The 110,186-nt window shown below is 71.6% G+C and carries 115 protein-coding genes, 1 pseudogene and 1 riboswitch (1 of these 117 cut by a window edge); of the genes and pseudogenes, 60 read left to right on the forward strand and 56 right to left on the reverse strand.

Going from position 1 to position 110,186, the window contains the following annotated elements; genetic code table 11:
• On the forward strand, positions 1-232 hold the 3' end of the coding sequence (locus ACWDRW_RS10295; protein WP_451721882.1) for an SMI1/KNR4 family protein. Its footprint begins 350 nt before the window's first position; 232 of the gene's 582 nt are visible here — the last part of the coding sequence; its start codon lies beyond the left edge, outside the window; the stop codon is at positions 230-232.
• A 50-nt stretch (positions 233-282) separates the two neighbouring features.
• On the opposite strand, the gene ACWDRW_RS10300 is transcribed toward ACWDRW_RS10295, so the two are convergent.
• Positions 283-840 (reverse strand): hypothetical protein, encoded by a 558-nt coding sequence (locus tag ACWDRW_RS10300; protein WP_451721884.1) that lies wholly within the window; start codon positions 838-840, stop codon positions 283-285.
• Positions 841-1,011: 171 nt separating this feature from the next.
• Between ACWDRW_RS10300 and ACWDRW_RS10305 the strand changes: the two genes are divergently transcribed.
• Positions 1,012-1,941, forward strand: a complete 930-nt coding sequence (locus tag ACWDRW_RS10305; RefSeq protein ID WP_451721886.1) for a phytoene/squalene synthase family protein — start codon at positions 1,012-1,014, stop codon at positions 1,939-1,941.
• On the opposite strand, the gene ACWDRW_RS10310 is transcribed toward ACWDRW_RS10305, so the two are convergent.
• Both ACWDRW_RS10310 and ACWDRW_RS10315 read right to left on the reverse strand, forming a co-directional pair.
• Positions 1,942-2,685, reverse strand: a complete 744-nt coding sequence (locus ACWDRW_RS10310) for a calcium-binding protein (protein WP_451721888.1) — start codon at positions 2,683-2,685, stop codon at positions 1,942-1,944.
• Positions 2,686-2,976: 291 nt separating this feature from the next.
• The gene (locus tag ACWDRW_RS10315) at positions 2,977-3,372 is read right to left on the reverse strand and encodes an amphi-Trp domain-containing protein (RefSeq protein ID WP_451721890.1); all 396 of its coding nucleotides are present in this window, start codon (positions 3,370-3,372) and stop codon (positions 2,977-2,979) included.
• A gap of 255 nt (positions 3,373-3,627) precedes the next feature.
• Between ACWDRW_RS10315 and ACWDRW_RS10320 the strand changes: the two genes are divergently transcribed.
• On the forward strand, positions 3,628-4,152 hold the full coding sequence (locus tag ACWDRW_RS10320; RefSeq protein WP_451721892.1) for a MarR family winged helix-turn-helix transcriptional regulator: 525 nt from the start codon (positions 3,628-3,630) through the stop codon (positions 4,150-4,152).
• Between the two features lie 86 nt (positions 4,153-4,238).
• On the opposite strand, the gene ACWDRW_RS10325 is transcribed toward ACWDRW_RS10320, so the two are convergent.
• The 6 genes from ACWDRW_RS10325 to ACWDRW_RS10350 form a co-directional block, all read right to left on the reverse strand.
• A complete protein-coding gene (locus tag ACWDRW_RS10325) occupies positions 4,239-6,047 on the reverse strand; it encodes a PP2C family protein-serine/threonine phosphatase (protein WP_451721894.1) in 1,809 nt (602 codons plus the stop codon).
• Positions 6,031-7,104: an ATP-binding protein gene (locus ACWDRW_RS10330; RefSeq protein ID WP_451722135.1), complete on the reverse strand. Its 1,074-nt coding sequence runs from the start codon at positions 7,102-7,104 to the stop codon at positions 6,031-6,033. The genes ACWDRW_RS10325 and ACWDRW_RS10330 overlap by 17 nt, the downstream gene beginning before the upstream one ends.
• A complete protein-coding gene (locus ACWDRW_RS10335) occupies positions 7,101-7,544 on the reverse strand; it encodes an ATP-binding protein (RefSeq protein WP_451721896.1) in 444 nt (147 codons plus the stop codon). Before ACWDRW_RS10335 ends, ACWDRW_RS10330 begins: the two co-directional genes overlap by 4 nt.
• A complete protein-coding gene (locus ACWDRW_RS10340) occupies positions 7,544-7,963 on the reverse strand; it encodes an STAS domain-containing protein (protein WP_451721898.1) in 420 nt (139 codons plus the stop codon). Before ACWDRW_RS10340 ends, ACWDRW_RS10335 begins: the two co-directional genes overlap by 1 nt.
• On the reverse strand, positions 7,960-8,850 hold the full coding sequence (locus ACWDRW_RS10345; protein ID WP_451721899.1) for an STAS domain-containing protein: 891 nt from the start codon (positions 8,848-8,850) through the stop codon (positions 7,960-7,962). The genes ACWDRW_RS10340 and ACWDRW_RS10345 overlap by 4 nt, the downstream gene beginning before the upstream one ends.
• Before the next feature lie 134 nt (positions 8,851-8,984).
• Positions 8,985-10,157: a PP2C family protein-serine/threonine phosphatase gene (locus ACWDRW_RS10350; protein WP_451721901.1), complete on the reverse strand. Its 1,173-nt coding sequence runs from the start codon at positions 10,155-10,157 to the stop codon at positions 8,985-8,987.
• 199 nt (positions 10,158-10,356) lie between these two features.
• Here ACWDRW_RS10350 and ACWDRW_RS10355 point away from each other — a divergent pair, with 199 nt between their 5' ends.
• The gene (locus ACWDRW_RS10355) at positions 10,357-10,791 is read left to right on the forward strand and encodes a MarR family transcriptional regulator (RefSeq protein WP_451721903.1); all 435 of its coding nucleotides are present in this window, start codon (positions 10,357-10,359) and stop codon (positions 10,789-10,791) included.
• A 499-nt stretch (positions 10,792-11,290) separates the two neighbouring features.
• On the opposite strand, the gene ACWDRW_RS10360 is transcribed toward ACWDRW_RS10355, so the two are convergent.
• The 3 genes from ACWDRW_RS10360 to ACWDRW_RS10370 all read right to left on the reverse strand — a co-directional run bounded on the left by ACWDRW_RS10360 (position 11,291) and on the right by ACWDRW_RS10370 (position 13,332).
• Positions 11,291-12,091: a hypothetical protein gene (locus ACWDRW_RS10360; RefSeq protein ID WP_451721904.1), complete on the reverse strand. Its 801-nt coding sequence runs from the start codon at positions 12,089-12,091 to the stop codon at positions 11,291-11,293.
• Between the two features lie 175 nt (positions 12,092-12,266).
• Positions 12,267-12,842 carry an NADPH-dependent FMN reductase gene (locus ACWDRW_RS10365; protein WP_451721905.1) on the reverse strand — a complete coding sequence of 192 codons (576 nt, stop codon included), beginning with the start codon at positions 12,840-12,842 and terminating at the stop codon, positions 12,267-12,269.
• Positions 12,843-12,876: 34 nt separating this feature from the next.
• Entirely contained in the window at positions 12,877-13,332 is a 456-nt protein-coding gene (locus ACWDRW_RS10370) for a nuclear transport factor 2 family protein (protein WP_451721906.1), read from the reverse strand.
• A gap of 229 nt (positions 13,333-13,561) precedes the next feature.
• On the opposite strand from ACWDRW_RS10370, the gene sigJ reads away from it, so the two are divergent.
• A complete protein-coding gene (sigJ, locus tag ACWDRW_RS10375) occupies positions 13,562-14,446 on the forward strand; it encodes an RNA polymerase sigma factor SigJ (protein WP_451722136.1) in 885 nt (294 codons plus the stop codon).
• Between the two features lie 89 nt (positions 14,447-14,535).
• Here the strand turns inward: sigJ and ACWDRW_RS10380 are convergent, their stop codons facing one another.
• A complete protein-coding gene (locus ACWDRW_RS10380) occupies positions 14,536-15,495 on the reverse strand; it encodes a hypothetical protein (RefSeq protein ID WP_451721907.1) in 960 nt (319 codons plus the stop codon).
• 122 nt (positions 15,496-15,617) lie between these two features.
• The gene (locus ACWDRW_RS10385) at positions 15,618-16,118 is read right to left on the reverse strand and encodes a GNAT family N-acetyltransferase (RefSeq protein WP_451721908.1); all 501 of its coding nucleotides are present in this window, start codon (positions 16,116-16,118) and stop codon (positions 15,618-15,620) included.
• 108 nt (positions 16,119-16,226) lie between these two features.
• Here ACWDRW_RS10385 and ACWDRW_RS10390 point away from each other — a divergent pair, with 108 nt between their 5' ends.
• Entirely contained in the window at positions 16,227-17,378 is a 1,152-nt protein-coding gene (locus tag ACWDRW_RS10390) for an SMI1/KNR4 family protein (protein WP_451721910.1), read from the forward strand.
• A 108-nt stretch (positions 17,379-17,486) separates the two neighbouring features.
• Here ACWDRW_RS10390 and ACWDRW_RS10395 read toward each other — a convergent pair whose 3' ends face one another.
• From ACWDRW_RS10395 to ACWDRW_RS10405, 3 genes are all read right to left on the reverse strand, one after another.
• A complete protein-coding gene (locus tag ACWDRW_RS10395) occupies positions 17,487-19,652 on the reverse strand; it encodes a bifunctional serine/threonine-protein kinase/ABC transporter substrate-binding protein (protein WP_451721911.1) in 2,166 nt (721 codons plus the stop codon).
• Between the two features lie 125 nt (positions 19,653-19,777).
• Complete coding sequence (locus ACWDRW_RS10400) at positions 19,778-21,985, reverse strand: bifunctional serine/threonine-protein kinase/ABC transporter substrate-binding protein (RefSeq protein WP_451721912.1); 2,208 nt, start codon at positions 21,983-21,985, stop codon at positions 19,778-19,780.
• A complete protein-coding gene (locus ACWDRW_RS10405; protein WP_451721914.1) occupies positions 21,982-22,863 on the reverse strand; it encodes a hypothetical protein in 882 nt (293 codons plus the stop codon). Before ACWDRW_RS10405 ends, ACWDRW_RS10400 begins: the two co-directional genes overlap by 4 nt.
• Before the next feature lie 263 nt (positions 22,864-23,126).
• Between ACWDRW_RS10405 and ACWDRW_RS10410 the strand changes: the two genes are divergently transcribed.
• Together ACWDRW_RS10410 and ACWDRW_RS10415 are read left to right on the forward strand one after the other, a co-directional pair.
• Positions 23,127-23,270, forward strand: coding sequence for a hypothetical protein (locus ACWDRW_RS10410; RefSeq protein WP_451721915.1), 144 nt, complete (start codon positions 23,127-23,129; stop codon positions 23,268-23,270).
• Positions 23,271-23,450: 180 nt separating this feature from the next.
• A complete protein-coding gene (locus ACWDRW_RS10415) occupies positions 23,451-24,227 on the forward strand; it encodes a maleylpyruvate isomerase family mycothiol-dependent enzyme (RefSeq protein ID WP_451721916.1) in 777 nt (258 codons plus the stop codon).
• 10 nt (positions 24,228-24,237) lie between these two features.
• On the opposite strand, the gene ACWDRW_RS10420 is transcribed toward ACWDRW_RS10415, so the two are convergent.
• Entirely contained in the window at positions 24,238-25,155 is a 918-nt protein-coding gene (locus ACWDRW_RS10420) for an aminoglycoside phosphotransferase family protein (protein WP_451721918.1), read from the reverse strand.
• Between the two features lie 161 nt (positions 25,156-25,316).
• On the opposite strand from ACWDRW_RS10420, the gene ACWDRW_RS10425 reads away from it, so the two are divergent.
• The 3 genes from ACWDRW_RS10425 to ACWDRW_RS10435 all read left to right on the forward strand — a co-directional run bounded on the left by ACWDRW_RS10425 (position 25,317) and on the right by ACWDRW_RS10435 (position 30,103).
• Positions 25,317-25,628: a trypco2 family protein gene (locus tag ACWDRW_RS10425; protein ID WP_451721919.1), complete on the forward strand. Its 312-nt coding sequence runs from the start codon at positions 25,317-25,319 to the stop codon at positions 25,626-25,628.
• Positions 25,629-25,633: 5 nt separating this feature from the next.
• The gene (locus ACWDRW_RS10430) at positions 25,634-29,671 is read left to right on the forward strand and encodes a hypothetical protein (protein ID WP_451721920.1); all 4,038 of its coding nucleotides are present in this window, start codon (positions 25,634-25,636) and stop codon (positions 29,669-29,671) included.
• A gap of 150 nt (positions 29,672-29,821) precedes the next feature.
• Positions 29,822-30,103 (forward strand): hypothetical protein, encoded by a 282-nt coding sequence (locus ACWDRW_RS10435; protein WP_451721922.1) that lies wholly within the window; start codon positions 29,822-29,824, stop codon positions 30,101-30,103.
• Positions 30,104-30,107: 4 nt separating this feature from the next.
• On the opposite strand, the gene ACWDRW_RS10440 is transcribed toward ACWDRW_RS10435, so the two are convergent.
• Positions 30,108-31,283: a cytochrome P450 gene (locus ACWDRW_RS10440; protein WP_451722137.1), complete on the reverse strand. Its 1,176-nt coding sequence runs from the start codon at positions 31,281-31,283 to the stop codon at positions 30,108-30,110.
• Between the two features lie 244 nt (positions 31,284-31,527).
• Here ACWDRW_RS10440 and ACWDRW_RS10445 point away from each other — a divergent pair, with 244 nt between their 5' ends.
• Complete coding sequence (locus tag ACWDRW_RS10445) at positions 31,528-32,457, forward strand: LLM class F420-dependent oxidoreductase (protein WP_451721923.1); 930 nt, start codon at positions 31,528-31,530, stop codon at positions 32,455-32,457.
• A 144-nt stretch (positions 32,458-32,601) separates the two neighbouring features.
• Here ACWDRW_RS10445 and ACWDRW_RS10450 read toward each other — a convergent pair whose 3' ends face one another.
• On the reverse strand, positions 32,602-33,675 hold the full coding sequence (locus ACWDRW_RS10450; protein ID WP_451721924.1) for an alkene reductase: 1,074 nt from the start codon (positions 33,673-33,675) through the stop codon (positions 32,602-32,604).
• 116 nt (positions 33,676-33,791) lie between these two features.
• Between ACWDRW_RS10450 and ACWDRW_RS10455 the strand changes: the two genes are divergently transcribed.
• Together ACWDRW_RS10455 and ACWDRW_RS10460 are read left to right on the forward strand one after the other, a co-directional pair.
• The gene (locus ACWDRW_RS10455; RefSeq protein ID WP_451721926.1) at positions 33,792-34,169 is read left to right on the forward strand and encodes a MerR family transcriptional regulator; all 378 of its coding nucleotides are present in this window, start codon (positions 33,792-33,794) and stop codon (positions 34,167-34,169) included.
• A gap of 153 nt (positions 34,170-34,322) precedes the next feature.
• Positions 34,323-35,126: an SDR family oxidoreductase gene (locus ACWDRW_RS10460; RefSeq protein WP_451721927.1), complete on the forward strand. Its 804-nt coding sequence runs from the start codon at positions 34,323-34,325 to the stop codon at positions 35,124-35,126.
• Between the two features lie 23 nt (positions 35,127-35,149).
• Here ACWDRW_RS10460 and ACWDRW_RS10465 read toward each other — a convergent pair whose 3' ends face one another.
• Positions 35,150-36,085: a LysR family transcriptional regulator gene (locus ACWDRW_RS10465; RefSeq protein ID WP_451721929.1), complete on the reverse strand. Its 936-nt coding sequence runs from the start codon at positions 36,083-36,085 to the stop codon at positions 35,150-35,152.
• Positions 36,086-36,224: 139 nt separating this feature from the next.
• On the opposite strand from ACWDRW_RS10465, the gene ACWDRW_RS10470 reads away from it, so the two are divergent.
• The 3 genes from ACWDRW_RS10470 to ACWDRW_RS10480 all read left to right on the forward strand — a co-directional run bounded on the left by ACWDRW_RS10470 (position 36,225) and on the right by ACWDRW_RS10480 (position 38,635).
• Positions 36,225-37,478 (forward strand): MFS transporter, encoded by a 1,254-nt coding sequence (locus tag ACWDRW_RS10470; RefSeq protein WP_451721930.1) that lies wholly within the window; start codon positions 36,225-36,227, stop codon positions 37,476-37,478.
• 125 nt (positions 37,479-37,603) lie between these two features.
• Positions 37,604-38,218 carry a hypothetical protein gene (locus tag ACWDRW_RS10475; protein WP_451721931.1) on the forward strand — a complete coding sequence of 205 codons (615 nt, stop codon included), beginning with the start codon at positions 37,604-37,606 and terminating at the stop codon, positions 38,216-38,218.
• 84 nt (positions 38,219-38,302) lie between these two features.
• Positions 38,303-38,635: an antibiotic biosynthesis monooxygenase family protein gene (locus ACWDRW_RS10480; RefSeq protein WP_451721933.1), complete on the forward strand. Its 333-nt coding sequence runs from the start codon at positions 38,303-38,305 to the stop codon at positions 38,633-38,635.
• A gap of 9 nt (positions 38,636-38,644) precedes the next feature.
• Here ACWDRW_RS10480 and ACWDRW_RS10485 read toward each other — a convergent pair whose 3' ends face one another.
• On the reverse strand, positions 38,645-39,058 hold the full coding sequence (locus ACWDRW_RS10485) for a hypothetical protein (protein ID WP_451721934.1): 414 nt from the start codon (positions 39,056-39,058) through the stop codon (positions 38,645-38,647).
• Positions 39,059-39,297: 239 nt separating this feature from the next.
• On the opposite strand from ACWDRW_RS10485, the gene ACWDRW_RS10490 reads away from it, so the two are divergent.
• Complete coding sequence (locus tag ACWDRW_RS10490) at positions 39,298-40,176, forward strand: S1 family peptidase (RefSeq protein ID WP_451721935.1); 879 nt, start codon at positions 39,298-39,300, stop codon at positions 40,174-40,176.
• Positions 40,177-40,215: 39 nt separating this feature from the next.
• Here the strand turns inward: ACWDRW_RS10490 and ACWDRW_RS10495 are convergent, their stop codons facing one another.
• A complete protein-coding gene (locus ACWDRW_RS10495; RefSeq protein ID WP_451721937.1) occupies positions 40,216-41,811 on the reverse strand; it encodes an NBR1-Ig-like domain-containing protein in 1,596 nt (531 codons plus the stop codon).
• 723 nt (positions 41,812-42,534) lie between these two features.
• Here ACWDRW_RS10495 and ACWDRW_RS10500 point away from each other — a divergent pair.
• Positions 42,535-43,731 (forward strand): M20 metallopeptidase family protein, encoded by a 1,197-nt coding sequence (locus ACWDRW_RS10500; protein WP_451721938.1) that lies wholly within the window; start codon positions 42,535-42,537, stop codon positions 43,729-43,731.
• Positions 43,732-43,738: 7 nt separating this feature from the next.
• On the opposite strand, the gene ACWDRW_RS10505 is transcribed toward ACWDRW_RS10500, so the two are convergent.
• Complete coding sequence (locus ACWDRW_RS10505) at positions 43,739-44,662, reverse strand: universal stress protein (RefSeq protein WP_451721940.1); 924 nt, start codon at positions 44,660-44,662, stop codon at positions 43,739-43,741.
• 159 nt (positions 44,663-44,821) lie between these two features.
• Here ACWDRW_RS10505 and ACWDRW_RS10510 point away from each other — a divergent pair, with 159 nt between their 5' ends.
• The 18 genes from ACWDRW_RS10510 to ACWDRW_RS10595 all read left to right on the forward strand — a co-directional run bounded on the left by ACWDRW_RS10510 (position 44,822) and on the right by ACWDRW_RS10595 (position 64,903).
• Positions 44,822-46,372: an ABC transporter substrate-binding protein gene (locus ACWDRW_RS10510; protein WP_451721941.1), complete on the forward strand. Its 1,551-nt coding sequence runs from the start codon at positions 44,822-44,824 to the stop codon at positions 46,370-46,372.
• A gap of 2 nt (positions 46,373-46,374) precedes the next feature.
• Positions 46,375-47,322 carry an ABC transporter permease gene (locus ACWDRW_RS10515; RefSeq protein ID WP_451721943.1) on the forward strand — a complete coding sequence of 316 codons (948 nt, stop codon included), beginning with the start codon at positions 46,375-46,377 and terminating at the stop codon, positions 47,320-47,322.
• A complete protein-coding gene (locus ACWDRW_RS10520; RefSeq protein ID WP_451721945.1) occupies positions 47,319-47,963 on the forward strand; it encodes an ABC transporter permease subunit in 645 nt (214 codons plus the stop codon). Before ACWDRW_RS10515 ends, ACWDRW_RS10520 begins: the two co-directional genes overlap by 4 nt.
• 23 nt (positions 47,964-47,986) lie before the next feature.
• Positions 47,987-48,142 carry a hypothetical protein gene (locus ACWDRW_RS10525; protein WP_451721946.1) on the forward strand — a complete coding sequence of 52 codons (156 nt, stop codon included), beginning with the start codon at positions 47,987-47,989 and terminating at the stop codon, positions 48,140-48,142.
• Positions 48,143-48,335: 193 nt separating this feature from the next.
• Positions 48,336-49,901, forward strand: a complete 1,566-nt coding sequence (locus ACWDRW_RS10530; RefSeq protein ID WP_451721948.1) for an ABC transporter ATP-binding protein — start codon at positions 48,336-48,338, stop codon at positions 49,899-49,901.
• 30 nt (positions 49,902-49,931) lie between these two features.
• Positions 49,932-50,702: a methyltransferase gene (locus ACWDRW_RS10535; RefSeq protein ID WP_451721950.1), complete on the forward strand. Its 771-nt coding sequence runs from the start codon at positions 49,932-49,934 to the stop codon at positions 50,700-50,702.
• 36 nt (positions 50,703-50,738) lie between these two features.
• Complete coding sequence (locus ACWDRW_RS10540) at positions 50,739-51,779, forward strand: pyridoxal-phosphate dependent enzyme (RefSeq protein WP_451721951.1); 1,041 nt, start codon at positions 50,739-50,741, stop codon at positions 51,777-51,779.
• Positions 51,780-51,872: 93 nt separating this feature from the next.
• Positions 51,873-52,694, forward strand: a complete 822-nt coding sequence (locus tag ACWDRW_RS10545) for a Rossmann-like domain-containing protein (RefSeq protein WP_451721952.1) — start codon at positions 51,873-51,875, stop codon at positions 52,692-52,694.
• A 26-nt stretch (positions 52,695-52,720) separates the two neighbouring features.
• On the forward strand, positions 52,721-53,944 hold the full coding sequence (locus tag ACWDRW_RS10550; RefSeq protein WP_451721954.1) for an MFS transporter: 1,224 nt from the start codon (positions 52,721-52,723) through the stop codon (positions 53,942-53,944).
• Positions 53,945-54,169: 225 nt separating this feature from the next.
• Positions 54,170-55,678, forward strand: coding sequence for an ABC transporter substrate-binding protein (locus tag ACWDRW_RS10555; protein ID WP_451721956.1), 1,509 nt, complete (start codon positions 54,170-54,172; stop codon positions 55,676-55,678).
• A gap of 92 nt (positions 55,679-55,770) precedes the next feature.
• Positions 55,771-57,537, forward strand: coding sequence for an ABC transporter permease subunit (locus ACWDRW_RS10560; RefSeq protein WP_451721957.1), 1,767 nt, complete (start codon positions 55,771-55,773; stop codon positions 57,535-57,537).
• On the forward strand, positions 57,534-58,811 hold the full coding sequence (locus tag ACWDRW_RS10565) for an MDR family MFS transporter (RefSeq protein WP_451721958.1): 1,278 nt from the start codon (positions 57,534-57,536) through the stop codon (positions 58,809-58,811). Before ACWDRW_RS10560 ends, ACWDRW_RS10565 begins: the two co-directional genes overlap by 4 nt.
• A gap of 193 nt (positions 58,812-59,004) precedes the next feature.
• Complete coding sequence (locus ACWDRW_RS10570) at positions 59,005-60,591, forward strand: ABC transporter substrate-binding protein (protein WP_451721959.1); 1,587 nt, start codon at positions 59,005-59,007, stop codon at positions 60,589-60,591.
• A gap of 26 nt (positions 60,592-60,617) precedes the next feature.
• A complete protein-coding gene (locus tag ACWDRW_RS10575; protein ID WP_451722138.1) occupies positions 60,618-61,586 on the forward strand; it encodes an ABC transporter permease in 969 nt (322 codons plus the stop codon).
• On the forward strand, positions 61,576-62,463 hold the full coding sequence (locus ACWDRW_RS10580; RefSeq protein ID WP_451721960.1) for an ABC transporter permease: 888 nt from the start codon (positions 61,576-61,578) through the stop codon (positions 62,461-62,463). The genes ACWDRW_RS10575 and ACWDRW_RS10580 overlap by 11 nt, the downstream gene beginning before the upstream one ends.
• 56 nt (positions 62,464-62,519) lie before the next feature.
• Positions 62,520-63,560, forward strand: coding sequence for an oligopeptide/dipeptide ABC transporter ATP-binding protein (locus ACWDRW_RS10585; protein WP_451722140.1), 1,041 nt, complete (start codon positions 62,520-62,522; stop codon positions 63,558-63,560).
• Complete coding sequence (locus ACWDRW_RS10590) at positions 63,553-64,215, forward strand: ABC transporter ATP-binding protein (RefSeq protein ID WP_451721962.1); 663 nt, start codon at positions 63,553-63,555, stop codon at positions 64,213-64,215. Before ACWDRW_RS10585 ends, ACWDRW_RS10590 begins: the two co-directional genes overlap by 8 nt.
• Before the next feature lie 433 nt (positions 64,216-64,648).
• Positions 64,649-64,903 carry a hypothetical protein gene (locus ACWDRW_RS10595; protein ID WP_451721964.1) on the forward strand — a complete coding sequence of 85 codons (255 nt, stop codon included), beginning with the start codon at positions 64,649-64,651 and terminating at the stop codon, positions 64,901-64,903.
• Here ACWDRW_RS10595 and ACWDRW_RS10600 read toward each other — a convergent pair.
• From ACWDRW_RS10600 to ACWDRW_RS10620, 5 genes are all read right to left on the reverse strand, one after another.
• A complete protein-coding gene (locus ACWDRW_RS10600) occupies positions 64,887-65,327 on the reverse strand; it encodes an SRPBCC family protein (RefSeq protein WP_451721965.1) in 441 nt (146 codons plus the stop codon). The two genes, ACWDRW_RS10595 and ACWDRW_RS10600, sit on opposite strands and share 17 nt — an antisense overlap.
• 51 nt (positions 65,328-65,378) lie before the next feature.
• The gene (locus ACWDRW_RS10605) at positions 65,379-65,717 is read right to left on the reverse strand and encodes an ArsR/SmtB family transcription factor (RefSeq protein ID WP_451721966.1); all 339 of its coding nucleotides are present in this window, start codon (positions 65,715-65,717) and stop codon (positions 65,379-65,381) included.
• A complete protein-coding gene (locus ACWDRW_RS10610; protein ID WP_451721967.1) occupies positions 65,714-66,178 on the reverse strand; it encodes an SRPBCC family protein in 465 nt (154 codons plus the stop codon). The genes ACWDRW_RS10605 and ACWDRW_RS10610 overlap by 4 nt, the downstream gene beginning before the upstream one ends.
• A 118-nt stretch (positions 66,179-66,296) precedes the next feature.
• The gene (locus ACWDRW_RS10615; RefSeq protein ID WP_451721968.1) at positions 66,297-67,370 is read right to left on the reverse strand and encodes a YihY/virulence factor BrkB family protein; all 1,074 of its coding nucleotides are present in this window, start codon (positions 67,368-67,370) and stop codon (positions 66,297-66,299) included.
• Positions 67,371-67,432: 62 nt separating this feature from the next.
• Complete coding sequence (locus ACWDRW_RS10620) at positions 67,433-67,738, reverse strand: hypothetical protein (RefSeq protein ID WP_451721970.1); 306 nt, start codon at positions 67,736-67,738, stop codon at positions 67,433-67,435.
• A gap of 341 nt (positions 67,739-68,079) precedes the next feature.
• Between ACWDRW_RS10620 and ACWDRW_RS10625 the strand changes: the two genes are divergently transcribed.
• Positions 68,080-68,322: a DUF5133 domain-containing protein gene (locus tag ACWDRW_RS10625; protein ID WP_451721972.1), complete on the forward strand. Its 243-nt coding sequence runs from the start codon at positions 68,080-68,082 to the stop codon at positions 68,320-68,322.
• 72 nt (positions 68,323-68,394) lie between these two features.
• Here the strand turns inward: ACWDRW_RS10625 and ACWDRW_RS10630 are convergent, their stop codons facing one another.
• Entirely contained in the window at positions 68,395-70,020 is a 1,626-nt protein-coding gene (locus tag ACWDRW_RS10630) for a phospholipase D family protein (RefSeq protein ID WP_451721973.1), read from the reverse strand.
• 316 nt (positions 70,021-70,336) lie between these two features.
• On the opposite strand from ACWDRW_RS10630, the gene ACWDRW_RS10635 reads away from it, so the two are divergent.
• On the forward strand, positions 70,337-71,536 hold the full coding sequence (locus ACWDRW_RS10635) for a glycoside hydrolase family 64 protein (RefSeq protein WP_451721975.1): 1,200 nt from the start codon (positions 70,337-70,339) through the stop codon (positions 71,534-71,536).
• A gap of 2 nt (positions 71,537-71,538) precedes the next feature.
• Here the strand turns inward: ACWDRW_RS10635 and ACWDRW_RS10640 are convergent, their stop codons facing one another.
• From ACWDRW_RS10640 to ACWDRW_RS10650, 3 genes are all read right to left on the reverse strand, one after another.
• Complete coding sequence (locus ACWDRW_RS10640; protein WP_451721977.1) at positions 71,539-72,651, reverse strand: ABC transporter substrate-binding protein; 1,113 nt, start codon at positions 72,649-72,651, stop codon at positions 71,539-71,541.
• Between the two features lie 177 nt (positions 72,652-72,828).
• The gene (locus tag ACWDRW_RS10645) at positions 72,829-74,163 is read right to left on the reverse strand and encodes a phosphatase PAP2 family protein (protein ID WP_451721978.1); all 1,335 of its coding nucleotides are present in this window, start codon (positions 74,161-74,163) and stop codon (positions 72,829-72,831) included.
• A gap of 144 nt (positions 74,164-74,307) precedes the next feature.
• The gene (locus ACWDRW_RS10650) at positions 74,308-75,372 is read right to left on the reverse strand and encodes a peptidoglycan recognition protein family protein (protein WP_451721979.1); all 1,065 of its coding nucleotides are present in this window, start codon (positions 75,370-75,372) and stop codon (positions 74,308-74,310) included.
• 133 nt (positions 75,373-75,505) lie between these two features.
• Here ACWDRW_RS10650 and ACWDRW_RS10655 point away from each other — a divergent pair, with 133 nt between their 5' ends.
• Positions 75,506-75,742, forward strand: coding sequence for a hypothetical protein (locus ACWDRW_RS10655; RefSeq protein WP_451721981.1), 237 nt, complete (start codon positions 75,506-75,508; stop codon positions 75,740-75,742).
• Between the two features lie 178 nt (positions 75,743-75,920).
• On the opposite strand, the gene ACWDRW_RS10660 is transcribed toward ACWDRW_RS10655, so the two are convergent.
• Positions 75,921-76,469 (reverse strand): DUF6817 domain-containing protein, encoded by a 549-nt coding sequence (locus ACWDRW_RS10660; protein ID WP_451721982.1) that lies wholly within the window; start codon positions 76,467-76,469, stop codon positions 75,921-75,923.
• A 42-nt stretch (positions 76,470-76,511) separates the two neighbouring features.
• On the reverse strand, positions 76,512-77,435 hold the full coding sequence (locus tag ACWDRW_RS10665) for an EamA family transporter (protein WP_451721983.1): 924 nt from the start codon (positions 77,433-77,435) through the stop codon (positions 76,512-76,514).
• Positions 77,436-77,475: 40 nt separating this feature from the next.
• On the opposite strand from ACWDRW_RS10665, the gene ACWDRW_RS10670 reads away from it, so the two are divergent.
• The gene (locus ACWDRW_RS10670) at positions 77,476-77,988 is read left to right on the forward strand and encodes a MarR family winged helix-turn-helix transcriptional regulator (protein ID WP_451721985.1); all 513 of its coding nucleotides are present in this window, start codon (positions 77,476-77,478) and stop codon (positions 77,986-77,988) included.
• A gap of 3 nt (positions 77,989-77,991) precedes the next feature.
• Here ACWDRW_RS10670 and ACWDRW_RS10675 read toward each other — a convergent pair whose 3' ends face one another.
• Together ACWDRW_RS10675 and ACWDRW_RS10680 are read right to left on the reverse strand one after the other, a co-directional pair.
• On the reverse strand, positions 77,992-78,435 hold the full coding sequence (locus tag ACWDRW_RS10675) for a GNAT family N-acetyltransferase (RefSeq protein ID WP_451722142.1): 444 nt from the start codon (positions 78,433-78,435) through the stop codon (positions 77,992-77,994).
• 154 nt (positions 78,436-78,589) lie between these two features.
• Positions 78,590-79,798 carry an erythromycin esterase family protein gene (locus tag ACWDRW_RS10680; protein ID WP_451721987.1) on the reverse strand — a complete coding sequence of 403 codons (1,209 nt, stop codon included), beginning with the start codon at positions 79,796-79,798 and terminating at the stop codon, positions 78,590-78,592.
• 58 nt (positions 79,799-79,856) lie between these two features.
• On the opposite strand from ACWDRW_RS10680, the gene ACWDRW_RS10685 reads away from it, so the two are divergent.
• Positions 79,857-80,576 carry a TioE family transcriptional regulator gene (locus ACWDRW_RS10685; RefSeq protein WP_451721988.1) on the forward strand — a complete coding sequence of 240 codons (720 nt, stop codon included), beginning with the start codon at positions 79,857-79,859 and terminating at the stop codon, positions 80,574-80,576.
• A gap of 104 nt (positions 80,577-80,680) precedes the next feature.
• Here ACWDRW_RS10685 and ACWDRW_RS10690 read toward each other — a convergent pair whose 3' ends face one another.
• From ACWDRW_RS10690 to ACWDRW_RS10720, 7 genes are all read right to left on the reverse strand, one after another.
• Positions 80,681-81,103 (reverse strand): MerR family transcriptional regulator, encoded by a 423-nt coding sequence (locus ACWDRW_RS10690; RefSeq protein WP_451721990.1) that lies wholly within the window; start codon positions 81,101-81,103, stop codon positions 80,681-80,683.
• Complete coding sequence (locus tag ACWDRW_RS10695; protein ID WP_451721991.1) at positions 81,100-81,435, reverse strand: hypothetical protein; 336 nt, start codon at positions 81,433-81,435, stop codon at positions 81,100-81,102. Before ACWDRW_RS10695 ends, ACWDRW_RS10690 begins: the two co-directional genes overlap by 4 nt.
• Positions 81,436-81,961: 526 nt before the next feature.
• Entirely contained in the window at positions 81,962-82,084 is a 123-nt protein-coding gene (ykgO, locus tag ACWDRW_RS10700) for a type B 50S ribosomal protein L36 (protein WP_055619862.1), read from the reverse strand.
• Positions 82,085-82,132: 48 nt separating this feature from the next.
• Entirely contained in the window at positions 82,133-82,390 is a 258-nt protein-coding gene (locus ACWDRW_RS10705; protein ID WP_451721992.1) for a type B 50S ribosomal protein L31, read from the reverse strand.
• Positions 82,391-82,440: 50 nt separating this feature from the next.
• Positions 82,441-82,605, reverse strand: coding sequence for a 50S ribosomal protein L33 (rpmG, locus tag ACWDRW_RS10710; RefSeq protein ID WP_451721994.1), 165 nt, complete (start codon positions 82,603-82,605; stop codon positions 82,441-82,443).
• A gap of 280 nt (positions 82,606-82,885) precedes the next feature.
• The gene (locus tag ACWDRW_RS10715) at positions 82,886-84,235 is read right to left on the reverse strand and encodes an MATE family efflux transporter (protein ID WP_451721995.1); all 1,350 of its coding nucleotides are present in this window, start codon (positions 84,233-84,235) and stop codon (positions 82,886-82,888) included.
• A 33-nt stretch (positions 84,236-84,268) separates the two neighbouring features.
• Entirely contained in the window at positions 84,269-84,661 is a 393-nt protein-coding gene (locus ACWDRW_RS10720; protein ID WP_451721997.1) for a RidA family protein, read from the reverse strand.
• 72 nt (positions 84,662-84,733) lie between these two features.
• On the opposite strand from ACWDRW_RS10720, the gene ACWDRW_RS10725 reads away from it, so the two are divergent.
• The 7 genes from ACWDRW_RS10725 to ACWDRW_RS10755 all read left to right on the forward strand — a co-directional run bounded on the left by ACWDRW_RS10725 (position 84,734) and on the right by ACWDRW_RS10755 (position 89,933).
• Positions 84,734-85,639: a LysR family transcriptional regulator gene (locus ACWDRW_RS10725; RefSeq protein WP_451721999.1), complete on the forward strand. Its 906-nt coding sequence runs from the start codon at positions 84,734-84,736 to the stop codon at positions 85,637-85,639.
• 174 nt (positions 85,640-85,813) lie between these two features.
• Positions 85,814-86,020, forward strand: a complete 207-nt coding sequence (locus ACWDRW_RS10730) for a hypothetical protein (RefSeq protein WP_451722001.1) — start codon at positions 85,814-85,816, stop codon at positions 86,018-86,020.
• A 78-nt stretch (positions 86,021-86,098) separates the two neighbouring features.
• A riboswitch (cobalamin riboswitch) is annotated at positions 86,099-86,284 on the forward strand.
• 30 nt (positions 86,285-86,314) lie between these two features.
• On the forward strand, positions 86,315-87,022 hold the full coding sequence (locus ACWDRW_RS10735; protein ID WP_451722002.1) for an energy-coupling factor ABC transporter permease: 708 nt from the start codon (positions 86,315-86,317) through the stop codon (positions 87,020-87,022).
• Positions 87,019-87,381: an energy-coupling factor ABC transporter substrate-binding protein gene (locus tag ACWDRW_RS10740; protein WP_451722004.1), complete on the forward strand. Its 363-nt coding sequence runs from the start codon at positions 87,019-87,021 to the stop codon at positions 87,379-87,381. The genes ACWDRW_RS10735 and ACWDRW_RS10740 overlap by 4 nt, the downstream gene beginning before the upstream one ends.
• Positions 87,382-87,387: 6 nt before the next feature.
• Entirely contained in the window at positions 87,388-88,137 is a 750-nt protein-coding gene (cbiQ, locus tag ACWDRW_RS10745; RefSeq protein ID WP_451722006.1) for a cobalt ECF transporter T component CbiQ, read from the forward strand.
• On the forward strand, positions 88,134-88,976 hold the full coding sequence (locus ACWDRW_RS10750) for an energy-coupling factor ABC transporter ATP-binding protein (protein ID WP_451722008.1): 843 nt from the start codon (positions 88,134-88,136) through the stop codon (positions 88,974-88,976). Before cbiQ ends, ACWDRW_RS10750 begins: the two co-directional genes overlap by 4 nt.
• Positions 88,977-89,108: 132 nt before the next feature.
• On the forward strand, positions 89,109-89,933 hold the full coding sequence (locus ACWDRW_RS10755; protein WP_451722010.1) for an amidohydrolase family protein: 825 nt from the start codon (positions 89,109-89,111) through the stop codon (positions 89,931-89,933).
• On the opposite strand, the gene ACWDRW_RS10760 is transcribed toward ACWDRW_RS10755, so the two are convergent.
• Genes ACWDRW_RS10760 through ACWDRW_RS10770 form a run of 3 tightly spaced genes read right to left on the reverse strand, consistent with a single transcriptional unit; the run spans position 89,852 to position 92,309 of the window.
• Positions 89,852-90,664 (reverse strand): Type 1 glutamine amidotransferase-like domain-containing protein, encoded by an 813-nt coding sequence (locus ACWDRW_RS10760; RefSeq protein ID WP_451722012.1) that lies wholly within the window; start codon positions 90,662-90,664, stop codon positions 89,852-89,854. The genes ACWDRW_RS10755 and ACWDRW_RS10760 overlap by 82 nt on opposite strands.
• Positions 90,665-90,676: 12 nt before the next feature.
• Complete coding sequence (locus ACWDRW_RS10765) at positions 90,677-91,921, reverse strand: MFS transporter (RefSeq protein WP_451722014.1); 1,245 nt, start codon at positions 91,919-91,921, stop codon at positions 90,677-90,679.
• 22 nt (positions 91,922-91,943) lie between these two features.
• Positions 91,944-92,309: a hypothetical protein gene (locus tag ACWDRW_RS10770; RefSeq protein WP_451722015.1), complete on the reverse strand. Its 366-nt coding sequence runs from the start codon at positions 92,307-92,309 to the stop codon at positions 91,944-91,946.
• A gap of 110 nt (positions 92,310-92,419) precedes the next feature.
• On the opposite strand from ACWDRW_RS10770, the gene ACWDRW_RS10775 reads away from it, so the two are divergent.
• From ACWDRW_RS10775 to ACWDRW_RS10785, 3 genes are all read left to right on the forward strand, one after another.
• Positions 92,420-93,526, forward strand: a complete 1,107-nt coding sequence (locus tag ACWDRW_RS10775) for a hypothetical protein (RefSeq protein ID WP_451722017.1) — start codon at positions 92,420-92,422, stop codon at positions 93,524-93,526.
• Between the two features lie 167 nt (positions 93,527-93,693).
• Complete coding sequence (locus tag ACWDRW_RS10780; protein WP_451722018.1) at positions 93,694-94,428, forward strand: D-Ala-D-Ala carboxypeptidase family metallohydrolase; 735 nt, start codon at positions 93,694-93,696, stop codon at positions 94,426-94,428.
• Between the two features lie 36 nt (positions 94,429-94,464).
• Positions 94,465-94,992: an SMI1/KNR4 family protein gene (locus tag ACWDRW_RS10785; protein WP_451722019.1), complete on the forward strand. Its 528-nt coding sequence runs from the start codon at positions 94,465-94,467 to the stop codon at positions 94,990-94,992.
• Between the two features lie 552 nt (positions 94,993-95,544).
• Here the strand turns inward: ACWDRW_RS10785 and ACWDRW_RS10790 are convergent.
• A complete protein-coding gene (locus ACWDRW_RS10790) occupies positions 95,545-96,456 on the reverse strand; it encodes a hypothetical protein (protein ID WP_451722021.1) in 912 nt (303 codons plus the stop codon).
• A gap of 52 nt (positions 96,457-96,508) precedes the next feature.
• A complete protein-coding gene (locus ACWDRW_RS10795; protein WP_451722022.1) occupies positions 96,509-97,126 on the reverse strand; it encodes a dihydrofolate reductase family protein in 618 nt (205 codons plus the stop codon).
• A 114-nt stretch (positions 97,127-97,240) separates the two neighbouring features.
• On the opposite strand from ACWDRW_RS10795, the gene ACWDRW_RS10800 reads away from it, so the two are divergent.
• Genes ACWDRW_RS10800 through ACWDRW_RS10810 form a run of 3 tightly spaced genes read left to right on the forward strand, consistent with a single transcriptional unit; the run spans position 97,241 to position 99,640 of the window.
• Positions 97,241-98,437 carry an MFS transporter gene (locus tag ACWDRW_RS10800; RefSeq protein WP_451722024.1) on the forward strand — a complete coding sequence of 399 codons (1,197 nt, stop codon included), beginning with the start codon at positions 97,241-97,243 and terminating at the stop codon, positions 98,435-98,437.
• A 53-nt stretch (positions 98,438-98,490) separates the two neighbouring features.
• Positions 98,491-99,072: a sugar O-acetyltransferase gene (locus ACWDRW_RS10805; protein WP_451722026.1), complete on the forward strand. Its 582-nt coding sequence runs from the start codon at positions 98,491-98,493 to the stop codon at positions 99,070-99,072.
• Between the two features lie 10 nt (positions 99,073-99,082).
• The gene (locus tag ACWDRW_RS10810; RefSeq protein WP_451722027.1) at positions 99,083-99,640 is read left to right on the forward strand and encodes a TetR/AcrR family transcriptional regulator; all 558 of its coding nucleotides are present in this window, start codon (positions 99,083-99,085) and stop codon (positions 99,638-99,640) included.
• Here ACWDRW_RS10810 and ACWDRW_RS10815 read toward each other — a convergent pair.
• The gene (locus ACWDRW_RS10815) at positions 99,630-100,037 is read right to left on the reverse strand and encodes a RidA family protein (RefSeq protein WP_451722028.1); all 408 of its coding nucleotides are present in this window, start codon (positions 100,035-100,037) and stop codon (positions 99,630-99,632) included. The genes ACWDRW_RS10810 and ACWDRW_RS10815 overlap by 11 nt on opposite strands.
• Positions 100,038-100,136: 99 nt before the next feature.
• On the opposite strand from ACWDRW_RS10815, the gene ACWDRW_RS10820 reads away from it, so the two are divergent.
• Positions 100,137-100,517 carry a winged helix-turn-helix transcriptional regulator gene (locus tag ACWDRW_RS10820; RefSeq protein WP_451722029.1) on the forward strand — a complete coding sequence of 127 codons (381 nt, stop codon included), beginning with the start codon at positions 100,137-100,139 and terminating at the stop codon, positions 100,515-100,517.
• A 4-nt stretch (positions 100,518-100,521) separates the two neighbouring features.
• Here the strand turns inward: ACWDRW_RS10820 and ACWDRW_RS10825 are convergent, their stop codons facing one another.
• Both ACWDRW_RS10825 and ACWDRW_RS10830 read right to left on the reverse strand, forming a co-directional pair.
• The gene (locus tag ACWDRW_RS10825) at positions 100,522-101,085 is read right to left on the reverse strand and encodes a DUF2269 domain-containing protein (protein ID WP_451722031.1); all 564 of its coding nucleotides are present in this window, start codon (positions 101,083-101,085) and stop codon (positions 100,522-100,524) included.
• A gap of 86 nt (positions 101,086-101,171) precedes the next feature.
• Positions 101,172-101,474: a hypothetical protein gene (locus ACWDRW_RS10830; RefSeq protein WP_451722033.1), complete on the reverse strand. Its 303-nt coding sequence runs from the start codon at positions 101,472-101,474 to the stop codon at positions 101,172-101,174.
• A 170-nt stretch (positions 101,475-101,644) separates the two neighbouring features.
• Between ACWDRW_RS10830 and ACWDRW_RS10835 the strand changes: the two genes are divergently transcribed.
• Entirely contained in the window at positions 101,645-102,265 is a 621-nt protein-coding gene (locus tag ACWDRW_RS10835; RefSeq protein ID WP_451722034.1) for an NADPH-dependent F420 reductase, read from the forward strand.
• Positions 102,266-102,491: 226 nt separating this feature from the next.
• Here the strand turns inward: ACWDRW_RS10835 and ACWDRW_RS10840 are convergent, their stop codons facing one another.
• On the reverse strand, positions 102,492-103,361 hold the full coding sequence (locus tag ACWDRW_RS10840; protein ID WP_451722035.1) for a hypothetical protein: 870 nt from the start codon (positions 103,359-103,361) through the stop codon (positions 102,492-102,494).
• A gap of 170 nt (positions 103,362-103,531) precedes the next feature.
• Between ACWDRW_RS10840 and ACWDRW_RS10845 the strand changes: the two are divergent.
• Positions 103,532-104,036, forward strand: a pseudogene (locus ACWDRW_RS10845) (carboxymuconolactone decarboxylase family protein).
• Between the two features lie 441 nt (positions 104,037-104,477).
• Here ACWDRW_RS10845 and ACWDRW_RS10850 read toward each other — a convergent pair.
• Positions 104,478-106,394, reverse strand: coding sequence for a DUF1996 domain-containing protein (locus ACWDRW_RS10850; RefSeq protein WP_451722037.1), 1,917 nt, complete (start codon positions 106,392-106,394; stop codon positions 104,478-104,480).
• 250 nt (positions 106,395-106,644) lie between these two features.
• On the opposite strand from ACWDRW_RS10850, the gene ACWDRW_RS10855 reads away from it, so the two are divergent.
• Both ACWDRW_RS10855 and ACWDRW_RS10860 read left to right on the forward strand, forming a co-directional pair.
• Entirely contained in the window at positions 106,645-107,478 is an 834-nt protein-coding gene (locus ACWDRW_RS10855) for an aldo/keto reductase (RefSeq protein ID WP_451722038.1), read from the forward strand.
• A 71-nt stretch (positions 107,479-107,549) separates the two neighbouring features.
• Positions 107,550-108,995 carry a glyceraldehyde-3-phosphate dehydrogenase gene (locus tag ACWDRW_RS10860; RefSeq protein ID WP_451722039.1) on the forward strand — a complete coding sequence of 482 codons (1,446 nt, stop codon included), beginning with the start codon at positions 107,550-107,552 and terminating at the stop codon, positions 108,993-108,995.
• Positions 108,996-109,061: 66 nt separating this feature from the next.
• Here the strand turns inward: ACWDRW_RS10860 and ACWDRW_RS10865 are convergent, their stop codons facing one another.
• Both ACWDRW_RS10865 and ACWDRW_RS10870 read right to left on the reverse strand, forming a co-directional pair.
• Positions 109,062-109,571 carry a hypothetical protein gene (locus ACWDRW_RS10865; protein WP_451722143.1) on the reverse strand — a complete coding sequence of 170 codons (510 nt, stop codon included), beginning with the start codon at positions 109,569-109,571 and terminating at the stop codon, positions 109,062-109,064.
• A 62-nt stretch (positions 109,572-109,633) separates the two neighbouring features.
• Positions 109,634-110,086: a flavodoxin family protein gene (locus ACWDRW_RS10870; RefSeq protein WP_451722040.1), complete on the reverse strand. Its 453-nt coding sequence runs from the start codon at positions 110,084-110,086 to the stop codon at positions 109,634-109,636.
• Positions 110,087-110,186 lie beyond the last annotated feature (100 nt).

Here is a 110,186-nt window from a genome sequence, read left to right on the forward strand (position 1 = left end):
CGCCGCGGACGGGGCCGGTGACTACCTGGTGCTCGACCAACGCGCGACGCGGCGGCGCGGACGGATAGGCAACGCCGACCACGAGCAGGGCTGCCGCTTCGATCCACATCTCATGTGGACCTCCTTGCCGGCGCTGCTCGACGCGACCGCCACCGCGATCGAGACCGGTGAGCTCGTGGACTGCTACGAACGCGTCGTCGTCGATGAGGCGGAACTCGGCTGGGAATTCTGACCGTTCAGCCGCCCGATCCGGCCGAACGGCCGACTTGGCCCACCAGCCCTCTACGACCGATGCGACAGCGCCTGCGCCGGTATCTCCGCGCTCTTCGCCTTGTCCCCCGCCGCCAGTTGGTCGGCGTAACCGGCCTCGGTCCACACCAGCTTCTTGAACTGCTCCGGAGTCAGCACACCTTGCCAGGGGGTGCCGCCGGGGCAGAACACCGAGGAGCAGCCGGAGCAGTAGTGCGCCGGCTGCCACAGGCGCTGCGCACGCGAAGCCCCCGCCTCGGCGGCCGCCTTCTCCCGCCCGTCGTCACGGACGACCACGAACGTCCCGACCAGGCAGAGCAGAGCGAACGCCGCGCCGCCGACCGTGTACAGCGGCTTGTCCTGGTCGGCTCCCGTGTAAGCGACGGCGATACCCATACCGGCCAGCACCACGCCCTCAAGGAAGTGGATCAACCCGTCGCCGCTCTTGTCCGGTCCCGGAGCCAGCCGATCGTGCAGTTGCTCTCGCATCGCCCCCTTGCCGACACGCGCGTCCTCAACCGTCCGCACCTCGGCACTGCCGCACCCCGGGCACACCACGTCAACCGGCCCTGCGGCCCCCTCATGCTCCATGCTGCCACCCTATCCGCGCCGTCAGGCCATGCCGCCGCCGCGCTCGACAAGGTGACCGGCCCTCACCAACCCCCCACATGACAGGCCCGGTTAGAGTCTCCACGGTCACGTCCCCACGACACCGCCCGCACCATCCGCCGACCCGTGCCCCCGCCCTGGCAAGGAACCGACATGCCCACATGGACCCGAACGCTGCGCCGGGCCGGCATCACCGAGCCGGACCTGCACGCCGCCTACGGCCGGCAGCGCAGGCGCGTCCGGCGATTCAAGCCCGAGGAGTACCTGACCGTCCGGCTCCTGCTGCCGGCCCACCTCCATCCCGCGGTCATCGCCACGGTCGCCTTCATGCACGAGACCGACCAGCGCATCGACACCGGCGCCCAGGACGTCCGCGAGCAAGCCCTCGCACGGTGGGCGACGGCCACCCTGGACGTACTCGACGGCACACGCGCAACCGACGCGATCCTCATGGCCCTCGCGGACACGGTCGTACGGCATCCTCAGCTCAAGCCGCGGATCGAGGCCTTCCTCCACGGGGCCCGACACGAAGTCGACTACGCCGGATTCGCCACCGAGGAAGAACTGCGCACTTACGTCGACACCTACTCGCTGCCCGCCTTCATGCTCATGGCGTGTCTGCTGCAACAGGCAGGCCACGCCCAGGACGTCGCGTTCGAGCACAGGTGCCGGGATCTCATCGAGTCGATGCAACGCACGGACTTCCTGGAGGACTTGGCGGAGGACGCGCAACAGGGCCACGTCGGTATCCCCCGCCAGGACCTGGGACGTCACGGCCTGACCGTCGAACACCTCCGCTTCCCCACCGACGACGTCCGCTCCTCGCTCACGCACCTCGTCCGCGAGCAGGTGGAGCTGGCTCAGTCACGGCTCACCGCGAGCCGGCAGCTGATCGACCTGGTCCCCGCACAGACCCGCCCGTTCCTCAGGGCCATGCTCGACGTCCAGCAGCTCCGGCTCCGCGCCGTCCACCGCAACAGCGGCCGTCTCGCCGACGTCAGCACCCGCCCCGCGCTGCCCGCCCTGTTGCGGATCCTGGCCCGCGAATACCGGGCAGCGCGGCGACAGCGGCAGACGCCGTGATCAGGGGCGTACGTCGACGTAGTCACCGGCGGCCTTGGCGGGGCCGGTGGTCGGGGTGCCGGGGAACTGCCAGCGCCAGTAGCCGTCCTGCTTGGCTGTGACGGTGGTGCGCAGATTGCCGGTGCTGTTGGTGGTCACAGTGGCCACCGTGGTGTAGGTGCCGCTGTCCTTCGGGCGGAACTGCAGTTTCACGGCTCGGCCGGTGTATCCCGCGTAGCGGTAGGTGTCCCAGTTGGCCCGGACGAGCTTGCCGGTGACGGTGATGGGGGCACCCTTGGCCACCGGTTCCGGTGCGGCGTTGACCGTGAGCCGTGCCGCGCGCTTGAGGCCGAAGGAGCCCACGCCGGGGGCGAAGACGGAGTCGCCGTCGTGGGTGTCGACCAAGGCGTCGACCGACCATGTTCCCGCGTGGGAGTTGGCCAGGTCGACCGGGTCGTCGCTGCCCGGCGCCGGGTGGGCGTTGACGGTGAACACCGTCGTACAGGCCGTCTCCGTTTCGCAGAAGGCGTCGGTGGTGTAGAAGCCGCCGTGCGGGCCCTTCAGATCCGTATCGGCGAAGGCCAGGCCGGAGTCGTCCGAGCCGGTGACGGTGACCGGGAAGACCACGTCCTGCGTGATGCCCACGATGACGTCATGCCCTGAGTTGACGGTGGCAGACGTGACGACCGGTTCACTGGGAACCGCACCGGACGCGGCACCGGCCGAGACGCCGGCCCCCGCCAGCACCACCGTGACGGCCCCCACGACTACGCCCCGGCCGACGAGTACCCCACGGCCACCGCCGTTTCCACCGGCGGGAATTACGGTGACACGGCCCATGAGCCCTCCCAGGGAATGACAGCCGAAGCCGCCATCTCCCCGACGGACAGCGGCAGTTGCTCGTAATCGCGCGAAAGGACGCGCGTCACTCCCTACGACTGCCGAACCGCACCAACCGTTGCCCGGTCCCGCGGGAAAACTGGCTCCTGTGCGGCAGTCACTCCGGTCCGCCCGTCTTGTGGGCCGCCGTGGGCGGTCACGGCGGCCCCGGCGGCCTTACGTACGCTTCGCCGCCGTGCGCCTGGGTTTGGCGGGCGACGCCGTTTTCCGGGTCCGCGCCGTCCTCTTCGCCGGCTTGGCCGGTTCCGGCTCCTGCTCCGTCTCCTCCTGCTCCGGCTCCTGCTCCCGCTTCGTCTCGGCCGCGCGGGTGGCGGCACGAGGAGACTTGCCCAGCGGCCACTTCAGCTCGATCTCCAACTCGATCTCGCCGTCGCCGACCTCGAATTCCACCTCGCTGCGGAGCTCGTCGGGGATGCGCAGACTCAGCGTCCCGCGGCCCAGGTCGAGCTCGGCCTCGCCACCGTCCCTCAGGGCCTGGGCGAGCGCCGCGAGCTGGTCGGCGGCTTCATGGCGGGACATCGAGTTCTTCTGTTCGAACTTCAGGTCCTTCATCGCTTCCTCCGCACCGAAAAATGTGACATAACGGGCCCGCGCTCATTCTCGGTCCTGTTTTCGAACGCGGCATCTTGTCGAGTTCGAGTCCGCTTTGCCCCAGGTGGCCCGACGGTCTGAGCCGACGCACGTCGGATTCGGTCCGATTGCCTACGATGGCATGACCGGCGGTGCTTGCTCAGCGGCTCTTCGGGTACCGCGCATGAAAGAGGGTTGTATACGCATGAGCGGACGAGAGCTGGAAGTGATGGGTGCGTGACTCGTCTCGGAGGGTTCGGAGACGGCCAGGCAGGCGAACGAGGTGACGAACTGCGGTCGCTCGCGTCGGCGATCTCCGACGCCGTGGACGACCTCGCGAACCTCTGGTCGGAGGCGGCCCAGCAAGCGAGCCTACGGTTGTCCCCGCACCAGTTGCGGGCCCTGCGGGTGTTGGAGTCGGAACCGGGGCTGAACCTCACGGCGCTTGCGGAGGGCATGGAGATAGGGCTGCCGACCGCCAGCCGGCTCTGCGACCGGCTGGAGGCGGCCGGACTGGTGGAACGTGCGCTGCACCCCCGCAAACGGCGCGAGGTGCAGCTCAGCCTCACGGGGCAGGGCCGGCAGGTGCTGGGTGAGGTGGCCTCCCAGCGGGCGCAGGCTCTCGTCGCCGTCCTCGCGGCCATGACCCCGGCCGAGCGGGAGGCGCTCAGCCGGGGCATGCGGGCCTTCCTGTCCGCTCAGCAGGACGAGACCCAGCAGGCCCCCGGCGGACCGCGTTCCGGCCCCGCGCGGCGCAGCTGAACCGCCCCTCCCGGGTCATCGGAGCAGTCGGCTCTCAGGGAGCTGTCCCGCCCCCGTGAGCGCGGACGCTCGCCGCACCCGGCCCGCTACACGCTGACCCCGCCGCCTCGTTGCCCCGGCAGCCCGGCGGGAAGAGAACCCTTCGTGGCCGTCGGCCGCTCCTCCTGCGCGGACGCCATCGTGTGACACAGCAACAGGCAGACGTCGTCGTCACGTTCGGAGTCGTGCAGGAGGTGCTTGAGCAGGGCGTCGGCCGCGGCGCCCGGATCCTGCTCCAGTTCCGGGGCGCTCAGCCGTTCCAGGGCCCGACCGAGCCGCTTGATGCCTCCGTCGATGCCCTCGGCCCGGCGCTCGACCAGGCCGTCGGTGTACAGCACCATCGAGGAGCCGGCCGGCAGCTCCGCCTTGTGGTCCTTGTACTCGAAGTTCACCGGGATGCCGAGCATGACTCCTGGCTGGGCGTCCAGTACTCCCACGGAACCGTCGGCGTCGCGTACGACGGCGGGCGGGTGGCCGGCCGAGGCCCACACCACTTCCGGCTCGTCCTGGCGGAAACGGGCGATCATCGCGGTGGCGTAGAGCTCCGGTTGCAGGTGGCGCAGCATGCGGTGCAGCCGGGTGAGGATGTCGCCGGGACTGGTGCTCTCCACCGCGTAGGCCCGCAACGCCGTGCGCAGCTGGCCCATGACGACGGCGGCGCGCAGTCCGTGGCCGGTGACGTCCCCTATGACGGCGAGCAGGCTGCCGTCGGGCTGGAGAAAGGCGTCGTACCAGTCGCCGCCGATGTTCATGCCCCAGGTGGCGGGCAGGTAGCGGGCGGCCAGGAGGACGCCGGAGGAGGTGGGCAGCTCGGTGAGCTGGGCGCGTTGCAGGGCTTCGGCGGTGTCGCGGTAGCGCTCGTAGTTGTGGGCGTTCTCCAGGGCGATGCCGACGCGGCGGGCGAGTTCGACCAGCATCACGGAGGTGTCCGGGTCGAAGCGGGGTGCCGGAGCGGTGAGGGTGAGGACTCCCAGGAGGCGGTGGGCCACCAGCGGGATGGCCAGCAGAGGGCGCTGCGGAGACAGGACGGAGGGCGGCAGGTCGTCCACGCCGGGCAGGTCTCCGGGATGGGCGGCGGCATGCTGGGGGCGGCCCGTGCGGGCGGCGGCCACCGCGGCGGCCGAGTGGTCGCGGGGGTGCGGCGGGTTTCCCTCCTCGCCCTCGCCCTCCTCCTTGTCGAAGAGCCAGATGTCGAGGTGCGACGCGTAGTCGGGGACAAGAAGGTCGGAGAGGCGGCGCAGGATGTCGCTGCGGCTGAGGGTCGCCGTGGTGGCGGCGCTCGCGTCGGCGAGGAAGGTGAGAAGCCCTCGGGCCCGCTCGGCCTCTGCGCGGGCGACGCGCTCCGATTCCAGCAGCTCCTGCTGGACCTCGGCGGCGGCCTCCAGCTCGGAGTGCAGGGCCAGCACGCCCTGGTTGGTCTGGTGCAGCTCCTCGCGGTGCAGCTCGACCAGGTCTTCCTGTTCCTCCAGAAGGCGCAGCACGGCCGCGGTGTTGTCGTCGGCCCGCAGCAGCGCTTCGGGCAACGGCGGTGCGGAGTCGTCGCCCGGCCGGGCCGGAGGTCGCGGCAGCGGGCAGGTGAGGGTGGCTTCGTCGGTGCGCGGAGCCGGGCCCGTGGGACGGAGCGTGACCTCCAGCCGCCCCTCCTGGCCGGCGGTGGCCTCGCGGAGGTGGAGCAGGAGTTCCCACTGGCCGCCCTGGCCGAGACAGTGCCGCAGCCGCTCGGAGAGGGCGGTGAGAAAACGGGCCCGGTCCAGCGGCGGCGTCCGGCCGTCGGCCGTGATGCGCTCCACGGCCACGCGTGCCCGGGCGGCGTCGTTGATCGACGTCAGCTGCCAGACGTCAGGGGTTTCGGTCATGGACGTCCGTCCGGTGGTTCGGGGCCAGTACGGCCACACTGGTGTCGTCGCGCTGTGGCCGTGCGGCGCTCCCGGCGTCCCGCAGGATCATCGCGGCCACCACGGCCGGGTCGTGCGCGGGAATCCGGGGGTCCTCGGGCGGCACCCAGCGGCTGGGCAGCCCGTCGCTGTGCAGGACGAGGAGGCTGCGCGGGCGCCATGTCGACTGGTGCAGGGGGACGTTGGCGGGGAAGTGCGCGCCGACGATGCCGGGGTGGGAGATGAGCGCCTGCCATCCCTCGTCGCCGTGGAGGCGGGCGCCGATGTTGCCGACGCCGGCGTAGGAGAGCCGGCTCTCGCTCTCGTCGAGCTGGGCGACGCCGATGGCGGCGCCACGGGTGGGACGCAGGGCGCCGTGCAGGAACCGCAGTATGTCGGTCGGCCGCAGGTGCGCGGTCCGATGCAGGCCCTCGAGGGCGGCGGTGGACGCTTCGGCGGCCTTGCTGCCGTGGCCCAGGCCGTCCGCCAGCAGCATCGTGACCAGGGAACCGGAGCGTACCCAGGCGAAGGCGTCGCCGGAGTGCTCGGCCTGGGCGAGGGAGGTGTTGATCCCTCCGGCCCGGACGTCCGCGGCGGCCGGTCGGGTCCGTGCGCGTGGTGGTGCCGGACAGACGCGGGCCACGGCGACGGTGCCCCGCCCGGGTCGGCTGTGCAGGTCGAAGTCCGTGGACAGACGCAGGCAGGTGCCAAGACCCGCGCCGAGGGAGGAGGGGGCGGTGGTGTAGCCGTCCTTCAGGACCTTGGCGACGTCGGGGATGCCGGGCCCGTGGTCGAGCGAGGTGATCTGCACACACGGCGTACGGTCGGCGGCGGGGTCGGAGCGGCCGACCAGGTTGATGATGATCCGGCCGCCGTTGGCGTGCTTGACCAGGTTGGTCGCCAGCTCGGTCGCCACGAGCGCCGCGGCCGCGGTGGTCTGGGTGTCCAGCCCAATACGGCCGCAGGCGGCTTCCGCGGCCCGGTGAACGTCCCGGACGCGGGTGCTCTCAGGAACCGGGATGTCCCAGACCCAGCTCATGGCGCTCCGGTACGCGGCGACGGCAGGCGGGAGACCCACTCGGTGATGGTGACCGTGGTGCCCTCCCCGACGCGCGTGTCCAGGGTGAACTCCTGGACCAGCCGCTTGGCTCCGCTCAGGCCCAGGCCCAGGCCGCCGCCGCTGGTGTAGCCGTCGGTCATGGCCAGGTCGATGTCCCGGATACCGGGCCCGTGGTCGACGAAGCAGAGCCGCAGTCCGCGGTCGGCGCCGTCGCGCAGCAGCGTGATGTCCACATGGCCCCCGCCCCCGTGGACCAGGGCGTTACGGGCCAGTTCGCTGGCCGCGGTCACTACTTTCGTCTGCTGAACCAGCCCGAAGCCGAGCTCGGCGGCGATCTGGCGCACCTGTTGGCGCACCAGGGCCAGGTCCACGTCCGAGCCGATGGCCAGACGCGCGGGCGAGGCGAGGGGGGCGGACATCACGCACCTGCTTCCGGGCGTCCGGCCGGCCCCGACGGGGGCGTACGCCCCAGCAGGGTGAGGGCGCTGTCGACATCCAGAGCCGTCATGAGGCCGGGCAGGGTCAGACCCAGCTCGACCAGGGTGATGGCGACGGCCGGGCGCATGCCGGCCAGCACGGTCCGCGCGGCCAGCAGGCGCGCGCTGCCGGCGATCTCCGCCAGGATCCGGCCGAGGAAGGAGTCGACGATCTCCACACCGGAGATGTCGATCACGACACCGCTGATCGGCACCGGGCTGGCTGCGATGCGCTGCGTGATGTCCTGCTGGAGGCGCTCGGACACCTCGTCGTGCAGGGCTCCTTGCAGCGTGACCAGGAGAACGTCTCCCAGCGCCAGCACCGGCACCACCTCGGGGTGCCCGGTGGAGAAGCCGTTCACCGGAGGTCCGCTCCCGCCGTCGGGAGGGGGGAGACCCCGACACCCTGCTGGGCGAGCGCGTATGCCAGGGCGTCGGAAAGTCCGGCCCTCGTGATGATCGTCCCCAGGTCGATGCCGAGGTGGACGATGGTCTGCGCGATCGCCGGCCGGATACCCGAGACGATGCATTCCGCGCCCATCAGCCGGGCCGCAGCGACCGTCTTCATCAGGTGCTGGGCCACGAGCGAGTCCACGGTCGGTACCCCGGTGATGTCGAGGATGGCGTACCGGGCTCGCTGGGCGACGATGGCTTCCAGCAGGCTCTCCATCACCACCTGACTGCGCGCGCTGTCGAGGGTGCCGATCAGGGGCACGGCGACAATGCCCTCCCACAGCTGGATGACCGGGGTGGCCACCTCCAGCAGCTGCTGGCGCTGCCGGGCGATCAGCGCCTCACCGGAGCTGACCGTGGTCTCCATCACCACCAGGCGCAGGGTCCCCATCAGGATCGTCAGCGCGAGCAGGCACTCCTGGGCGTCCTCGGTGGCCTGGTCCTCGAACTCCGCGCGCAGCAGCGCGGTGACAGGCTGGCGCAGCTCGGCGATCTCGTCGGCGATGTCCGCCGGCCGGAACCCGGCCTCGGCCCGGGAGAAGGCCATTCGGCTCAGCTGGTCTCTGACCATGTCGAAGCCGGGCGCGTTGACGTCTTCCAGGCGGCCGCTGCGGGCCACGTCACTCAGGGCGTCCACGACAGCCTTGCACGCCTCGATCGCCTCGTCCCGGGAGACGGTGAAGATCGTACGGAACAGGGCGGCGTCCGCCCACCGTTGGGCGATCTGCTCTCGGCGCCGTACGAGGAAGTCTCCTAGTTCCTGCGCCACTTCAGGGGCCGTGTAGTGCTCCGCCACTTAAAACAGTCTCCCTCTCGCGGGCTCCGACACCCCAACGGGCTGGAACCCACCAATTGTTGCTGCATGGCAAATGTTAGCGCGGCGACAGAAGGCGAACAACACGCGATCGCCGCACCCCACCGCGGACCCGCTCACCCCCCGGACGGTCGCCCGCGCCAGTCCAGGCACACGACCAAAGCGTCGTCGTCCGGCGAGGATTCGCCCCGGTGAGCGGTCAGCTCCCGCAGGATCGCACGCGGTACATCCGCGGCCGGCAGCAGGCGGGTCGATTGGATGGCCCGGGCGAGCGGGGCGTCTCCATACGCCTCCCCCTTCGGTGACGCGACGGCGTGCACACCGTCACTGACGAACACGAGCCGGTCCCCGGGCTCCGCCTGGAACTCCTGCGCCACATAGTCGGTCTCCTCGAACATGCCCAGTGGCAACTGGGCCTCGAAGTGCACCTGCTCCACGACACCCCCGCGCAATCGCAGCAGTTGCGGGGAACCCGCGTCCACGACGGTCGCCCGGCCCGTGGCCAGATCGAAGTCGAACATGAGGACGGAGAGATAGCAACGCCCCTGATAGTGGGCGTAAACGGCCTGGTCGGCAAGGGCCGCCTGGTCGGCGATCGAGATACCGGCCCGGCGCGCGTTGCGCAGGGCGTTGATGGCGAGATTCGTCAGCAGGGAAGCCTCTATCCCCTCGCCCATGCCGTTCGTCACATACAACATCAGCCGGTCCGGGCCGGCGGACCAGTCGAAGTTGTCGCCGAAGATGGCGTAGGCCGGTTCCAGCTGGGCCGCCAGGTCGTACTCGGCGCGGGAACAGGAACGGCCGGGCAGCAGCTGCCACTGCATCTCCGCGGCGAGCGTCAGCCGGTCCTTGCGCCGGGCCTGCAGATACAGGTCCGTGTCCCGTTCCGCCACGAGCACCTCGTGTCCCAGCACGTCGGCGACTTCGGCCAGCTCGGACTCCCACCGGTCGGCGACGTCGGGGCCGGGCAAGGTGACGGCCAGCACACCCAGCCGGTCACCGCGCACGCTGACCGGCAGAAACAGCCGCACCCGGCCGTCGTCGCGCCCCTCCTGGTAGGGATTCTGGGAACCGAAAGCCCTGCCGGCCGGACCGTGGTGCACCGAGACCGGCTCCAGGGTGTGCGGCAGTACCGAGACCGGCTGCAGCACGGTGAGGCTGTAGTCGGCGAGCAACAGCTCGACGTCCTCCGCGCCGTACTGATCGATCAGTACGGCGCGGAGGGCGTCGAGCAGCTCGTGCGGAGCCGCCGTGCGCAGTGCACGTTCAGCGGTCATAAATCTGTTCATGATGAGAAATACACCTGTCCTTCCCCGGGCAACCCTGACCATGCCACTCATGAGAGGGGGCCCGGACGAAACCGCCCCTGCCGGGGGGCGTCCAGGGCCGCGCGGGCGCCTTTAGTACGCTGACAGGCGCCCGAGCGCCTGCGAGAGTGTGACTGTGACTGCCTTCCGCCGCCATCCAGAGCCCGCCGAGGTCGCGCGTATGACCGCCACGGCAGCCGAGCTGCTGGAAGTCGTGTGGGGCCGGGCCTCCACCGCGCCCGCTTCGGCGTCCCAGCTGCGCGTGCTGCACATCCTCGAGCACCACGACGGGATCAACCTGCGCTCCCTCGCGGAATCCCTGGCGTCCACTCCCCCGTCCACCAGTCGGCTGTGCGACCGGCTGCACGCCGCGGGACTGATCGAGCGGGCGGTGAGCACGGAGAGCAGGCGCGAGGTACAGCTGCACCTCACCGGCCGGGGCCGCACCTTCCTGGCCGACCTGCGCGCCCGCAGGGAGACGGAAGTGAGGAAGGTGCTCGCGGACATGCCCGCCGCCAAGCGGGTCGCCCTGCTCGAGGGCCTGGAGGCCTTCTGCGCCACCGCGTCGACGCAGATACACCACGACGCCACGGATCGGGACACCCGAACCGCCTGACCATCGGCCGATGGCGTCGATGGCACCCTCGCCGACATCCCTCGTCCTTCCTCACGCACGTCCGACATGACAACTCTGTTGCCTCATGACTACTGTCGTCAAACGACAACAGTGCCCGGGGCTGGCTACCCCTGATGGCGGGTACCCAGATGCACCCGTCCTGTGCACTCCCGGTGAAAATTTCTTGGACCCGCCCCGCGCCCGACCCCGCTCGCCCTCGGCCCCCGCCCAGGTCAGCGCCGCGGCCCGGCCTGCGAACCCCTCGACTGCACCGGCGACGGCATGAGCCCCAGCGAGTGAAAGCCAGCCGACGCCTGGGTGGGTGCCGGGCACATTCGGGAAGGCGCCCGGCGCACGGGAGCGCGGGCCGGACCGCCCGCGACACGGCGGGACGCAGTACCGCCCGTTACTTAGCCGGCCGAACGTGCGGAGCGGTTGCGGTGCGGCAGCGGGGAGAGAGCCGACCCGCACGATGATCACTCGGCCCCGGTGTCAGGATTCAGCCGGTGAACGCATCGCTGACCACCTGGTACGCGTACCAGAGGAAACCGCCAAGGACAGCGCTCCCGACGAGCGCCAAGACCATGGTCATGCCGCGCATCGCGACAGACTCACGGATCACGGCCCGGGAGGGGTCGCCCGGATCGTAAGTGATCTCGATCCGCCGTTCGTGGCTGGTGGTGCTGTGAAAGTGACTCTCGCCGCTGGTGTCCGTGTAGCGGTACACCCGCATCCGGTCGGCGTTGTGGGAGAACTGCGCGATCACCGTGATGCCGATCCTGCGCAGCCGGCTCGATCGGTACAGGCTCCTGCCGGGCAGGAACGCCGTCAGCCAGCCGACGAGAAGGCCGATGTACGCGGGTACCAGCATCGCCGAGTAGCGCGCTCCCCCCGCCACGCCCACGGCCACCAGCAAAGCCCCTGCCCCGAGAAGCAGAGCGATCAGGGCCGCACTTCCAGCCGTCAGCGTTCGGTCCTGGACCCCCAAGGAGCGGATGCCGACGAGCAGGGAGCCGTCGGCGCGCGGCTCCCCCTCCTCCCGCTGCGGCAGCAGACGGTTCACCGCCTCGGCGAACGCGGTGACGGCCGCGGCGCTCCCGTCCTCGACGCAGTGGGCGTGCGGTTCGGCGCCGTGCGGCATGGTCAGTTCGATCGCGGCGCGCCGCCCGTCCACGGTGACCCGTTCGATCGCCGTGAGGGGTATCGCCACTTCCTCGCCCGCCCGCTCCAGCACGACTCCGTCATGAACGAGCCGCGCCACGACGCCACCACCACGCAGCACCAGCTGAGGGGTCGTCATCTCGACCCCCAACTGGTCTTCTTCGCAACGCAGATGTCCATCCCCGCCCCCACCCCGTCCCCAAGCGCATTCGATCAAGGCGGATCCTAGAAGGGGCGGGCCTGGAAGTGAAGGAACGCCGAACCGGCTGCCGCAACAGGAACGGTCACGTAGCAGCCCCGCGCCTGGTGGCCTCTCAGGCGGCGGCGCGGGAGGCGGCTCGCAGTGGGGCGAGCGCGGTGCTCCAGGCGATGACCTGGTCCAGCAGTGTGCCCAGCGCGGCGAGACTGTGGTCGGTCGGTCGGAAGGTGCTGTAGTTCTCGAACTCGCTCATCAGCGACAGCGTGACCGGCTGACTCACGGCGGCCATCTCCAACGCACCGCAGACCAGGCGCAATTGCTGAGCCGCGCAGGCGCCTCCGGTGACGCCGTACGAGACGAACCCGACCGCCTTGTTGTTCCATTCCGCGTAGAGGTAGTCGAGGGCGTTCTTGAGCACGCCGGACGTGGAGCGGTTGTACTCGGGAGTGACCATGACGAACCCGTCGAACGCGGCGATCCTCGCCGCCCAGTTCTGGGTGTGCGCGTGCCGATAGTCGCCGTGCATGGCTCCCATCGGCTCGTCCAGGTGGGGCAGCGGATGGTCACATAGGTCGATCAGCTCGAACTCGGCGTCGGTGCGGCGCGATGCGGTGGCCTGGACCCACTTGGCGACCTGGTCGCCGTTGCGGTTGGGCCGGGTGCTGCCGAGGATGATGCCGATCCTGATCATGTCCGAATCTCCAGTTCTGTGAGTGGTGGCGGCGTCAGCGAGCGTGCGCGGCGGGCGGGGGTACGGAGCCCGTCAGAGGGCTGTCGTCGACATAGCGGATCTCGTAGACGCGTTCGGTGAACCTCCAGCCGTCCGGAGTGCGCCGGTAACGGTCGTGGTGGATGGCGTAGTTCACTCCGGACCGGCCGTCGCGGCCGCGCCCGACCTCGGACATGTACGCACGGCCGGACGCGCTGTCGCCGTCGAGCCGGATCACGCCCGGATGGGTGTTCTGCACCAGGAAGTCGACGAGATCCGGTACTCGTCGGCCCCAGGCGCGGATCTGGTCCTGGCCGGACATCTCGGCGGGGATGTCCGGCATCCGCCACACACCGTCCGGGGTGAACAGCGACGCGATACGGTCGTAGTCACGCATCATCACCGCGTCGGTGAACTCACCGCGCAGCGCCTCGATTCCCACCAGGTCCGCGATCGCCCGGAAGTCGTCCATCGTTCCTCCCTGTCGGCCGCCACAGGGGATGCTGTGCCGGTGTCAGCAGTACGACGGCGCGGCTCTGCGGAATGTCAGGCGAGGCGCCGGACCATCGGAAATGTCAGGCGCGGCGCCGCACCTCACATTCCGGTGCGCTGTCTCGTCGGTCCGGTGAGTGGGGAACCGACCGACGCCGGGCAAGGGGAGAGCCGTGACCACGAGCGACGATCAGAGCCTGAGCGCGATCATGAGCGAGCGGCGGCATCTGATCAATCTCGCCTACCGGCTGCTGGGCTCGCTGGCCGAGGCCGAGGACGCCGTCCAGGAGACCTACGCCCGCTGGTACACCCTGTCCCGCGCGCAGCAGGACGCCATCGCCTCGCCCGGCGCCTGGCTGACGAAAGTCGCGAGCCGCGTCTGTCTGGACGTGCTCGGCTCGGCACGGGCCCGGCGGGAGCGATACGTGGGTGAGTGGATTCCCGAGCCCCTGCCCGAGCCCGGTCAATGGCCCACGGGTCCCGCCGGAAGCGCTCCGCCCGACGACCCGGCCGACCGGGTGACCCTCGACGAGTCGGTCAACATGGCCTTCCTCGTCGTGCTCGAGTCGATGACCCCGGCCGAACGCGTCGCGTTCGTCCTGCACGACGTCTTCCGCTACTCCTTCGCCGAAGTCGCCGAGATCGTCGGCCGTACGCCCGCGGCCTGCCGCCAGCTCGCCTCCTCCGCCCGCCGCCGCATCCGCGCCTCCCGGACGCCCGCCGCGCCGGCGGCCCACCAGGCCGACCTCGTCCGGGACTTCAAACAGGCGTGGCAGGCCAAGGACATCCCGGCCCTCATCGGCCTTCTCGACCCCGGCGCCAGAGTGGTCGCCGACGGGGGCGGCCTCACCCGGGCCTCGCTCCACCCCGTGGAGGGCGGCGAGCGGATCGCGCACTACCTGACCGACCTCTTCGCCAAGGCACCGGGCACTCTGACCCTCAGTGAGCGCCCGGTCAACGGCCGACCCGGTCTGATCGCTCAGCACGACGGCCGTACCGTGGCGGTGTACGCCTTCGACATCGCGGGAGACCGGATCACCCATATCTGGGCCGTCCTCAACCCCGAGAAACTCCGTCCCTGGGCGAGGGGCTGACTCACCGCGTCAGGTCCTCATCTACGGCCGTGGCCTCGGCGCCGGCGGCTCAGGCACGCGCCCTCCGCGTCCTCCGGTCCGGTTCGGCGTCACGAAAGCGAGCCGTCCGCCTGGTGTCGCCGGTCGGACCGCTCGGCGGCACCGTAATAGCCATGCCGCGCCCGGAACCTCATGGCGTCGGTGCCGTCCGCCTGGATGTGCCCGAGCAGCATCGACCGCAGCGGCTCGGGCAGTTGCCGCCCGTGAGCGGTGGTCCATGGGAGGGAGGCGAGGAGTTCGGCCGCCCCGTCGAGTTGGGCCCGGCTCAAAGGCCGCTCGGAGGACACGGCGAGGATCAGGGAAGGGTCTTCGGCGAGCAGCCGGCGCTGGACCACCGCGTCGTACCACTTCTGGCCGCCCCCGGGCTCCCTGGAAGCAATTCCGGCCCATGCCAGCAAGACGCGGACCCGCTCGATCCCGTCGGGGTAGGTGCGTCGTAGCAGTGCCGCAAGCCTGTCCTCGGACTGCCTGAGCCGACGTGACCAGCCTTCATGGTCGTGATCCGGCGGTGCGGCCACCTCCGCGGCCAGGTCGGTGAGCCCCGCGGGTGCGGCCTGAATCCACCGCATCCGGCGGCGCTCTGCCTCGGTGGCCTGCACGGCCAACTCCGCCTGCACCTCACGCGATCGGGTCAGGCCTCGTTCCGCCAGCCACTCGGTGAGTGCCGGGCCGTCGCGCAGATCGGCGTCGCAGTCACCCAGCCCGCGGAGACCGGACTGGTGGTGCAGGGTCCAGCAGGCGATGAGCCGGCCGTCCGCGTCGTGCACCCTGATCGTGGGCCAGCCGCCGCACCGGCACCGGTCGCCGTTGCCGCCATCCACGATGGACAGCAGCCGGGCCAGGTCCGCGATGTCGTCGCCGGTCACGACGGTCCGCGCCCGGTCCGCGAAGTCGGCCTCGTCGGGCGGCGCCTCGACGATGACCACGTGCCCGGCGCGGCTGAGCACGTCCCGCAGACGCGCGTTCGTCGGCGCGCCCTCACTCCTGGCCGCTGTCCCGTTGTCGATCACGGCCGAGAGGATATCGGGGCCCGCCGCGCCCACGCTCTTCGCACCGGCGACGCTGCTCAGCCGCATGGCCCCGCGTTGTCCCGTCGAGCCTTCAGCCCTGACTGGGACCACTCGAAGAGCACTCACAACGTGCGCCGCATGCACACCAGTTGCGCCCGCTCCTCCCACGAGGGGGTGACGGTGAAGCCGTGTCGTTCGTAAAGAGCGATGGCCCCGGTGCGCCACTGCCACACCGAGAGCCGGACACTGTGCGCGCCGTGCTGTGCGGCATGCGTCAGCGCGGCACCGAGCAGGGCGGATCCCACGCCCCGGCCACGGGACTCAGGGGTGGTCCAGAGTCTCTTGATCTCTGCCTGTCCATGGGACGGGGAGGTCACCACCAGGCATCCCACGGCGGCGCCGTCCAGGAGAGCCACCAGTACGACGGCGGCGACGAATGCGGTCCGGGGGTCGGTGATCTCCGCCCGATAGCGGTCCGGCAGCTCGTCCACGTCGGCCACCGGTTCGCCCTTCTCGGCCTCCGTCCGAAGATGGTAGGCGGCCAACAGCGCGGACAGCCCGTCCTCGACCGAAGGGGTCTGTCCGGGCCAGGTCACGACGGCGATCTCGTGGTGATCAGTCACGACGCCAGCATCACACGGTCATCACACGGTATGTACCGCGCACCAGCAGAACCCTCGGTCGGTGCCCGCACAGGACCGCTGTCACTGGCTGTCTTTAGGGTCAGCCTCATGACAGCAGACCTGGTCAAGGATTCATGGGACCGTATAGACGAGTGGCTGCGCGAGCACGCCCCTCGCACCTTCGCGACGCTGGGGCCGCCCGCGGGGCACGAGGAGATCGTCGCGGCGCAGGAGGAACTGGGTCTGACCTTTCCTCCGGACCTGGTCGCGTCACTGCTCCGGCACAACGGGGCAGCGGACGAGGCGGAGGCTTTCCGATTCAGTACGCACGACCGGTTGCTCGATGTGGCGGGGATCCTGGAGGGCACCTGGTTCCTGCGGCACATCGCCCAAGACCTCGACGGGGAGGAGGCCGAGTCCTACTGGCACCACGGCTACGTGAAGTTCGGCTCCTACGACGTGACCTCCGACGGCCTCACGATCGACTGCCGCCCTGAGCAGGACTCCTTCGGCGCGATCGGGCGCTTCTTCGACGAGACCGGCACCAAATTCGGTAAGGCCGACTCACTGGGCGGGTATCTGGCGGAGCTGGCTGACCAGCTCGATCGCGGCCAGGACGCTGGTGTCGTCACGTTCAACGGCCGGTTGCTCTGGGAGCGGGCGATGCCTGCCCGCCCGGACTGGGGCAGTGCCGACGATCCGCTGCCCGCACCACATGAGCAGCTGCCGGAGCTGGACCTCTCCTGCGGTCCCACCGACCTCCTCCATGTGAGCTGGCTGGACGGGCTGGAGGAGCTCGGCGCCCTGATCGCGGTCCTGCCGCGGGAACGGGTGGCTGAGGCCGCCCGGAGGCAACTGCGCAGACTGGCGCTCGAAACCGGCCTGATCAAGTACCCGGAGATCAAGTCGGTCCTGGACGCGTTGGAGCGGGGTGAGGCCCCCTCGATGCCGGACCAGAACGACCCGCTGGTCCTGCGCCTCCGCGCGGTGCTCGCGCAGGCGAACGCGCACCGGGACGACACCCGCAGGTGGGCCGCGGAGAAAATGCCACACGGGATCTGGGGCTCGCCCTACAGGTCCGTGTACGAGAGCGCGGGGATCCGCAGCCGCCTGACGGTCGACTGGCGCGCGGATCTGCACGAGGATCTGGGCAACCCGCCCCTTCCGCCGATACCTGACGATCGCTTCTGGGGGACCCTGCGCAATCCCGCCATCGACTCCAGCTGGTACGCGGCTCAGTACGCCCAGGGGCAGAGCTGACGCGTCACCGTCGAACGGGCCGTCAACCGGATCAAGCAGCGCCGAAGCCTGGTCACCCTCTGTAGCAGGCGCCGGTACGCCTGACTCGTCATCCGGCTCCGCACGTGATCACCCGGACTGCTCCTGGCCGGAGGCCGGGGCGCCGGCGATGTCGTCCGCCCGGGACACGAAGCGGGCGGTGCGGTCCGTAATCCGGTAGAGGAAGGCGCCCGCGTCCTCGCGTGCCTCGAAGAACTCGTTGTCGGCGTCGTAGCTCACCTTGCGGGTGAGGCCCTGCCAGGGGTGGCGCAGGAGTTCGGAGCGGAGCGCGGAGCGGGCGTCCTCGCCGGCCGCGGTCAGGCCGTGGACGGCGAAGCGGACCGTGTCGTACGCCTCGGCCGCCCAGGGCGCGGGGGCGGTGCGGAAGCGGGCTCGGTGGGCCGCGGTGAACGCCTTGGTACGCGGGTCGGCGACGGCGTCCGTGTAGCCCGCGCCGATCAGCCAGCCCTCCGCCTGTACGAGGAAACGGGCGCCGAGCACATGCTCGTCCGCCAGGCACGGGCCGCGATACCCCGCCTCCCGCAACGCCTGGGCGCAGGACGCGGCCCGGTCGGGATCCACGCCCACGAACAGGACCGCGTCGTCGCGTCGGTCGGCGATCCGCCGGGCCACGGCCGCGAAGCCGGTGTCCGCCGCGACCTCCTCGAGTGTGACGTCGCCGTCGAGCTTCCCGTGCAGAGTGACGCTGCGAACCGTCGAGATGGTCTCGGCCGCATCGGTCAGATCGTGGATGACGGCGGTTCGCCCGGGTTTCACCACCCGGTTCAGGTAGCGCAGGATCGCCGGTGGTCCGGCCGTCCTCGTCGAGCGCATCAGCAAGGTGGTGGTGAGGTTGATGCTGTCGAGCTCGCTCGTGTCGGCACGGGTGACGAGGTGGGCCACATCAGCCTGGACGCACGCCTGCACCGCGGCGGGGACGGTGGCGTTGGTGCCACTGCTGATCAGGACGGAGACGGCCGGATCGGCGGCGAGGGCGGCCGCCGCGGCCGCTGTGCCCTTGGCCGTGGCGCCCCCGTCGGCGGTACGCAGCACGAGGTCGAAGGCGCGTCGCGAGGCGGCGTTGTGCTCGCTCACCGCGAGCCGGGCTCCGCGTTCATGAGCGAGCCAGGCGGGGTCGCTCCGGTCGCCGAGGAGACCGATCACCCGGCGCGGCAGGGTTCCCCCGCCGGTCGTGCCGGACGAGTCGGGACGGCCCCAACGCCACCAACTGCCGCCCGCGACACCGACACCCAGCACCGCGCCCCCGACGGCCAGGACCCGGCGCCTGGACGGGTGCGGTGCCGTCATCGGCCGGTCGGTGACCGTCACGGCGTCCGCCGCCCCCGCGACGGCGGGACCGTCGAGGACGGTGCCCTGCGGCACCGGCAGCTCCAGCACCCGCGCCGCGCGGGAGGCCACCAGCGCGGGCAGCCCCTCCGGCAGCCAGGTCCGCGCGTCGAACGGGCCGAAACGGTCCCGCAGTTCACCGACCGTGGGGCGCTGCTCCGGCTCCTTGGCCAGACATCGTCGTACGACGTCGGTGAGGGGGCCGGGCAGGCCGTCCAGGGCGGGCTCCTCGTGCACGGTCCGGTACAGCACAGCGGCCGCGCCGCCCGTGCCGAAGACAGGACGGCCGGTGGCCGTGTGGGCGAGGACACACCCCAGTGAGAAGACATCGCTCGGCGGCCCCACCGTACGGCCACGCGCCTGCTCGGGCGAGAGATAGCCGGGAGACCCGACGACGGACCCGTCAGCGGTGAGCGCGGTGACGCCGACCGCGCGGGCGATGCCGAAGTCGATCAGCCGGGGGCCGTCCACGGTGAGGAGGATGTTGGCGGGCTTCACGTCCCGATGGACGAGCCCACTGCCGTGGACCGCGTTCAGTGCCTCGGCCAGCGCGGCGCCCAGGCACAGCAGATGTGGCGCGGGCCAGGGCCCGTGCCGGGCGATCGCCTCGGCGAGGGAGGGGCCCGGCACGTATGCGGTGGCCAGCCAAGGAGAGCGGGCCTCGGCGTCGGCCGCGAGGACGGGCACGGTCCAGCGGCCCGTCAGCCGGGCCGCCAGTTCCGTCTCGCGACGAAAGCGGGCGCGGAAGCCGGGATCGTCGGCGTGCTCGGACCGGATCGACTTCAGGGCGCACCAGGTGCCGTTCGGTGAGCGAGCGAGGTAGACCACACCCATCCCGCCCGCGCCCAGCCGCGCCGCCAGCCGGTACTCGCCGATCACGGACGGGTCGGACGGCAGCAGCCGGTCCATGGCACACGCTCCTTCTTCGCCTCACTGCCCTGCCGGTCCCCATCGCGCGACCCCGCGGACGTACGGGCGGCTCCCCGACATCGACCCGCGCGCCGTGTCACCGGGCCGTACCCGGCGACGGTGTATCAGCCCTGAGCTTCCTCCTCGGTTCTGAGGTCCGCGAGTGATCCCAGCTGGCGAAAGCGCCCGTCGCGCACCTCGTGCGCATAGGTGTTGCTCAGCCATTCCTGATCTTCGGCGTTGAACTGGTGGTAGTCGCCGAAGGCGTAACTCCGGCCGATGCCCTGGTATCGGGCCGCGGCCATCCGCCCGGCGAGATCGGCGCGGACCGGCCGGGCGCCGGCCCGTGCGGGCACCGTGCGCGCGAACTCGCCGAGCACCATGCGCACGGAGTCGTACGCCTCCGCGGCGTACGGTTCCGGATCGCCTCCGTAGCGGGACCGCCAGGCGGCGGTGAACTCCCGTGCCGCCTTGCTGGTGAGGGCCGCCGCGTCGACGGCGGAGTTGACCACGTACCAGCCTTCGCCGGCGGCCCCCGCGCGGCGCGGGAAGTCCGTGCCGTAGAGCAGGTGTTGCATCCATCGTGGGCCGCCGAATCCGGCCGCGGCCAGCTGCTTCGCCGCGGCGACCGTCGCGTCCAGCGGGCCGAGGCAGGCGAAGGCGGTCACCCCGTCGGCGAGCAGCGCCCGCACCGCCTCCGGGCCGTCGCCGGTCTCCTCGGCCACCACCCGGGGGACGACCTGGCCGCCGAGGGTGTCCCGCCATTGGCGGACCAGGAGGCCGGCCTGATCCTGGATGGTGGTGCCGCCGGAGCGGTCCAGGACCACTCCGAGGCGTCCCAGCCGCTTGATGACCTGGGCATGCAGCGCGATCCAGCCCCCGAGCGCGGTGTGCGCCATGCCGGTCTGGAAAGTCGACTTGGGGGAGGTCAGGAAGTAGTCCTGCTGGCCGGTGGTGCTGGAGACATGGGTCAGCCCGGCCTGACCGTAGACCTTCGCCGCCGCCCGCATCGGGAGCTCGGTCAGGGGGCCGAGAACAGCGACGACGTCCCGGTCCGCGGTGAACCGGCCCGCGACGTCCTGGGCGCTGGAGGCATTGCCCTCGTCCCGCAGGACCCGCACCGTCAGGTCGTACGCGCGCCGGGGAGTCGCGTTGTGCTGGGCGACGGCGAGCCGTGCGGCGCGTTCGCTGGCTCGGCTGACGAGGGGTACGGACTGGCTGACGTGCACGCCCAGGACGTACACGGGCCGGGCCGGGCCGGGATCCTTGTCCTCGTCGTCGCGGGTTGCGAGCAGTGCGGCGGTGCCCGCTCCTCCCGCGGCGAGCAGCAGCGCACCGCCGGCCAGCAGCAGCCGACGCCGGCTCGGGCGCCGGTCGGCACCGTCCTCGGGCTCTCCAGCGTCGGCGGTCGGCGCCGTGGCGGACGCGTCCACCGAGGTCGGCTCGATGTCGGGCAGTGCGAGCCCTTCAGCGGACCGGGCGGCGATCATACGGGTGACCGGGTCGGGCAGTTCGACTGTGCCGTCCGCGTCGGGCGCGGTCAGCGCGCTGCGCAGGTCCGCGGCCGTGGGCCGGTCTGCCGGGTCCTTGGCGAGGCAGCGCGACACCAGGGCACGGGAGTCCTCCGCGATGCCGTCGAGGTCCGGTTCGTCGTGGACGGTGCGGTACAGCAGGGCTTCCGGCGCGCCGCTGCCGAAGGGCGGGCGGCCGGTCATGGCGTAGGCCAGCACGCAGCCGAGGGAGAAGACATCGCCGGCGCCGGTGGCCGGTTCGCCGCGGGCCTGTTCGGGCGAGAGGAAGCCGGGGCTCCCGACGACCATGCCGGAGGCCGTCAGCGCCGTGTCGTCCTCGGCCCGCGCCACCCCGAAGTCGATCAGCCGGGGGCCGTCCAGGGCCAGGAGCACGTTGGCGGGCTTGACGTCCCGGTGGACCAGGCCGGCCGCGTGCAGGTCCGCGAGGGCGTCGGCCAGCAGCCGGCCGAGCGAGCGGGCGGTCGAGGAGGGGAGGGGGCCGTGCTCGACCACGGCCTCGACGAGTGACGGCCCCGGCACGAACGCGGTCGCCAGCCACGGCTCCGCCGCCTCGGCGTCCGCGTCGAGCACCGGCACGACCCAGCGGTTCGTCACCCGCCGCGCCAGCTCCGCCTCGCGGGCGAACCGGGCCCGGAAGTCCGGGTCGTCGCCGCTCTCGCCGCGGATCACCTTGACGGCCGCGAGGGCGCCGTCCTCGGAACGCCCCAGGTAGACCACGCCCATGCCACCCGCGCCGAGCCGCCGCAGCAGTCGGAAGCCGGCGATACGGGACGGATCGGCGGGCCTCAGCGGCTCGCTCATCGCAGATCCTCCGCATCCTCGTCGCCGTCGGCCTTGTCCTTGCCGTCGGTGTCGTCCTGGGCCCGGTTGCCGCCGATGCCGTCGATCTCGGCGGCCGTGAGGCCGACGCCCTGCGCCACCTGCGAGGCCATCCGGCCGGCCGCCTCCTCGTCGTAGCCCGCTCCGATGCGGTCGGTCGCCGCGATCGTCACCGGACCGAGCCGGTATTTGAACCAGTCGAAGGGCAGTGCGTCCTTCGCGCCGTCCACGAGGTACTGGCCGCTCTCGACGAGGTCGTCGTCGGTGATCGCGTTGCGTCTCTCGGAGAACGGATCCGCCCGCGAGTACAGGCCCCGCACACGTTCGGTGGCGTTCAACTGCTGCGCTGGGCAGCGCATGGCCTCCTCCAAGGACGTGGCCATGTCCCGGCGCGCGGCCGTGGTGTCCCGGTGGACCGTGACGGTGAGGGAGACACGCACGGCCCCCTTGGCACCGCTCTCCGGAAGCACGAATCGGCGTGTGAGGCTGGCCAACACCGTGGCGGGCAGCGGCTGCCGCTGCCACACGCAGTTCTCGTCGAGGACGGCCCACTGGGCCGGATCACTCTCGAACGGCCGCGCCTTGCGGAATCCAGGACCGAAGTTGTCCGGCCGCGTGGCCAGGTTTCGTACGAACGCGACCGCCTCGGACCGGGTCCGCGGCGCCAACTCCTCGGCGAGGGTGTACGGCTCGTCCTCCGCCTCGGCCGTCGCCGAGGCACTGGGACGGTCCGTGCCGCTCGCGCTCTCCGTCGGAGCGGTGGTCGTCCGCTCCTCGGAATCTAACTCCGCCCCGCTGGTGCACCCGGTCAGCAGCAGCGCTCCCGCCACCGCCGCCGCTGCCGGTCTCCACTCGGTCATTCCAGCCCCCACCGTATGGATGCGGGTCCGCCACCTGACGGCCCGTGTGGGAAGCAGCTTGACGCACCCAGCCTCATCCGAACACCAACTCGACTCCTCTGCAGCGGACTTGACACATGGACACCATCCGGTCGCGAAGATGTCGTCGCTCCGCACCCGGGCCGTCGACACCGACCGGTCGCTCTGCCGAAGGAGGAGATCATTTCGGTTGCCGCCACCGGTCCCCACGGTGATCCTGGCTGCGAGCACTCAAGGAGGACGAGGTGGGACTGACGCTCTTCCCGAGCGACGACGACGTGGCTGGCCCGGACATCTCCTGGTCCTACACCGGCTTCAACATGTTCAGGCAGTGGTTGGCCCAGGCCGAGGGGTTCACGCTCGACGAGATGGGCGGGTTCGGCGGATAACCGTCAGTGGTCCAGCGTGTCCACCACCCTGGCACCCCTGCTCGATCATCCGGACGACGACGGCCCCGATCTCGCGCCCGCCCAGTGCGCGGCCATGCTGTGACCGGGAGGTGGAGCCACCGGCCGGGCTCACTGACAAATTCGGCGGCGGTTGTCCGGGCGCGGTGATAAACATCCTGCGTGGCAAAGACACTTGAGTTCCCCGTTCTGCTCCGGCTCATCGACGAAGGCTCGGCCGCGTTCCGGGCCGCGGTCTCCTCCGCGCCCAGCCTCGACCTGCCGGTGCCGACCTGCCCCGAGTGGACGCTGTTCGACTTGGTGCAGCATCTGGGCGGGGTGCACCGCCGCTGGGCCGTCAACGTCGCCGCGGGGCCTGCCGACGGCCCGGCCGCGACCGCTTCGGACGTCCCGGACGCGCCCCGGGAGCGCGAGGCCCTGCTGGCCTGGTCGGCCGAGTCGACGCAACTGCTGCTCAGCGCACTGCGCGAGACGGGGCCCGATGCCGTTTGCTGGACGTGGTGGGGTGCCTCGCAGTCGCCGCAGACCTCCGGTGCCGTCGCCCGGCACCAGGTCCAGGAGGTCACGGTGCACACGTACGACGCCCAGGCCGCCGTAGGCACTCCTCAGCCGCTGTCGGACGAAGCCGCGCTCGACGGTGTCGACGAGTTCCTGACCACCTGCTGCGCCACCACGAGTGCCTGGCCGCACAAGCCCGCCGAGCTCGACTTCCACGCCACCGAGGGCCGCTCCTGGCGCCTGTCGCTCTCCGCCGACGGCGCACGGAGCACGCTCCTGCCCGCGTTCGGCGAGGCCCCGGCCGCGGCCGACGCCTCCGCCCGGGGCACGGCCGGCGAACTCGTCCTGATGCTGTACAGCCGTATACCGTTCGACTCCCTTCAACTCCAGGGCGACCGAGGCATCTTCGACCAGCTCGCGGCCTGGGAGCCGGAGGACTAGAACCGCTTGCTCACTGGCCGAGCGATGCGGTGAGGCGTCGCAGGGCCGCGTGGGCGGGTGGGCCCCAGGTGGCCTTGCCTCCGGGGCGGCCGTGGACGCCGGCGTCTGCGATGTGGAGGCAGCCGAGGGCGCGCAGTACCGCCCAGCCCCGAGCGCGGCGCAGGGTCGCGGCGTCCGGATTCGGCCGGTAGGCCTGGTGGAAGGGGTCGATGCCGTCGTCCGGGAGCAGGATCCAGGCGGCGGCGAGGTCGCAGGCCGGGTCTCCGGCGAAGAGGTCACCGAAGTCGATCACACCGCAGAACGTGCCGTTCGCGGTCAGGACGTTGGCCGGGTGCAGGTCCCCGTGGAGCCACAGCGGCGGGCCTGCCCACTCGGGTGCGGCAGCCGCGTCTTCCCAGACCGCGCGGACGGCGTCCGCGTTGTGCACGAGCCCCCGCTCCTCGGCGGCGGCGAGCCCGCGCGCGAAGGGCTCGGCGGTGTCGGCCAGCGGACCGCCACGATCTCGCCCCGCGGGAGCCCCTTCGGGAGCGGGTCGGTGGAGCGCTGACAGGAAGGCGGCCAGGGTTACGGCCGCCTCGACGGCCTCTGTCGCGGGCGCGCGGTCGGCCGGCTCCCCCGGTACCCAGGTGGTGACGAGCCAGGGCCGCGGGAACCGTGCGGAGGGCTCACCCAGGCGCTGCGGGACGGGAATCGGCAGCGGCAGGTGTGGTGCGAGGTCGGGCAGACAGGTGTGCTCCTTGCGCAGCAACGCGTCCGCGGACCGGGTCGCCCAGGGCATCCGTACGGCGAGGTCGTCGCCGAGCCGCCACACCTGGTTGTCCCAGCCGAGCGCGCCCAGTTCGAGGGGGCGGTCCGCCAAGTCGGGGTGCTGCTCGCGCAGGAGGTCCCGGATCAGGTCCTCGGTGATGTCGATTCCGGTGACTGTCATGGGTGACGACAGTAGTCGGGCGGCCAGTACGGGACTCCGCCGGAACGGTTACGGGCTCAGCCGGAACGGTCCACCACGGCGCCGCGAGCAACAGTGGGCGTACGGGCGAAGGAGCCGCCTGGCAGACTCGTCGGCATCGACATTCGGAGAGGCAGCATCTGATGAGCGATCCCGAGGGCGTGCCCCTGGCCGACTACATCCGCGTACTGCGCGAACAGTTGGAGTCGGCACAGCACGAAGGGGCGGGCCGAGGAGTCAAGTTCGGTGTGGAAGCAGTGGAGTTGGAGTTCGAGGTCACGATGACGCGGGAGGCGAGCGCGCGCGGTGGGCTGAAGCTGTGGGTGGTCGACGCGGGTGCCGACGGCAAGCGCGGCGTCGGCCGGACCCAGCGGGTGCGGATGACCCTGACGCCCACGGACGACGCCGGGCGGCCGCTGTCGGTCGTCGACCGGCTGCCTGAACTCCCGCGCTGACGCCTGTGGTGGTGGAATCGCTCGCCGGGCGCTGCGCCGAGGTGCTGGTCGAGCAGGACACCGGCACCGGGTACGGCTCGGGGCTGCGGCTGGCGACCTCCTTGGTGGTGACAGCCGGGCATGTGGTCGAGGGCGGTGGGCCGGTGAGGGTGCGGCTGTCCGGCGGCGCCCCCGACGAGATCGTCGTCACCGGCAGGACGGTGTGGCGCGGTGCCCGGCTGGACGTCGCGCTGGTCGAACTCACCGAGGACGTCCCTCTGGGCGTGGTCGCTCCGATGGCCGTCGGAGTCGTACCCGACGAAGCCGGCGGACGGCTTCCCTTCACCGCGATCGGCTTTCCACGCCATCAGAGCTGGACCGGCCCGGACGCGGCGACCTGGCGGGACAGCGACCAGATCGACGGGGTGATCCCGCTCGGTTCGAGTGTGAAGCGGGGCCGCCTGCTCCTGCATCGGGCGGACGGACGCCGCCTGGCAGCGGGCGACTGGACCGGTTTCTCGGGCGCGGGCGTCGTCTGTGCGGGAACGGCAGTCGGTGTGGTCGTGGAGTCGGCCCACTCCGGCGCCCTGGAGGCCGTACGCCTCGCTGCCGTGATCGGCGCGTACGAGCCGCGCGCGGGAGCCGAGCGTGAACCCGAGCCGAGTGCCAGAGCCGCGTGTGAGCTGCTGGCCTCACACGGCGTCATGGCCCAGCCCTTGCGCGGGCAGGCACGGCGCCGCCCGGCCTACGAGGCGATGTTGCGCCAGTACGCGGCCCGCTGCGCCGTACTGACCGGCCGCGACCGGGAGCTCGACGGCCTCTGGGCGTTCGCGAACGGCCCGGAGCCCTACCTCATGATCACCGCTGGTCCTTGGGCCGGAAAAACCTCGCTGGTGACTCACTTCGCCACGAGGGCCCATCCCGGGCTGGACGTGGTGTCGTTCGTCATCTCCCGGCGCGACGGGCAGATGCGTGTGCAGCAGTTCCACCGGGCCGTGTGCGACCAACTCGCAGCGCTGCTCGGTGAGTTCCCGCCCGCCGAACCCGATACGGCCGCCTTCCTCAGCCTCTGGGGACGCGCGATGCGGATCCCCGGGCGTTCCCTGCTGCTGCTTGTCGACGGCCTGGACGAGAACGACCATCGCGAGTTGGGCGAGCCCAGTATCGCCGCGCAGCTCCCGACCGCTCTCGGTCCGGCGGCACACGTCCTGGTGACGAGCCGCCATGCCGACGTGCCCCTCGACGTGGACGGCAGCCACCCGCTGCGCACCTGTCGCCGCCAGGTGCTGACGCCGTTCCCCGCCGCGACGAGCCTGCTCCTGCGCGCCCGCCAGGAGCTGGATCACGTCCTCAACGAGCCGGTCCCGCGTACCGTCCTGACCACGATGACGGTCGCCGGCGGCGCGTTGAGCGGCAGGGACATCGCATCGATCGTCGACGGCTCCGCGCTGGCGATCCGCAGGACTCTGGAGCGAGGGCTCTCCCGCGTCGTGGAGCCGCGCCCCGGTACGCCCACCCGGTACACCCTCGCCCACGACACACTGGCCGTCGCCGTCCAGGAGGACCTGGAACCCGAGGAGTACACGCATGCCCGCACCGCCATCGACGGATGGGCCCTCGGCTTCGCCGCGGCCGACTGGCCCGATGACACCCCGGAGTACTTGACCGACGCGTACCCGACCCTGCTGCTCGCCGAAGGGGCCGGCCGGACGCTGGCCGCCCTGGCCTCCCCCGCGCGCCGCGCTCTGCTGCGCCGCCGGACCCACGGCGAGCTGGCCGCCCTGTCCGAACTGTCGAACGCGGCACGGCTTCTCGAGGCGGCCCCCGACGGCGATCTCACCCTGCTGACCCGGGTGTCGCTGCTCCGCAAGCGCGTCGAGGACGACAACTTCGCCTTGCCCGCCGGGTATCCGCTGCTGCTGGTACGGCTCGGCCGAGCCGAGGAGGGCGTCCAGCTCGCCCGCACCCTGCAGAACACCTACCTACGGGCCGACGCTCTGCTGGCCATCGGCGAACACCTGCTGGACACACGGCCGGTCGAGGCACGCAACCTCGTCCACGAAGCCATGGCCGTGCCTGGCAGGTTGCCCCTGGAGCGGATGGAACACACGGTGCGCGCCGCCCTCGCGCTTGCGCGTCACGGCGAAGCAGGCGCCGCCGACATCGCTCGCCGGGCTGTCATGGAGAGCGGTGACGAGCACGGCTGGTCACTCATCGGCGTCGCCGAAGCACTGGCCGAGATGGATCCCACACTCACCCGGACCCTCATCGGGGAGGCCATCGCACACGCCGACAGCGAGGACCGCCCCGATTTCTGCGGCCTCCTGGCGCCGGCGTTCGTCGCTCTCGGCGAACTGGATCGCCTCCTTGAGCACCTCGCCGACCTGGACCCGGCGGGCCGGAAACGAGCCCTCCTCGCCGCCTGCGGCGAGCACTTAGCCAAAGGTGGCCGTCGTGCCGTACCCGTGGCGCTCCTCACCGCGCTGAACGAGGAGTTCCCCGGGTGCGAACTCGTGGAATCGGCCCCGTACCAGGACGAGGACCGGGCCCGCCATCTGCTCGCCCGGCCCGCCTCGGACTCCCCCGGCCTCGATCTGGTCGCGCTCACCTGCACCACCCTTGCCGCCCAGGGCCGCGACCCCCGACAGCCCGCCGCCTCCGACGAACTGCTCGCCGACGCCGCGAAAACCGCCCGGACCAACGGCCACCTGTCACTGGCGGTCGCCCTGGCCCAGGGCATCGCCGACCCCGACGCCCGTGCGGACCGTCTCACGGAGACCGCCCTTTCGCTGCTCGACTCCGGCACGACCCAGGAGGCCGCCCCCGTGGTGGACGCCGTGGAGGCGGCTCTCGGTGAGACCAGGAACACTCCCTCGCCCACCGTCCTCGCGTCCTTCGCCCAGGCCGCCGAGACCGCGGGGCGGACCGATCTGGCGACGACGGCTCTGGAACTGGCCCTCGACACCGTGCTGCGGGACGGCGACGACACAGGTGCCAAGTGGGACGCGCAGGCGGTGGCGGGCGCAGCCGTCCGGCTCGGCCGACTCGACCTCGCCCTGAGGATCGCGGCGGCGTTCGATGCCGAGCCGCTCGACCGCGTCGACATCCTTCTGGGCGCCGCCAGGAGCCTCGCAGGGCACAGCGATCGCCGATCGGCCGACCTCGACCTGCTCATCACTCAGGTGAGCGAAGGCATCGAGCAGTCGACGGAGCCGAGCGGGTCCGGTTGGCGCGCCCGGATCGCTCACGAGCTCATCTCGCTGCGCATCCGCATCGGGCACGTCGACCCGGTCGGCGACCTGCCCGGGAGCGACCCCACCCTCCGGCTGCGCGCACACCTGCGGTCGGACGACATCACCGCGGCGATCTCCCTGATCCGCGAAACGGCCTTCACCGTGTCTGCGGGTTCCCCGCAGGAACGCGCTCGCCGGCAGGAGCAGACCGCCGCGATGATCGTGGAGATGTGCGACGCCGGCCACCGGGATCCGTGCCGCGACATCACGGCCCGACTCGCCGAGACCGCGGACCCGGACATGACGCGGGCGGACGGACTGTGGGCTCACCCCTGGCTCACCGCGGCCTGCCGGGCCACCGACCTCACCGATGACTTCACTCGCCTCATGGGTACGCTGCGCGGCGCGGTCCTGGTCACGGGCGCCCACTACGGGACGAGCTCCGTGCCGGTGGAGGCAGTCGTCCGCCTGCGCCTGTGGGACCGCTACCGTGCCGAAGCCCGCCGACTGAGTGAGGTGCTCGCCGAGGGCGTGCTCACCAGCATGGTCAAGGCGATGCTCGCGGCAGGCCTGCGGACCGAGGCGCTCCCTCTCATCGACGACCTCCACGAGGAAGACGCCTCCTGCCTGGCCCTTGCCGCGGCCGTCACCTCACCGCCCTCCCTCGACCTGGTCAAGCGCTCCCTGGCTCGGGGCTTCGCCGAGGAGGTCATCGCCCCACTGACCGCTCTGGAACCGGCGTGCTTGGAAGAGATCGCCGCCCAACTCGGTCTGCCCCGCAACCCCGCCGGACAGAAGACGCTTGATGACGCGGTGACTCGCGACGGGTGACAGCGGCGGACGTCGAGCGGGAGCCGCCGACCGCGGCCGACGTCCGGATGCACGCGGCGGGGCGGCACGGCGGATCCCGCGGAACACGTACGGCGGCGGGCATCGGCCGCTGCCCAGGCGCTCCTGCGCCACCACCCGGGATCGGTGCACGTGATCGAAGGCACCGCCTGGCAGGAGGGGTTGTCCGTGGGCGGTCCGCGCCGCGCTCGGCGGTACGGGCCGGGAGAGTCCTTCTCCTTCCCCGGCTCGGGCGTCCACCGGATGAACGACGACGCCGGCGCCGTCACCATCCACGTCTACTCGCCGCCCTTGCAAGCCACCGGACGCTACGAGCTCATCGACGGCGGACCCCACCGCACGCCGGGTCCACCGGACGAGGGCTCGCCGGCGAGCCCTCAACTGCTCGACGCCCTCGACGCGATCGGACGATGAGCGGTCAGACCGGACGGTCCCAGAGCACATGCAGGGTGGGCGGCTTGCGGAAGACGAGGCCGTACGGAGTCGTGGGAAGGTCCGGGTCAAGGCGCAGGGCCGGGAGTCGTTCGAGCAGGTGCCGGAGGGCGATGCGGGTCTCCAGGCGGGCGAGGTGCGCGGCGATGCAGTGGTGCGGGCCGTGCGCGAACGCCAGTTGAAGTCGTACGTTCGCGCGGCGGACGTCGAACCGATCGGGATCGGGGAAGACCGCCGGGTCGCGGTTGGCGCCCGCCAGGGAGACCGTGACCGCCTCGCCCCGCCGGATCGTGGCCGGGCCGAGGACGGTGTCCCGGGTGGCGTAGCGGTCGACGAGCGCCGCACCGGGTTCCAGGCGGAGCGATTCCTCGATCGCGCCGTCCAGCAGGTCGGCCTCGTCCCGGACAAGAGCGAGCTGGTCGGGGCGGCGCAGCAGTTCCAGCAGCGCGTTGGTGATCATCGCCTCGGTCGTCTCGATGCCGCCGAACATCAAGACCGCGGCGTTGGAGGCCACCTCCGGCAGCTCCAGTTGCCCGGCAGCGGCGCCGAGGAGGGAGGCGGCAGCCCCGTCGGCGACGGTGGCTTCCACCGCTGACCGAAGCCGCGCGTAGGCGGCGGCACCCGCGGCTCCCGCCGCACGGCCGGCGGTGATGTCGGAGACCGAGCGCACGATGGCGTCGTACCAGGACAGCACCGTGGCCGCGTCGATGCCCTCCAGCCCGAGTGCCTCGGTCACGACAGCGACGGCGAGCGGGCCGGCGAAGGCACCGCGCAGTTCGCCGGCGCCGGCCGGCTCCAGTGCGGCGATGAGGCGGTCGGACTCCCGCTCGATGAACGAGGCGAACCCGTCATGCACCGCGCGGGGTCGGAAGGGGGCGACGAAGGGCTGGCGGTGCCGGGTGTGCTGGTCGCCGTCCAGGGACAGCATGCTCGGTCCGACGACCTGCGCGGTGGAGAACCGGGGATCGTCGACGGTGAAGGTCACGGCGTCCCGCATCACCTCCAACGCGAGGTCACGACGGGTCACCAGCCAGCCGCCCAGCTCGGGCAGCCAGGACACGGGCTCGTGGGCACGCAGGAGTGCCAACCGCGGATGCGGGTCCTCGGCGAGTTCGGCGAGCGCGGTCGCGGCGCCGAGCGGGAAGGCCTCGGCACCGCTCATCGCGCTGGGCGCCACCGGGTTCGGGTCGTCGGGGTTCGGGTCCACGGGCCTTGACGGCTCCTCCTCGGGGCGGCAGATCACGGCACAGTACATCTGCCGCCGCACTTCTTGATGGCCGCCGAGCGCCTGGAATGCGGGACGTCGACATCCTGGCCTTCCCGCGCCCGGGCCGTACACATGACGGACAAGAAGCTGTCACACGCGCACCGGAATGCGGCTTCGGACGGCGCCTGTTCTGACTGGCATGACAGTTGGAGTAGCCATCAACGCGTCCGACGCATCCAATCAGGTCGACGCCAGCGTGCGGTTGGCCCAGGAAGCCGCGGCGGCCGGGCTGCGGTCGGCCTGGTTCGGCCAGACCTTCGGCGCGGACTCACCCCAGCTCGCGGCGATCGTCGGACGCTCGGTGCCCGGGCTGCACGTGGGCACGTCCGCGATCCCCGTCTTCGGCCGCCACCCGCTGCTCGTCTCCAGCCAGGCCCAGACCGCCCAGGCGGCGACCCACGGCCGCTACCACCTCGGCCTGGCCCTGGGTACGAAACTCCTGACCGAGAGCGGCTTCGGCCTGCCCTTCGAACGCCCCATCGCCCGCCTGCGCGAGTTCCTCACCGCACTCCGGCAACTGACCCGGACCGGTACCGCCGACTTCCGCGGCGAGCTGCTCACCGCCACCACTCCGATACCGGCGCGCGTACCGGGCGCCGAGAGCGGCGTCCCCGTGCTGGTCGCCGCGATGGGGCCGCAGGCGCTGCGGGTCAGCGGGGAGTTGGCGGACGGGATCCTGCCCTACCTGGCGGGGCCGCGCGCTCTGGCGGAGCACATCGTTCCCGCACTGACCGCCGCGGCCGAGGCCGCCGGCCGTCCCGCGCCCAGAATCGTGGCGCTGGTGCCCGGTGTGGTCACCGACGACGTGGACGCCGTACGGCAGAGGGCCACCGAGAGCCTCGCGTTCTACGAACAGATCCCGTCCTACGCACGCGTCATCGAACTGTCCGGCGGCCGACGGGCGGCCGACCTGGCCGTGATCGGCGACGAGAAGGCGGTCGAAGCCGAGGTACGGCGTTACCGCGACGCCGGCGCCACCGAGGTCGTGTTCTCGAGCACCGAGATCGCGGGAGAAGCGGACCGCCGACGTACCTGGGCGCTCCTCGGCGAACTGGCTTCGCACGCGTAGGAACGCACGACCCGGAATGTCGACCGACCGCGACGGCAAGCGCCGCCGGTGCTCGACCGGATCGGAGCATGCGACCTCCACGTCAATGGAGAGGCCGTGCCGTCGGCGGCTGCCGGTGCATCCGAGTAGCGGCGTCCTCCGGCGTCACGCCGAGTACTGGTACGCCGAGTAGGTGAGATAGCCGTGGTCGCCGCCCTGGAAGTACGTGCTGTCGTCGGCGGGCGCGATCGGGAGACCGGTGCGCAGGCGCTCCACCAGGTCGGGGTTGGCGATGAAGGCGCGTCCGAAGCTGATGAGGTCGGCCCCCAGGCCGAGCCAGCGGTCCGCGTCGGCACGGCCGGTCTGCTTGGCGCCCAGGGGCAGCACCGGGTTCATGACGAGGGTGCCGGGCCAGCTCCGGCGCAGGTCCAGCAGGGTCTCTTCGTCAGCGGTGGCCTCCAGGTGGACGTAGGCCAGGCCGAGCCGGGACAGCTCGGTCAGGAGCGCGGCGTAGAGCTCGGCGACGTCGGACTCCTCGATGCCCCAGAACGTGCCGGCCGGGGAAAGCCGGATCCCGGTCCGCTCCGCGCCGATGGCCTCGACGGTCGCGGTGGCCGCCTCGACCGCGAAGCGGATCCGGTTGGTCACCGAGCCTCCGTAGCGGTCCGTGCGCAGATTGGCGTTGGTGGAGAGGAACTGTGAGATCAGGTATCCGTTGGCGCCGTGGAGTTCCACACCGTCGAACCCGGCGTCGACGGCGCGGCGCGCGGCTTCCGCGTAGGACCGGGCGTGCTCGGGCACCTCGGCGGTGTCCAGGGCGCGCGGCGTCGGCGTGGGCTGCGGTCCGGTGGGGGTGAACACCTCGCCGACGGCGGGGACGGCCGAGGGCCCGACGGGCCGCATCCCGGTGGTGTCGGGGTGGGAGACGCGTCCGCCGTGCATGATCTGGGCGAAGATCCGGCCGCCGTTGGTGTGCACGGCATCGGTCACCGGGCGCCATGAGGCCACCTGCTCATCGGTGTACAGCCCTGGAGTGCCGGGGTTGGACTGGCCGATCAGGCTGGGCTGCACGCCCTCGGTGACGATCAGTCCGGCCGTGGCCCGCTGGGCGTAGTAGCGCGCCATCGACGGCGTCGCCAGACCGCCCTCGGCGGCCCGTACCCGCGACATCGGCGCCATCACCACGCGGTTGGGCAAGGCCAGTTCGCCGAGCCGGTAGCCGGTGAAAAGAGTGGTCATGTCATGTCTCCCTCGTCTCCCGTCGCGCCCGGATCCCGGGCACGACGGTTACGCTAGAACCTGACATTGACGTCAGAGGCAAGGGTTGTGCTCCGGATCACAACAGGGAGGGCTGCATGCGCATCGGCGAGCTCGCGGCACGGGCGGGAGTCAGCGTCAGGTCCCTGCGCTACTACGAGGAGCAGGGTTTGCTGACCAGCACCCGTAGTGCCAGCGGGCAGCGGCACTACACGGACGACCACGTCGAGCGGGTCACGTTCCTGCAGCGGATGTACGCGGCGGGCCTGTCCAGCCGGACCATCGCCGAACTGCTGCCCTGTGTCGACTCACCCAGTGAGGCCACGTCCGACGCCGCGCTGGAACGGATGGCCGAGGAACGGGACCGACTTTCCGCGCACATCGAAGAGCTCATCCACACCCGGGAGGCTCTCGACCGGCTGATGGCCACGAACCGGGCCCATCGGGCGAGGCTGGGGTCGACCCTGGCCGGTTGACCCGAGCGGCCACCGGCGTCGCGGGCAACGTTTGTGTCGACCAGCGACCGGCCGAGGCTGACACCCCGAGCCGACGGGCGACCAGGGAGCCTGGAGCCCTCGGCCCAGGAAAGCGATTGACGCTCCGGCGCCCGGTCGGAACGATCTCAGGTCGTGACCACCAGCCATGATCAAAACCAGTCCGCCCGCCCGAATGGGAGCCCCGCCACCCGCCCCCTCGCCCTGGTGACCGGCGTGGGCCGCACCGCGGGCATCGGTGCCGGAATCGTCCGTCGACTGGCCGCGTCGGGCTGGGACATCGCCTTCACCTACTGGACGCCCTACGACGACCGGATGCCGTGGGGCAGGGAGCCGGGCGCGGCGGAGGCGATCAGCGACGCGTTGGCCCAACTCGGTGCTTCCACCGCCGCGATCGAGGCGGATCTCGCCGATCCGGAGACCCCCGCACGCGTCTTCGACGAGGTCGAGCAACAGCTCGGCCCCGTCACCGCGCTCGTGATGTGCCACTGCGAGTCGGTCGACTCCGGTCTCCTCGACACCACCGTGGAGAGTTTCGACCGGCACTTCGCCGTCAACGCGCGCGCCACCTGGCTGCTCATCCGGGAGTTCGGACGCCGCTTCGCCGCGGCGGCGGGAACCGGCCGGATCATCAGCCTCACCAGCGACCACACCGTCGGCAACCTGCCCTACGGCGCCAGCAAGGGAGCCCTGGACCGCATCACCCTGGCCGCCGCCCGCGAACTCGCGCATCTTGGTGTGACCGCCAACGCGATCAACCCCGGACCGGTCGACACGGGCTGGATGTCCGAGGAGGTCCGCGAGCACTGCGTGCGCGGCACCCCGCTCGGCCGCGTCGGCACCCCCCAGGACACCGCGCACCTCGTGGACTTCCTGTGTTCCCGGGAAGGCGGCTGGATCAACGGCCAGTTGTTGATGAGCAACGGTGGCCTCGCCTAGGAAGCCCCCTCCCACCGGCGCGTTCAGCGCCCCCTGGCCCACTGCGGTGTCCACGTTCCGGCGGCGTCCTGGTCGGCCGTCGTCGCGGCGAGGTGGGCTCGGAGCGTGGCCAGCGCCGGGTGGGCGTTGTCGCGGTGCCAGAGGAGGGAGTGCGGGTAGACGGGGGTGGGGTCGGTGATCGGGATGCGGCGCAGGTCGTGGCCGGTCGGCCAGACCAGGCGGGTGTGCGCCCCCATGAAGGTGGCCAGGGCCGGGGTGTCGGCGACGGTGTCCAGGAGCGCGTCGGAGCCGAAGTTGGGGCCGGTCGCCTCGATGGTGAGGCCGAACCGGGCCACGAGGTCGTCGTAATAGGCCGCCCACTCGGTGCCGGGCACGATGCCGGGCATCCAGATCCGGTGCCCGGCCAGCTGAGCGAGAGACACCGACCGCTCGCCCGCCAGCGTGTGGTCCGGGCCCGTCAGGAGCTCCAGTGGCTCGTCGAGCACCCGCACCGAGACCAGATCCTCACCCGCTGGCCGACCCGGCGCCCCGACCGCCCGGAACGAGGCGTCGATCGCGCCGGAGCGCAGCGCGGCCGCGGCTTTCTCGATCTCGAACAGCCACACCACGTCGAGGTCGATGTCGGGATGCGCGCGGTGGAAGGCGCGCATGAGGCCCGAGGCCGCGCCGCGTGAGGCGATCACGTCGACGCGCAGCGGCCGGTCGGCGGGGCGGACGGACGCGGCCGCGCGGTGGGCGATCCGCAGCAACTCGCGCGCGTGGGGTAGGAACGCCTGCCCGTCGATGGTGAGCTCCGCGCCGCGCGGGGTGCGGGTGAACAGCCGTACTGCCAGGGCGCGTTCCAGGGCTGCGATGCGCTTGGAGACCGCCTGCTGGGTGATCGCCAGCTCGGCGGCGGCCTGCTGGAACTGCCCCGCCTCGGCGACGGCGAGGAAGGTCCGGACGCTGTCGAGATCCACACCCCACACCCTAAGGGCACAACCACTGGTTGTGGCCGAGTGGGCTTCCGGTTGTTTGATCTGCGGCAACGCGGCCGCTTGGATGCTCTCGGGACACGGACTGGTTGTACGGAACGGGAGACGCGAGAGGCGAGCGGGGATGAGAAGCGAGCACCGGCTGGGGCGGGCCTTCGGGTGGCTGTGGGCAGCGTACGGAACCAGCGCCCTCGGCACCTGGCTCGCCTTCGGCGCCTTCCCGCTGATCGCCGTCGAGGTGCTGGACGCCTCGCCCGCCGAGGTCGCCGCGCTGTCCGCCGTGGGGGCCGCCGTCGGCGCGGCGGTGGCCGTGCCGCTCGGACCGTGGGTGGAGTTCCGCCGCAAACGCCCGGTGCTGATCGCGATGGACCTGGCGCGGTGCGCGGCGCTGCTGACGATCCCCGCCGCGTTCGCGCTCGGCGCCCTCACCTTCCTTCAGCTCCTGCTGGTCTCGGCCGTCGTCGCGGCGGCCGACATCACCTTCCGCGCCGCCTCGGGCGCGTACCTGAAGACGCTGCTGCCGGACCAGGACCTGCTCGTCGCCAACGCCCGCTTCGAGTCGACGACTTGGACCACCACGATCATCGGGCCGCCCCTGGGCGGCGCCGCGATCGGGCTCCTCGGGCCGGTGGCGACGGTGGTGGCCGACGCGGCCAGCCACCTGCTCTCGGCCCTGGGCATCCGTGCGACGGGCGGGCACGAGCCGCGCCCCGACCGCCGGGAGGCCGCGCGCCCCCGCGCGGGCGATCTGATCGTCGGCTGGCGGTACATCCTCGCCGACACCATCCTGCGTCCACTGTTCTTCCATACTGCCCTGTTCAACGGGCTGATCATGGCCACCTCGCCGCTGCTGGCCGTCCTCATGCTCGGCCCGCTCGGGTTCACTCCCTGGCAGTACGGCATCGCCTTCGCCGTACCGTCGATCGCCGGGCTGCTCGGCGCACGCCTGGCCCCGCGCCTCGTCAACCGGTTCGGGCAGCACCACGTGCTGATCGCGGCCGGGACGCTGCGGGCGATCTGGCCGGTCGGCCTGGCCTTCCTCGGACCGGGCACCCCAGGACTGCTGCTGGTCATCGGCATCGAGCTCGGGCTCATCTTCAGTTGCGCGGTCTTCAATCCTGTCCAGGCCACCTACCGTCTCCGGCGCACCGCGACCGACCGCGTCGTCCGCACCCTGTCCGCCTGGACGGTGACGACGAAGGCCTCGGCCGCACTCCTCACCGCCCTCTGGGGCGTACTGGGCAGCGTCATCGGCCCGCGCACCGCCATCGCCCTGGCCGGCGTACTCCTGCTTGCCACCCCGCTCCTGCTCCCCCGCCACGCGCCGGCACCGGACTCGGATCGCCCCCTCAATTCCCTCCATCCGTGCGGTACTTGACCGCGTAACGGGTATGCACATCAGCGGTGGCATCGGGGAGGCACTGGGGGGGGGCTGACACTGTGGCGCGCCTGTCGTGGATGTCCGGCCCTTCCCCCTCCCGTCGCGCGCAACGGCGGCAAGCCGTGCGCCTGCTGCGAGCCGGCGGGCTCTACGGACCGAGGTTCCGCGATGTCCTGCCGGCGCTCGCGCTGACGGTGACGGCCGTGTGCTCCGTGGTCGCGCTGCTGGCCTGGGGATACCGGGCCGCGGGGTTCGTGGTGCCGCTCGTCGGTGTCCTGGGCGTCGCGGGCGCCCTGACGCTGTGGTTACGGCGTCGGCGGCCGGACGCCCGTCGGCGCACCGGCTACTACACACCGGACGATCTCCTGGAACTCGACACCCAGGGCCTCGCGCTGGCCGTCGCGCGCATGCTGCGCCGGGACGGCTGGCGGGTACGGCTGATGCCCGCGCCCGACCGGCCCCGCGTGTGCGCGCGCAACACCGACGGCGGTCACCTCGACGTCGCCTTCCGGCCCGTGGCGGAGCCCCTGCCCGACGAGGACCCGCCCCATCCCCCCACGCGCCGCGACAGGCCCGGCGAGGAGGGCCTGCGTCTGGTCGTCCACCGGGGCACGTTCGCGGCCCGCGACGTCCAATGGGCGCGCAGGGACGGCACGACCTGGCTGCTCGACGGCGCGGCGCTGCGCCGCTGGGGCGCGGGCGCGCCGCTGGCCGACGTCCTCCCGGAGGAGCTCTGATCCGCCGCGCCTCCCCGGCCGACGCGACGCGTGCCGTGCGGGGCGACGCCCGTCCACCGAGCGACGTGCGGCAGGATGAGCACCATGAGCGTAGTCAAGATCAACGTACTGGCCGTCCCCGCCGAGCAGCGCGAGACGCTCGAGAAGCGCTTCGCCTCCCGCGCGCACGCCGTGGAGAGCTCCGACGGCTTCGAGTGGTTCGAACTCCTGAGGCCCGTCGAGGGCACCGACAACTACCTCGTCTACACGCGCTGGCGCGACGAGGAGTCCTTCCAGGCGTGGATGGAGGGACCGATGAAGGCAGCCCACCAGGGCGGTGGCCCTGCCGAGGGCGGCGAGCGCCCCAAGCCCGCGGCCAGCGGTTCCACCCTGTGGTCCTTCGACGTCGTGCAGCAGGCGGCGCCCAAGCGGGACTGACGTCCCCGGTTACGCGGTGCGCCGCGCCTCGTAACGCAGCGCCGCGCCGGTGAGCAGCGCGCCGAGCCCCTCCCACAGGCCGACACCCAGGAACGCGGCGGGGGCCCGGTCGCCGATCACCGCGAGCGTGAAGACCGTGCACGTCAGCAGCCGGAAGGGCACGGTCCAGCGGAAGAACGCCTTCCAGTCCGAGGCGGCGGCCAGCACGTAGTACACCCCCATGTTGACCGCCGCCATGGAAGAGGCGGTCACGAACACCAGGGTGTGGTCTCCCTCGGCCCGCCCGGACCCGTCGGGATCCGGGAACCCCATGACGGTGAGAAGGGCGTCCGGCGCGATCAGCCCTACGCCGCCGAGGGCGGCGGCGAGGACGCCGAACACCGATATGGTCCAGCCGGACGGGGAGCGGGGCACGAGTCTCACGAAGTACTCCGGTTCACAGGGGCGTTGGGCTTCATGTGCCCCCCTTCCCTATCGCGTCACCCTCGGTGCGACCGCGCCGGGGTCCGACGGTACGGACCCGCGGCCTGAAGGCGACCTACCCGCGGCCGCGGTGGCCCGGCACAATGGGCGCCGCCGTTTCCATCAGGCGGTACGGCGTACGCCGTATCAGCCCGGCATCACGTGGCCAACCAACCGAAGTCTTCGGGGAGTTGTGGGCGATGACCGCACGCCGTACCACCAAGGGACGTCTCGGGCCGACCGCCCGCCTACTGAGCCTGCTCGTCGTGGCCGTCCTCGCCGTGTCCGGAACGAGCGCGGTCGCCGCGCCGGCGGAACAGACCGCGACGCGCGCCGCGTCGGCAGTCGAGAGCCTGGGGATCGCCGGGACGTCCTGGGCCGTCGACCAGCGCACGGGGACTCTGCGGGTCCACGCCGACGCCACGGTCACGGACCCCGATCTCGCCCGACTCCGGCGCCTCGCCGCACGCTTCGACGGCGCCATCACGCTCGTACGGCAGAGCGACCGGCTCCGCGCCCTCGTGTCGGGCGGCGACGGCGTCTACGGCTCCGGCCTGCGCTGCTCGGCCGGGGTCAACGTGCGCAGCGGAACGACGTACTACTTCGTCACCGCCGGCCACTGCACTGAGGCCACGTCCACCTGGTACACCAACTCCGCCCAGACCACCGCGATCGGACCGACCACCAGCACCAGCTTCCCGGGCAACGACTTCGGCGTGGTGCGCTACGCCAACGCGGGTGTCCCGCACCCCGGCACCATCGGGACCGTCGACGTCACCGGCACCGCGAGCGCCTACGTCGGCCAGAGCGTCTGCCGCCGGGGCGCGACCACCGGTGTCCGCTGCGGCAGGGTCACCGCACTCAACGCGACCGTCAACTACGGGGGCGGCGAGATCGTCTACGGACTCATCCAGACCAACATCTGCGCCGAACCCGGCGACAGCGGCGGCCCGCTCTACGCGGGTGACAAGGTCATCGGCATCCTGTCCGGCGGCACCGGCAACTGCACCACCGGCGGCACCACGTACTACCAGCCGATCCAGGAGGTCCTGGGCGCTTACGGGTTGTCCGTCTACTGACGGACCGCCGCCCGCGCCGCCGGGTGGGCAGAGCGAGCGTCAACTGGGCGCGCACCCGTGTGTCCGCTGGTCGCGTTCCACCACGTCGAGGTGGTCTCGCAGCGTCCTTGCCTGCCTGTTCAGGCGCGTGGCCTCGCGCCTGGCCTCGTACGGATCGCTCCAGTCGATACCTTCGAGTTCCCGCCTCACGTCATCGAGTTGCTGGGCGAAGTCCTCGTACTGAACGCGCAGTTCGTCGCAGACACCGCTGGTGGACCCGACGGCCACGTTCACCCGGGGGCCGGCCTGGCCGAACCAGCGCACTCCTTCTCGCACCATCTGCCAGCAGAAGGCGTACCTGCCTGCCGCGGCCGGAGCCGTGATGTCGAACTGGAAGACGGCGCTGTCGCCAGGATCCACGGAGGCCTGCGGCAGCTCGATCCGGCCCGTTCCCCACACGGTGTTGTCCTGGGGGGCCTGACTGCCCAGGCGGTAGTGGTCGCGGGTGGTCCAGGTGGTCGAGCCGCTGTTCTCCGCGGTCACGGTCACGCGGGAGGAGGCGCCGGCCCCCATCGGGGTGGGCGGCGGCCCGGTCAGCCGGACGGAGGCGCCGTCGACGTAGGCCGGAGCGGGATCGGCCGGCGTGTAGGGGATGCGGAAGAACCCGCGGATCTGGCCGGGCACCTCGCCGTCCGTGCCGTTCGTGGTGATGGTCTTGGCCGGGCGGTGCGAGCTGATGTCCAGCTGGATGACGATGTCGTCCTTGCCGGGTTCGTTGCAGTCGTAGACGCGCAGGGTGAGGACGTCGCCATGCCGTTCGTAGCCCCACACCAGCACGACATGGTTCTTGAACACGTCCCAGGGGGCGTACGACCGGACCAGCACGAGGCCGATCGGGCAGAGAACGCCGTGGTCGATGTCGTCGAGGATGCCGGGCACTTCGTCGATCGTCCGGTGGAAGAGGCCTGGCCCCCAGAACACGGTCTCGTGGTCGAGGGCCTGGGTCTCCGCGAGCCAGCGCTGAATCAGTGCCGGACCGTTGAAGCTGTCGACGAGGCGCCCGAGGATGTGCTGGGCGAGCTCTAGGGGGATCCGCTCGGCGGACCGTCCGCGCAGTTGTGGTGTCCCGCTCTTGTGGATGTCCCTGGCCAGGAACGACATGCCCCCGCACAGCCCCATCCCGGTCGCGTCCACGGAAGCGCCCGGAAGTCCGGGGACGGATATCCGCAGCGCGGTACCGGGCGGCCACGGTCCGTTGCGGAACAAGGGGGCCCGGGTCGAGGGCAGGAAGCCGGGGACGGAGGCCGGGCCGAACCGCTGGACGGTGCCGGATGCCCACAGGGCGAGACCGGCGTCGCTGTAGAGGACGAGGTTCCCGTCATCCTGCAGAACGATCCACGACCCGGGATTGCCGTCGGTGTGGGTGGCCCACAGCGGTTTCCCCTCCGCCGTGTACAGGACGAAGTTGCCGTCCCCTTGCATCACCGCGTGCGTGCCCGGTTGCTGCCACGTGTCGGAGGACCACAGCGCGGCCCCGTCGTCCGTGCGATACAGGACGAGGGTCCCGTCCCCCTGCATCACCAGGCGCACCCGGGCGTTGTTCGACGTCAGTTCCTCTCCGGTGCCGAGTTGTTGATCGGTGTGCAGACGGTCCATCTCGCGCCTCCCCCGGCCGAGTCCTGGTGGGGAGTGTTGCAAGGGAATGCCCGGTTCGGCACCGCTCGTCGCCCCGCCAAGGGGGAGAATGCTCGGCATGACGACTTGAAGAGCATCCACCGGGTGGCGACCGTGGCGCAAAGTCGGCTCCTGGGCCACGGTCCTCACGGGAGAGCGACGGAGCTGCGCCACGTGCGGGACGGCCGTCCGGTCGTATCGGTACCGCTTCCATCCGCCCCAGTCCTCCATGTTCGAGCGGTGCGTGGGGCTCAGCTGGTGTTCCGGGTGCCGGATCTACTCCGGTGCGATGGTGCATGTCCCCCGGAGTGAAGTGCTCGTCGACGCGCTGGCGTCACTTCCACCTGAGCAGCGGGAACGGCTGATGCGCTCGGAAACGCGGCTGATCGATTTCCTGAACCGCGGTACGTGAGGCGGTCCCAAGTCGGCAACGGCTCCGCGGGGTCCGGGCGACGCAGGCACCCGCACGGCTTACTGAGAGTCCTGACGGCGCTGCTGACCGCCGGATTGGCCAACCCGGCCGCCGGTCAGCGCACTTGCCGCACGCCGGACGGGGAGGGGCGGACACTCGCCGTCAGTTGGTCACATCCCTCACTCGCGCCAGATGCGGCCGCCTAGTACGTGGCCGACACCGGCGCGTAGGCGACACCACCGCTGGGCACTGTTCCCGCCGACGCAGTGACGCGACCTCACGGGAGCCGCCCGATGACCATCGACCTCCGCTCCGAAGCCCACAAGCTCCTGCCCGATCTCGTACGGCTGAGGCGGGACCTGCACCGTGCGCCCGAACTGGGCCTGGACCTGCCCCGTACCCAGGCGAGGGTGCTCGCCGCGTTGGAGGGGCTCGGCCTGGACGTCAGCACCGGCGAGCGGCTCAGCTCGGTCACGGCTGTCCTGGAGGGGGCGCGGTCCGGGCCGACCGTTCTCCTGCGGGGCGACATGGACGCGCTGCCCCAACAGGAGGAAAGCGGGCTTGAGTTCGCCTCGGAGGTGCCCGGGGCCATGCACGCCTGCGGTCACGACCTGCACACCACGATGCTGGCCGGCGCCGCCCGGCTGCTGGCGAGCCATCGGACGGAGTTGGCGGGCCGGGTCGTGTTCATGTTCCAGCCCGCGGAGGAGTCCGGGGGCGGCGCCCAACCCATGATCGACGAGGGGCTGCTGGACACCCCGGGCGGCGAACCCGTGAAGGCGGCGTTCGCCCTGCATGTGAGCACGCGGTTCGACAGCGGGACACTGCATCTGCGTCCCGGCCCGACCTTCGCCGCATCCGATCTCCTCCACCTGACCGTGCGCGGCCGCTCCGGCCACGCGTCCACGCCCCACCACGCCCTGGACCCGATCCCGGTGGCCTGCGAGATCGTGCAGGCGCTGCAGACGATGGTCACCCGTACGGTGAACGTGTTCGACCCGGCGGTGGTGACCGTCGCCTCCCTCCACGCCGGCACGACCACCAACATCATCCCGGAGACGGCGGAGATCCTCGGCACCGTCCGCACGCTCACGCCGGAGACCCGGCACAAGCTCCGCGACGGCATCACCCGGGTCGCGCACCATGTCGCCGCCGCCCACGCGGCCACGGTGGAGGTGGAGCTGACGGAGGGCTATCCGCCGGTCGTCAACGACGCCGACGTCACCGCGGCCGTACGCGACACGGCCGAGGGTCTGCTCGGGCCGGACGCCGTGCAGGAACTGCCCGAACCCGTCATGGGTTCGGAGGACTTCTCGTACGTGCTGCGCCGGGTGCCCGGCGCGATGGCCTTTCTCGGCGCACGTCCTGCCGGGGCCGGTCCCGAGGGCGTGCCCGACTGCCACTCCAGCCGGGTGGTGTTCGACGAGGAGTCCATGGCGGCCGGCGTCGCACTGCACGCGGCCGTGGCGCTGAGGTTGCTCGCCGGGTAGGCGTGCGTCATCGGTGCTGTGGCACCACCGCCACCGGGCACTCCGCGTGGTGCAGCACGGTGTGGCCCACCAGGCCGAGTTGCGGACCGAGATGCCCCTTGCGCCGGTGCGCGCCGATGACCAGGAGGTCGGCCGCCGAGGACCTGGCCACCAGCGCGTGACGGGCCGTGCCCTCCGGCAGTGCGCGGTGCACGAGGACGTCGGGGTGCTCCTCGGCCACGTCGTCCAGGGCCTCGGCGAGCAGGAACGCGGCATGCTCCTGCTCGGCGTGGGCGGGCTGTCCGGCCAGGAGGGGATGCGGCACGGCTTTGTGCGCCGGACGCCGCCAGGCCCGTACCGCCTCGACCTCGCAGCCGCGCGCCGCCGCCTCCTTGATGGCGTACCGGACCGCGACCGGGGCCGAGGTTCCGCCGATGCCCACGACGACGCGGCCGTTCGCGGTGGTTCGGTTGGCCTCCCGGCCGCGCACGACGACGACCGGGCAGGGGGACCGGGCGGCGAGGGAGAGGCTGACCGAGCCGAGCAGCAGTTCCCTGAGCGGGCCCCGGCCCCGTACGCCGGTCACGACGGCGCAGGCGCGCCGCGCCTCGTTCAGCAACGCCGACGCGGGGTCCTCCGGCACCACGTCGATGCTGATCTCCAGGTCCGGTGCGCGCTGCCCGGCGCGCTTGGCCGCCGTGGCGACGACGCTCTGCGCGAGGTCGTGCTCCGTGACCACGTCGGGGTCGGCTCCGGGGGTGTCCGCCAGTGCCGCGCTCTCGTACCGCTCCCACAGCGAGGCGTGGACGATCCGCAGGGGGACGCCCTGGCGGAGCGCTTCGTCCGCGGCCCAGTCGACGGCGTGGAGGCTGGGCTCCGAGCCGTCGACGCCCACGATCAGGGGTCGCACCATGGCTCCCACCACCTCCAGCGTGCCGAGGTGTCCTCCCATTCTCTCTCCGCGCCCGTCAGCCGTCATGTCGTTTGTCGAACCATCAGACGATGTTGACAACCATTTTCATCTAGACCATGCTGGCCACGCCCCGCACCGCCCGCCCCGTCCTTGCGGCCCAGGTGCGGGGTCCACTCCACGTGATCCCTTGGGAGCAGCATGTCGATCTTGCGTAACCGTCGCGATTTCCTGGCCCTCGCCGGCGCCGCCGCCGGGGCCGTGGCGCTGGCCGGGTGCGGTGGCGGGACCGGCGGCACGGCGGCGGACGGCAAGGGGCGACCGCGGCGCGGCGGACAGTTCCGCGCCCTGTTCACCGGCGGCGGCGAGATGGAGACCATCGACCCGCACGCGGAGGCCCTCGCCATCGACATGGCCCGCACCAAGGCACTCTTCGACCGTCTCGTGGACCTGGACGCCGACATGGCCCCCGTGCCCCGGCTCGCCGAGAAGTGGGAGCCCAACGACGACGCGACCGTGTGGCGCTTCACCCTGCGCGAGGCGACGTTCCACGACGGCAAGGCGCTCACCCCCGAGGACGTGCTGTTCACCTTCGGCCGGATCCTCGACCCGAAGGCGACCACCCACTTCGCACAGAGCCTGCTCTCCGTCATCGACCTCAAGAACAGCCGCCAGAAGGGCAGGGACGTCGTCGAGGTCGCACTGAAGCAGCCCAGCGCTGACTTCCCCGCCCTGCTCGGCACACTGGGCACGGCCGTCGTCAGCGCCCGGTACTCCGACCCCGCCAAGGCCGTGGGCACCGGGGCGTTCCGGCTGAAGACCTTCCAGGCCGGCCGCGGTTTCGTCGCCGAGCGGTTCGACGACCACTGGGACGGCGGCGCGTACGTCGACGAACTGCGCGTCCTGTCCGCCGACACCGACGCCCGGGGCAACGCGCTGCGGGCGGGCGAGGCGGAGTACGGCTTCGAGATGACGCCGACCTTCGCCCGGACCGTCCAGGCCGACGACTCCGTGCGGATCCTCGCCGCGAAGGGCAGCACGGCCCAGGCCATCGTCATGAAGTGCGACCGGGAACCCTTCGACAACCCCGACGTCACCCTGGCGTTCAAGCTGCTCGCCGACCGCGAGAAGCTCGTCGACGTGGTCCTGGCGGGCCAGGGCGTCGTCGGCAACGACATGTTCGGCCGGGGCTACCAGTACTACCCCGACGACATACCGCAGCGCACCCGGGACGTCGCAGAAGCCCGCGCCCTGCTGAAGAAGGCCGGTGCGCTGAACAAGACACTGTCCATCTACACCTCCTCGGTGGCGACCGGCTTCGTGGAGGCGGCCACGCTCTTCGCCGAGCAGGCCGCCGACGCCGGACTCCGGGTCAGGATCACCACCGGTTCCTCGGAGACCTACTTCAAGGACCAGCTGACCAAGGGTGTGCTGGGCAGCCACCGCTCCGGCGCCATGACCATCCCGAACTACATCAACGACCGGCTGCTCACCAAGTCCGCCTTCAACGCCTCCGGTTGGCGCCGCAAGGACTTCGACGCCACCTTCGCCAAGGCCCAGTCCACCACCGACGAGGCCGAACGCGGCGCACTGTACGGCGAGTTGCAGCGCACGATCCACGACGAGGGCGGCCTGCTCGTCTGGGGCCACCCGGACTGGCTCAACGCCGTCTCGTCGCGAGTGCGGGGCATGACGGCGGCTCCGCCCAACACCCTGGACTCGGCCCGCTTCGACAAGGTGTGGCTGGCCTGACGATGCGCGGGTACGCCCTCCAGCGCCTCGCCCTCGCGGCTGTCCAACTCGCCCTGCTCGGCGGGCTGGTCTTCGTCCTGACCTCCCTGCTGCCGGGCGACGCGGCCGACGTCCGCAACAACGAGGACGCCACCCCCGAACAGGTGGCGGCACTGCGCGAACAACTCCGGCTGGACCGGCCGCTGCCGGAACGGTTCGCCGACTGGGCGTCCGGGGTTATCACCGGCGACCTCGGCACCTCGCTGGTCAGCGGCGGCCCGGTGCGGGACATCCTGGTCGACACGGTCGGTATCACGCTGGTGCTCGGGGCGGTGACACTCGCTGTGGTCGTTCCCCTCGCGGTCGCCCTGGGCATCGCCTCGGGGCTGCGCGAGGGCGGCCGACTGGACCGGGCCGTCTCCTCGGTCTCCCTGACGCTGAGCGCCGTACCGGACTTCGTGCTCGCGCTGCTGCTGGTGGCCGGTTTGTCGCTGAGACTGGGCTGGCTGCCCGCGACCTGGGTGGGCGTGTCGGCGGGCGAGCTGCTCCTGCGGCCCGCGCTGCTGGTCCTCCCCGTGGCGGTCGTGTCCGCCCGCATGATCTGTCTGCTCTCACGGCAGGTGCGAGCGGGCATGGTGACGGTCCTCAAGGCCGGTTACGTCGTCCAGGCCCGACGCCTGGGAGTGCCGCGCCGGACACTGATCGTGCGCCATGTCCTGCCCAACGCGGCCGTGCCCGGCATCCAGGAACTGGCCCGGGTCGGCGACAACCTGGTCGGCGGCGTGCTGATCGTCGAGGCGGTGTTCGCCGTCCCCGGAGTGGCGACCGCCCTGGTGCGGGCGGTGGAGGCGCGGGACGTACCCACCGTGCAGGGCCTGGCCCTCGTGGTCGCGGCGGCGGCCCTGCTGTTCAGTCTCGCCGCCGATCTGGTCTGCCATCGACTCGTCCCGCGCACGGAGGTCCTGCGGTGAAGCTCCTCAGACGGCCCGGTCCCGTGGGATTCGGCGCCGTCCTCCTCGCCCTGCCCGTGGGCGTCGCCGTGCTGGGACCGCTGTGCACCGGGACACCGCGCGGCGGGCAGGCCGCACCGTACGCCGCCGCCGGCTCCGAGCACCTCCTGGGCACGGACGGGCTCGGCCGGGACGTACTCGCCCTGCTGCTGCACGGCGGGCGCAGCGCGCTGGGGATGGCGCTCGGCGCGGTCGTCCTGGCCTACCTCCTCGGAGGGACGCTGGGGCTGCTGGCCGCCTCGACGCGCCGCCGTTGGGCGGACGAACTCCTCATCCGCCCTCTGGACGTCCTGCTTCCGCTGCCGACCCTGCTGGTGATCAGCGTGGTCGCGGTCAGCTGGCGCGGCTCCCCCGTCGCCATCTGCCTCGCGGTCGCCGCGGTCAATGTGCCGCCGGTGGCGCGTCTGGTCCGAGCGGCGGCGCTGGACGCGGCCAGCGGTCCCGTCACCGAAGCGCTGCGTGTCCAAGGCGAATCCCCGGTGCGCGTCCAGGTGATCACATCGCGCGCTCGGTGCTCGCCCCGGTCGCCGCCGACGTCGGCACCCGCGTCACCCTCGCCGTGTTCCTCGTCGGTTCGGCGAACTTCCTCGGGCTCGGGCTGAATCCGACGGCGCCGGACTGGGCGGTGAGCATCTCACGCGGCCGGGAGGGCCTGCTGCTCCAGCCGTGGGCGGTGCTGGCACCCGCGGCACTGCTCGTCCTGTTCACGGTGGGGCTGAACCTGCTGGCGGACGGCGCGCTGGCCCGGTCCCGGCGCCGTGCGCAGAGGGCCGTCCGATGACGGCTCGCCTGTCACGTCCACTCCCTCCCACCGACGGGCGCTCTCCCAGCACCGGACACATCAGGCCGCCCGACGGCCGGCCCCACCGCCTTCCACGGTCACCCCACTCCCACCGACCGGTGCCCTGCGCCGGACACACCAAGGCGACGACCGCACGCGCCCCCACCCACGAGCGAACACAGGAGCCCCACCCATGACCGCCCTCGTCACCGTCCGCGGACTGACCGCGCGCGCCGGGGACACCGCGCTGCTCGACTCCGTCGACTTCGAGCTGCACGAGGGTCACGTGACCGCTCTCGTCGGACCGTCCGGCAGCGGCAAGACCACCGCCGCCCTCGCCCTGCTCGGCGAGGCAGGCCCCGGCGTCCGGCTGAGCGGGCGAGTGACGGTCGGATCCGTGACCGCCGTGGACGACGACGGCGTGACCCGTGACGCGGCCGCACTGCTCGGCCGGGTCATCGCCTACATGCTCCAGCACCCGGGCAGCGCCCTGAACCCGGCCCGCCGCACCGGAGCGGTACTCTCCGAACTCGCCCGGCTGCACCATCCGGGCACCCCGCCGACGGCCCTCGTCAGCAGGGCACTCCAGGCCGCCCAGCTCCCCTCCGGAGGGGACGTCGAGCGACGCTTCCCGCACCAGTTCTCCGGCGGCCAGCGTCAACGCGTCGCCCTCGCCCAGACCCTGGTGTGCCGACCCCGCGCACTCGTCCTCGACGAGCCCAGCACCGGCCTCGACACCGTGGCCCGGATGCGGCTGGCGGCGGAACTCGCGGAGCTGGCCCGCGAGGGCCTCGCGATCCTGTTGCTGAGCCACGACCACGACCTGGTCCGGGCACTCGCCGACCAGGTGGTCGTCCTGCGCCAGGGCTACGTACTCGCCTCCGGCACCCCCGACGAAGCCCTGCCCACCCGGCCCGCGGTCACCACCGCCACCCGCCACACACCCCGAGCACCCGACGCACCCGGCCGGGCCCCCGTGCTCGAAGTACGAAGCCTGTCCGCCCACTTGCACAGTCGCGGCCGCGGACCCGTCCTGCACGCGATCGATTTTCACCTGCCCGCCGGGGCCTGCCTCGGCGTGGCCGGGCTGTCCGGCAGCGGCAAGACCACCCTTGCCCGCTGCGTCGCCGGACTGCACGAACGCAGGCGCGGCGAGGTGCTGCTGGACGGCACCGCACTGCCCGCTCTGCGGCGGCGGACCCGCGAGCAGAAGCGGCGCGTGCAGTACGTCTGGCAGGAGGTCCGCTCGTCCTTCGACGAGCGGCGCACGGTGGTCGAGCAGGTCGCCCGCGGCGCCGTACGGCTGCGGGGCACGGCGCCCGGTGCCGCGCGAGCCGAGGCGTACGGGCTGCTCGACCGACTCGGGCTCGACGGCCAGGTCGTCGACCGACGGCCCGGCGGCCTGTCCGGCGGCGAGTTGCAGCGGGCGGCGCTGGCACGGGCCACGATCGCCCGCCCGGACGTCCTGATCTGCGACGAGATCACCACGGCCCTCGATCCGGCGGCCACGGCAGCGGTGCTCGCCGAACTCGCCCGGCTGCGTGCGGAGTACGGCACGGCCCTGCTGTGGGTGAGCCACGACCTTGAGCTCCTGGCCGCCGTGGCACACCACATCCTCGTCCTCGACGACGGCCGCATCGTCGAGACCGGCGCGCCCGAGCAGGTGCTGCGAGAGCCCCGAGCCCCGCTCACCCGGCGCCTCGTCCGCGCCATGGACCTCGGAGCCCACCTCAAAGCCCCGTCAACTGCACGCAGTTGACCCGATGACCCATCCGACAACGGAGGACACATGACCGACCGGCCCGCAGCCGGCGATGCCACCACCCCCCGGGACGACGCCCGTGCGCTGCTGGAATCGCTGCCCGAGACGTTGCCCAGGGACGAGATACTCGCGCTCAACAGCTCCCCGTCCGACATCCATACCGAGCGGGCGTACGCGTACCACGACTGGACGTTCACCCTTCCGCCCGGCGTTTTCAGGCCCGGCGACACCAGCCGCATCGTCCACGACCGGCTGCTGGACGGCACCATCGCCGTCCAGGACAGGTCGTACGCGGCGATCGGCGTCGGACTCGGAGTCGAGGCCGTGATCGCCGGCTCGCTCGGGGCCCGGGAGATCTACGCGGCCGACGTCCACCCGGACAGCGTGGCGACGGCGACAGAGCACTACGCGCGCCTCGTCGGGGACCGGCCCGGCACCCGGTTCAGGCCACTCGTGTCCAACCTGTTCGAGGAGTTCCCCGACGCCGCCCGGCTGGACGTCGTCACCTTCAATCCGCCCGCGGTCTCGACCCGGACCAGCGACGACCCGACGGTGGTGCGCAACGTCTGCGTCGGCGCCGAGATCGTCCTGCGCTTCCTCGACCAGGTCGTCGAACGCGAACTGCTCTCCCCAGAAGGCGCGTTGTACCTGATCGTGTCCAACACCGCCGAGCTCAGGCGCATCGTGGCCCACGCGATCGAGGCCGGCTTCCGGCCCCGGGTCGTGCACCGGCAGACCTGGGAGGGCGACAACTGCCAGGCGTACCTGTTCGAGCTGACCCGTCACCACACCGCCTGACCCGTCACCCCGCCGCCTCACCCTGAGGAGTACGCCATGCATGAGCACATAGCCGAGGCCGTCAAGGAACCCGACGTCGTGACCGTCCCGCCGGGGGCGATCTGTCTGCGCTTCGAGACGATGAAGCTGTACTCGGCACTCGGCGCGGTCCGCCACCTCCTGGAGACCGGTCAGGTCAAGCCCGGTGACACCCTCGTCGACAGCTCCAGCGGCATCTACGCGCACGCGCTCGCCCTCGCCTGTCACCGCTACGGCCTCAAGTGCCACATCGTCGGCTCCACGACGGTGGACCGCACCCTGCGCGTCCAGCTGGAGATCCTCGGCGCCACTCTCGAACAGGTCCGACCGTCCAAGAACCTGCGCCTGGACCAGAACCTGCGCGTCGAGCGGATCGGCCACCTGTTGCGCGAGAACCCCGGCTACCACTGGATGCGGCAGTACCACGACGCCATCCACTACCTCGGCTACCGCGAAGTCGCCGACCTGATCCGCAAGGAGGTCCCCGAAGGGCCGCTCGCCCTCGTCGGCGGCGTCGGCACCGGGGCCTCCACCGGCGCCATCGCCACGTATCTGCGCGAAGCGGACCGGGACGTGACGCTCGTCGGGGTGCAGCCGTTCGGCAGCGTCACCTTCGGCGCCGAGCACGTCCTGGACCCCGACATGATCATCGCGGGTATCGGCAGCTCCATCCCGTTCCAGAACGTCCGGCACGAGCTGTACGACCGGATCCACTGGGTCAACTTCGACTACGCCATGTCCGGCGCCGTGGAACTCCTGCGCGCCAGCGGCATCTTCGCGGGTCTTTCGGCGGGGGCGGCGTATCTGGCCACGCTCTGGGAGCGTGAGCGCGACACCGGCCGCACGTATGTCTTCCTTGCCGCCGACACCGGGCACCGCTACGTGGACAGCGCCTACGCGCGCCACCCCGAGGCCACCGGGCTCGGCTCCATGCGGCCTCACGAGGTCACCGCGCCGGACGAGTTGCGCCACCCGTGGTCCGCGATGGACTGGCCACCCGTGGACAGGGCGCTGCTGGACGGAGCCGCCCCTGTGCTGGTGCCCGAGCGGCGGGCCTAACGCCCCGGCCGCCGGCACGACCCTCCGCGGGGAGCCGGACACCGTCCATCCCCCGAACCTCCCCTGTCCCTCACCCCATGAGAAAGAACCGACATGCCACCCACGCAGCCGTACTCCGTCCCCGAACTCCAGGAGGCCGTTGTCGACGGCGCCTTCGGGCCCCGCCCCCAGGAACTGGCCGTCACCAGTGCCTTCTGGCTCCACCACACCACCCGGCTGGCCGGCAGCGAGGTCACCTACCGCAACCACTACCTGCTGCTGAGGTCCGGCGACGCCTTCGGCGCCGCCTCCTTCGAGGTCGGCGAACTGGACCCGGGCTTCTGTGCCGACGCCTCGGGCCAGACCCTCGAAGCGCTGATCCGGCACGAGTCGGGGCCGGTCCGTATCGCCGCGCTCGACGCCTACCTGGGGCGGGTCCGGCCGCACCGGGGAGCGCCGGAGGCCGAGACCGTCACGCTGCCCACCGGTACTCCCGAGACCCGGGCCCGGGCGAGGGACGCCGCCGTCGCCGGGCTCCTCGACATCCCGGCCGGGGCGAAGGTGGCCCTCATCGGCGTCGTCAATCCGCTCGTCGCGGCGATACGCGAGCGGGGCGGCGTCCCGCTGCCCTGCGACTTCAACCTGCGCAGCACCCACTGGGGCGACCCCGTCACCGACGACATGGGCGAGGTGCTCGCCGCGGCCGATGCCGTCGTCGCCACCGGCATGACCCTCGGCAACGGCAGCTTCGACGTCATCCTCGAGCACTGCCGCAAGCACCAACTGCCGCTGGTGGTGTACGCCCAGACCGGCAGCGCCGTCGCACGGGCCTTCCTCGGCGCCGGTGTGACCGCGCTGTCCGCGGAGCCTTTCCCCTTCTCGCAGTTCAGCGCCGACGCGACCGCGCTGTACCGGTACCGGGCGGCGCAGGCGTGAGCGGCCAGGCCACGAAGCAGGCGGCCGTGAGCGACACGGCGGTTCCGAACGACCTGCAGATGACCCGCGTGCTGTGGCCGTTCATGCTCGCCTCGGCCGTCGGTCTGGTGCCCTTCACCATCTACAGCACCTTCCTCGTCCCCATCGCCGAGGCAGCGGACGGCGGCGTCGCGGCGCTCGGGCAGCTGCGCGGCCTCGGCGGCCTGTCCGCCCTGGCCGTGGGCAGCGCGCTGGCCCCGCTGATCGACCGGGTGCGCAAGGACTGGGCGGCCGCGGGCGCGCTCGGTGTGCTGGCCGTCTCCGCGGCGCTGGGCGCGAGCGGTGACTTCCTGCTGCTGGCCGCCTTCTGCCTGCTCGTCGGCGCCGGTACGGCCGTCCTGAACCCGGCGCTCACCGCGGCCGCCGCCGACCGCTTCGACCATGACGGCGCCGCCGGCCGCGCGGCGACGCTGATCACCGCCACCCAGTCGCTGACCGCGCTGCTCGCGGCTCCACTGGTGGCGGTGCCGGCCCTGTTGTGGGGGTGGCAGGGCGACCTGTGGGCCACCGCCGCGGTCTCATCCGTACTGGCCGTGTACTTCCTGCTCCGCGGCCGTCGCACCGGCACGGCTTCGCGGGAGGTGACTCACAACCCGGGCTACCTGGAGTCGTTCCGCCTCCTGGGAGCCCTTCCCGGAGTGGTCCCGCTGCTGCTGGTGGCGATGCTGCGGACGGCGGCGTTCATGGGGTACCTGGCCTATCTCGCCGCCTTCTACGACGAGCGCTTCGGTCTCGGCCCCGAGACGTTCGCGATCGTGTGGACGCTCAGCGGCGCGTCGTTCTTCCTCGGGAACCTGTTCGCGGGCCGCCTGCTCAGCACCGAGCGGCCAAGAGTGGGCGGCGAGCGCCTGATGACGCTGGCGCTGCTGGTCGCGCTGGCGGCCCTGGTCGGTGTCTTCCTCACCGACTCGCTCCTGCTCGCCCTCCCGCTGACGGCGCTCGTGGGCGCCGGGCACGCCACGGTCGCGGCCTGCGTCACCACGCTGCTGGTACGGCGCTGCGGTTCCCTGCGCGGCACGGCGCTGAGCGTCAACGCCGCGGGCATGAGCTTCGGCGTGTTCCTCGGCGCCGGTGTCGGCGGCGTCGGCCTCTCCCTCGCGGGCTATCCGGGTACGGCGGCAGCGCTGGGCGCACTGACGCTCATGGCACTGGTGCTCGCAAGGCTCGCGGCCAGGTCCGTCGGCTCATCCGGTGGACCGGCCTCGGCGTGACACGGCGACGGCCCGGCCACCGCCGGGCCGTCCAAGTCGTTCAGCGGCCCGGCGCAGGGCACAGCCTTTCGTTTGCACCTACCTACACCCGTCGCCCAAGCCTCGCCGCACCGCGGGCACCCGAGCCCTTCGGGACCCGCCTTGTGCACACGAAAACCATGTTCATATGATGTCGATCGACGTCGGCCCAGGAGACCGGGCCGCAGGAAAGACAGAACGAGGACCATGAGATCTCCCCACCTCCGGCTCGCAGCAGGTCTGCTGCTCGGCCCGCTGCTCACCGGATGTTTCGCCTCCTCCGGCGACGACTCGTCCTCGGACACCTCCGGCACCGGCGAAGGCGGCCGGCTGCGGGTGGCCCTCGCCTTCCAGCCGACGGAGAACTACTCGCCCTACGGCAGCCAGGACGCCTTCGTCCTCTCCCGGCTCGGCGTCACCGAAGGGCTGACCCGCCTGGATGCCAACGGTACGGCCGTACCCGCGCTCGCCGAGTCATGGCGCAGTGAACAGGGCGGCGAGAGCTGGGTGTTCACCCTGCGGGACGCCAAGTTCCAGGACGGCACCGACGTCACCGCGACGGCCGTCGCCTCCGCGCTCACCCATGCCGCCGCGGCCGACCCCGCCCCGGCCGCGATATCCGGGGTGCGACTCACCGCCGAGGCCGTGGGCGACGGTCTGGTCAGGGTCAGCACCGCTGACGCCGACCCGGTACTGCCGCTGCGGCTGACCAACCCGAGCCTCGCGGTCTTCTCCCCGAAGGCGTACGGCAAGGACGGCAGGGCGAATCCGGTCGGCACCGCCGCGGGCCCCTTCGAACTCACCAGGACCACCGGCGACACCGCCGCCACCCTGGAGCGGTTCGAGGACTACTGGGGCGGGCGCGCCCAGGCCTCCGGTGTCGACGCCAGGTTCGTCTCCGACGGCACCGCCCGCGCCAACGCCTTGCGCACCGGTGACGTGGACATCGCCGAGGCGATGCCCGTCGCGCAGGTGGCCTCCCTGGACCAGGACACCGTCCACGAGGTCAACACCGCTCGGAACACCAGCCTTTACCTCAACACCCGGGCCGGTGTCTTCAAGGACGCCGGACTGCGAGCCGCCGCGCGCGAGGCGATCGACACCTCCGCACTCGCCAAGGGCGTGTACGAGGGGTACGCCGAGCCCGCAGAGGGCCTGTACGGCCCCGCCCTGACCTGGGCGTCCGGCAAGCGGGACGAGCCGACCGGCCGGGCGAGGGCGGCCGACCCCCAGGGCAGGCGCATCACCGTCGCCACCTACAACGACCGGCCCGAACTGCCCGAGACGACCCAGGTGCTCCAACAGCAGCTCCGGAAGGCCGGTTTCACGGTGGAGCTGGAGGTACGCAGCTACGCCCGGCTCGAAAGCGACCTGCTCGCCGGAAAGTTCGACGCCGCCGTCTACTCCCGCAACATGATGCTCGACACCGGCGACCCGGTCACCGTGCTGGCCAGCGACTACACCTGCGACGGCACCAACAACCTGTCGTTCCTGTGCGACAAGGACGTCGACAAGCTGATCACCGCGGCCCAGGCCGAATCCGACCCCGCCCAGCGGCAGGACGCCGCCATGAAGGCGGAGGCCGCCATCCTCGGCACGGACGCGCAGATCCCCCTCGTCCACCTGAAAGTCGTCACAGGCATCGGGACCTCCGTCGAGGGCGCCGTACTCGACCCGTACGAGCGTCAGTTCGTCAGCATCGGGACCCGGAGCTGAACCCCCGGGCCCGGAGTGCCGCCGTCCTGCACACGTTCGCGCGGGGCGGCGGCCTCACGCTGCTGTGGCGAGCCGGCCTCACCGCCGCCCTGGTGTGTGCGATCGGCCTGCTGCCGTGGCTGTCGCGCACCGACCCGGCGTTGACCGTGCTCAAGGCCCGTTCGGCCGAACGCGAGCCGAACCCCGAGACACTGCGCGCCATCCGTGAGCAACTCGGCTTGCATGAGGGGCCGTTGGTCCTGCTCGGACGCTGGCTCGGCGGGCTGCTGCGCGGGGACGCGGGCCGGTCCTGGGTGTCGGACACCGACGTACTGCCCGCCGTCGGCCGGGCCCTCGGGGCGTCCGTGCTGCTGATGGCGGGCGCCGTCGCGGTGGCCGTGGTCACGGCCGGAGCCGTGTGCGCGCGCACCCTGTGGCTCGGCTCCCGACGGCGGCCCGGACGGGGGCCCGGCGGTACCGGATCGGCCGTGCTGGCCGCGCTGCCCGAGTTCCTGGTCGCCTCCGTGCTGGCGTCGGTCGTCGGCGTACAACTGGGCTGGCTGCCCGCGCTGGGCTGGTACGGACCGCAGTGGATGATCCTGCCCTCGCTCGCTCTCGGTCTGCCCGCGGGTGCGGTCCTCGGGCGCATGCTGGACGACCTGCTGCCCGCCGCGTTCGCCGAGCCGTGGGCGCTGGCCGCCGCGGCGCGGGGCATCCCGCCGAGGCCCGTGGCCCGGCGGGCACTGCGCCGCTGTGTACCCGGACTGCTGCCCAATACGGGACTGTTCGTGGTCGGTCTGACCGGTGGCTCGGTCGCCGTCGAGCAGATCTTCGACATCCCGGGGCTCGGGCGGCTCACCCTGCGTGCCGCACTCGCCCAGGATCTGCCCGTCCTCCAGACCGGCACGCTCGCCCTGGTCGTCCTGGCGGCCGCGGCCGCCCTGCTGGCCCGGCTCGGGGCTGGCCGGCTGATCGGGCCCGCGTTGCGCGACGGCGCCCTGCACTCGCTGCACCGGCCCACACCTCCGGCACCACGCCTGGCACCGGTCGGGTACGGGCTGCTGCTGACCACCGTGATCGCGCTCGGCCTGCCCCGCGATCCGCTCGCCCTGGACACCGCCGCACGCCTCCAAGCTCCGTCCTGGGCGCACCCGTTCGGCACCGACGCGCTCGGCCGGGACGTGCTGGCCCGTATCGCGCACGGCGCGCTCGGCACCCTCGGCACCGCCCTCGCGCTGAGCGCCGCGGCCCTGGCCGCCGGTGTGCTGCTGGGCCTGCTGCCACGGCTGTCCGGGCCGCTGGTCGACACCGTCAACGCGGTACCACCCGTCCTGGCCGCCCTCCTCATCACCGGCATCACGGGCGGCGGCCCGTGGACACCGGCGCTCTCGGTCGCGGTCGTGGCCTGGGCCCCGCTGGCCACCCACACGTCGTCCCTGCTACGGCAGGAGCGTGCCACCCTGCATCTCACCGCGACCCGCGCGCTCGGCGCCGGGCCCTGGTACCTGCTCCGGAGCGAACTGCTGCCCGCCGTCCTGCCGCCCGTCGTCCGGCATGCCCTGCTCCGACTGCCTGGTGTCGCGCTGAGCCTGGCCGCACTCGGCTTCCTCGGTCTCGGCTCACAGCCGCCCTCCCCCGAATGGGGTCTGCTGCTCGCCGAGAACCAGCCCTACGTCGAGCGCGCCCCCTGGGCCGTCCTGGCCCCCGCCGCCCTCCTCGCCCTGCTCGGTGCGCTGGCCGTCACGGCGGCGGGCGGAGTACGGCGACCTCTGCCGAGGCGGCGGCCCGCCCCGCCACCCGTACCGCCCGATTCCACGGAATCACAACCCGACACCGCCCCCTTGGCCTCCCCCTCTCTCACTCACACCTCCGGACGATGACCCAGCTCTTCTCCCGTCGCCTGCTGCCCCAGCGCATCGCGACCACCTCCAAGCCCCCTCGTAAGCGCACCTGGAGACACCTCTCGCCACTCCTGAAGCTGCTGATCCTCACCCAACTCGCCTTCAACGTCGGCTTCTTCGCCGTGCTGCCCTTCCTCGCCGAGCATCTGGGCACGGCGATCGGCATGGCGGGCTGGCTGGTCGGCTTCGTCCTCGGCCTGCGGACCTTCAGCCAGCAGGGTCTGTTCGTGGTCGGAGGATGGCTCGTCGACCGGTACGGCGTGCGGCCGGTCGTCCTGGTGGGCTGCGTGCTGAGGATCGCCGGTTTCGCCTGGCTGGGCTTCGCGGCGGCGACCTGGGCCGTGATCGGCTCGGTGCTGCTGATCGGCTTCGCCGCCGCGTTGTTCTCGCCCGCCGTGGAGTCGGAGGTGGCCCGCCAGGCGGTGCTCCGGGAAGAGGACGGCCACGGTTCCCGGACCCACGTTCTGGCCCTGCTGTCCGCGGCGGGCCAGGCCGGCGCCTTCGTCGGCCCCTTGCTCGGCGCCCTGTTGCTCGCCGTCGACTTCCGGGCGGCCTGTCTCGCCGGCGCCGGGGTCTTCGCGCTCGTCCTCGCGGGGCACGCGTGGCTGATGCCGCAACACATCCCCGGCCGGGAGCGGGTCCGGGACCGGGGTGGCATGCGGATGCTGCTGCGCAACCGCCGCTTCCTCGCTCTGTGTTGCGCCTATGGCAGTTACCTCCTCGCCTACAACCAGCTCTACCTCGCCCTGCCCGACGAGGTGGAACGCGCGACCGGCTCGCAGGCGTCGCTGTCGTGGCTGTTCGCCCTGTCCTCCCTGCTGGTCGTGTGCGCCCAACTGCCGGTCACGCGCTGGGCGGGCGACCGCCTCGAGCTACGCCGTTCCATGGCGGGCGGGCTGCTGCTGATCGCGGCCGGATTCGGGATCGTGGCGGCGGCACGCCCGGCGAACTGGACGGGTCTCGCCGGGCTGCTGCCCGCCGCCGGATACGTCGTCCTCCTCACGATCGGCCAGATGCTGGTCGTGCCCGCCGCCCGCGCTTGGGTGCCCGACCTCGCCGAGAAGGGCCGCCTCGGCCTCTACACCGGCGCGCTGTCCTCCGTCTCCGGCCTGATCGTCCTCATCGGCAGCTCCGCCACGGGCTCCCTGCTCGACCTGGGCCTGCCGCCCGCCGTACCGTGGCTGGTCCTCGCCGCCGTGCCGGCGCTGGCGACGACCCTGCTGCCGCGCGGGCCGGAACCGGCTGCTCGCTGATCCAGCGGCTGCTCCTGTTCGGCGCCACGAGGGTCATCAACCTGGAGGCCGCCCGTTCTTCCAGCTCCCTGACGCCCGACAAAGCCCGCTGGTTCGGGTCGCGCGCTCCCCCCGTGAGTCGATCACTCCCCAGCCTTACTGCATACTATGCGCAATAACGACCTGCATGCAGAACAACCGAGGTGTGGAGTCCATGACGACCCGTCGAATACGAGGTACCGCCGTTACGGCGGCGATGGTGACGGCGGCCGGGGTCGCCGCCTGCTCCGCGCCCGGCTCCGGCGACGGCGGCGTCGCGGACTCCGTGGTGATCGCGGTGGCCTCCGAGCCCGACACCCTCAGCCCGCTCCTCGGCTACGGCAAGGACGGGAACTCCAAGATCTTCGACGGGCTGCTCGCCCGCGACGCCGATCTGAAGCTTCGACCCGCCCTCGCCGAGGCGCTCCCCCAGGTCGCCGACGACGGCCTCACCTACACCTACACCCTGCGCGACGGGGTCGAGTTCAGCGACGGCGAGCCGCTGACGTCCGACGACGTGGTGTTCACGTACGAGACCGTCCTGGACGAGAAGACCAACAACACCGCCCGCAGCGAGCTGGACGCGATCAAGGACGTCCGCGCGAGCGGTGACGACAAGGTCGTCTTCACGCTGAAGTACCCCTACGCACCCTTCGCCGGGCGCACGGTGCTGCCCATCGTCCCCGAGCACATCGCCGGGGAACAGGACCCCAACACCGGCTCGTTCAACACCAAGCCGGTCGGCACCGGACCGTACGTCCTGACCGACTGGCGCAAGGGCGAGAAGCTCACCTTCAAGGCGAACCCCACCTACTGGGGCGGCGAGCCCGAGGTGAAGACCCTCACCATGGCGGTCATCGCCGACGACAACGTGCGCGCCACCCGGCTGCGCTCCGGCGACCTCGACGGCGCGGTCCTCCCGCCCAACCTCGCCGCCACCTTCAAGAACGACGACGGCATGACGACGTACGACGCGAAGTCCTACGACTTCCGCGCCGTGACGCTGCCCGCCGCGGGCGAGGTGACCGGCGACCGGGCCGTCCGGCAGGCGCTGGACCTGGCAGTGGACCGCGAGGCCATGGTCGACAAGATCCTCGACGGCGCCGGACGTCCCGCGTACGGCCCGCTGCCCGTCGACGACCCCTGGTTCGCCAAGGGCATCGAGCGCGGCCGGGACCTGGGCAAGGCCGAGCGCATCCTCGACCGGGCGGGCTGGAAGGCCGGTGAGGGCGGCATCCGTGCCAAGGACGGCCGACGGGCCTCGTTCACGCTGCTGTACCCCTCCGGCGACAAGGTCCGCCAGGACCATGCCCTCGCCTACGCCTCCGACGCCAAGAAGGCCGGAATCGAGGTGAAGGTGGAGGGCGCCACCTGGGAGGTCATCGAGCCGCGGATGAAGGACGACGCGGTCCTCGCCGGCTTCGGCAGCACCGGCGACCCCGACTTCGGGCTCTACACCCTGCTGCACTCCTCGCTGGCCGGAGACGGCTTCAACAACATGGCCCGCTACGACAACCCGGCCGTGGACAAGGCCCTCGACACCGGCCGCCGCAGCGAGGAACCGGCCCAGCGTGAGGCGGCCTACGAGGCACTCCAGCGCGCCCTGACGGAGGATCCGGGCTACACCTTCCTCACCCACATCAACCACCAGTACGTGCTCGCCGACCGCTGGGACGGGCTGACGACGCAGCTCGAACCGCACGAGCACGGCTTCGCCAGCGGACCCTGGTGGAACATCGAGGACTGGCAGCCGACGAAGTGACCCTCTCCTCCCTGCCCTGGGGGGCGATGGCCCGCCTGGCGGGACGGCGGGCCGTGTTCGCCCTGCCCATCCTCCTCGTCGTCACCTTCGGCGTGTTCGCCATCGCCGCGGCCTCGCCCTTCGACCCGGTCAAGGCCTACGCGGGCACGGCCGCGCTCGGCGCCGACCAGGACACCCTGGACCGGCTGCGGGACAACCTCGGCGTTGACCAGCCCTTCACCGCCCGCTGGTGGGACTGGCTGACGTCCGCCCTCACCGGCGACCTCGGCCAGTCCAGCGTGATGCGGCAGCCGGTGGCGCAGGTGATCGGCGAACGCCTCGTGTGGTCGACCCTGTTGTGCACGGTCGCGTTCGCCCTCGCCGTGCTGGCCGGCACCCTGCTCGGGGTGCTGGCCGCCCGCCGCCCGGGTTCCCTGCTCGACCGGATCGTCAGCTCGCTCGCCTACACCCTGGAGGCGGCCCCGGTCTTCTGGATCGCGCTCCTGGCCATCTGGCTGTTCGCCCTCCAACTGGACGTCCTCCCGGCAGGCGGTCTCACGGACACCGCCAGCGAGCAGGTCACGCCGGGGCAGGTGACGAGCCACCTGGTCCTGCCCGCCGGGGTGCTCGCCCTCTCCCAACTCCCCTGGTTCGCCCTGTACGTCCGCCAAGGGGTCACCGACGCCCTGGCCGAGGACCCGGTGCGAGGCGCCCGCGCCCGGGGACTGAGCGAGCGCACCGTCCTGCTCGGCCATGCCCTGCGCTCCGGACTGCTCCCCGTCCTCACCCTGATCGGCTCGCGCGTGCCCGAACTCATCACCGGTGCCCTGCTGGTGGAGAGCGTCTTCAGCTGGCCGGGCATCGCGGCGGCGACCGTCGAGGCGGCCACCGCCGTCGACTTCCCCCTGCTCGCCGCGCTGACCACGCTGGCCACCGCCGCCGTCCTCGTCGGCAACCTCCTCGCCGACCTGCTGTACGGACTGTTCGACCCGAGGGTGAAGTTCCGTGACATGTGACTCTCCTGCGGACAAGCCGACCGTCTGGCGCTCCTACGGGACACGGCGCCGCTCCACCCGGAGCATCCGGGTGCGCTCGTCCGCCGTACTGGTCGCCGTGACCGTGCTGGTCGTCCTCGTCGTGCCGCCGCTGGTCCAGCTCGACCAGCAGGCCGTCGACCTCGCCGCCAAGCTGCAACCGCCCTCCTGGGCGCACCCGTTCGGCACCGACGACGTCGGCCGGGACCTGCTGCTGCGCTGCGTCTACGGCCTTCGGGTCTCCCTGCTCGTGGGCGTTGCCGCGGCCCTCACGGCGACCGTGATCGGCACCGCGGTCGGCGCCGCCGCCGGGGCGCTGGGCGGGTGGGCCGACCGTGCGCTGATGCGGTTGGTCGACACGTTCTCGTCCGTGCCCCACCTGCTGCTGGGCATCTTCATCGTCGCCATGTTCCGGCCCGGTGTCTGGCCGGTGATCGTCTCCGTCGCGCTCACCCACTGGCTGTCCACGGCCCGCATCGTGCGCGCCGAGGTGCTGTCCCTGCGGGCGCGGCCGTACATCGACGCCGCCGTCTCGGGAGGCGCGTCCCGGTGGCGGGTCGCGGTACGGCATCTGCTGCCCGCCGTGCTGCCGCAGGCGGCCCTCGCCTCCGTGCTGATGGTGCCGCACGCCATGTGGCACGAGTCCGCCCTGTCGTTCCTCGGGCTCGGCCTGCCCACCCACATGGCGAGTCTCGGCAACCTCATCCAGAGCGCCCGGGGTTCGCTGCTCGCCGGGCAGTGGTGGCCGACCCTCTTCCCCGGCCTCCTCATCATCGTCCCCACGCTCGCCATCGCCGGTCTCGCCGGTGCCTGGCGGGAACGGATCAACCCCCGGCGCCGATCGGAGCTGATGCTGTGACTCGCGCGGAACGAGAGCCCGTGCTGTCGGTACGTGGCCTGTCGGTACGTTTCCTCATGCCCGGCGGGCGTCACGTCGCCGCCGTCACCGACGCGCATTTCGACGTCGCGGCCGGGGAGTGCCTGGCTCTGATCGGCGAGAGCGGCTGCGGCAAGTCCGTCCTCGCCTCCGCCCTGCTCGGCCTGCTCTCCGCCAACGCCCAGACCGCGGGCCAGGCCAGACTCGGCCACGTCGACGACGCGGACCGGGAACGCCTGGATGCCCGAGACGGCACACGCCAAGCCCGACTCGGCGACCTCGACGCCGGGGGCCGGACCAGCGGGGAATTCGACACCACGGACCCGACCCGCTTCGCCGGCCTCGACCTGCTCGCGGCGGACGAGCGGACTCTCGCCCGCACGGTACGGGGCCGCCGTATCGGCCTCGTACCGCAGAGCCCGGCCGCCCACCTGACACCCGTCCGCACCGTCCGCTCCCATCTGGAGGAGACGGTCGCCGCGCTCACCGGTGCCCGGGGTCGCGCCGCCGTGCGCGCCGCGGCCGAGGCAGCCGCCGCCCGCACGGCGTTTCCCCCGGACCACCTCGACCGCCATCCGCACGAGCTGTCCGGCGGCCTCGCCCAGCGTGCCGCCACCGCCCTCGCCCTCGTGGGCGGCGCACCCCTGCTGCTCGCCGACGAACCCACCACCGGACTCGACCGGGACCTCGTGGAGCGCACCGTCGACGAACTGCGGCGCCACGTCGACGCCGCCGACCGTGGCCTGCTGCTGATCACCCACGACCTCGCCGCGGCCGAGCGCATCGCCGACCGCGTCGCCGTCATGTACGCCGGACGCATCGTCGAAATCACCGACGCGGCGGCCTTCTTCGGCACGCCCGGCCCCCGCCACCCCTACAGCCGCGGCCTCCTCCAGGCCCTCCCCGACCGGGCCTTCACCCCCATCCCCGGCTTGCCGCCGGAGCTCGGCGACCTCCCCGCGGGCTGCGCCTTCGCCGCGCGCTGCGACCGGGCCACCGACGCCTGCGCCACGCTGCCCCGGATGACGGACGCGGTCGCCTGTCACCACCCGCACGTCCCGGAGGACGCCCGTGCTTGACCTGCGCGCCATCACCGCCGGCTACGACCGCCAGACCCCCGTCGTCCGGGACGCCTCCCTCACGATCGAACCGGGCGAAGCCGTCGGCCTGCTCGGCCCCAGCGGCTGCGGCAAGTCCACCCTCGCCCGCGTCGCCGCACTCCTGCACCGGCCGGACTCCGGCACCGTGATCCTCGACGGGACGCCGGTACGTCATTGGCGCCACCGCGCACCACGCGAGCAACGCACCGCCGTCGGCGTCGTCTTCCAGCAACCGAGACTCTCCGCGGACCCTCGCCTGACGCTCAGCGACCTCATCGCCGAACCCCTGCGCGCCACCGGCCGCCGCGACGAGGTGCCCGACCGGGTCGCCGAACTCGCGTCCGCCGTCGGCCTGACGCCGGATCTGCTGGGGAGGCGCCCCCACGAGGTCAGTGACGGTCAGCTCCAACGCGCGTGTCTCGCCCGCGCCCTGGTCCTGCGCCCGCGCTGGCTGATCTGCGACGAGATGACCGCCATGCTCGACGCCTCCACCACCGCCGCCCTGGTCGCGGCCGTCGAGGACTACCGCCGCGGCTCGGGCGCCGGCCTCCTGGCCGTAGGCCACGACCAGACCCTCCTGACCCGCTGGTGCGACCGCACGATGCACTGGGACACGCTGCGCGCGCAACGCTGAGCGGACCTCTGCTCCGGCGGCACGCCCACGGTCCGAATCAGGCCTCGACACCGTCGCCTGCGGCTGCGACCGACGTGGCAGCCACGGCCATGTCACGGGCGCACAGCGCCACTTCACGAGAAAGGACGCGCACAGCGTCGGCGCGCGCCGCGTGCGGCCATGGAAGAAGCCGGAAGCCCACGGCCGCGGCGACCACGTCCACGCTCACCCGAACGCCGCCGACCCGTGGTCGACGGACCGGTCATCCGGCTCGTGGCCACGGACGCGCGAGAGGGGCAGGTAGACAGCGTCGGGCTCGGCGAGTAGCGTCGCCTGCGCAGGGCTCACGGGTCCTCCAACTCCCCTGGCGACAGCAGGAAGAGCCCATGTCTGACACTGCGGATGCGGTACCACGTCGACGTCCATGGCGCGCGCCGGGGAGGCCGAGCCTCGGATGACCATGCTCCCGGTCACGCCCGGCGTGCTGTTGATCCTCATGGTGTCGGTGGCCGTGGGCGGTGTGGTGTATCACCACACGAAGAAGAGCAGCACCGCCGTCCCCGCCGTGGGAGACCTGTCCGCCGCGATCTGCAGCGGCGTGGCCGTGGCGGCGCTGCTCGTGTCGATGGGCTGGGCGGCGGTCCCGCCGAGCACCGCCGGACCGGTCGACGGCGATCCGGCACCTACCTGTCTCAGTGCCAGTTGCTGATCCGCACGTCGTGCGGTGCGGGCTCGCCCTTGCCGGTTTCGACGAGCTTCTTGAGGCTCATGAGGAAGGTCGCCCACTTCGTGGAGCAGTGGTGCATGAACTCGACCGGCTCCTTCCAGCCTTCGTGGCTGAACAGGACGATCGTGAACTCGCCCTCCTGTTTCAGCTCGAACCGGACCCGGGTGCCGATCCACTCCTCGGGGCCGTCGACGACCTCCCAGACCACGCGCTCGCCCGGCTCGGCCTCCAGCACCTTCATGTCGAACCCGCCGGGCTCGAAGCGGAATTGGATCACTCCGCCGATCCCGCTGTCGCCGTCGGTGTCCTGCGTCCACCAGCCCGCCAGTCCCTCGACGGTCGTCAAGGCGGCGTAGACATCGCCGGGGGGCGACACGACTCCGATCCTGTGCAGGATGTCCACCATCTCGCTGTCTCCTTCTCCAGCGCCGCTCGTGGCGACGCTCTCGGTACGAGGTCAGTCCTCCTGGCCTCGCTGGATCGCCTCGGCGATCCGCTTGATGCGCTGCAGCCGGGCGTCCCAGGTCGCCCCGACCGCCGACAACTGGGCGACGGCGCGGGCCAGTTGGGACTCGTCCACCTCGTAGCGGCGCTCACGTCCGGACGGCGTGGGGTGCACCAGGCCGACGCGCTGGAGCACGCCGAGGTGTTTGGCGACCGCCTGCCGGGACACCGGGAGCTGCCCGCTCAACGTGGTCGCCGTGCCACCGCCGTCGCTCAGCAGCAGGTCGAGCATCCGTCGCCGGGTGGGATCCCCCACCGCCGACCAGAGTTCGTCGTCGACGGTGACGCTCACGGCGTCGACACCAGCCGGGCCACGTACCCGACGAGCCGCGGCAGGAAGTGGTCCCAGCCGGTGACGTGCTCGCGGTACTGCTCTTCGAGTACGGCCGCCTCCCAGCCCTTCTCCCTGAACCCGCTCTCGGTGAAGCGCAGCAGGGTGCCCGCGCCGGCCGGAACCAGGTCGAAGGTCACGAGCAGTGAGTTGCCCGGCGCGGCGGCCTGGTCCTCGTCGTACACCCACCGGAAGGAGAACCGGCGCGGCGGGTCGGCCTCGATCACCGTGAGCGGTACGACCGTCGCCTCCGCGGTGCCCTTGTCACCGAAGGTGATCGTCCCGGTCGCTCCCGGGGCCGGTGCGAGGTCCGCCTCGTCCGGCCACCATTCCCGCAGGTGCTCGGGCTTGCTGACGACCTCGTAGACCACCTCGGGGGTGGCGTCGATGTGGATCTCCCGCTCGATGCTGCCGTACTCCATGCCGTTCTCCAGCCACTCGCAACCATCGGTTGCGCACAACGGTAGACCGGTCCGCGTCGATACGCAACCAATGGTTGCTCGATCGCGGACCGGGGAACCGTTCAGCGGCGGGGACCGGTCACTGGGGTGGGGTCTCGTCGAGACGGCGGACGTCCTCCTCGTCCCACTTCCGCGTGTCCCGGGGCTGCGTGTACGGCTCCGCCTCCGGCGGGTGCCCTCCGGCGATGGCACGCTGGCGCACGGTCTCGGCGTCGAATTCCAGGCCGAGCAGGATGGCCAGGTTGCTGATCCACAGCCACACGAGGAACACGATGACGCCGGCCATCGTGCCGTAGGTCTTGTTGTACGACGCGAAGTTCGCGACGTAGAACGCGAAGCCGGCCGAGGCGACCAGCCAGATCACCAGGGCGAGGACGCTCCCCGGGGTGATCCACCGGAATCCCTTGACCTTGGCGTTCGGGGTCGCCCAGTAGAGGATCGCGATCATCAGGGTGACCAGCACCACCAGCACGGGCCACTTCGCGATCGACCACACCGTCAGCGCCGTGTCCCCGATACCGAGGGCCTGCCCGGCCTGCCGGGCCAGGGCGCCGGTGAAGACCACGATCAGGGCGCTCGCCACCGCCAGCACCATGAGCACCACCGTGACCGCCACGCGCACCGGGAGGATCTTCCACACCGGGCGGCCCTCCGGCATGTCGTAGACCGCGTTCGCGCTGCGGATGAAGGCGGCCACGTATCCGGAGGCCGACCAGACCGCGAGCGCGATGCCGAGCAGGGCCATCACCGATCCGGTTCCGGCGTTGTTCTGCAGCTGCTCCACGGCCCGGGTGATGATGTCCCGCGCGGAGCCGGGGGTCAGCTCCCGCAGGTTCTCCAGCACCTTGTCGGTCGCCGACTCGCCGGCGACGCCCAGCAGGGACACCAGAACCAGCAGGGCGGGGAACAGGGCCAGCACCCCGTAGTAGGTCAACGCCGCCGCCCGGTCGGTGAGTTCGTCGTCCTGGAACTCCTTCAGGCTGCCCTTGAGCACCGCACCCCAGGCGCGCTTGGGCAGCTTCGAGGGCGACTCCGGCGCCGCCTCCTCGACCTGCGGCTCAGGCCCCGCCTCCTCAGGTGACGGGATCCGCTCACCAGATTCCTTGCCAGCGTGGGTGTGTTGCTTACGACCCGGGAGATGCAGCTTCGCCATACGACCCCGGGTAACCGCATGTGGCCGGTTCAATGCAGAGCGGTCACGAGGACTGGGCCGCCTCAGGCCGCCCAGCTCCGCGCGCGCCCCTTCTCCTCCGCCTTCTTCAGGGACTCGCTGACCCGGTAGGTGGTCTTCCCCGGGTCGGACACGGGCGTGCCCAGCGTGATGCGGCCGGTGGAGCGCAGGTCCTCGCACACCTCCGTCGGCAGGGCCACGAAGCAGCCGCCCGCACCCCCGGTATGGTCGGCCGGCCGCCAGTAGCCGTACCGCGGTCGCCCACCCGTGAGAGCGGTGAGGAAGACCGGGGTGCGGGGGTCGGCGACAATGCGCAGCACTTCGGCCGCCGGTGCGGTCAGCCGGGTCACGGGCCGTCTCGGGCGGTATGCGCGAGCGGGGTGCGTCTCGGCGGCTGCCACTGGTGCGGGCGACGGGGGCAGGTGCTGGGTGAGCGGCATCGGCATGGCCTTCCGGACGGAGGAATGGACACCGCGTACCCCGTTCGGGCGGGTGTTGATCTTACCGAGCCGCATTCTGGACCACGCCACTGACATCGGGACCGCACGACGGGTCGGGCGGGAGTACCCGGGCCCAGACCCCTGGCCCACCGAGCCGCGCTCGATGCCGAAAATGGGAGGCATGCGGGCCGGATGACGGGGCACACACGTTCTTGCATACGTGGTGAACAGCGACCACCTGGAGGCTTGCCGTGCTGATGGCCCACCCCGCCGTGCTGAAGAACCTGCTCGAGCAGTACGAGACGCTGCGCATCCTCCACGCCGAGGACGGCAGCCCGCAGGCACGTCAGCGGATGACCGACCTCGCCTACACGCTCTGTGTGACGACAGGCACCCGGGACATCGACGCGGCGCTCATAGCCGCACGCCACCAACTCCCCGGCGCCCGCCCCGAGGACGACTCCGTCCTCACGGCACCCGCCGCGAGCCACTGACACCGCACCGACGTCGCGAGGGCCCCCTCTGTGGGGGCCCTCTCGCGGCATGAACGGCGCTTCGTCGGGCCGTCAGAAGTCATTGCGGCGCCGCAGCATGAAGGTCCTGCCGTCCGGGTCGACGAGAAGCCGGTGCAGAGGCTTGCTGAGCGTCATCGCCGTACGGGAGAGGCTCGGCGAGCGGTAGGCGCGCAGGCGGCCCGGCGGTCGGGGGCCCCGGCGACCGTCGGCGTGCCAGGCGTCCAGGGCGGCGGCGCTCTTCGCGAAGGCGTCGAAGGCGCGTGCGGGGTCGCAGAGCTCGTCGGGGCCGGTCAGGTCCTGCCGTCCGTCCGCGTCCTCGATGTCCAGGTGCTCGCGCGACAACTGCAGGCGCAGGTTCCTGGCGAAACGGCGGGCGCCGTCCCCGAGGCCGCCGGGGTCCCGGGGCTCTCGCGGATCCTCGGACTCGTCCAGGACGGCGCAGGCGATCTCGGAGTCGTGGGTCCACGAGCGCAGGTTGATGTTGTCCGATCCGACCGAGGCCCATACGTCGTCGATCACGCACACCTTGGCGTGGACGTACACCGGCGTGCCGACGTGGTTTTCCAGCGCGTACACCCCGACGCGTTCGCCTCCGGCCTGCCGCAGCCGGTCCAGGGCGGCGACGCGGCCGACCACGTTCATCGGCAGGGTGAGGCGGCCGTCCTGCTCGGGAAACGCGGGGACGACCGCGATCAGACGCAGGTCGGGATGGGCGCTCAGGGCCTCGGCGAAACACTGGACCACGCGCGGGGACCACAGGTACTGGTCCTCCAGGTAGATCAGGGCCCGCGCCCGGCGCAGCGCCTTGCGGTAACCGAGGGCGATGCTGCGCTCGCCGTCCGGGGCGAAGGCGTAGCCGCGCAGCAGCCGGTTCGGGTAGGTGCGCAGGACCTGGACGGCGGCTGTGCCGCGGGGGTCGGGGTCCGGTGCCTGGGGTGGCAGCGGGTCGGCACGGGTGTCCTCACCGTGGACGAGTTCGCGCAGCCGGACGAGCGGGCTGCGGGTCAGCGGCGCGGGATCCTCCCAGCGTTCGCGGAAGCAGGCCTCGATGTCACCGACGGCGGGCCCGCGGATCGCGAGCTGGAGGTCGTGCCAGGGCGGACGCGGTCCGTACGCGGCGGCGATCCGCAGGGGCTGGGGGTCGCCGAGGTGGGTCGCGTCGTCGTTCCGGTTGTGGCAGAGGTCGATGCCGCCCAGGAACGCGAGGTCCAGCTCGGGACGGCCGGGATGGCGCAGGACGACGAACTTCTGGTGGTGCGAGCCGCCCGGGCGTACCCGCATGTCGAGCAGGAACTCGCCGCCACCCGCTTCGATCGCGTCGCCCAGGTGGCGGTTCTCGGCCTCGCTGAATTGGAATCGGTCCAGGTGAGAGCGCCAGACCAGGCCTTTGACGATCACCCCGCGCTCGGCCGCCTCGCGCAGCACGGCACCGATCTCGCTTCCCGGGCCGTCGAGGCGTTCGTCTGGGTCACCCCGCCAGTCGGTGAAGAAGAGCAGGTCACCGGCGCGCTGCGCTCGGATGGCGCGGAGCAGCTCCGCGAAGTAGGTCGCGCCGTGCACCAGGGGTCGCACGGCGTTCCCGCGCGACCACGCCACACCCTCCGGCCGCCGACGGTCCAGACGGGTGGCATCGTTGCCGCGCTCCTCGGCGGTCAGCATCCATGCGTCGAGTTCCACAGCCCAGATCTCCTCCATCCACCGCCCGAGTACCCCGGTTCTCGGGTGGTAAGGGCCGCCGGACATCGCGCCCAGGTCATCGGGCGTGCGCCGCGCATTCCGCCGTAGCGGACGTTCAGCGCGGCGCGGCGACGGGCGACTCAGGGGCCGCGTCGGCCGCGGCCGTCGACCGGCGTCCCGAACCACACCGCACCCGTACCTCAACAACCCAGCCCTCGCCACTCGTTGACAAGCCGTCATCCCGGCGCAACGCTGAGAGCGCTCTCAAAGGCAGGTACGGACCAACCCCCACTCCCCCTCCCCCGGAGGTCCGAACATGCTCCACAGACTCAAGCACCCCCTCACCGCCCTCGCCGCGGCCGTCGCCCTCCTCGGCGCGCTCCTCACATGGGCGACACCCTCCCCCGCGCAGGCCGCCGTGCCCGCCACCATCCCGCTGCAGATCAAGAACAGCACCGGCCGCGGCGAACCGGTGTACGTCTACAACCTCGGCACCTCTCTCACGACCGGCCGGCAGGGCTGGGCCGACGCGGGCGGCACCTTCCACGCCTGGCCCGCCGGCGGCAACCCGCCCACCCCCGCACCGGACGCGTCCATCGCCGGACCCGGCCCGGGACAGACCATCACGATCCGCATCCCCAAGTTCTCCGGCCGCATCTACTTCTCCTACGGCCAGAAACTCGACTTCCGCCTGACCACCGGCGGCCTGGTCCAGCCCGCCGTGCAGAACCCCAGCGACCCCAACCGCAACATCCTCTTCAACTGGTCCGAGTACACCCTCAACGACAGCGGCCTGTGGCTCAACAGCACCCAGGTCGACATGTTCTCCGTGCCGTACGCGGTCGGCGTCCAGCGCGGTGACGGCACGACGGTGACCACCGGACGCCTCAAGGCCGGTGGCTACAACGCGGTCTACGCCGGTCTGCGCGCGCAGTCCGGCGGCTGGGGCAACCTGATCCAGAGCCGGCCCGACGGCACCGTACTGAGGGCCCTGTCCCCCGGCCACGGGCTGGAGACCGGCGCGCTCCCGGCGACGGTCCTGAACGACTACGTCAACCGCGTCTGGCAGAAGTACGCCACCACGACGCTCACGGTCACCCCGTTCGCCGACCAGCCCGGCACCAGGTACTACGGCCGCGTCTCCGGCAACGTCATGAACTTCACCAACGCTTCCGGCGCGATCGTCACCACCTTCCAGAAGCCCGACGCGGACAGCATCCTCCGCTGCCACAAGCTCCTCGACGCGCCCAATGACGCCGTGCGCGGCCCCATTTCGCGCACCCTGTGCGCGGGCTTCAACCGCTCCACCCTGCTGACGAACCCCAACCAGCCGGACGCCTCGTCCGCGAACTTCTACCAGGACGCGGTGACCAATCACTACGCGCGGGTCATCCACGCGCAGATGGCCGACGGCAAGGCGTACGCCTTCGCCTTCGACGACGTGGGCCACCATGAGTCCCTCGTCCACGACGGCAACCCGCGGCAGGCCTACCTGACCCTGGATCCGCTCAGCTGACCTCAGCCGGTGTGCAGGACCCGGAAGCGGTCGGGTTCCGCGGGATCGCGGTCCACGACCTGAATGGGCGGTGCGGACCACTGCCAGACACTGATGCCCGGGGTACGGCCGAACCTGATCCGGCCCCGGGTCCCCTCCACCTCGACGCGCGGCCAGGACTGCGCGGTCCGCTGCCGGTCCAGGCCGCCGGAGCGCAGCACGTCGGCGAGTACCGCGATCGCGTCGTAGCCCTCGAAGGCGACGAAGGAGGGCGCGTGCGGCAGCCGCTCGCGCAGGTGCTTCGCGACCCGTTCACCGAGCGGGGTCAGACGCTCGGGCAGGTAGCGCAGGAACGGGACCGCGGCGCCGTCGTCGCCCAGCAGCGCCGCCCACTGGCCGAACTCCGGCTGCCCGGCGGGAGCGCCGATCAACGTCCCGGCGAGGCGCTGGTCGCGGCGGACTTCCGTGACGAGGGGTACGGCGGGTTCCGGGTGGCCGACCAAGAGGAGCAGGGCCGTCGCGCGCTGGGCGGCGAGTTCGTCGCACACGGCCGTCGGCGTCAGCGCGTTCATGTCGAGTTCGACGAGGGTTCCGCCGTGTTCGGCGAGGTGGTCCCGCAGGATGCCGGTACCGGCCGCCCAGTAGACGCTCGGCTGGGTCGCCACGGCGATACGGCGATGGCCCGCGCCGAGGAGGAAGTCCGCGTAGACCCGCCAGCCGCGGGACTGCGGCGGGGACAGGCGCGCGACCCATTCCGTCGGCTGTTCGGTCAGCGCGTCGAGCACCGCCGACGAGCACAGGAAGGGCACGCCGAGGGCGTCGGCCCTGGCGGCGGCGGCCCGGGCGACGACGCTGTGATACTCCCCCACCACGGCGGCCACGCCGAGCCCCGCCAGCTCCTCCACGGCCGCCTCGGCCCGCTGGGGATCGGCGGCCGTGTCCCGGACCACGAGCTCAAGCGGCCGCCCGGCGATCCCCCCGCCCTCGTTGACCTCGCGGGCTGCCAACTCCAGCCCGGCGACCAAGTGCCGGCCCGCCTCGACCCAGCCGGGCCGGGTCAGTGGCGCCAAGGCTCCGATCCGGACCGCCGGCCCGTCGGTGCGTCCCGCTCCCGGTCGCGACAGTGGCGTGTCCATGCGTCTCCCCTATGCCGAAGCGGTCGCGGTCCGCCCGTCGCACCGCGGCGGGCACACCTGGGTGATCATGGCGGACATTGCATCCGCCGCAGCGCCGGCAGGCAAGCGATTATGCGGGCGCGGGGCCGCACTCCCCCGGCTCGACGCCGGGCATCCCCGCCGGCGCCGACGGGAGGGTCAGACCAGTTCGGGCTGCGGTTCCGGACGCCGCGGCAGTGTGGGCCGGGGATCCCACTGGGCGGTGGTGCGGACGTAGCCGTAGACGACCGAGGCCATCGCCAGCAGGAGCAGGGGTCCGGCCACCCATGCGTACCGGGCCATCTCCATCGGCAGGAAGCGGTACGAGAGCAGCATCGCGGCGAAGACCGTGGTGCCGTACGCGGTCAGCCGGACCCCGGAGCGATCCCAGCCTCGGTCGTACGCGCGCAGGGCCGCCTCGATGGTGACGGTGAAGACGACGCCCGCGACGAGGTCGGCGCCGTAGTGGTAGCCGAATCCCAGCGTCGCGGCGAGCGTGGCGATCAGCCAGAAGGTGCCGGCGTAGCGCAGCAGTCGCGGGCCCTTGCGGGAGTGGATGAAGATCGCGGTGGCCCAGGCCGTGTGGAGGCTGGGCATGCAGTTGCGCGGGGTGATCTCGTCGAAGGGGATGGGGTGCGGGACGGTGAGCGGTGGCGGGGTGTGGGGCCACAGCTCGGCCACGGCCCACGGCGCGCTGGGCGGCATGTCCGGCGCCCACAGGCTGACGTCCGCCCAGTGCTCGGCTCCGGTGCCGTACGCGAAGATCGGTCCGACCACCGGGAAGATCATGTAGATGGCGGGCCCGAGGAGGCCTATGACCAGGAAGGTGCGCACCAGGTGGTGGGTCGGGAAGCGGCGCTCGAGGGCCACGTGGCGCAGCTGGTAGAGAGCGACGACGACCGCGGCGACCGGGAGCTGGCCGTAGACGAAATCGAGGACGTTGAAGCCGATCGGTCCGCTGGCGTCGACGACCTTGCCGACGAGCCAGGACGGGTTGCCGAGCGCGTGGTCGGCGGCCGCCACGTAGGGGTCGAGCACGTCGGGCAGGGTCTTGGAAGTGATCAGCAGCCAGGTGTCGCCGGTCTTGCGGCCGGCTATCAGCAGCAGGGCGAGGCCGACGCCCTTCAGCAGCAGGACGCGTTCGCGACCGGTGCGGCGGGTGAGGGCGATGACGGCGACGCCGAGGGTGACCCACAGGGCGCCGTTGCCGAAGGGATGCCCTTCGGTCACCTTGACGTCGGCCGCCCACCGAACCAACCAGAAGGCCGCGTCGATTCCGATGGCGGTGCCCAGGGCGATCAGGCGTTGCCGCCAGGTGAGCACCACCATCATCAACGCCATACCGGCGTACAGCAGTCCGCCCGACTTGGGCGGGAAAATCACCTCTCGCACCTGATTGGTGATCGGTCCCGGTGTGCCGTAGTGACGGGCGGCGAATTCCAGCGCGAACAGGAATCCCAGGGTCACGACGGCCGCTACGGCCCCTATCGCCATCCGTCGCGTTATTTGTCTCAATTTGCGCCACTTCACTAGACGTTGACCGCAATTCAGGGCAGGCTTAACTCGCCCGACATGAAAAGACGATTAGATTACCGTCAGGGTTGCCTTGCGGTGCACGCGGGTGTGCGGTGACGGGCCTCAGTTCTCCTTCCAGACCAGCACCGTCAGGACCGCGCTGGTCACGGTGACCGGCACATCGGACTGATTGAGCAGCCGCAGACGCATGCTCCGGCCGCTCCCGAGTCGCTTCGTGAGCGGCACGACCGCGAAGGTGTCGCCACCGGTCGCGACGATCTCGTGGACGGGATGGTCGGTGCGCGGCTCCGTGCCCTCGTACTCGGACATGCGGGCCTGGACGACAGAGCCGACGGGAAGGCCGTCCAGGCGCAGGCTCACCGATCCGGTGAAGCGCGCCGGGCCGCGGGCGAAGACGCTGCCGCCGGTGGCGTGGTCGCCGGTCTCGTCGGTCCACTCGGCGGTGAGCTCGACCGAGTCCCAGATACCGGGCACCAGCTCGTAGGGCTCCGCGATGCCGAGGTTGACGTACTGGGGCATGGGATCGTCGTCTCCTTCCCACACGCCGGCCGGGAGATCCAGGCATGCGGCGAGATCGTGGCGGAAGTCCTTCATGTCGAAGCCGCGGGGGTCGGGCTTCCAGTCCGACCACTCCAGGTGGCCGATGGCGCTCCTCGCGCCCCAGCCGTGCGCACGGCAGATCCCGGCGGTGGCCTTGACCATGGCGACGTACTGAACGCGCGGCCACGGATCCCGCCCGTCGCCCTCGTTCTCGCACTCCCATCCGTAGAAGCGGGCGTTGCCGTCCACCGAGCCGGGGCTGCCGTCGTGCTCGTGCGTGGGCGGCGGGCGGTCACCGTAGGACTCGTTCACCACGGCGGCCAGCACATCGGGGTCTCCGCCGCCGGCGTGGTTGGCGCGCCCGTTGCCGGTGAGGTGGATCGTGCCGTCCTTGGTGATGCAACCGGTGGCCAGCGGGCCGGGCAGGGCGCTGTGGCCGTGATAGATCAGGCTGACCACATCGGTCCCGGGACCGGTGACGGTGTGGTGGACCATCACTCCGTTCACCGGACCCCACGGGCCCTTGTGGTTACGGTTGTTGGTGCGCCAGCCGCTGACCTCGCGGACGGCGCATCCCTCGCCACGCAGTACGGCGACCAGCCGGTCGGCGGTGAGCGGTTCGGCCACGGTCGGTCCTCCGATCTGTTCATCGCGAAAGACCTCTTGCCCCCACCAGGCCTGCCGTACGCCACACCGATCACCCTGGCAGGATCGGGTGGGCCGGTCCGGGCCACCGGTCCGGCGCAGACGAGGAGCGAGCATGCAGCAGGAGAACCCCTCCACACCCGACCCGTTCGCCAAGCCCGACTACCTCACCGAGAAGCAGTGGACAGGCCTGCTGCTGTCCGTCCTCACCGGCGCCGCGGAGGGCGCGGAACGGGCGGAACTGAAGGGCGGGTGGGGCAACGACTTGGGGCTGGCGGCCGTACGAGGACTGCGGGCGCGACTGGACGAGCTGGTGAGCGAGGAAGGGACGCCTTCCGAGCCGTCCTCCTAGGGCCGCGTCAGGCAACGTTTGCCCGTCAAGGAGCGGCGTCCGGTGCGTGCTCTCGACGTGCCGGGTGCAAGCCCTCGTACTGGATGTACTTGCGCTTGTGCCCGGTGCGGCGAGAGTGCGTGCCGGGCGTCGCGACGGGGCGAACGTTGCCTGACGCGGCACTAGCACTCGGGGGAGGTCACCAAACGCGCACAGCGGCCCAGGCCGACCACGCCGGTTCACTGAGCAGCGGGCGGAAGCGGGTGAACAGGGCGAGAAGTTCCGCTCCCCACTTCTCCCGGAGGTCGGGAGCGACGCGGACGAGGTCGAGTTCGTTGGCGGCGGACAGCTCGGCGAAGTCCCGGCACTGCTGCGGCTCGGGCGTCCAACTGCGGCCGGTGAACCGGTCGTGGAAGACCGCGCCGCCCTCCGTGAGTGCGGGATAGGTGGCCCCGCGGTCACAGGAGGCGTAGAGATGCACGATGGCCTCGGCCTCGGCACCGATCGCCGCCGTGAGTTCGGTGCGGCGCTCCAGGGGCAGTAACGCGGTGGGAAAACCGTCCGTTCCGTAGCACGCGTGGCACAGACCGGCGAGCTGGAGGGCCGGGCGTGCGCCCCATGCGGCGAGTTGCTCTCGGACGCGCTGGAGGTGCGCGAGGAGAGTCCCGCCCGGGTGCGTGATCCCGGCGGCCCCGAGATCGCGCAGGAGTGCGAGGGCCGGACCGGAAACACTGTCGGAAGCAGTCACGGGCGGGATCCTTCCGTCGCTCGGGTCGGCACCTTTCCGCGATCATCGCGAGTGGGAGCGATCCCGGTCAATGCCGGAACTCCCGGCAGGAGCACGGACGTTGACGGTACGGCGTCGTCCCGCACGCGTCGGCCGCCCGAGGACGACTCCGGCCAGGACCAGGGCCAGACCGCCCAGTTGCCGGCCACTGAGCACCTCCCCGGCGACCACGGTGCCGAGCAGCACCCCCGTGACCGGGTTCAGCAGTCCGAGCAGACCCACGGTCGCGGCGGGCAGATGCCGCAACCCCGTGAACCAGGCGGCGAAGGCCAGCGCGGTGGCGACGAGGGAGACATAGCCGAACGCGAGCAGCGCCGACGCGGAGAGCTCGGGCGGCGCCCCCTCCACGGCCGCCGCGCACGGCAGCAGGAACAGGGTTCCGGCGGTGAGCTGCCAGGCCGTCGAGGCGAGGACGTCGGCATCCGCGCTCCACCGCTTGGACAGGATGTGGCCGAAAGACGACACGAGGACGGCGGCCGCCGAGGCGAGCACTCCCGGCACCCTGGCCCCTCCCGCCCCGGCGAGCAGCATCAGACACACCCCGGCGAGTCCGATCACGGCTCCGGCCAGGTGCCGGACCTGCGGACGCTCGGAGACCAGGGGCCAGGCCATGAGCATCATCGTCAGCGGGGCCACCGCCATGACGGTCGAGGCGACGCTCGTCGGCAGCAGCTGGGAAGCGGCGTAGACGAGGACGAAGAACACGCTCACGTTGAGCAGCCCCAGCACCGCGGACCGCCACCACCAGGCGCCGCGCGGCCACTGCCGGCACAGAGCCAGCAGCACCAGGCCCGCGGGCAGCGCGCGCAGCGCCGCCCCGTACAGGGGGCGGTCGGCGGGGAGGTACTCGTGCGTGACGAAGTAGTTGGCACCCCATGCGACCGGCGCGACCGCGGTCACCGCCGCCCAGCGCACATTAGCTTCCATGGAAGCAAATATAGCTTCCTTGGAAGCTATGCTGGTTGCCATGGACACCCCCCACCCACTGGACCGCGTGGCCCGCATTCAGGACGAGTGGCGCCGCGAGCGGCCTGACCTCGACGTCTCCCCGCAGGGAGTGATCGGCCGACTCCACCGACTGGCCGACCGTCTCGGTGAGGAACTCCGCCGCGTGTACAGCCACTACGGCCTCAGCGAGGGCGAGTTCGACGTGCTGTGCGCCCTGCGCCGCGCCGGTGAGCCCTACGAGCGGGCACCGGGTGAACTCGCCGCGCACACCATGGTCACCACGGGCGCGATGACCAAGCGGATCGACCGCCTGGAGCGCGCCGGACTCGTCACCCGTCGCCGCTCCGACGACGACCAGCGCGCCCGTATCGTCGCCCTCACCCGCGCCGGACGGGAACTGATCGACCAGGCCTTCACCGACCACATGCGCAACGAGCGCCTCCTGCTCGACCGGCTGACGCCGGCGGAGGCCGAGACGCTCGAAGCACTGCTCACGACATGGCTCCACCGCATGGACCCGCCGCAGCCCTGACGCTCACCTGAGGGGCACGCGCACCATGAACACGTCGACCGCGTCCTCGGACTCGACGGTGAAGCCGTGCCGCTCGTACAGCCGCCGCGCCGGGCTGCCCTGGATCACGTTCAGCCGGACGAGGTTCCCGCCCAGGTCACAGCGCTCCAGCAGCTCGCGCAGCACACCCGTGCCAATCCCCCCCCCCTGCAACCGCGGGTCCAGATAGAAGTGCTCCAGCCAGTACGCGTCGTCCGCCGGCCGCAGCGCCACGCAGCCGGCGAACACGCCATCGACCTCGATCACCCAGGTATGGGCCGGGTCGAACCCCTCCCGCAGCCGCTGCCGCACCCGCTGATCGTCGTAGCGCCCAAGGCGTTCGAGATCGGTCCGCAGCACCACCGCACGCAGTTCCGCCACCGCCTCCACGTCCGCCGTCGACGCCTGGCGTATGTCCCAGTCGGCCATGGTCGCCTCGCTGCGCCGGTTCACCGGGATCCGTCGGACCGGGAGACGAATACGGAGAGCGGCAGGGCGTCCAGCGGGCGGCCGAGGCGCGGCAGATGGTCCATGCGGCTCAGTCTCGTCGAGAGCGCCGCCCGACGCCTCCAGCGCCACGCCGTCACACGTCCCTCACGAACACCACACCCTCGATGTCCGCCAAGTGGGCGGGTGCCAGCGGGGCGTAGCCGAACCAGGAGGAAGCCCGAGGCTCGGTCGGCCGGTTGGTGATGATGGAGGCCAACTGCGGGGCACTGAGGATGTATTGGCCCTCCGGGATCTCGTAGAGCAGCCCTTCGAGGGTGTCCGGCGGCGGGGTGTCGACCCCCTGGTGCCGGATGGTGCCGAGCGCTGTCGCCAAGAAGGCGTACTCCTCGCCGAGTCGGGCGCTCACCAGCGCCCCGGCGCTCCACCACTGCACCACCCCCTCCCACATCCGCATGCTGCTCCGCGCGCGTTGGAGATGGGAGTTGTGGGCGTGGACGAGCGTCGGGCCGCGCTCGGCGAGGGCGAGGAGGTTGTGCGCCATCAACTGGTCACGCACGCTCAGCAGCCGGGTCATCCGGGCCGGTGAGGTGTCGGCCATACCGTGGTGGTAGCGCAACAGACCGACGGCGGTACGACCGTGCAGACGCGCCCGGTCCCAGGCCTCGCGCGTGTCCTCAGCGAGCAGGTGCGGTGTGCGCTGGTCGAGCAGTGCCGTCAATTCGTCGGCGATCAGCCGCAGTTGACGCGCCTCGGCTGACTGCCCCACCGATTGGGCCGGGTCCGTCATCGCGGCCGGGTCGGTCCAGCGGTCGTCGGTGCCGAGCAGGCGGTCGAGCATGTCCGCGGTGCAGGGCAGCAGGTCCGCCTCGACGTGGCCCGCGAGGTAGGTGTGGAGTGCGGTGAGCGCCTGGCGAGGGCTCTCGGCCGCGGTGATCTCCAGGGGGCCGTCGAAACCGGCGAAGCGCAGCCGGTCCGCGCCGGGCCGGCCCTCGCTGTCGGCGCGGACGTTGTAGGCGCGCATCCAGCGCACGAGTTCGCGGTTGCCGGGGAAGGCGCCCCACTCGTGGCTGAAGCCGTGCGTCATGGCCTCGCCGAGGGTGCCGGTGCCCGAGGTGACGTAGTCGTCCACGACCTGGCCTCGCAGGCAGTCGCTCTCGATGGCGATCGTCCAGTACCCCTCCTCCTCGACGAGTTGCCGGAAGAGGTCGTTGCGCAGTTCGAGCAGTGTCTCCCGGCCGTGGGCGGGCTCGCCCAGGGCGAGCAAACGGGGACGCGCGGCGAGCAGCGCTCGCACGGAGCCGGCGTCGACGGGATGGGCCTTGTCCTTGATGTCAGTCGCCATGCCTTCAACGCTATCGTTGAACCTTCGGTGGAAACTTTTCCGCGATATCGTCGGTTGGATGGGGCGAAACCTTCAAACCCGCGAGCGGCTGAGGCCGGTTGATCTGGCGCGCGAGCACGGCCTGTCCACCCAGGCGGTCCGGAACTACGAGGAATCCGGCATCCTTCCGGCCGCCGCTCGCACGGCCCACGGCTACCGCACGTACACCAGGCTGCACGCGGCGGCCCTTCGCACGTTCCTCGCCCTGCTCCCCGGCCACGGCCATCAGACGGCGACAGCGATCATGCGGGCGGTGAACGAGGGCGCGACCGAGGAGGCGTTCCGCCTCATCGACGAGAGCCACGCCCAGCTCCTCGACGACCGACGGACCCTCAGCGCGGTGGAGAACGCCCTGCGCGACCTGGAGCCGGTTGCGGACGGGGGATCCGAACCCGGCGGCACTTTCATCGGCCCGCTGGCCGCCAAACTCGGCATCCGCCCCGCGACCCTGCGCAAATGGGAGACCGCCGACCTTGTGCACCCCCGCCGCGACCCTCAGACCGGCTACAGGGTCTACGACGAGGCCGCCGTACGGGACGCCCGACTGGCCCACCAGCTCCGGCGAGGCGGCTACCCGCTGGAGCGGATCGCCCCGCTCATCGCCCAGGTCCGAGCGGCCGGCGGCCTCGACCCCCTCCAGGCCGCCCTGCGCGACTGGCACGGACGGCTGCACACCCGAGGCCGAGCGATGCTGACCGGCGCCGCCGAGCTGGAGGCGTATCTTCGCGTACGCGGATGAGACACCGGACGCAAGGCGAGGCCAGGGACGCCCCCCGCCCCCTCCGATCCTTCGGCCTCCCGCCATCCCGTTCACCGATATGAGCAGCAGCGCCCGGCGTGGCGCTACCCCTCCGCGAGACCCGTGAACGGAATGGGGCAACCGTCCGTCGAGGCGCAGACCGTCAGGTCGTCGCAACCCGCGTCGACGGCCGCGACCAGTGCCGTCCGGATGGTGGTCAGGTCGGCGATCTTCGCGTCGACCTCGGCGAGCTTGGCCGCGGCACGGTCCTGCAACCCCGCCACGGCACGACCATGGCGGTGGCGGCCGGCCTCCAGCAGCTCGGCGACCTCGTCCAGCGTGAACCCGAGCCGCTGGGCGGCCTTGATGACCCGCAGCACCGTCACCGCTTCGTCGCCGTACAGCCGGTGACCGCCGTTGCTGCGCTCCGGCTCGGCCAGCAATCCGCGCCGCTCGTAGTAGCGCAGCGTCTGCACGTTCACCCCCGCCGCCTCGGCGACCTGCCCGCTGCGCAGCCCCTCGCTCACTGCGCCTCACCGCCCGCGCCCGCCCGTACGGCGATGGCCTCCAGGACCCTCTCGTGCGCCGGATCCACGGAGACGTCCAGCCAGATCCGGTCCGCGCCCGCGTCGACCTCGAAGGCGAAGAACGAGCAGCAGCCGACCTCACGCTCCACCAGATCACGCACCGCGTCCTGAACCCCCGCCCCACCGGCCAGCTCGAAGCGCAGCCGCAGCGACCCGTGCCGGGAGAGCGACATGAGCCGCTCGGCGAACAGCGCGTCCCACTCCGCGACCCGCAGCGGCCGCTCCTCGGTCGGCAGCGTGCAGGACGCCGGCACCCACGCCCGATCCGTCATCGCCCTCACTCCCGTCCTCCCGCCCCGGCAACCCGGGACACCTTCGACGGTAAACCTGTACCTGGGTACCGGTTGCAAGGCTGGGCGCCGCCCGCCGTGGCTCGCGCGCTCCTGTCCTGGCACGCCCGCCCGAACCCGCCTCGCCGCGGCGGCCCCTGCATACGCGGCCGGGCCGGCGGACTGCGCGCCCGCAGCAGGCGAGGCCCTGCTCCCGGACCTGACCGCCCTGTTCACCAGGCCGGCCACCCCACTCCCGCCCGGAACCGCCCCGCTCACACCCGCCGCCGCGCCCTGGCGGGCCGGGCACGCGAGCCGGTTCCCTCGCCGCAGCGGACTTGAAACCCGCGTGTGAACCGCCCAGACCGTCGCCTGCCCGGGCGGCGGGCGCGCGACCGGACCATGGACGAACTACCAGGATCAGAGCCGCAGCACGTACCTGCGCCGCCAAGGCGACGCCTGGACGCCTGACCCACGCCGCGCCCGGCACCCGCGATGATCACGGGTACCGGGCGCGCCTGCCGACTGCTCAGCCCTGCCGGGCCTTGAAGCGCGGCTCCTTCTTGTTGATCACGAACGTCACGCCTCTCCGGCGCACCACCTGGGCGCCGGGCCTGGCCTTAAGCGAGCGCAACGACTTGCGTACCTTCATCACGGTCTCCTCTCGACGCGTCGCGACGACGCGGCACGGGGTGGGCGGTCAGCCGCGCGCGGCCGAGCGGCCGTAGCGCCGCTCGAAGCGCTCCACGCGTCCCGCGGTGTCCACCACGCGTGAGGTGCCGGTGTAGAACGGGTGGCTCGCCGAGGAGATCTCGACGTCGACCAGCGGGTAGGTGTTTCCGTCCTCCCACTCGACCGTGTGCCGCGAGTCGAGGGTGGACGTGGTCAGCAGAGTGAATCCGGAGGCGCGGTCGCGGAAGACGACCGGGCGGGAGACGGGATGGATGCCGCGCTGCATGGGGTGTCCTTTCGTGTCGGCCTCCACCGCCGGACGGCGGGAGGCGGGCGTCAGCGTTCCTCGCGGAAGAGGACGTGAGCGCCGGCGACCGGGTCGTACTTGCGCAGGACCAGCCGGTCGGGGTTGTTGGTACGGCTCTTGCGGGTCACGTAGGTGACACCGGTACCGGCCGTCGACTTCAGCTTCACCACGGGACGGGCGTTGCTGCGTGCCATGGAAGACTCCCTTCCGCCGCCATGCGAGTCGGTTGACTCGAACATGCCAGACAGGAGTCTCAACACAGGGACCCCCTGTCGCATTCCCACCGCCGAAAAACACGAACGGCCCGCCCCTGTTCGGGGCGGGCCGTTCACTGGAGCGCCGGGCAGGCCTTGCACCTGCATCTCCCCGCAGGAAGCGGGGCGTCTTTCCTTGGACCACCAACGCGAAACCGGACACCGGATTCCCGGCGACCAGCTCAAGATCGACTATACAGCACCTCAGGGGCGGGGCAACTCAAGGGCGGTCCGCGGCCGCCGCGGCCGGGGGCCGGGCGCCCGCCCCGATCCGGGCCGTGTGCCGGTGGAACGACATCAGCTTCGTAGCCGCCTGGAGAAGATTCGCGCAGGCCAGGGCCGCCCACAGGCCTGTCAGCCCGGCCGCGTCGGCCACCGGGACCGCCAGGGCCGCGAGGATCCCGAACCACACGGCCGTGGACACCAGGCCGGGCCCTGTCCGCTTGAGCCCGACCAGACCGAAGCCCGCCACCGCCTGCAGGGCGTCACTGACCACCACCGCCAGGACCAGCGGCAGCAGGTGCCTGACCTCCTGCCCGAGCGCGGGGTCCTTCGTGAACAGGTCCACGACCGGGCCGCGCAGGAGCCACAGGCCGGCGCAGAGCACCACCACCGCGCACAGCGCCACCCGGAGCCCCGCCCACACACTGCGCCGGATCCGCTCGATGTCACACTCCTGCGCGTACCCGGCGATCAGCGGAACCGTGGCCTGACCGACCGCCACCGCCACCGTGAACACGACGTTCACCAGGGACTCGGCAACCCCGTGCACGGCCGCGCTGTCGGTGCCCGTCCGGGCCGCGGCGAAGGTCAGGACACCGAGCACCGCGAACTTCATCAGCACGGTCCCCGCGAGCGGGATGCCCACGCGGGCCAGCTTCAGCACCTGGCGCGGATCGGGGCGGCCGGGCCGGAGGGAGCGGCCCGCCAGGACCGTGCGGCGGCGCAGGGCGTACTGGTTGAGGCAAGCGCCGACCAGGCTGGAGGCGAGCATCGCCAGGCCCGCGCCGTTGAGACCATGGCTCGGCAGGGGGCCAGGGCCACCGACCAGCAGGACCGACAGGGTCACCGACACCGCCGTCCCCCACAGCCCCGCCCGCATGACCTGGGCGGACTGTCCGAGGCCGACCAGCACTGACGTCGCCGACGCGCCGACCGCGATCACCACGACGCCGGCCGCCAGCAGCCAGGGCAGGGCACCCAGGTGCGAGAGGACAGCGCTCGGCACTCCGAACACCGCACCGAACAGGGGCACCATCGCCACCGCTACCGCGCCCAGCCCACCCATGGCGAACGCCAGCCACATGCCGCCGCGCACCAACGGCAGCAGTTCCTCGGGATTCTCACGGTGCGGCGCCACGAAGGGCATCACCCCGCGCAGCGCGCCGACGACGGTGACCGTGGCCGGGCCGAAGGCCGCCATCGTCACGGCGAACGCGGCCAGGGACACGGTGGCGTACCGGCCCAGGAGCGCGGTGTCGACGAGGGCGCCGGCCGACGCGGCGAGCATGGTCGCGTACAGCGGGGCGGACGTCTTGGCGATGGTCAGGAATGCGCTGCGTTCGCTCACATGCGCCCATCCTGCCAGGCGAATCACCCGTTGCTACCCGGGAGTCGACCTCCGCGCGTACACCTCGATCTCAATCTTCATGCGCGGGTCGGACAGACCGCACACGAGCATCGTCGCCGCCGGCCGCACCTCACCGAAACGGCGCCGCAGCACCGGCCAGCACGGCTCGAAGTCCGCACGCTCGGGCAGCAGATACCGCACCCGGACCACGTCGGCGAAGGTGCAGCCCGCCTCCGTCAGGGCCGACTCGATGTTGCGCAGGCACTGCTCGGCCTGTTCCACGACGTCGTCGGAGATCGACATGGTGCTGTAGTCGAACCCGGTCGTCCCGGACACGTGCACCCACTCGCCGTCCACCACGGCACGGGCGTAGCCGATCTGCTCCTCGAAGGTCGAGCCGCTGAGGATCGCACGTCGCTCTGTCATGCGCCGAACGCTAGGTGACCAGCATCGATACGTCTAATACGGCCGTCCGCATGAGCTGATATCACTGAAGATATGGAACGGCCCGAACTCCCCCTCCCCCAGCTGCACGCATTCGTCGTCCTGGCCGAGGAACTCCACTTCGGACACGCCGCCGCCCGCCTGGGCATCGCGCAGCCGCCGCTGAGCCAGCAGATCCGTCGGCTGGAGGACAAGGTCGGCCACCCGCTGTTCCGCCGCGGACCGGGGCGCGTCGCCCTCACCCCCGCCGGCCACGAACTGCTGCCCGCCGCCCGGCGGGTCCTGGCCGACCTCGCCGACGGGCTCGCCGCCGCCCGGGCCGTCGGCGCCGGCACCGCCGGCCGGCTGCGTCTCGGCTTCGCCGCATCCCTGGCGCTGACCGTCCTGCCCAGCCTGATCCGCGACTTTCGGCAGCAATTCCCCGATGTACGGCTGGACATCCGCGAGATGACCACCGCTCCCCAGCTCGCCGCCCTGCGCGAGCGGACCATCGACGTCGGCCTGCTGCGCGAACCCTCCGACGCCGAGCCGGAGCTTGCCTTCCGGACGGTGGTCGCCGAGCCCTTCGTCGCCGTGCTGCCGAGCGGCCACCCCCTCGCCGCCCAGCGGACCGTGCGGCTCGCGCAGTTGGCGGACTCACCGTTCGTGCTGCTGCCCCGTGACGCCGGGCCCGGGCTGTACGACCAGCTCATCGGGCTGTGCACGGCACAGGGGTTCACCCCGCGCATCGCCCAGCACGCGGTGGAATGGGCGACCGTCTGCGCCCTCGTGGAGACCGGCCTCGGCGTCTCCGTGGCCCCGGCCGGCATCCGCCGTATCCGCCTCAAGGGCGTCGCGTTCCGCCGGATCGAGCCCGACACCGCCCGCACCCGGGTCGCCGTCGCCTGGCGGACGGACGATCAGAACCCGCTGGTCGCACGACTGCTCGCAGTGGTCAGTCGGCGGCCGTCCAGCCGATAGGGCCCGCCGAACGCCCGCCCCGTCCAGGTGAACCGTCCGAGGATCCGGGATTCGCGAGACCGGCGCGCGGTAATTGCCGATCGTCCCCGCCGCCACCCTGAGCTCGACATCGTCCCCGCCACCCTGAGCTCGACATCGTCCCCGCCGCCACCCCGACCTCGAAGGAGAGCAGTCATGCGCGCACGGATCTCCCTCCTCCCCGTCGCCCTCACCGCGACGGTCCTCGCCGCCGGTGACGCCGCCGCCCACGACAATCCCCCGCTGCACGTCTCCAACAACGCGCCCTTGGTGTCCGTGATCAACACCGTGGAAATCAACGACCCCCTCGAGGACGTCCTGGAGCACACGCTCAACTTCGGGGACGGTTACCGCTGGGACTGACGTCACCGCAGGTGCGTGAGCCGGTTCACTCCCCCTGTGCGCCCCCCGGCTCCGCTTGTCATGGGCCCGGTGGGCGGACTACTGTCACCACGCCTTGGTGAACGGGAAATCCGGTGCAATGCCGGTGCGGCCCTCGCCACTGTGATCGGGAAGTCCGGCTCCAGCCCTCACGGGCAGCCACTGGGTCCTTCGGGACCCGGGAAGGCGGAGTCACGGGCGGTGTCACCCGTCAGCCAGGAGACCGGCCAAGGCGCGTCAACCATCCACGAGGTGCTGGAGAGGGTCTGCTGAGCCATGCACATAGCCGAGGGATTTCTGCCTCCGGCGCACGCGGTCGCCTGGGGCGTCGCGTCCGCGCCGTTCGTCGTCCACGGAGTCCGGTCACTCACGCGTGAAGTCCGCGAGCACCCGGAGAGCACCCTGCTCCTCGGTGCCTCCGGGGCCTTCACCTTCGTTCTGTCCGCACTCAAACTGCCATCGGTGACCGGCAGTTGCTCCCATCCCACCGGCACCGGTCTGGGCGCCATCCTGTTCCGGCCACCGATCATGGCGGTCCTCGGGACCATCACGCTGCTCTTCCAGGCCCTGCTGCTCGCGCACGGCGGCCTGACCACGCTCGGCGCCAACGTCTTCTCCTTGGCGATCGTCGGGCCCTGGGCCGGATACGCCGTCTACAAGCTGCTCAGGCGGTACGACGTACCGCTGATGGCCGCCGTCTTCTGCGGCGCTTTCGTCGCCGACCTGTCGACCTACTGCGTCACCAGTGTCCAGCTGGCGCTGGCGTTCCCCGACCCCAGCAGCGGGTTCCTGGGCGCGCTCGGCAAGTTCGGTTCCATCTTCGCCGTCACGCAGATCCCGCTCGCGGTGAGCGAGGGGCTCCTGACGGTGCTGGTGATGCGGCTGCTGGTGCAGTCCAGCAAGGGAGAACTGACCCGGCTCGGTGTGCTGCTGTCCGGCGGCAAGCGGGTGCGGACCGAGTCGAACGAGGCGGTGGCCCGATGAGCCGTAACACGAAGATCAACCTGTTGCTGCTGCTCGCGGTGGCGGCGCTCGCCGTGATGCCGCTCGTGCTCGGGCTCGGCGACCACAAGGAGGAACCCTTCACGGGCGCCGACGGCGAGGCCGAGACGGCCATCACGGAGATCGAGCCGGACTACGAGCCCTGGTTCTCGCCGCTGTACGAACCGCCGTCCGGGGAAATCGAGTCGGCGCTGTTCTCACTGCAAGCGGCTCTCGGCGCGGGTGTCCTCGCCTACTACTTCGGGCTGCGCCGCGGCCGCAAGCAGGGGGAACAGCGCGCCTTGGAACGGGAGTCCGTCGGTGTCGGCCGTGCCGGGGAGTCCGACGGCGAAGGGGTCTGAGCCCTCGTGCTGCCGATCGACGCGGCGGCGCACAGCAGTCGCTGGCGCAGCCGCCATCCCGTGGACAAAGCCGTGCTCGGACTCGGTCTGACCGTGCTCGCGATCTCGCTGCCGCCCTGGCCGGGGGCCGCGCTGGTCCTGGTGACAGCCCTCACCGTGCTGTTGGGCCCAGCGGGCGTACCGGGCCGGAAACTGTGGCGGGCCTACCGGGTGCCGCTGGGGTTCTGTGTCACCGGCGCCGCCACGCTCCTGGTACAGGTGGGCGGGCCCGACGGCTTTGTATCCCTCGCCGACGACGGGGCCCAACGGGCCGGGGAGTTGCTGCTGCGCACCTCCGCGGCCTCTCTCGGGGTGCTGCTGTTCGCGTTCACCACGCCCATGTCCGACCTGCTGCCACGGCTGGTGAAGGCCGGCGTGCCCGCGGCCGTGGTCGACGTGGCGCTGGTGACGTACCGGATGAGCTTCCTGCTGCTGGATTCCGTACGGCGGATCCGGGACGCCCAGGCAGCGCGACTCGGGCACACCACCCGCGCCGCGACCTGGCGTTCGCTGGGCGGGCTCGGGGCCACCGCTTTCGTACGGGCCTTCGACCGGGCCACCCGGCTCCAGGCCGGGCTCGCCGGGCGCGGCTACGACGGAACGCTGCGCGTGCTGGTGCCCGAGGCACGGATCTCGGTCCGCTTCACGGCCGCGAGCTGCGGGCTCCTCGTTGCGCTGGCCGCCCTCACCCTCGTACTGAAAGGCCCTCTGTCATGAGCGAGTTGGTGGCCCTCCACGGCGCGTCCTATGCCTACGAGGAAGGGCCGACTGTGCTGGCGGGCCTGGACTTCGAGGTGCGCGAGGGGCGGGCGCTGGCGCTGCTCGGGCGCAACGGCAGCGGCAAGACGACCCTGATGCGGCTCCTCAGCGGCGGGCTCAAGCCGCGCGAGGGGCGGCTGAGCGTCGAGGGACGGGAGGTGTCGTACGACCGCAAGGGGCTGACCCGGCTCAGGACGACCGTGCAGCTGGTGGTGCAGGACCCGGACGACCAGCTCTTCGCCGCGTCCGTGGCACAGGACGTCTCCTTCGGGCCGCTCAACCTCGGGCTCTCCGACGCCGAGGTGCGCGCCCGGGTCGAGGAGGCGCTGGCCGCGCTGGACATCAGCGCGCTGGCCGACCGGCCCACCCATCTGCTCTCCTACGGCCAGCGCAAGCGCACCGCGATCGCGGGCGCCGTGGCGATGCGGCCCCGGGTGCTGATCCTCGACGAGCCGACCGCGGGGCTCGATCCGGACGGGCAGGAACGCCTGCTCGGCACCCTCGACGGGCTCCGGGCGAGCGGCACGACGGTGGTCATGGCCACCCATGACGTCGACCTCGCCCTGCGCTGGGCCGACGACGCGGCGCTTCTCACGCCGGGGGGCGCCCGCACGGGGCCCGCGCCCGAGATGCTGGCCCGCACGGATCTGCTGCGGGAGGCGGGGCTGCGGTTGCCGTGGGGGGTGGCCGCGGCGGAACTCCTGCGCGGGCGGGGGCTGCTGGGCGACGGCGCCGCCGGGCCACGTACCCCCGAGGAGCTGGCCGCCTTGGCCGCGGCGATCCCGGCCGACGGCTGACGCTCCGCCGGGGGCGGCCCGTGGTAGTGGACGGGCAGGAGTGGTGGCCGTTTCCGGCGAGGCCTGCGCGCGGTTGCCGGCCACCCGGCGGCAGGCCCGCGGGCAGAGCGCCGGGTCCAGGTGTTGGTAGGTGTGACGGCGCTCCCGGCCCTGGAGGGCTGCACCACCCACACGGCGGCCCTGGAGGGCTGCACCACCCACGCGGCGCTCGCCGCCGGCGAGGCGGACATCGCCGGCCGCACCGCTGCGGGCTTCCGGGCCGACCTCACGGCACTGGCGGTGGACCCGGCGACGGCCCCGGCCGACGAGGTGACGGAGGCGCCGGTACGGCTGACGGTGGCCGGGGGCAGGTCGTGCACCGGAACGTCTAGGATCTTCAAGATCATTGCGGCGTCGGCAGATGGTGAGGCTGGGCAGATGGGGGATCCGAGACGCAGACGCGGACTGGCCATTTCCCTGCTCGCCCTCCTGCCCGTGACGGGCTGCGGGGCGGAAAGCGCCGCCAAGCCGTGCGAGGGAATCCGGATCTACCCCGCCCACACCACAGAGACGGCAGCCGCACTGCTCGCCGACCCCACCAGTGCGGAGAGGTTCAAGGCCGCGGTCGCTCGGCACGGGAGCGGTGCCGAGCGTGCGGCGGTGCGGCATGTGACGGGGTTCAGCAGCCCGGACGAGGATTTGGCGTCCCTCAATGTGGAAACGGACCACGCCCGTCCCTCACGGATCGATGGCACATCCGACGAGCACTACCTGGAGAAGGACCGGGCCCATGACCTGATGGAGCAGGAGGGCAAGGTCATAGTCCAGGCGCTGAGCAAGTGGTGGAGAGGCCACGACGAGTCACAGCCGGGCCATGTGGAACCCTGGGTGTGGGTTCAGTACGACGGTGACGGGGGGTCGATGGCACGGGAGCTGTTCGAGCGATCCGGCAACTTCTGTGCCCCCAGCGAAGGCTGAGGCCCTATCAGACGGGTGGCCTGGGCCCGCTCACTGACCCCGCTCTCCCCCGCAGGCTCCACCCGGTACAGCCCGGCCTCCGGCCTCCGGGTCACCGCCTCGTGGAGGCGTCCGCCCACGAACAGGGCGGCCACTCCGTCGTCCAGCGCCCACCCGGCCGGCAGCCAGCCCGCGGCCACGGCTTCCTGGTAGCCGGTGCGTCGGCCAGGTTCACTGTCGTAGTGCGGGCAGACAGAGCCCTGGAGCAGCGCCAAACCGTCCGCGAGGTACGTCAGGGCGCCGAAGGAGTCGGTGTGCGAGGCCTCGGCCCAACAGTTGGCGCTGGCACTGATCCCGCAGAGCAGAGTGCCGCGACCGTAGGCCTCGCGAAGGATGCGGTCGAGCCGGTGCGCGCGCCAAACCGCCAGCAGGTTGGCCGTGTTGCCGCCGCCGACGTAGACGACGTCCTGCTTGAGGAGATGGGTGCGCAGGGCGTCGTCGTCGAGTTCGCGTCGGAACAGATGCAGGACAGTGGGTTCGCAGGCTCGGGAGTGGAAGGCTCGCAGGAACTGTTCGACGTACGCGGGAGCGTCTCCGCTGGCTGTGGGGAGAAAGCAGACCTTGGGACGGCGAATGCTCACGTGGGCAAGCAGCCAGTCGTCGATCAGTCCGTCCTCGTCCGTGGAGAAGCCGCCGCCCAGCAGCGCGAGGCGCTGAGCGCGTTGTGTGGTCACTTGAGTCCCCCCCCCCATGGTTGATGTGGCTCACGCCTCCGCCGCCTGTTCGAACTCGTCCGAGCCGCGAGCTTCCCGCACCCGGGAGAAGGCCAGCACCGCCGCCTGCAGCACGGCCCCGGAGAACCCGATCCACAGGGCGAACCGGTAACTGATCTGGTCGGCGAGGACTCCCCCGAGCGGTGCGCCGACCGCGACCATGCCCCAGTTGAACGAGCGGATCGTGGCGTTCATCCGGCCGCGCAGGCGGTCGGGCGTGACCGATTGGCGATAACTCAGCTCCACTGGACTCTCGACAGCTATGGACAGCGACACGAGGAAGAACGCCGCCGACACTGCGGGCAGGGCCCAACTTCCCTCCTCGGCGCAGACCATGGGGAGCCATCCGACGGCTGCCAGCACCCGGAAGGCGATCAGGGTCACGCCGACATCGAACCTCGCGAGGACCCGCCCCGAGAGCGCGCCGCCCATGACCGCGCCCACGCCGGCGCAGGCGTAGGTGACGCCGAGTCCGAAGTCGCCGATCCTCAGCTCCCGCAGGGCGAACACCACGAACACCGTGCTCACCATGGTGTTGAACAGGAGCATCGCGTGCGAGGTCAGCGCGATGGGCGCCAGCGTGCGGTGGCGGTACACCCAGGCCACCCCTTCGCGCAGTTCGCTGCCGACCCCTCGCCGCGCGCCCCGGTCGGGGAGGGGATCGGCGGCTTTGAGCGACGCGAGCAGCAGGCCGGAGACCAGATAGGTCAGAGCGTCCAGGAGTACGGCGATCGGCGCGCCCAGGTACTTGATCAGCACCCCTGCGATCAGGGGTCCCGTCGACCCGGCCACCGCACTGGCCTGCTCGGTACGGGCGTAGCCCGCGTTCAACAGCTCCTTCGGCACGAGCTGCGGGACGTACGACTGATTCGCCGCCTCGAACAGCAGGCTCAGCAGGCCGACGCCGAAGACGAACACGCACAAAGTGGTCACGCTGAGCTGGTCCAACGCGTACAGGAGCGGGATCGCGGCGAGGAGGAGGGCCCGGGCGAGATCCGTGCCGACCAGCATCGGCTTACGACGGCAGCGGTCGACCAGGACTCCGGCAAGGAGCCCGAACAACAGATACGGCAGCCAGCGGGCGGCATTGACCAGCCCCACCTCGGTGGCCGAGGCGCTCAGCGTGACGGCGGTGAGGATCTGGAGGGCCAGCCCCGAGATCTGGGAACCGAAGGCCGACACTGCGGACGCGGTCCAGAAGGTCGGGTATCCAGGGACGTCCACCAGGCGCGGCATACGGGGACCGTACCCCGGTCGATCACACGACTGCGGCGAAGTAGAGCCAGCCGTCCAAGTCGTCCCTCTCCAAGGGCTCCTGTTCCAGGGCGGGTTGGGCGGCGTCCAGCAGCCGCCGGACCGCTCCCGGCTCATAGAGGTTGAGGTAGGCCTGGTCCGGCATCCGGATCACGGTGCCCGACTCGAAGTAGCAGTTGGAGATGACTCCGGTCGGGGTGGGGGCGAAGACGAATCGCAGCCGACGTCCCTGATGCCGAGCGCTCGGCCTGGTGAACAGGGCAAGCGTCACCCGGCAGTCGGCGTAGTCAGGCCTGACCCGCTGCCGCACGGTCCAGTACCAGGGGGCCTTGTCCATGACGAGGCGGCGGACGCGCCGGTCGTTCCTCACCGACCCACCGTAAGACCCCCGCGCGGGGACAAGGATTTCCCTCCCGGGGCATGTGTCCGGCACTTGTAGGATTCACCCGAATCGATCTCTCACGTACGGGGGCGCAGCGCATGGAGGGTGATTCTCGGGGTGGCCTGAGGCGTTTCTTCCGGCGCAGGCGCGCGGAGGAACTCGCGGGCATCGACGCGGAGATCACCGCCTTCGGTGAGGCGCTGGCCCGATTCGAGTTCGCTCCCCTGGGTGCCGAGGCCGACGACGCCGTCCTGGCCGATTACCAGCGTGCCCTGGACGCCTACGAGCGGGCCAAGCGGGACTTCGTCGGTGACCGTGACCGCGAGGACGCCCAAGACGTGCTGCTCGCTCTCGAAGGCGGGCGTGACGCGCTGGCCCGCGCCGTGGCCCGGTCACGGGGCGAAGAAATACCGGAACCTCGGCCGCCATGCTTTTTCGACCCGCGGCACGGTCCGTCCACGGCGGAGATCACGTGGGCACCGGCAGGCGGCGCCACCCGCGTGATCCCCGTGTGCGCGGCGGACGCCGTACGCATCGGGGACCAGCGGCCGTCCGGCACCGCTGGCCCGATCGCACCGCAGGCCGCAATGCCGCCGCCCCGGCAGGGCTCGGCCGCGCCCTCGTCCGGTCCGATGCCCAAGTGGCTGCTGTACAAGGAGTGGCCACCCGACACCCCTGCCACCCGGTGCGTGCGCGGCAGCGGGAACCGCACGGTGGAGTTGCTGCGCACCGATCCGACCGAACCGGTACTGCTCATCGTCCGCAGCTTCCGGGACGGTGCGGGGCAGGCGTACCTCGACGGTCCACGAGGCCCCCGTGCATTGATGGAGCGGCACGTGGAGCGCGTGGTGACGCCTGTGCCGCCCGACGGCGACCGGCACGTCCGGGTGCGGCTCGAGTCGTACGGCTCCTGGCAGTTGTGGCTCCAGTCGCTGGAACACGTACGCGTCGCCGAACGCACCCTCCAGGCCACCGGCCCGTACGTCTTCCGTTACGACGGCGGCCCCGGCGAGATCCGGTTCAGCCACGACGGCGGCGGCCCTTTCGCCGTGGAGGCGCTGAGCGGACAACTCTCCACTGCCGCGCGGCTGGTGGGCGGCAAGGGGACCTGCAAGGTGCAGGGGCTGCTGCCCGGTCCCGGCCTGTACTGCGTGCGCTCGTACGCGAGATGGGAATTGATCCTGTTGCCCACTTGGTCGAACTGATCGGCAGCGGACGACGGTCCGGCTGCCGCAGGGAGTCGCCGCAGACCTTCACCACCCCGCCACCACCGCACCGTTGACGCGCGTAGCGCTTGGCCTCAGGCTGGGCACCGATCGCCGCCACAAGGGCGGCGGTCGCATGATTCGGCAGTCGACGGCCGGGAGGTCGAATGTTCAGACGGATGGCACGTTCCCTCACCGCATTTGTCATGATCATGTCTGGTGCGGTGGTCGGCGTCGGGGCCTCCGCGGGTACCGCGCACGCCGACGAGTGCTACACCTGGAGCCGCACCCTCTCCCAGGGCGCCTCCGGCAGTGATGTGACGCAGTTGCAGATCCGGGTCGCGGGGTGGGTGACCTCCGGCGAGCGGCTGTCCTACGACGGTCAGTACGGCGCCCGTACCGCCGCCGCCGTCAAGAAGTTCCAGGCCGCGTACGGACTGCCCGCCGACGGCGTCGCGGGGCCGCAGACCTTCAGCAAGATCTACGCCCTCCAGGACGCGGACTGCACCCCGATCCACTTCACCTACGGCGAGCTCAACCGCTGCAACTCCGACTGGTCCGGCGGCGCCGTCTCCGCGGCCACCGCCAAGGCGAACGCCCTCAAGACCATGTGGAAGCTGGAGGCCATGCGGCACGCCCTCGGCGACGTCCCGATCAGCGTCTCCAGCGGCTTCCGCTCCTACGCCTGCAACAGCGCGGTCGGCGGCTCCTCCACCAGCCGCCACCTGTACGGCGATGCCGCCGACCTCACCGGCTCCCCGACCTTGTGCCGACTCGCCCAGCAGGCCCGCACGCACGGCTTCTCGGAGATCCTCGGCCCGGGTTACCCCGGCCACAACGACCACACCCACGTCGCCCTCGACCCGTCCCCCTACTGGTCCGCCCCCACCTGCGGCATCTGAACGACCGTTGTCAGAGCCGGCGGTTAGTCTGCGCGCGTGAACGAGACGACTGTGGACGACCGCGCACTGCCGCCGGCCCTGGCCGACATAGCCGCGACGGAGTTCGACTACGACGGGGGCAACGGCATCGACTTCGAGCCGTACGACGCCTTCGACTCCGCCGAGGAGACCACCGACTGGCTGCGCAGCTGGACCGGCAATCCCGACCTCGACGGCGCGGCCTACCGCGTCTTCGGGCAGGACGGCACCGGCGGGCTCGCCGCCCTGTGGTGCGTGCGGCCCGGGCGGCCACTGGTCGAACAGCCCGTGGTCTTCCTGGGTTCCGAGGGCGCCTGCGGCGTCGTCGCCGGGAATCTCTCCGACTTCCTGTGGGTCCTCGCGGACGGCATCGGACCGATGGAGGCCGTCGAGTACGACGACCACACGGGCCGTCCGGACCCCGCGCTCACGGCGCTCGCGGAACGCCACGCCACCACCGGGCGCCGGACCGCGCAGACCGTCATCGCCGAGGCCCGGGCCGAGTTCCCCGCGTTCGTCGAGGACATCGACGCCCTCTGCCGCTGACGCCCGCTGACACGCGACGCCCCGAGGCCGCTCAGTCGGGCAGCGCCGCCGTGAACGCCTCCCGCCGGGCCGTCCGCCAGGCCTCGACACGATCCAGGCGTTCCCAGCCGCCGCGTTCGGCGAGCATGCGGCGGTGGACCGGGTCACCGTCCGCGGCCCGGCGGGCGACGAAAGCGCGGCAGGTGGCCGGACGAGCGGTCCTCCGTCGGGTCCGCCAGGTCCCTGGGCCACTCGGCCTCCGTGCCGACCCGGCAGCGGCGGCAGCGGCAGCGGCAGCGGCAGCGGCAGCGGCAGCGGCAGCGGCACGGTGCCGGGAAGGAGGGTCGGACGCTCCCGGCCTTCGGCGATCACCCCGACCGGGGCCGGGGCAGAGAGCGCGGAGGTGGGCGTGGAAGGCGCGTGCGTGGGGCGGTGCGAGGCGGTCGACCAGCTCGCCCCGGCAGAAGACCGCTCCCGCGTTCGCCGACCCCCCGGTGAGCGCCTCGCCGTCGGTTGCCATGCCGGTGGTGCCAGGGCTGTGGCACGCCGCCTGGGACCGGTGGTCTCGGCTGATCACTCCGCTCCGCTTACGGCGCCGGGGTGTTCCAAGGGCTCGGCGGACCTCTCCATGGCCGCCCTGAGGGCGGTCACCGCGGCGCGGGCGTCCTCGGCGTAGAAGCGGATGACCCGGGCCTCCGCGGGTTTGCCCAGGGCGCGGAGGTAGGCGACGGGCTCGGTGAGTTCGACGGTGACCGTCGTCTGGCCCGCCACAGCCAGGTCGGCGACGCCGCCCTCGTCCACGGCGCCCAACCTGCCCTCGGGGAACTTGCGGTCCTGGCGGACGGAGGCGATGCGGTCGGCGGGGACGCGGAGGTCCAGCAGGGCCCCGTAGCGCAGGCGCAGTGAGCCGTCGGCGCCGATCACATGGGGGCGCACCACGCAGGAGGCGTGCAGGGCGAGGATGAAGTAGCAGCCCCAGACGTCCAGGACGAGTGTGACGGCGTGCACCACCGGCCAGGGGATCAGGAAGGCGACGGCCACGGTCTCGACGACGGAGACGAACAGGAAGCCGTACATGACCGAGGTCTGACCGGGTGCGTACGCGACGGGCCGGTCGCCTTCGCCCACGGCATGGGGGCCGCGGCGGGTCACCCAGCGCAGGAAGCTGGTGGAGAGGAAGACCTCGTGCGCGGTCAGCCTGCGCACGGCGGCCGGGACCGTGTCGGCGAGCGCGGCGCTCAGCGCGGCACGGCCGTCGAGACCGTCGCCGCGGTGGCGGCGGTAGTCCAGGGCGAGCAGGGTGCCCGCCGCGATCACTACGGCGAGCACCGCCAGCTCAACGGCCAGTCGGGCGGCCGGCGCGATGACCACTCCCCCGGCCAGGCACAGGACGAGGACCAGCTCCGCCGGCAGCAGGGCCGCGAGCGAGAAGCGCACGGTCTTTCTCCACGCCCGCAGTCCGGCGGCGGGCTCTCCGATTTCCATGGCCTCAGTAGAAACGTTGCCGTTGCGGCAGGGTCAAGCCGCCGGGGCCGTACTACTTCACGAAGCGGTACTTCAGGTGCGCGGCCAGCGGCGTGCCCTCCACCCCGATCGGCTCGAGGTCGCGCCGCTCGACGCCGATGCCGTCGAAGAGGCGGAGCCCGCCGCCGAGGAGGGCCGGCACGACGTGCAGGTGCAGCTCGTCGACGAGGCCGGCCCTGATGTACTGCTGCACGGTGCTCGCCCCGCCGGCGATGTCGACGTTTCTCTCCCCGGCGACGGCTTTCGCCTGGTCGAGAGCGCTGTGGATGCCGTCGGTGACAAAGGTGAAGGTGGTGCCGCCCTCCTTGACGAGGGTCGCCCGGGGGCGGTTGGTGAGGACGAAGACCGGGGTGCGGAAGGGGGGATTGTCGCCCCAGAACTCCTCACCCAGGTCGTACATCGTCCGTCCCATGACCACCGCTCCGGTGGCGTCGAACCACTCGCGCATCAGCTCGGAGTCTCGGTTCTCCTCACCGCCGGTCATGCCCTGGCGCTCCCGCCAGCTCGCCAGGTTGTGGATCCACTCGAAGATCACCTCGGCGCCGTCGCCTCCCGGGTTGTCCCCGGAGACGTTGGGTCCTGCCACGCAGCCGTCCAGGGTGATGGCCATGTCGGCGGTCACCGTCGTCATGAGTCGCTCCTCCGTGCTCGCAGTAGTGCTCTCACCCTCACGTCGATCGGGGACCGGCGCTTTCGACACGGCTCGGAGTGTACGTTCGTACGCTCTGCCTCTACGCTGCCGTTCATGACTCTTGAGCTGATACGCCGGCCCGCCGCGGCCGAGCGGCGGGCACGGGTGGCGGTCGCCGTGCTCTTCTTCACCAACGGCGCCCTCTTCGCCAACCTTCTGCCGAGGTATCCGCAGATCAAGGCGGATCTCGGAATCGGCAACACCGCCTACGGTCTGGCCGTGGCGGCCTTCCCGGCGGGCGCCATCGCGGCCGGGCTCGCGGCCGGAGCCGTCATCAGGCGGCTGGGGTCCGCGCGGGCGGCGGTGGGCGGGACGCTCGTGACCGGCGCGGGAATCCTCGTGGCGGGGCTCGCCGACTCGGTCGCCTGGTTCGCCGGAGCGCTGTTCGTGGCCGGCGCGATGGACGCGATCACCGATGTCGCACAGAACGCCCACGGGCTGCGGGTGCAGCGCCACTACGGACGTTCGATCATCAACTCCTTCCACGCCGTCTGGTCCATCGGCGCGGTCGCGGGTGGCGCCATGGCCGCCGCGGCCATGGCCCTGGAGCTGGCACGGGGGCAGCACCTGGCGATGTCGGCCGCCCTCTTCGCCTGCGCCGCGTGCGCGGCCCTGCGGTTCTGTCTGCCCGGTCCCGACACGGAGGACGGCCCGGACGGCGTGGAGGAGCGTTCGGCCCGGCCCGCCGCGGCGGGTCGGCGGACTCTGTACGTGCTGGCCGCTCTGGTCCTGATCGCCACCGCGGGCACGCTCGTCGAGGACGCGGGCAGTTCCTGGGCCGCGCTCTACCTCTCCGACGCGCTGCACGCGTCGGTGACGGTGGCGGCCTGCGGCTACATCGCCCTGGTGGGGGCGCAGTTCGTCGGCCGGCTCGTCGGCGACCGGCTCGTCGACCGCTTCGGCGAGCGGTCCGTCGCGCACGCCGGTGGTGTCATCGCCGCCGGCGGGATGGGCCTGGCGCTGGCCCTGCCGACGGTGGGCGGGACGGTGCTCGGGTTCGCCGCGGCCGGGTTCGGCGTGGCGACACTGGTGCCCGCGGCGATGCATCAGGCCGACGAACTGCCCGGCCTCAAGCCCGGTTCGGGGCTGGCCGTCGTGTCCTGGCTGATGCGCCTGGGGTTCCTCTGCTCGCCGCCCGTGGTGGGCCTGGTGGCCGACTCCGCGGGCCTCCGGGCCGGCCTGCTGGTGGTGCCCGCGGCGGGACTGCTCGTGCTGGTGCTCTCCGGAGTGCTGCCCACCCGACGCCCGTAGGCCGACCGCGCGATTCCGGGACGCCCCGCGCCCTGGAGTGTACGATCGTACACATGGCCACGGACTACTTCGCGGGCGATTCCCGCACGCAGTGGGAACGCATGCTGGCGGGCGACCTCTACATCGCCGACGACCCCGAGATCGCCCGTCGGCAGCAGCGGGCCGTGCGTCTGGCCGCCCGCTTCCAGGCCGCCTACGCCGAGGACGTCGACGGCGCCCAGTCGCTCCTCTCCGAACTGCTCGGCGCGCTGGGCGAACAGGCGCACGTGCGGCCACCGTTGTACGTGGACTACGGAAGCAACATCACCATCGGGGCGCGCACCTTCGTCAACTTCAACCTCACCGCGCTGGACGTCGCCGCGATCACCATCGGCGAGGACTGCCAGATCGGGCCGAACGTCCAACTGCTGACCCCCACGCACCCCTTGGAGCCGCAGCCGCGGCGCGACAAGCTGGAGGCCGCCCGGCCGATCACCATCGGCGACAATGTGTGGCTCGGCGGAGGCGCCATCGTGCTGGCCGGGGTGAGCATCGGGAACGACTCCGTCATCGGCGCCGGCTCGGTGGTGACCAAGGACGTACCCGCCAGTGTCGTCGCCGTGGGCAGTCCCGCCCGTGTCGTCCGCACGCTCTGAGAGCGCGGCCATGGCCACCGGACACACCGATCCCCAGCGCCGCGAGCGCATCCTCACCGCCGCCCTCGACCTCATCGCCGACGAGGGCGTGGCGGGTGTCTCCCACCGGAAGATCGCCGCACGGGCGGGTGTCCCGCTGGGGTCGATGACGTACCACTTCAGCGGGCGGGAGGAACTGCTGCGGGAGGCGTTCGGCCGGTTCGCCGGTCACATCGTCGCCGTGTTCGACGCCCACCTCGCCGCACCCGACGGCCCCGAGCAGGCCCGCGAGGCCGTGACGGACCTCGTTCACGCACTGTCCGAGGGCAGCCGCCGCGATCTCGTGCTCACCCAGGAGCTGTACACCCTCGCCGCGCGTGAGCCGGCCTACCGGGAACTGACCGACGCCTGGATGCGCCAGAGCAGGGTCCATCTGGAGAAGCATTTCGACCCGGACACCGCCCGCCAGCTGGACGCCCTGATCGAGGGGCTGACCCTGCACCGAGCGCTGTCCCGCGCCCCCCACGACCGGTCGCTCACCGCGGAGGCCGTCCGCCGGATCACCACCCCGAGCGGCGTCAGCCGATGACCGCGGTCGCCTCGATCTCCACCAGGTGTTCCGGTACGTCGAGGGCGGCGATCCCGATCAGGGTGGCGGGCGGGACCGGGAGCGCGCCGAGCCGCTCGCCCGCCCGGCCGATGCCCTCCATCAGCTGGGGCATCTTGTCGGGGGTCCAGTCGACGACATAGACCGTCAGCTTCGCCAGGTCCGCGAGAGTGCCGCCCGCCGCGCTCAGGGCGGTGGCGACGTTGAGGTAGCAGCGCTCGACCTGGGCGGCGAGGTCACCCTCGCCGACGGTGACGCCCTTGTCGTCCCAGGCGACCTGCCCGGCGATGAAGACCATGCGGGACCCGGAGGCGATCGCCAACTGCCGGTAGGCGCCGATCTCGGGCAGTCCGGCGGGGTCGAGGAGAGTGATGGCCATGGCACGCGCCCTTCATGTGGTCTCTTGTGGTTACTCAGGAACCGTAGGAGAGTGTGCGTTGACATGGAAGAACGCACTTTTCGGTGACAGGGGAACCTCATGGTGACCAAGCAGGTCAAGGGCAAGGCCGAGGACGCGGACCTGGCTCGCGCGGACTCGCTGGCACGGGAGATCTTCTCCGACGTGGCCAACAAATGGGCTCTGCTGATCATCGAGTTCCTCGGCGACCGCACCCTGCGCTTCAGCGAGCTGCGCGACGAGGTCGAGGGCATCAGCCACAAGATGCTCACGCAGAACCTGCGCATGCTGGAGCGCAACGGCCTGGTACGACGGACGGTGTACCCCACCGTGCCGCCCCGCGTGGAGTACACCCTGACCGCGCCGGGACAGGACCTGCGCGGGACCATCGACGAACTGTGCCGCTGGACGCGCCGCAACCTCGGCCACATCGAGTCCGCCCGGCACAGCTTCGGCGGCTGACGGGTCAGCTCCCCGCGGGACGGTGTTCCGGGCCCACGGACCCGGCCGCCCGGCGGGCGCGGTCGCGGTCGGCGGCCGGACCGCGCAGGCGCCGGCCGCGGCGGGTCAGGCCCCAGGGCTTGAGCACGGAGATGACCGTCATGAAGACGTACGCGGTCAGGGAGACGATCGGGCCGAACAGGATGTCGCCGCTGTCGGGCAGCGGGCCCCCCGCGGCGACGGCCCCGACCGCGGAGTTCACGCCGGGCCGCAGGGCGAAGGCCGTTGCGGTGATGGTCGCCAGCGTCAGCCAGAACTTCGTGCAGACCCACTTGTGCCGGGCCAGCCCCCAAGGAGTGCCCAGCGAGAGCAGCAGTCCGCTGAGGAGGGTCAGGAACGCGACGGGCAGCAGGAGCCAGTCCGCGAAGAGTTTCATGGCCCGCACCGACGCCTCCACCGTCACCGGCGAACCGGTGCCCGCGGCGGTCGAGCCCAGGGCGAGCAGGCCGAGCGTGAGCCCGAGCCACGAGGCGGAGGCGACGACATGGACGACGACGGTGGCCCGGCGAGCGGGGCGGCTGAGTCTCACGTGGACCAGCCTGCCGAGCACTTGGGCGCGGGTCGTCTGACGGCGGGAGCAACCTCACGTACTCGCCGGGGCGTACGCCGGACCGGTCAGGCTGCTCCACCGACGCCCGGCGGGACGAAGCGGCGGTGCACGGGGGCCATGGTCACCCGCGGGTCGCTCCGCACCCCCAGCTCGCCCTTGAGCACCGGTTCGACGCGGCTGGAGATGAACTGGCCGAAGTGGCCCTCGGACTCCCAGACGTCGAGGACGTGCATGCCACCGTCGTCGAACCAGCACGTATGCAGCACGAGTCCGTCGGGGACGTCCTCCTCCCAGCCGACCCGGGTGCGGGCCGCGTCGTACAGCTCGGGGGTGATCTCGTGCCAGTCGATGGTCACTGCGAGGGCCATGGGGTCCGTCACTTTCGAAGTCGCGCCGCCGTTCCCGCCCAAGTCTTCGACGGACCTGCCGGCCTCACAACCGGAGCCGTCCCCGGTCCGCGGGACTACGACTTTGGTGCCGTCCAGCCTGGGTCCGGCGCCCGATGGTCCGGGCCGCTTCGACGGCTAGCGTCAACGGCATGCGTATAGGACTACTTGGCACCGGCAATGTCGCCCGAGCACTCGCCCACGGATGGAGCACCGCGGGACACGACGTACTCCTCGGCTCCCGTAGGCCGGACGAGCGCACGCGGCTCGGCCTTCCCGTGGCGGGACTGAGCGAGACCGCCGCGCACGCGGAGGTACTGGTCAACGCCACGCCCGGGAACGTCTCCCTGGAGCTGCTGCGCTCCCTGGGAGCACCCGCGCTGGCCGGCACCCTGCTGATCGACGTCGGGGTCGGCCTCTCCGACGACTACACCGAACTCTCGCACCCCAACAGCAGCCTGGCCGAACAGATCCAGGCGGCGTTCCCGCAGACCCCCGTCGTCAAGACGCTGTGCACCATGGACTCCACCGCGATGGTCGCCCCGGCACGCCTGAACGGCCCGAGCACCGTCTTCCTCTCCGGCGACGACGCCGAGGCCAAACGGACCACCGGGGCCCTGCTCACCGACCTCGGCTGGCCCCCGTCGTCCCAGCTGGACATCGGCGGCATCTCCAGCGCCCGCGGACAGGAGCACTTCGCCCTGCTGTTCTCCGGGATCGCGCACGGTCTGGGATCCCACACCTTCAACATCAAGGTGGTCGCCCTGCCGTGAGGCGGGTGCGGGCGATGTCTGGGGCGAGACGTAGCGGCCGGCGGCGGTGTGGCGCAGCGCTGGGAACCAGTCCCGGTGGTCCGCGCGCAACTCGTCGGTGAATTCGCGTTGGAGGGACAGGGGGGCGGTATCCCTCGACCATCAGCACCCCAGACGGGCGGGGAGCAAGTCCCGCGCGGCGATCAGGCGTTGGGCCACTCTCAAAATGATCTCGTTCACGGGGAGATCACGGCCGCTGACGGCGCTCCAGACGCGCGGCCGCCGACTCCGCGCGGCGGCGGGCCTCGCGGACCTGGCGTTCCGCGGTGCGGAGCCTGTCGCGCGCCCGGCGTTCCTCCTCGCGTGCCTGGCGGTGGTCGTCCTCGACGCGGCTCAGCTCCTCGGTCAACTCGCCCGCACGGGTCTTCAGTTGCCCGGTCCGCTCGCGCGCGGCCTGCGCCTGTTGCTCCGCGTCGGCGGCCTCCCGCTCCAGCGCCCGCAGTTCACGCTCGGCCGTCTCGGCGTCTTTCCGGGCCCGGGCGAGCGCCTCGTCGTCACGGCGCTTGGCCGGGCGGGCCTTGGCCTTGGGCGACTGGGTCGCGGCGGGGCGAGGCGCGGCAGGCCGGGCCGCGGTGGCGCTGACGTCGGGGAAACCGACGGTCGCCTCGAACGGTCTCACCAGCCGTCCGGCCGCCCATTCCCGCGCCGCCCCCGGGTCGGCCAGAGCGGTGTGCAGGATCGTCTCCACCTCACGGCCCACGTCCTCCCCGACGGGATGGCCGGCCCGCGCCGCGAGCTGTCCGGCCTCCCGGGTGACCGCCCGGATGAGGGTGCGCTGCTGGCCGCTGAGCTCCCGCAGTTGTGGCCCGTCCAGGTCGTGATGGGCCTGCCTGAGCCCTTCGCCGAGCCGGAGCAGGGCCTGGACCTCCTCGGGGCGTTCCCGGACCAGGAGATTGCTGACCCAGGCCGACAGCGTGGGGCGGCGCAACTTGCCGATCCGCTCCGCGAGGGCGCGGTCACCGGCGGTGCGGGCCTCGGCCATACGGGTGTTGCGCGCCGCCGTGAAGTCCTCCGGCCGCAGCGCGTACAGCTCATCGGCGACCGTGTCGATGTCCACGGGGGCTCCTGTCGACGGGCGCGCTGACCCTTCGAGCGTAGGAGCGGCGGTGACGGTCTGCTCGTCGGACCCAAGGAGTCGGCGGCCTTCTCCGCGCTGCGGCGGTCACATTCGCTCGGCGGGATCCGTCAGTGCGGTGACGGCAACCTGAAGCCCGGAAGGACAAGATCATGACCGTATGTTCGATCACTGCCGAGATTCCCCTGCGTCCGCGGATGACCGAGGACCCCGCGCAGTTGGTGCCTGAGATGGCGGAGGTGTCGGCCTCGCTGTTCAAGGCGGTCGGCAACGGGTCCGTGCCGCGGGCCACGATCAGCCTGGTCCATCTGCGCGCCGGTCAGATCGTCGGCAGCACGTATCTGGCCGTCCTGCACACGGGCTTCCTGCGGGCGGCCGGGGAGACGGAGGAGCGGATCACCTCGGTGGCGTCCTGGCCGGACTCGCCGTACTTCACCGAGGCGGAGCGGGCCGCGTTGGCCCTGGTGGAGGCGGTGCTCCAGCCGTCGACGGGCATCGAGCGGGTGCCGCAGCGGTTGTACGCCGAGGCCCGCGAGCACTACGACGAGAAGGCGCTCGCCACCCTGACCATCGCCATCGGGCAGGTCAGCTTTTTCAGCCCTGGCCCTGGTCACCAAGCCGGTGCCGGGCCGGTCCTTCACCGATCCCTGGAGCTGAGGCGCGGTATCGGGTCGGATTCGGCCAATCGTGTGCGCGGCCTTTCGCGTGCGCGGCGGTGGGTTGTGGCGTCGCGGCGTCGGGTCCTGTCTGGCCACGCAGGTGATCACCTGGACCGACGAGGGGGCGGGCCGTGTTCGACGACGAGGCCCGACCGCACCGCTCCTCGTCCGGGCCAGCCCTCCTGGGCGGTCCCCCTCCTACGCGTTCCCCAGGGCGTGAGGCGGAGTGGCTGACCGGAGGATCCGCCTGGAGGTGGACGGCCAGGAGCGGACCGAGCCGGGGCGCTCCGCTCCTACAGGACGCCGACACCAGCACGCCGTCCTCGTCCACGGAGACCTGTCGGACGTTACCCGTGGACGAGGACGAGGTGGGGGTCGTACACCCGGTGTGGGGGCTTCCGTACGGCCTACGACCCGTCACCTTCCTGGCCGACCATGCTCACGCCCGGCGTCCGATCCGGCGCAGCAGCACGATCCCGGCGATGACCAGGACCGATCCGGCGGCGGCCGGCCACAGCTTCGCTCCGGTGTCGGCGAGGCTGCCGCCCACGGTCTGCGTCGCCGTGCCGGCCGCCGGGGACTGGGCGGCGCCGACCGCGGCCTGGGACGGGGTCGGCGTGGCCGTCGCCGTGCCGACCTCCTCGGCCGGGGCCTCGGCGGTGCGGGTCGGGGACGGTGAGGTGTAGGTCTTGGGCTGGTCGGCCGAAGCGGTGGCCGTCGGCTTGTCGTCCGCCGGGGCCTCGTTGCTCGGCGTGTCGGCCGACGGCTCCTCGGTGGCGGGCTCCGTCTGTCCGCCGTCGTCACCGGTCGGCTCCGGGTTCTGCGGCTCCTGCGGCTCCTCGGGCTGTTCCGGCTGCTGCGGCTGCTCGGTCTCCTGCGGCTCCTCGGACGGCTCGGGCTGCTGCGGCTGCTCGGTCTCCTGGGGCTCCTCCGGCTGCTGCGGCTCCTCGGGAAGCGCCCCGCCGTCGCACTCGCGGCCCTCGTTGATGCAGTCGACCATCTCGCTCATCAGGTCCTCGTCGAAGACGTTGATGAAGTCGCCGTGGTCGGTGACGGGCTTGTGCAGCTGCTCGGGGAAGGAGTCGACCGCGAAGAGCGGTGTCGTCTGGCCGCCGTCGTCGAGGCTCGGGGCGTCGACGTCGTAGACGATGCGCTGGACGAGCTGCGGGATCGCCTGGAAGCCGCCGGGGCAGGAGCCGTCGGCCGCGGCGAACGCCACGTGGGTGCGGTGGTTGGCGCTGTCGATGTTGCGGCCGTCCCAGCAGCTCTGGAACTTGAACGTGCGCACCACGTCGCTGCCCTCGGGGCAGAGCGGGTACTTGTCCTTCAGCTGCCGGTCCTCGAACCCGGTGCAGCTCCAGGAGGCGTTGGCGTTGGCCGTGCCGTTGACGAAGGCCTTCGCGTCGCCGGTGATGATGCGCAGCAGCCGGGGCATGCCGGTGACCTCGCCGACCGGGCTGCCCTGGAAGGTCAGGGTGACCTCCTTCGGCGTGACGATCTCGCCCGCGTTGCCCTCGATGCCGCCGCCCGGGGAGTTGGCGTCCTGCTCCTGGGTGCCGTTCTGCAGGCGCAGGACGGGCCAGTAGTACGAGGACTTGTCGCCCTGGTTCTCGCAGCTGGTGTCGGCCGCGGCCAGGTCCTCGTCGCTCGCGAAGGCGTCGTTGGCCTGGTTGCCGATGTAGTCGTGGAAGTGGTGGGCGCCGTTGGAGACGCCCGGGGCGACGATGACGTTGTCGGAGTTGAACAGGCCGTTCTCGTTGACCCCGCAGCTGGTGGTGAAGGTGCCCTGGGAGGCTCCTTCCCCGGCGGGCGGCGCCTGGACGTTCGGCTGGACGGAGTTGATGTCGACGAAGTCCGCGGCGACGGGGCCGTTTCCGCCCTGGCCTCCCTCCGGCTGCTCCTCGGGGACGCTCAGTTCACAGCCCGCCAGCGCCTCCAGGCCCTCCGGGCGCTCACCCGCGTTGCCGATCGCCACCGCGATCCGCTCGATGCTCTCGCTCCGCTTCTCCTTCAGCGGATTCATGATCGAGCCGTCGGTGAACCCGGAGTCCTGCCGCTGTTCCGGCGTGGCCGCCCGCAGTTGCTGGTAGGCCTCGGCTATCTGGGCGTCCAGGGCGGCGAGTTCGTTGTCGACGTCCGTCCTGGCGGCGTCCGGGATCTGCGTCAACTCGGCACCCACATCAGGGCAGTCGATCGTGGCGCCACCGTCCTGCTGGGCCGATCCCCCGTCACCACCCTCGGTCGCCGAGGCGTAGATATTGGTGGCCACCAGCCCACCGCCGCCCAGGATCAGCGCGATCGCGGCGAAGGTCGCGCGTCGTGGGCCGGTCGGGCGCCTGCGCGTGTTGCGTCTCAAGGCAGTACTCCTACGTTCGGGGCGAGCGAGCGGACATACAAATCCCTCGCCCCCATACGGACCACGCGCCCGCGTTGTTCAACGGCCCCTCGGATTCATACCAATTTCTCAGTGGACCCGGGCATCACCGTCGACCCATCCCTCGTCGTCACCGCTGACCCCGCAACCCTCCCACTTGCACTTAACCCGCGCACGCAACTATTGTGGTCGCCTGTAAGCGCCTCACGCACAACACCGAGGAAGCATCACCATGACCACCACCCCCACCGTCCCCACCGTCACGCTCAACAACGGCGTCGAGATCCCGCAGCTCGGCTTCGGGGTCTTCCAGGTCCCCGAAGCCGAGACCACCGCCGCTGTCACCGAGGCCCTCAGGGCGGGCTACCGCTCGATCGACACCGCCGCGATCTACGGCAACGAGGCAGGCGTGGGCAAGGCGCTCGCCACCGCCGGGCTCGCCCGCGAGGACGTGTTCGTCACGACCAAGCTATGGAACGCCGACCAGGGGTACGACGCCACCCTTCGAGCCTTCGACGCGAGCCTGGAGGCACTGGGCCTCACCCACGTCGACCTCTACCTCATCCACTGGCCGACCCCGGCCCGCGATCTGTACCGGGACTCCTGGAAGGCCATCGAGCGCCTGGTGGCCGACGGCAAGGTCCGGGCCGCCGGGGTCTCCAACTTCCAGCCCGCCCACCTGCGGCGACTGATCGACGGCGCCTCGATCGTCCCGGCCGTCAACCAGATCGAGCTGCACCCCGGTCTACAGCAGGCGGAACTGCGCTCCCTGCACGCCGAGTTGGGAATCGCCACCGAAGCCTGGAGCCCGCTCGCCCAGGGCGCGGTGCTGGGGGACGAGGCCATCGTGTCCCTCGCCCGACGGCACGGGAAGTCCCCCGCCCAAGTCGTCCTGCGCTGGCACCTCCAGCTCGGGAACGTGGTGATCCCCAAGTCGGTCACCCCCGAGCGCATCCGCGAGAACCTCGACGTGTTCGATTTCACACTCTCCGCCGACGAACTCTCCGCCCTCGCCGCCCTGGACCGTGGGCTGCGCACCGGCCCGGACCCGGACGCCTTCAACTGACGGACCCCGATCAAGCCGCTTCGAACAGGCGGGTTAGCATATGAGCACCGCCTAGCTCGAAAGAGACTTCTGTGACTGTCAACGACGACTCGTTCACCAACTGGAAGAACCGCGAGGAGATCGCGGAGTCGATGATCCCGATCATCGGGAAGCTGCACCGGGAGCGGGACGTGACGGTCCTGCTGCACAGCCGCTCCTTGGTGAACAAGTCGGTGGTCAGCATCCTGAAGACGCACCGGTTCGCCCGCCAGATCGCGGGCGAGGAGCTGTCGGTCACGGAGACGCTGCCCTTCCTGCAGGCGCTCACCACGCTGGACCTCGGCCCGTCGCAGATCGACATCGGCATGCTCGCCGCGACGTACAAGGCGGACGACCGGGGCCTGTCGGTGGCGGAGTTCACCGCCGAGGCGGTCGCCGGCGCCACGGGCGCCAACAAGCTCGAGCGCGGCGAGGGCCGCGACGTCGTCCTCTACGGCTTCGGCCGCATCGGCCGCCTCGTCGCCCGGCTGCTGATCGAGAAGGCGGGCTCCGGCAACGGCCTCAGGCTGCGCGCCATCGTCGTGCGCGGCGGCGGCGAGCAGGACCTGGTCAAGCGCGCCTCGCTGCTGCGCCGCGACTCCATCCACGGCCAGTTCCAGGGCACGATCACGGTGGACGAGGAGTCCAGCACGATCTTCGCCAACGGCAACGCGATCCGGGTGATCTACGCGAACGACCCGTCCGAGGTCGACTACACCGCGTACGGCATCAAGGACGCCATCCTCATCGACAACACCGGCAAGTGGCGCGACCGCGAGGGCCTCTCCAAGCACCTGCGCCCCGGGATCGACAAGGTCGTCCTGACCGCTCCCGGCAAGGGTGACGTCCCGAACATCGTGCACGGCGTCAACCACGACACGATCAAGCCGGACGAGCGGATCCTGTCCTGCGCCTCCTGCACCACCAACGCGATCGTGCCGCCGCTGAAGGCGATGGACGACGAGTACGGGGTCGTGCGCGGCCACGTGGAGACCGTCCACTCGTTCACCAACGACCAGAACCTACTGGACAATTACCACAAGGCGGACCGCCGGGGCCGCAGCGCGCCGCTGAACATGGTCATCACCGAGACCGGTGCCGCCTCGGCCGTCGCCAAGGCGCTGCCCGACCTCAAGGCACCGATCACCGGCAGCTCGATCCGGGTGCCCGTGCCGGATGTCTCGATCGCCATCCTCAGCCTGCGCCTCGGCCGTGAGACGACCCGCGACGAGGTCCTCGAGTACCTCCGCGACGTCTCCCTGAACTCGCCGCTCAAGCGTCAGATCGACTTCACGACCGCCCCCGACGCCGTCTCCATGGACTTCGTCGGCTCGCGGCACGCCTCGATCGTCGACGCCGGCGCCACCAAGGTCGACGGCGACAACGCCATCCTCTACCTCTGGTACGACAACGAGTTCGGTTACTCCTGCCAGGTCATCCGGGTCGTGCAGCACGTCTCGGGCGTCGAGTACCCGACGTACCCGGCCCCGGCGGTCTGATCCCGGCTCCTCGTCACGGCGGTGCCTCTCGCGGCGCCGCCGTGCCGTCTTCTCACGCGGCTTTCCTCACGCGGCGCGCGGCTGCCCGGCGTCCAGTACGTCCATGAGCTCGGCGCGGTGCAGGTCGGCGACCGGGGCCAGCAGGTCGGGGTGGCGCAGCAGCGCGGCCGCTCGCCGGTCGTTGTCGTCGGGCGCGAGCAGCCGCCGGAAGTCGACGGGCGGACCCGCGCTGTGGCCGCCGCCGTCCACCGCGGCCACCGCGAGCGCGGCCAGCGACGGGTCGCAGAGCAGGCTCGCGGCCCAGCTCGCCACGACCTCGTCCACCCAGGTCCGCCAGGCCTCCGACGCCCCGTCCGCGCCCGTGATCCAGTCGAGCCGGACCGAGCCACCGGTGCCGGCCATGCCCGCGAGCGCGGCGTCCGTCGGCGTCGGGTAGCGCAGCCACGCCGCGACCGTGACGGCCTGACGTGCCTGGGCGTCACACAGGGCGCCGGCCAGGGCGCCGCCGTTCGGCGGGAAGGCGCGGGTGAGCCAGCGGGCGGTCGCCGCCATGAGTGAGGAGAAGTCCGAGAGCACGGGCATGCCGTCCGAGGGGTGCGACGGGGCGGGGTATCGCTCTACGGTAGCTGCCCGCTCCGTCAGTCCATCAGTCCCGCGGCGACCGTCGCCCCCAGCTCCCAGCACGCCTGGAGGTCGGCCTTGGCCGGTTCGCCGGTCACCGTCACCGCCTCGGCCACGCGCCGCCAGCCGAGCCCCGTCGTGACGGACTCGATGGACCGCACCGCGCCGGTGACGTCGTTCCCGCCGTGCACGTAGGAGCCGAACGGCCGCCCGCGCGTGGCGTCCAGGCACGGGTAATAGACCTGGTCGAAGAAGTGCTTCAGGGCGCCGGACATGTAGCCGAGGTTCGCGGGGGTGCCGAGCAGGAACGCGTCGGCGGCCAGGACGTCGGACGCGGTGGCGGACAGCGCGGCCCGCCGGACCACCGTGACGCCCTCGATCTCGGGCGCGGTGGCCCCGGAGATCACGGCCTCCAGCATCGCCTGGCAGTGGGGCGAGGGGGTGTGGTGCACGATCAGCAGAGTTGCCACACGACCGAACCCTGCCGCGACCCTCCCGGTGCCCGCAAGTCCGGACCCTCTACGTCCGGTTATGCCCGGCATCATCCATTACGGGAAGGGAACTGCTCAA

This window comes from Streptomyces sp. NPDC003635 (assembly GCF_053587635.1).

Bases quoted from the DNA above. Each gene is read 5' to 3' on its own strand.
- ACWDRW_RS10300 (WP_451721884.1), bottom strand. From the start codon at position 840: ATGGAGCATGAGGGGGCCGCAGGGCCGGTTGACGTGGTGTGCCCGGGG.
- ACWDRW_RS10305 (WP_451721886.1), top strand. From the start codon at position 1,012: ATGCCCACATGGACCCGAACGCTGCGCCGGGCCGGCATCACCGAGCCG.
- ACWDRW_RS10315 (WP_451721890.1), bottom strand. From the start codon at position 3,372: ATGAAGGACCTGAAGTTCGAACAGAAGAACTCGATGTCCCGCCATGAA.
- ACWDRW_RS10325 (WP_451721894.1), bottom strand. From the start codon at position 6,047: ATGACCGAAACCCCTGACGTCTGGCAGCTGACGTCGATCAACGACGCC.
- ACWDRW_RS10330 (WP_451722135.1), bottom strand. From the start codon at position 7,104: ATGAGCTGGGTCTGGGACATCCCGGTTCCTGAGAGCACCCGCGTCCGG.
- ACWDRW_RS10335 (WP_451721896.1), bottom strand. From the start codon at position 7,544: ATGTCCGCCCCCCTCGCCTCGCCCGCGCGTCTGGCCATCGGCTCGGAC.
- ACWDRW_RS10350 (WP_451721901.1), bottom strand. From the start codon at position 10,157: ATGAACAGATTTATGACCGCTGAACGTGCACTGCGCACGGCGGCTCCG.
- ACWDRW_RS10355 (WP_451721903.1), top strand. From the start codon at position 10,357: ATGACCGCCACGGCAGCCGAGCTGCTGGAAGTCGTGTGGGGCCGGGCC.
- ACWDRW_RS10360 (WP_451721904.1), bottom strand. From the start codon at position 12,091: ATGACGACCCCTCAGCTGGTGCTGCGTGGTGGTGGCGTCGTGGCGCGG.
- ACWDRW_RS10365 (WP_451721905.1), bottom strand. From the start codon at position 12,842: ATGATCAGGATCGGCATCATCCTCGGCAGCACCCGGCCCAACCGCAAC.
- ACWDRW_RS10370 (WP_451721906.1), bottom strand. From the start codon at position 13,332: ATGGACGACTTCCGGGCGATCGCGGACCTGGTGGGAATCGAGGCGCTG.
- sigJ (WP_451722136.1), top strand. From the start codon at position 13,562: ATGAGCGAGCGGCGGCATCTGATCAATCTCGCCTACCGGCTGCTGGGC.
- ACWDRW_RS10390 (WP_451721910.1), top strand. From the start codon at position 16,227: ATGACAGCAGACCTGGTCAAGGATTCATGGGACCGTATAGACGAGTGG.
- ACWDRW_RS10395 (WP_451721911.1), bottom strand. From the start codon at position 19,652: ATGGACCGGCTGCTGCCGTCCGACCCGTCCGTGATCGGCGAGTACCGG.
- ACWDRW_RS10400 (WP_451721912.1), bottom strand. From the start codon at position 21,985: ATGAGCGAGCCGCTGAGGCCCGCCGATCCGTCCCGTATCGCCGGCTTC.
- ACWDRW_RS10405 (WP_451721914.1), bottom strand. From the start codon at position 22,863: ATGACCGAGTGGAGACCGGCAGCGGCGGCGGTGGCGGGAGCGCTGCTG.
- ACWDRW_RS10420 (WP_451721918.1), bottom strand. From the start codon at position 25,155: ATGACAGTCACCGGAATCGACATCACCGAGGACCTGATCCGGGACCTC.
- ACWDRW_RS10425 (WP_451721919.1), top strand. From the start codon at position 25,317: ATGAGCGATCCCGAGGGCGTGCCCCTGGCCGACTACATCCGCGTACTG.
- ACWDRW_RS10440 (WP_451722137.1), bottom strand. From the start codon at position 31,283: ATGAGCGGTGCCGAGGCCTTCCCGCTCGGCGCCGCGACCGCGCTCGCC.
- ACWDRW_RS10445 (WP_451721923.1), top strand. From the start codon at position 31,528: ATGACAGTTGGAGTAGCCATCAACGCGTCCGACGCATCCAATCAGGTC.
- ACWDRW_RS10450 (WP_451721924.1), bottom strand. From the start codon at position 33,675: ATGACCACTCTTTTCACCGGCTACCGGCTCGGCGAACTGGCCTTGCCC.
- ACWDRW_RS10455 (WP_451721926.1), top strand. From the start codon at position 33,792: ATGCGCATCGGCGAGCTCGCGGCACGGGCGGGAGTCAGCGTCAGGTCC.
- ACWDRW_RS10470 (WP_451721930.1), top strand. From the start codon at position 36,225: ATGAGAAGCGAGCACCGGCTGGGGCGGGCCTTCGGGTGGCTGTGGGCA.
- ACWDRW_RS10480 (WP_451721933.1), top strand. From the start codon at position 38,303: ATGAGCGTAGTCAAGATCAACGTACTGGCCGTCCCCGCCGAGCAGCGC.
- ACWDRW_RS10490 (WP_451721935.1), top strand. From the start codon at position 39,298: ATGACCGCACGCCGTACCACCAAGGGACGTCTCGGGCCGACCGCCCGC.
- ACWDRW_RS10495 (WP_451721937.1), bottom strand. From the start codon at position 41,811: ATGGACCGTCTGCACACCGATCAACAACTCGGCACCGGAGAGGAACTG.
- ACWDRW_RS10500 (WP_451721938.1), top strand. From the start codon at position 42,535: ATGACCATCGACCTCCGCTCCGAAGCCCACAAGCTCCTGCCCGATCTC.
- ACWDRW_RS10505 (WP_451721940.1), bottom strand. From the start codon at position 44,662: ATGGGAGGACACCTCGGCACGCTGGAGGTGGTGGGAGCCATGGTGCGA.
- ACWDRW_RS10510 (WP_451721941.1), top strand. From the start codon at position 44,822: ATGTCGATCTTGCGTAACCGTCGCGATTTCCTGGCCCTCGCCGGCGCC.
- ACWDRW_RS10515 (WP_451721943.1), top strand. From the start codon at position 46,375: ATGCGCGGGTACGCCCTCCAGCGCCTCGCCCTCGCGGCTGTCCAACTC.
- ACWDRW_RS10530 (WP_451721948.1), top strand. From the start codon at position 48,336: ATGACCGCCCTCGTCACCGTCCGCGGACTGACCGCGCGCGCCGGGGAC.
- ACWDRW_RS10535 (WP_451721950.1), top strand. From the start codon at position 49,932: ATGACCGACCGGCCCGCAGCCGGCGATGCCACCACCCCCCGGGACGAC.
- ACWDRW_RS10540 (WP_451721951.1), top strand. From the start codon at position 50,739: ATGCATGAGCACATAGCCGAGGCCGTCAAGGAACCCGACGTCGTGACC.
- ACWDRW_RS10545 (WP_451721952.1), top strand. From the start codon at position 51,873: ATGCCACCCACGCAGCCGTACTCCGTCCCCGAACTCCAGGAGGCCGTT.
- ACWDRW_RS10555 (WP_451721956.1), top strand. From the start codon at position 54,170: ATGAGATCTCCCCACCTCCGGCTCGCAGCAGGTCTGCTGCTCGGCCCG.
- ACWDRW_RS10565 (WP_451721958.1), top strand. From the start codon at position 57,534: ATGACCCAGCTCTTCTCCCGTCGCCTGCTGCCCCAGCGCATCGCGACC.
- ACWDRW_RS10570 (WP_451721959.1), top strand. From the start codon at position 59,005: ATGACGACCCGTCGAATACGAGGTACCGCCGTTACGGCGGCGATGGTG.
- ACWDRW_RS10575 (WP_451722138.1), top strand. From the start codon at position 60,618: ATGGCCCGCCTGGCGGGACGGCGGGCCGTGTTCGCCCTGCCCATCCTC.
- ACWDRW_RS10585 (WP_451722140.1), top strand. From the start codon at position 62,520: ATGCCCGGCGGGCGTCACGTCGCCGCCGTCACCGACGCGCATTTCGAC.
- ACWDRW_RS10595 (WP_451721964.1), top strand. From the start codon at position 64,649: ATGACCATGCTCCCGGTCACGCCCGGCGTGCTGTTGATCCTCATGGTG.
- ACWDRW_RS10600 (WP_451721965.1), bottom strand. From the start codon at position 65,327: ATGGTGGACATCCTGCACAGGATCGGAGTCGTGTCGCCCCCCGGCGAT.
- ACWDRW_RS10610 (WP_451721967.1), bottom strand. From the start codon at position 66,178: ATGGAGTACGGCAGCATCGAGCGGGAGATCCACATCGACGCCACCCCC.
- ACWDRW_RS10615 (WP_451721968.1), bottom strand. From the start codon at position 67,370: ATGGCGAAGCTGCATCTCCCGGGTCGTAAGCAACACACCCACGCTGGC.
- ACWDRW_RS10635 (WP_451721975.1), top strand. From the start codon at position 70,337: ATGCTCCACAGACTCAAGCACCCCCTCACCGCCCTCGCCGCGGCCGTC.
- ACWDRW_RS10640 (WP_451721977.1), bottom strand. From the start codon at position 72,651: ATGGACACGCCACTGTCGCGACCGGGAGCGGGACGCACCGACGGGCCG.
- ACWDRW_RS10645 (WP_451721978.1), bottom strand. From the start codon at position 74,163: ATGGCGATAGGGGCCGTAGCGGCCGTCGTGACCCTGGGATTCCTGTTC.
- ACWDRW_RS10655 (WP_451721981.1), top strand. From the start codon at position 75,506: ATGCAGCAGGAGAACCCCTCCACACCCGACCCGTTCGCCAAGCCCGAC.
- ACWDRW_RS10665 (WP_451721983.1), bottom strand. From the start codon at position 77,435: ATGGAAGCTAATGTGCGCTGGGCGGCGGTGACCGCGGTCGCGCCGGTC.
- ACWDRW_RS10670 (WP_451721985.1), top strand. From the start codon at position 77,476: ATGGACACCCCCCACCCACTGGACCGCGTGGCCCGCATTCAGGACGAG.
- ACWDRW_RS10675 (WP_451722142.1), bottom strand. From the start codon at position 78,435: ATGGCCGACTGGGACATACGCCAGGCGTCGACGGCGGACGTGGAGGCG.
- ACWDRW_RS10680 (WP_451721987.1), bottom strand. From the start codon at position 79,798: ATGGCGACTGACATCAAGGACAAGGCCCATCCCGTCGACGCCGGCTCC.
- ACWDRW_RS10685 (WP_451721988.1), top strand. From the start codon at position 79,857: ATGGGGCGAAACCTTCAAACCCGCGAGCGGCTGAGGCCGGTTGATCTG.
- ACWDRW_RS10695 (WP_451721991.1), bottom strand. From the start codon at position 81,435: ATGACGGATCGGGCGTGGGTGCCGGCGTCCTGCACGCTGCCGACCGAG.
- ykgO (WP_055619862.1), bottom strand. From the start codon at position 82,084: ATGAAGGTACGCAAGTCGTTGCGCTCGCTTAAGGCCAGGCCCGGCGCC.
- ACWDRW_RS10705 (WP_451721992.1), bottom strand. From the start codon at position 82,390: ATGCAGCGCGGCATCCATCCCGTCTCCCGCCCGGTCGTCTTCCGCGAC.
- rpmG (WP_451721994.1), bottom strand. From the start codon at position 82,605: ATGGCACGCAGCAACGCCCGTCCCGTGGTGAAGCTGAAGTCGACGGCC.
- ACWDRW_RS10720 (WP_451721997.1), bottom strand. From the start codon at position 84,661: ATGACAGAGCGACGTGCGATCCTCAGCGGCTCGACCTTCGAGGAGCAG.
- ACWDRW_RS10725 (WP_451721999.1), top strand. From the start codon at position 84,734: ATGGAACGGCCCGAACTCCCCCTCCCCCAGCTGCACGCATTCGTCGTC.
- ACWDRW_RS10730 (WP_451722001.1), top strand. From the start codon at position 85,814: ATGCGCGCACGGATCTCCCTCCTCCCCGTCGCCCTCACCGCGACGGTC.
- ACWDRW_RS10735 (WP_451722002.1), top strand. From the start codon at position 86,315: ATGCACATAGCCGAGGGATTTCTGCCTCCGGCGCACGCGGTCGCCTGG.
- ACWDRW_RS10740 (WP_451722004.1), top strand. From the start codon at position 87,019: ATGAGCCGTAACACGAAGATCAACCTGTTGCTGCTGCTCGCGGTGGCG.
- ACWDRW_RS10750 (WP_451722008.1), top strand. From the start codon at position 88,134: ATGAGCGAGTTGGTGGCCCTCCACGGCGCGTCCTATGCCTACGAGGAA.
- ACWDRW_RS10760 (WP_451722012.1), bottom strand. From the start codon at position 90,664: ATGGGGGGGGGGACTCAAGTGACCACACAACGCGCTCAGCGCCTCGCG.
- ACWDRW_RS10765 (WP_451722014.1), bottom strand. From the start codon at position 91,921: ATGCCGCGCCTGGTGGACGTCCCTGGATACCCGACCTTCTGGACCGCG.
- ACWDRW_RS10775 (WP_451722017.1), top strand. From the start codon at position 92,420: ATGGAGGGTGATTCTCGGGGTGGCCTGAGGCGTTTCTTCCGGCGCAGG.
- ACWDRW_RS10780 (WP_451722018.1), top strand. From the start codon at position 93,694: ATGTTCAGACGGATGGCACGTTCCCTCACCGCATTTGTCATGATCATG.
- ACWDRW_RS10790 (WP_451722021.1), bottom strand. From the start codon at position 96,456: ATGGAAATCGGAGAGCCCGCCGCCGGACTGCGGGCGTGGAGAAAGACC.
- ACWDRW_RS10795 (WP_451722022.1), bottom strand. From the start codon at position 97,126: ATGACGACGGTGACCGCCGACATGGCCATCACCCTGGACGGCTGCGTG.
- ACWDRW_RS10800 (WP_451722024.1), top strand. From the start codon at position 97,241: ATGACTCTTGAGCTGATACGCCGGCCCGCCGCGGCCGAGCGGCGGGCA.
- ACWDRW_RS10805 (WP_451722026.1), top strand. From the start codon at position 98,491: ATGGCCACGGACTACTTCGCGGGCGATTCCCGCACGCAGTGGGAACGC.
- ACWDRW_RS10810 (WP_451722027.1), top strand. From the start codon at position 99,083: ATGGCCACCGGACACACCGATCCCCAGCGCCGCGAGCGCATCCTCACC.
- ACWDRW_RS10815 (WP_451722028.1), bottom strand. From the start codon at position 100,037: ATGGCCATCACTCTCCTCGACCCCGCCGGACTGCCCGAGATCGGCGCC.
- ACWDRW_RS10820 (WP_451722029.1), top strand. From the start codon at position 100,137: ATGGTGACCAAGCAGGTCAAGGGCAAGGCCGAGGACGCGGACCTGGCT.
- ACWDRW_RS10830 (WP_451722033.1), bottom strand. From the start codon at position 101,474: ATGGCCCTCGCAGTGACCATCGACTGGCACGAGATCACCCCCGAGCTG.
- ACWDRW_RS10835 (WP_451722034.1), top strand. From the start codon at position 101,645: ATGCGTATAGGACTACTTGGCACCGGCAATGTCGCCCGAGCACTCGCC.
- ACWDRW_RS10855 (WP_451722038.1), top strand. From the start codon at position 106,645: ATGACCACCACCCCCACCGTCCCCACCGTCACGCTCAACAACGGCGTC.